We start from the raw sequence: 111572 nt of genomic DNA on the forward strand, positions 1-111572 counted from the left end.
TCATCCGTAGACTCTGTGAGGAGTCGATCGAGATCGTCCTCACTGAGGTGACGAACGATCTCTTTGCGGCGATCTCCAGACATACTCATACATCATATTCCACCTTCATAACTTCCACTAGCCACTATGCTTCGTCAAACAACGCAGCGATCCGCGCTGCTGGCTCGACTTCGCTCCGCTCAGTCGAACTGCGGAAATCAGAGATTTCCGCGTTTGACTTCGGCTTACGCCTCGTCAAACAACGCGAATCAGAGATTCGCTCGCTTGACGAAGCTATGCTTCGTCGAACAACGTCTCGCCCTCGACCATGTGCTCCTCGACGGCGTCCATGTCGAGCGTGACGCCGAGACCCGGCTCTTCCGGCACCTCGATGTAGCCGTCCTCGATCACGTCCTCCTCGACGAGGTCCTCCCACCAGCCGAGTTCGTAGGAGTGGTACTCGATGGCGAGCGAGTTCGGGATCGCCGCGCCGACGTGCGTCGCGGCCATCGTCGCGATCGGCGAGGCGACGTTGTGCATCGCGACCGGCACGTAGTACTGGTTCGCGATGTCGGCGATCTTGCGCGTCTCCCGCATTCCGCCGACCTTCGGCAGGTCAGGGGCGATGATGTCGACCGCCTGGTTCTCGATGAGCCGGCGGAGCTCCGTGACGCGGTAGCGGTTCTCGCCGACCGCGATCGGCGTGACCGTGTTCTTCGTGACCTCCTCCTGGACCTCAAGATTCTCCGGCGGCACGGGGTCTTCGAGCCACCAGACATCGTACTCCTCGATGGCGTCCGCGAGGCGCTTGGCGGAGCCGCCCGAGAACGTCCAGTGGCAGTCGAAGGAGACGTCCGCCTTGTCCTTCACGCGCTCCGTGACCGTCTCGACGATCTCCGCCTTGTGGCGGATCTCGCCGGGGCGGAGGTGGCGGTTCGCGCGGTCTTTCTCGAAGCCGCTCGGCACGTCGAGGTCGAACTTCAGCGCGTCGTAGCCGAGTTCGTCGATGACGCGCTCGGCCTCGTCCGCGCACGCCTCGGGGTCCGCCTCCTCCTCGGTGTGGCAGTCGCAGTAGACACGCATCTCGTCGCGGTACTTCCCGCCGAGCAGCTGGTAGGCCGGCACATCGAGGATCTTGCCGGCGAGGTCGTGGAGCGCGACCTCGATGCCGGAGATTGCGGTGACCGTGACGCCCTCGACGGAGCCCTCGCCCGACATCTTCTGGATGAGGTGCTCGTAGAGGCGGTCGATGTCGAGCGGGTTCTCGCCGATCACGAACGGCTTCATGCGCTCGATCAGCTCCGGAACGCCGGCGCCCCAGTACGCCTCGCCGGTACCGACGACGCCCGCGTCGGTGTACACGCGGACGAGCGTCCACGGGAAGTTCCCGTCGACCATCGTCGTCTGAACGTCCGTGATCTCGACGTCGCGGTCGCCGCCGCGCGACCCCGTGGTCCCCATCGTCTCTGCGGAGAGCTCCCGCATCGTGTACTCCGCGTTCGGGTCGTGGAGCGACTCGTAGTTCCGGCTCATACCCTCCGATTTATTCGGAACAGGGTAAACGTTTACCATCGGGCGCGGAACGCCTGAACAGGTGGCTTTTCATCCCCGTGCGCGCAACGGAAGGGCATGGTTGAAATCACTGATTCTCTCGCGTGTCTGTACACCGGTCGGGTAGAGTCTCGGGGCGACGACTACGTGGTCACCGTTCCGGCCTCGGAGATCGAGCACGGCAGCGTCAGCGTCGGGGAGACGTATCGGATCGCGGTCCTCGATCGAGCCGAAGTGGCCGACGACGCGTCGGGCGCGGGATCCGACGGCGGCGCCTCGTCCGGCCACGACACCGACGGTTCTGCGAGCGGGTCGCCCTCCAACGACGGGCAGCGCCCCACCTCGCGCGGGGCGGCCGGCGCCGTCCAACCCGACCCGCCCGTCTCCGAGGGCGAGGTCCGCGACGTGACGATCGAGACGCTGGGCGACAAAGGCGACGGGATCGCCAAGATCGAGCGCGGCTACGTCGTCATCGTCCCCGACGCCGAACCCGGCGAGGAGCCGACCGTCGAGATCACGAGCGTCCGCGAGAACGTCTCGTTCGCGAACGTCGTCGAAGAGTAGCTCTCCCGCTGGCGTCTCCGGGACCGCCCTCGCTCACCGCCTCGCCTCACTCCGGCGGACTGCCCCGCGAGAACAGCGCCCGTAGGTTCGACGGCGAGAAGAACGAGGACGGCTCGTCCATGTGGACGCCGATCTCCCCCGAGAGCGCTCGGAGGCCGACCCGCTGGACCGGCTCCGGCAGCGAGTAACACCGGCGGATCGCCTTCCCGAGACGGATCTCCGTGGCGAGCTCCTCGCGCCACCCGGACTCGTAGGCGGCGAGCGTCGCCGGGTCGCGCGGGTCGATTGCCGCCGCGGCGACGTCGGCCGCCCGCATCCCGTAGAGGATGCCGCCGCCGGTGAACGGCTTTGTCTGCGCAGCGGCGTCGCCGATCAGGAACCCGCGGTCGCTCGTCGTCCGCGCCGGCGGGCCGACGGGGATCGCGCCCGAGCAGCGGCGGTCGGTCGTCGCGTCGTAAGCGTCGGTAAGGCGGTCGAACCGCGCGGAGACGTCCGCGCTCGGCGGCGCGGCGAGCCCGTACTCGACGCCCGCCTCGCCGCGGGGGATCCGCCACGCGAAGAACGTCGGGGCGGTGAGGTGAACGTCGACGTAGTCGCCTCCGTCCGCCTCGTCGTCGAAGCCGAGGACACCGTGGAGCAGCTCGTCCGGCTCCGGGAGGTCGAGCGCGCGGCGCACCCGCGAGGTCGGCCCGTCGCAGCCGGCGACCATCCGGGACTCGAACCGCTCCGTACTGCCGTCACCGAGGCTGGCCTCGACGACGACGCGGTTGTCGCGCTCGTCCACCGAGACGACGGTGTGGTCCTCGCGGAGGTCCGCGCCCGCCGCCTCGGCGAGGTCGGCCAGCGTCCGGTCGAGGCCGACGCGGTCGATCACGTTCGACACGGGATCCCGCTTGTAGAAGGGGTAGGCGGTCGACTCCGGGCCGCCGATGTGGAAGCGCGCGCCGAACACTCGGTTCTGCCGGAGCCGCTCCGCCGCCCCGTCGTCGACGTACTCCCAGAGGTCCGTCGAGACGTGGCCGGAGCAGGCCAGCGGCTCGCCGACGGTCCCCGACTCTAGGAGGAGGACCTCGCGTCCCGCCTCGGCGGCCTGGCGAGCGAACCGCGATCCGGCCGGGCCCGCTCCGACGACGACGAAGTCGTACACTGGCGGGAATACCGGCCCCGGACGGTTAAACGGTTCCGGCTCCCGACGGAGCCTCAGTCACTCGCCGTCGCCGAGCCACCCGAGCGCGGCGTCGAGGTCCGTCCGCGGCGGCGAGCAGGTGAACCCCTCGCAGACGTAGGCGGTCGGCTCGCCGTCGGTCGCGTCCCGGTCCGCCCAGATCGGCGGGGCCTCGGCCATGCCGAGGCGGTCGAGCCACTCGTCGAGCCCGTCTTTCCCGGCCGGCCGGGGCGCGACGAGGGCACCCGGCAAGTACCGCTCGCCGAGCGTCTCGCGCCACTCGCGCGGGACCTCGTCGGCGGCGACCGTCACCTCGATCCCGCCGGTCTCGACGAGGTCCGCGGCCCGCACGAGCGAGGCGTGTTCGAGCGGGCTCCCCCGGATCCGGTCGCCGTGGGTCGTCACGACGCGCTCGGCGATCTCCCGGAACTCCCCGTCGGTCCGGAAGCCGTCAAGGAGCGCCAGCGTCTCGGCCGCGACTCCGAGGCTCGACGGCGTCGAGCGGTCGGTGAACTCCTGTGGCCGGGCGATGAGCGGGCCGGAATCGTCCGTTTCTGCGCTCTCGCTGTCGAGGTCCCGCGTGAAGTAGATCGTGCCGTCGTCGGCGTCGTAGAACTCGTCGACGAGCGCGTCGGCCAGATCCAAGGCGAACCCGAGCGGCTCCGGGTCACCGGTCGCGGCGTAGGTGTCGAGCGCGCCGCGCGCGAGGAACGCGTAGTCGTCGAGGTAGCCCGGCCCCCGCACGTCGCCGTCGAGCCAGCGGCGGGCGAGTGCGCCCGCCTCGGCCTCGGCGTCGTAGAGCCGCTCGCGACAGAAGTCGAGCGCTTCGCGGGCGATCTCGGCGTACGGTTCGCCGAGAGAGTCGCCCGCCTTCGCGAACGCGGAGATGGCCCGCCCGTTCCACGAGGCCAGCACCTTCTCGTCGCGGGCGGGGCGCGGCCGCGACTCGCGGGCGTCGAACAGCGCGGTGCGCGCCTCGACGAGCGTCTCGCGGACCGACTCGGGCGACAGGTCGCGGTCCGCGGCCAGCTCGTCGACCGACGCGGCCACCGTCGGGACGGTCGTACCGCGCTCGAAGTTGCCGCCGGGTCGGATCCCGTACCGCTCCTTCGCCAGCGACGCCGCCGGCTCGTCGAAGACCGCGTCTACCTCCTCGGGCGTCCAGACGTAGAACGCCCCCTCGACGTCCTCGCCGTCGGCGTCCACCTCGTCCGCCTCCGCGTCGTCCCGACGGTCGGCGGGCTGGCGACTCCGGGCGTCGAGCGTGCTGAAGAATCCGCCGCCCGCGTGGCGGAGCTCGCGGTCGAGGAACGCCAGCGACTCGCTCGCGATTCGCGCGTACGTCGGGTCGGCGGTGAGCCGGTAGCCGTCGAGGTAGGCCATCGGCAGCTCGGCGTTGTCGTACAGCATCTTCTCGAAGTGGGGAACGGTCCACTCCCGGTCGACCGCGTAGCGGTGGAACCCGCCGCCGACCTGGTCGTACATCCCGCCGTCGGCCATCCCGTCGAGGGTCCCCGCCGCGGCCGACAGGAGCGCGTCGCGGCCGCGACCGGCGTACGCGCGCATCAGGAGGTCGATCCGGCCCGGCATCGGGAACTTCGCGCCGCCGCTCCCGAAGCCGCCGTACTCCTCGTCGTAGCCGCGCAGCGCCGCGGCGGCGGCCGTGTCGAGCAGGTCGGAGCCGGGCGGCGACGCGTCGCCCTCGGCGGGCGTCGGCACGGACTCCAGCTCGTCGCGCGCGCTCTGGGTCCACTGGTCGGCGCGCCGCTTCATCTCCTCGCGCTGCTCGGGGTCGCTCCAGGAGTCGGCGATCCGCTCACAGAGCCCGCGGAACCCGGGCTGGTTCCGCCGCGGCTCGGGTGGGAAATACGTCCCGACGTAGAACGGCTTCCCCTCGGGCGTACACCACGCCGAGAGCGGCCAGCCGCCGCCGCCCGTGACGAGCTGGCAGACGGTCATGAACGTGCTGTCGACGTCCGGGCGCTCCTCGCGGTCGACCTTCACCGGGACGAACGAGTCGTTCACGACGCCCGCGACCGACTCGTCCTCGAAGCTCTCCTCGGCCATGACGTGACACCAGTGACACGAGGAGTAACCGATGGAGACGAACACCGGCACGTCGTGTTCGCGGGCGCGCTCGAACGCCTCGTCGCCCCACGGCTGCCAGTTGACGGGGTTGTCGGCGTGCTGTCGGAGGTAGGGACTCGCCTCCCCGTCGAGGCGGTTCCGCTCGGTCGGCTGTGACATGGGCCCGGTTCGGCCCGACGAGTCAAAAGGCGTCCGGGGCGTGCCGAGCGCCGCCGCCCGCGACGAGAGTATCCACGAACGCGTGTATATCGGACCGCGGAGAGAGTAAGGTTTACACTACCGTGCGGTCACCCGTCGGGCATGACGGAGACCGTGCTGTTGGTGGGGGGCGGCGGCCGCGAGCACGCGATCGCCCGAACGGTGGCCGACGACTGCGCGCTGTACGCCTGCGCGAGCGTCCGGAACCCGGGTATCCGGCGGCTCGCGGACGGGTTCGAGTCGACCGACGAGACCGACGCCGCGGCCGTCGCCGAGTACGCGACCGCGGTCGACGCCGACCTGGCCGTCATCGGCCCGGAGTCCGCGCTGGAGGCCGGGGTCGCGGACGCCCTGGACGACGCCGGCGTCTACGCATTCGGTCCGCGGGCTGCGGAGGCCCGTCTGGAGACCGACAAGGCGTACCAGCGGGAGTTCATGGAGCGGAACGCGATCCCCGGCTGTCCGGACTACACCGTGTTCGACGACACGGACGCGGCCTGCGAGCACATCGACGCCTACGACGGCGATCTCGCGGTCAAGCCGGCCGGGCTCACCGGCGGCAAGGGCGTGAAAGTGATCGGTGACCAGGTGACGGCGGAAGAGGCCAAGGCGTACCTCCGGGACTCCGACTACGACCGCGTCGTCCTCGAGGAGCGGCTCGTCGGCGAGGAGTTCACGATACAGGCGTTCGTCGCGAACGGCGACGTCCGGACGACCCCAGCGGTCCAGGACCACAAGCGCGCCTACGAGGGTGATGAAGGACCGAACACCGGCGGGATGGGGTCGTACACCGACACCGGCTTCTCGCTCCCGTTCATGGCCGAGGGCGACTACGACGCCGCGGTCGACGTGCTGGAGGCCGTCGTCGAGGCGCTCCCCGACTACAAGGGCGTCCTCTACGGGCAGTTCATGCTCACCGACGAGGGGCCGAAGGTCGTCGAATTCAACGCGCGCTTCGGCGACCCCGAGGCGATGAACACGCTCCCCGTCCTCGACACGCCGTTCGTCGACGTGCTCGTCGCTGCCCGCGACGGAGAGCCGCTCCCGGAGCTCGAGTTCTCCGGCGAGGCGACCGTCTGTAAGTACGCGGTGCCCGACGGCTACCCGACCGACCCCGACGCGGGCGCGTCGATCGCGGTCGACGAGGAGAGCGCGGGGGACGCCCTCCTCTACTACGCCAGCGTCGACGAGCGCGACGGGGGGCTGTACACCACTACGTCGCGGGCGTTCGCCGTCGTCGGCCGCGGCGACTCCGTCGCGGCCGCCGAGGCGCAGGCCGAGGACGCGCTGGCCGCCGCGGGCGACCGCGTCCGCATCCGCCACGACATCGGCACGGCCGACCTCGTCCAGCGCCGGATCGACCACATGGACGAACTGCGGGACTGATCCGGTCCCGTCGGTCGGTCGGCGCCCCGGAGCGACCCTTTTATCCTCCCCGTCCGAACGACGTGACGTGACAGACGACGACGCGGCCGCGACCCACGAGGATTCGTCCCGAAGCGACCGCCTCGACCGGTTCCCGACCCCGGGCGCCCGCAACTCGCTGTGGTCGTGGCCGGACGCGAAGTCGCCGCTCGCGGTCGTCCGCAACTACGTCGCGATCGTCCTCGCGCGGATCAGCCCGAGCCTCCGGCTGAAGAACTGGCTGCTGCGGCGGATCGGCGTTACAGTTGGGAGGGGTGTCTCGTGGGGGCTGGAGTCGACGCCGGACGTGTTCTGGCCCGAGCGGATCCGCGTCGACGACGACGCGATAATCGGGTACGACGCCACGTTACTGTGCCACGAGTTCCTCCACGAGGAGTACCGGCTCGGCGACGTGGTCGTCGAGGAGCAGGCGATGATCGGCGCGGGGGCGGTGGTCCTGCCCGGCGTCACGATTGGCGAGGGCGCACGCGTCGCCGCGAACTCGCTCGTCGCGGAGGACGTCCCGCCGGGCGCGACTGTCGCGGGAGTCCCGGCCGAGGTCGTCTCGCGGACTGACGCGGCGGCGAGCGACGACTGACCGCGGCGACTACGCGGCGTCCTCTCCGGCGTCGTCGTCCGCGTCGCCGCCGTCGCTCGCCGCTGCTCCCTCCTCCGCGTCGGTGATGTGCGCCTCTGTGCTCACCCGTTCGAGGTCGACGCCGACCTCCTCGGCGACGGCGTCGAGGACGGCCCGCTGCTCTGCCATCTCGTTTTCGAGCGTCTTGACGCGCTCGGAGGTGTCGATGACGGTCTCCTGCGTCTCGTCGACCTCCTCGCGCAGTTCGCTGATCTTCTTGTACGTCCGCTCGGCGCGGTCGGCGAGCGTCTGGATCTTCTTGGCGGTGTCCCCGAATCCCATACCGGGCGGTCGGCCCGGCGATACGTGTGCTTTTCCGTTCGATCCGAACTCGCGCGGCGGTCCCCGCCGATCGACGGTGGACTTTTGCCCGACTCGCCCCTGATACGGGTATGAGCGTCGACCGGATCCTCTTGACCAACGACGACGGCGTCGACGCCGCGGGGCTGCGCGCGCTCTACGACGCGCTCTCGGCCGAGTACGCGGTGACCGTCGTCGCGCCGGCGGACGACCAGTCGTCGGTGGGCCGCCTGCTCTCCGACGACGTCGCCGTCGACGACCACGAACTGGGGTACGTCGTCGACGGCACGCCGGTCGACTGCGTCGTCGCGGGGCTCGACGAGCTCGTCCCCGAGGCGGACGCGGTCGTCGCGGGCTGTAACGAGGGCGCGAACCTCGGGGCGTACACGCTCGGCCGGTCGGGGACCGTCTCCGCCGCGGTCGAGGCGTCGTTCTTCGACGTGCCCGCGGTGGCGACGTCGATGTACGTGCCGGGCGGCGACGACTGGTGGAAACGCGAGTTCGAGGGGGTAGACTTCGCGCACGCGGCCCGCGCGACCCGGTTCCTCGTCGACGAGGCGGTCGACGCGGGCGTGTTCGAACGCGCGGACTACCTCAACGTCAACGCGCCGATCGCGGACGCCGACCGCGCGCCGCTCCGCGTCACCACCCCCTCGACGTGGTACGGGCTGCGGGCGGAGCGGAACGGCGACGGCCGGGTCGGGTTCTCCGACCCGATCTGGGGCCGGATGAACGAGGACGACGTCCCCGACCCCGTGGGGACCGACCGGCGCGCCGTCGTGGACGGCGAGGTGTCGGTCTCGCCGCTCTCCGTCCCGCACACGGCGGAGCCGGACGCCGGGGTCGACGACCTGATCGACGCCTACGAGGCGGCGGTCCGGTCGTGAAAAGCGGATCGCGTCACTCGCCGTCGCCGGTGCTGACGGTCACTTTCGCCTCGCTCAGCACGCGGTCGCCCATCTCGTAGCCCGGCTCGTACACCTCGTGGATCGTTCCCTCCGGGCGGTCGCTGTCGACGCGGAGCATCACCTGATGCCGGGCGGGGTCGACCTCCTCGCCCGGCTCCGGATCGATCGCCTCGACGCCCTCCTCTGCGAGCACGTCGTCGAACTTCTCCAGCGTCGACTCGACGCCGGGCCGCAGGTCGCTCCCCTCGTCTTGGTCAAGCGCGCGCAGCAGGTCGTTGCGCACCGGCGTGAGCCGCTCGACGAGTGCCTCCGAGGCGCGCTCCCGGATGTCCTCCTGCTTCCGCTTCGCGCGCTGCTTGTAGTTGCTGAAGTCCGCCTTGACACGGGCGAGCTTGCTCGTCAGCTCCTCGACCTCCTCGTCGCGCTCGCGGAGCGCCTCGCGGGTCTCGGCGAGGTCCGCCTCCAGCGCCGCCACCTCGCGGGCAAGCGCCTCGTCGTGTTCGGCGACGGCCGCGGCCAGCGCCTCGCTCTCGGCGCGGGCGCCGGCGTCGTCGCTGGCGGCCGACTCCCCGCTCGCTCCGTCGGCGGTCGCTTCCGCCGTGCCGTTCGTTCTCGCCGCGTCGCCCTCGTCGTCGGCGGACTCGACATCGACGGCGTCGTCGTCGCTCATACTCGATCGAAGTCGGCCGGCGGGGATAAGCGTTCAGAACCGCGGCGCGGCGGCTCCCGCCGGCGTCCGCGAGCTACTCCCGCGCCGCCAGCGCCGTGACGACGCCGTTCGTCCAGCCGAACCCGTACTGCGGCTCGTACTCGCCTAGATCGGTCGTCTCGCCCACCGAGCGGACGTCGTACTTCTCGGCCATGCGGCCGGTCTCCTCGAAGGAGCTCCGCGCGAGGTCGACCCAGCGGTCGGCTATCTCGTCGGCCAGGTCGTCGTGGCCGTACCGACGCAGGCCGGTGACGGCCATCCAGTGGAGGGGGGCCCAGCCGCTGGGCGCGTCCCACTGCTCGCCGGTGGCCTCGAGCGTCGTCACGAGCCCGCCGGGTCGGAGGAAGTCATTGCGGAGCCGATCCGCGACCGCGGCCGCCCGGTCGTCGGTCGCGGCCCCCGCGAACAGCGGCGCGACCGCGGCGAGCGTGAGCCGGTCCGACGGCCGGTCGTCGACCCACGAGTGGTCGACGTAGAACTCCGCCTCCGCGTCCCAGCAGTACCGGTTGATCGCCTCCCGGCGGTCGGCGGCCAGTTCGGCGTACCGCTCGCCGGCCTCGGCCCGCTCGACGCGCGGCAGCCACTCCGCGAGCGCGGACTCCATACCGTAGAGGACGGCGTTGAGGTCGACCGGGATCAGTTCTGTCGTCCGGATCGAGGTGAGGTCGTCGCCAGCCAGCCACCGGGAGCTGAAGTCCCACCCGGACTCGCAGGCGGCCCTGACGTCCCGGAACAGATCGGGGCGGTCGTCGACCGGGACTCGCTCGGCGAGCCGACGGTCCTCGTGGTACGACTCCGGCCGCGGGCGGGCGCGGTCGTCCCAGTACCGGTTGAGGACCGTCCCGTCCGCCAGTCCGACGACGCGACGGTGCGCCGCGGGGTCGTCGGGGCCGGCGACGTGGTCTCCGCCGTCCATCCAGAACTCGTGTTCTGTCCGGAGCGCCTCCACGTGGGGCGCGACCGCGTCGAACCCCTCCTCGCGCTCCAGCACGCGGAGCATGCGGTAAAACAGCGGGACCTGCGACCGGCTGTCGTAGTACGCTCGGTTCCCGAGCGGCACGAAGCCGAACCGGTCCACGAGCGACGCGATGTTCTCGACCATGCCCGCGATCAGGTCGGTCCGGCCGGCCGTCGCCAGCCCCTCCGCCGTGAAGTAGCTGTCCCAGTAGTACATCTCGCGGAACCGGCCGCCCGGGACCACGTGCGGGTTTGGGAGTGGAACGATCGTCGAGCCCGCCCCGGCGACGTCGCCGAACGTCCGGGTCAGCGTCCCCCACAGCGAGGAGACGTGGTCCTCCATCGACCGCGAGGCCGCGAGGTCCGGCGCGGCCGCGATGGGGTCGGGCAGGCGGAAGTGCCCCTCGACGAACGACTCCAGGTCGAAGTCCGGTCGGTCGCGCCGCGACAGGTACCGCTCGAACACAAGGTCCGGCGGGACGCGCGGCTCGGCGTCGACGAAGCGCTTGTCGTCCGCGAAGAGGTCCCGCCGCTGGACGGTTCTGAAGAGTTCGCCGGAGATCTGCGGAAAATTGGTGTAGTCGAAGAGGCCGGAACTCATCTCCCCCACATAGTGAAAGGAATGCTAAGTAATTATTGAATTAGACGGACAGAGAACTGATACCCGCATACTGCGGCCATCCTCTTATCCATGGTCTATGATTAATTATAAGTGTAATAAATGAATACGGACGGATAGTCGATGACCCGCATTAGCATGCGATCGGTGAGCAAGTACTTCGACGGGGGTGAGACGGTCGCCAACTACAAACTGGACATGGAGGTAGACGACGGAGAGTTCGTCGTGTTCCTGGGGCCGTCCGGCTGCGGAAAGACGACCGCGCTGCGGATGATCGCGGGTCTGGAAGACCCCTCTGACGGGGAGATCTACTTCGACGACGACCGCGTCGACGGGACCCCGCCCGCCGACCGCAACGTCGCCATGGTGTTCCAGAACTACGCGCTGTATCCCCACATGACCGTCCGGGAGAACATCGAGTACCCGCTGAAGGTTAGGGGGGTGCCGCCGGAGGAGCGCGACGAGCGGGTCGCACAGGTCGCCGAGCTGCTCCACATCGAAGACCAGATGGAGAGCGACCCGGGCGAGATATCTGGTGGGCAGCGCCAGCGGACGTCGCTCGCGCGGGCGATCGTCCGCGAGCCCTCGGTGTTCCTCCTCGACGAGCCGCTCAGTAACCTCGACGCGAAGCTCCGCTTAGAGATGCGCTCCGAGCTCAAGCGGATCCAGAACGAGCTCGGGATCACGACCGTCTACGTCACGCACAACCAGGAGGAGGCGATGAGCATGGGCGACAAGATCGTCGTGTTGAACGACGGGACGATCCGCCAGATTGCGGAGCCCCAAGAGCTGTACGAGCGGCCGCGGACCACCTGGGTCGCGAAGTTCATCGGGTCGCCGCCGATGAACCTCTTCGAAGGCGAGAACCGCGACGGCAGCGTCCGGCTCGACGAGGGCAACACCCTCCCGATGCCCGGAGAGACGTCGTCGCGGACCGTCTCGGTTGGCGTGCGACCGGAGGACATCGACGTGTCGACCGACGCGCCGGACACCGATTGGACCGTGCCGGGGACCGTGAAGACTGTCGAACCGCTCGGGGAGTACGTCCTCGTCAACGTCGAGGTCGGCGGCTCCGTGGTGAACGTGAAGGTCCCGAAGACGGACGCGACCGCGGGGGACCCCGTCCACCTCACGTTCGACCCGACCGACGCGTACCTCTATGACGAGGACGGCGAACTGGTGGCCTGATACCATGTCCGTCGGATCGTACCTCGACGATCGGCTCGACCGCGACGTGGACGGAGAGAAGCTCACGGCGATCCTCGTGTTCATGCTCCCCGGCCTCACGCTGTTCGCCATCTTCTCCGTCGGGCCCATGCTGTACTCGGCCGTCGGGAGCGTTTTCACTTGGGACGGGTTCACGATCGGACAGTTCGCCGGGCTCGACACGTGGATCGCGACGTTTCAGGACGACGCGATCATCAACTGGAGCAACCTCCTCGCGTTCCAGTACCCGATGGGGGCGCTGCCGCAGAACATCATCTGGATGGTGGTCCACGTCCCGCTGAGCACGCTGATCGGGCTCGGGCTCGCGCTGCTCTTCGCCGACCTGCGCGGCCGGAGCATCCTCCGCTCGATGGTGTTCCTGGCGTTCACGACGCCCACAGTCGTGATCGGGCTCGTGCTCCTGTTCGTCTACGACCCGCAGGCCGGCATCTTCAACGGGCTGCTCCGGTCTCTCGGGCTGGAGGGGATGGTCCGGAACTGGGTCCAGGAGCCGCAGATAGCGATCTACGCGCTGGTCGCCGGCGGCGTCTGGGTACAGACCGGCTTCAGCATGCTGTTGTACAGCTCCGCGCTCGCGGGGATCGACCCCGCGTTACTGGAGTCCGCGCGCGTCGACGGCGCGGGGCGGTTCCGGCGATTCAAAGACATCATCTGGCCGCTCGTCAAGCCCGTCACCGCGGTCGTCGTGATAATGAGCATGATCTGGGTGATCCGGATCTTCGCCATCGTCTACGCGGCAGGCGGCCCGTCCGGCGGTCCGGGCGGGGCGTTCTCGGTGCTCGGGCTGGAGGTGTACCAGGCCGCGTTCTCGGTCCCGATAGAGTACAGCAAGGCGATGGTCGTCGCGCTCGTCGAACTGGTGATCGCGCTGCCGATGGCGTGGTACATCGCCTCAATGGACTGACCCACAATGACCGACACACATCACTCAGACGATCCGACGGACGCCGACAGCGAGGCGCAGACCGACGGCGGGCGCGTGTACCACGAGCCGCCCGAGACCGCACCGCTCTCCGACCGACCCCTCCCGGAACGCCTCCGTGCGGCGGTCCCGAGCGGCTCGCGCGCGTTACGCTACGTGATCGCCATCGGCGTCGCGCTGCTGTGGCTCGTCCCGCTTATCGGGCTGTTCATGGCCTCCGTCCGACCGCTCGACCAGATCATCCAGGGCTGGTGGAACTTCGAGACGCTCACCGTCACTTTCGAGAACTACGCCCAGGCGTGGACGTTCCAGTCCGGGCCGATGCGGCAGGCGATGTACAACACCGCGATCGTCACCATCCCGGCCGTCCTCGCCGTGACGCTGCTCGGGACGATGGTCGCGTACCCGTTCGCCCGCTTCGACTTCCCGATGAAGAAGGCGCTGTTCTTCCTGCTCATCGTCGTCATGGCTGCGCCGCCGGAGCTGGTCGCGATGGGCAACTACAACACGCTGCGGACGACCGGGCTCTTCGACACGTACATGGGGCTCATCCTGGTCCACATCGGCTGGGGGATGGGATGGGTCGTCATGTTCCTCCGGAACTTCCTCCTCGGGCTCCCCGAGGAACTGGAGGAGGCCGCCCGGATCGACGGCGCGTCGCGGTACCAGATATTCAAGTCTATCGTCTTACCCTACTCCGCGCCGGCGCTCGTCTCCGTGGCGGTCATCCAGTTCACGTGGGTGTGGAACTCCTTCTTCTTCCCCCTCGTGTTCATGCGGTCCCGCGAGAACCAGCTCGCGCCGCAGGTGCTGCCGCTGATGAAGGGCCGCCTCCAGATCGACTGGGGGCTCGTCGCCGCCGGGTCGGTGCTGACGATGATTGTCCCGATCCTCCTGTTCGTCACCCTCCAGCGGTACTACAAGCAGGGGATGGTGGCCGCGGTCGCCGACTGAGCCCGCCTTGCTGTCTGCTCGCGGTCCGTTCTCTTTCGATACCCCCGCCCGACGCCCGACGCTGACACCTCCTTATCCTACGACCCACGCCCGAGCGACGGCTCCGCAGGTGTACGCGACTCGAACCGCGGTGAAGTAAAAGGAGACGCGCCGCCGCTAGTACGGCAGGACGCCGGTCGCGGTACCGAGCAGCGACGCAGTGATCGCGAGCGCTTGCGCAACGAAGAACGCCTTCGAGGAGGCCCAGCCGAAGTACAGCAGCGTCGCCATCGGCACCGCGCCGATGACCGCCGGCCAGAGCCCCATCGTGAACAGGATCGCGAGGAAGCCGGTCGTCACGAGGATGAGCACGTCCATCCCGAGCGAGACGAGGTTGCGTCGCCGGAGCTCCTCGGGGTCGAACATCCTCGCCAGCGACCCGCGCCGGTCGGTTCGGTCGTCCGCGGTCGACGTCGACTCCATCGTCAGTTACCGAGCGTCTCTTGGTGGGCCTCGTCGAGCGGGCCGACGATGTCTTCGGTCGGCGTGTCAGGCGTGGCCCACAGACCCAGGAGCACCGACCAGAACTCCTGCTGGAACGGGTTCCCGAGCGCGTCGTCGAGGTCCGGCACGACCGTCACCTCGTTGGCGAGGTCCGGCAGGTTCGCCATGACCTCGAGCTCGTAGGCGTCGTCCGGCACCTCCGTGTTGGAGGCGATGAACCCGCCGTCCTCGACCCACACCTGCTGTCCCTCGGCGGAGACGAACGAGCTCAGGGCGTCGCGAGCGGCGTCGACGTTGTCGGAATACTTCGGCACGGTGAACCAGTTGACCGACGAGGAGATGCCGTCGGTGCCGGGCAGCCGGAAGACGCCGAGGTCCGACGGGTCCTGGACCGCGTCCTGCGCCGGGGTGAACGAGCCCATGAAGTACAGCGGGAGGCTGTTCTCCCAGAAGTACTCGTACTGGACGCCGAAGTCGCGGGTCTGGCTGAGATACCCCTCGTCGTGGAGCGTCTTGATCTCGTCGAACGCCGTCGCGACCCGGTCGTCGGTGAAGGAGGCGTCGCCGCTGATGAGGCCCTGCTGGAGCGAGGCGCCGTTCTCCTGCCGCATGAAGAAGCCCTCGGTCAGGTCGCTGAGCGGCCACCCGGCGCCGCCTCCGGAGGCGATGGGCGCGTCGACGCCCTCGATCCCTGAGATGTCGTCGAGCAGCGTCATGAACTCGTCCCAGCTCTCGGGCTCGGAGAGGTCGTGCTCGTTGAAGAACGACTTCCGGTACCAGAAGCCGGGCTTGAGGTCCATCTTGAACGGCGCGGCGTACACCTCGCCGTCGACGGTGACGCGCGACGGGTCGACCGCGAAGTTGTCGGCGTCCCACGCGTCGCCGACCGGCGCGAGGTGGCCGTTCTGGGCGTCGGAGATGATTCGCGCCGGCGACGGCATCACCACGATGTCCGCCGACGCGACCCCGGACTCGTAGTCCATCAGGGTGCCGGTGAGCAGGCTGTCGGTGTCGCGGGGGAAGTACTCGAGGCCCATGCCCGTCGACTCCTCCACGAAGTCCATCACGTTGCTGAACGACTCCTGCTCGCCGCCCGACCAGACGCCAGTGATCTCGAGGCTGTTGCTCCCGCCGTCGGACCCGTCGGACCCGTCGGACCCATCGCTCCCGTCGCTGCCGTCCCCGCCGTTGCCCGAACAGCCCGCGAGCGCGACGCTCCCGAGCACCGACGCGGTGCCGGTCGTCTTCAGTACGGTTCGGCGCGTAGTACAGGATCGATCATCGGACATGTCGTTCCCAACCAGTCGGCCCACTTACTTCAAATTTGCTTATTAATTACCGCTATAGTTACTAATCACAATCTCCGCCACGCCGATCGGGATCACGGCTATTTATTGGCGTCTCCGGGGGTAGTGGAGGGTATGACGGACGGAGCCGACGCCGCCCCCGACGCGCCGAACCGCCCGAATCTCGTCCTCGTTCACTGTCACGATCTCGGTCAGCACCTCGGCTGTTACGGGGCCGACGTGGAGACGCCGAACATCGACCGGCTGGCAGCGGACGGCGCGCGGATGGCGAACAGCTTCTGTTCGGCCCCGCAGTGCTCGCCGAGCCGCGCTAGCATGATGACCGGCCATTACCCCCACGAGAACGGCGTCATGGGGCTCGCGCACATGGGCTGGGCGCTCGGCGACGAGTGGGAGACCCTCCCGAAACGCCTCCGCGCGGCGGGGTACGAGACGGCCCTCCTCGGGTTCCAACACGAGGTGCCCGACGAGCCCGAGCGCCTCGGCTACGAGTACGTCGACAGCGGGACGAAGCGCGCGCTCGAACTCGTCGACGTCGTCGACGACTTCTTCGCCGAGCGCGCGGACGCCGCCGACCCGTTCTTCGTCTCGATCGGCATCGAGGAGCCGCACCGGCCGTTCCGCCGGGAGTACCTCCCCGACGAGACGTACGACGAGTACGACCCCGACGAGGTGTCGCTCGACGACTTTCCGTACCTCCCGGACGCGCCCGGCGTCCGCGAGGACGTGGCCGACCTCCGGTCGATGATCTCGGCGGTGCTCGACCCCGCGGTGGGCGCGTACCGCGAGTCGCTCGCAGACGCCGAGCTGGCCGAGGAGACGGTGTTCGTGTTCACGACCGACCACGGGCTGGCGATGCCGCGCGCGAAGGGGACCTGCTACGGCCCCGGCGTCGAGACCGCGCTCGTCGTCCACCAGCCGGGCGTCGTCGAGGGCGGCGACGTCCACGACGGGCTCGTCACCAACGTCGACTTCACGCCGACGATGCTGGACCTGCTGGGGATCGACCCGCCGACGGACGTCTCGGGGGAGTCGTTCGCGCCGCTGCTTCGTGGAGAGTCGCACGAGGGTCGCGACCGGGTCTTCGCCGAGATGACGTGGCACGACCGGTACAACCCGATCCGCGCGGTGCGCACGGAGCGGTACAAATACGTCCGCAACTTCTCCGTGCTGCCGAAGGTGTTCGTCCCGATGGACGTCGCGCCGACGGCCTCGGGCCGCGAGGTCCACGAGGAGTTCCACGTCCCCCAGCGCCCGACGGAAGAGCTGTACGACCTCGAGACCGATCCCGAGGAGTCGGAGAACCTCGCCTCGGACAAGAAGCCGTTCGAGTCGGCGGCGGCCGCGAGCGACCCCGACCCGGCCCACCTCGACGCGCTCGACCGCCTGCGCGACGAGCTGGAGTCGTGGATGCGCGCGACCGACGACCCGCTCCTCGACGGCCCGGTCCCGTACCCGGACGTGGAGTGAGCCCGACGGGACGCCGTCGGTCGGCGCGGCGCAGTAATGGTTTTTATACACCGAGGTAGTTAATTAATCGCCATGGACACCGAGGAACTCCTGGAGACGCTCCAGGCGGCGGATTTCTCCTACTACCAGGCGAACGCGTACGTCACGCTGCTCGACCTGGGGACCGCGTCCGCGACCGAGGTGGCGCAGGCCAGCGACGTGCCGGACGCGCGGATCTACGACGTGCTCCGCGACCTCGACGACTTCGGCTACGTGGAGCTGTACGAACAGGAGACGTTCCAAGCGCGCGCGACCGACCCCGAGACGATCGTCTCCGGGCTCACCGACCGCGCGAGCGCGCTCGAATCGGCGGCCGCGGAGATCGAGGAGCGCTACGAGCGACCGACCCTCGACACCCAGACGGTCAGCATCGTCAAGCGGTTCGACACGGTGCTCGAGGCCGCCCGGACGTTCGTCCGCGACGCCGACACCCAGATCCACGCGACGCTCACCCGCGACCAGTTCGAAGCGCTCCGGACCGACCTCGTCGACGCCCGCGACCGCGACGTGACAGTGAACGTCACGCTCCTGAGCCGGGACGGCGACGAGCCGCTCGAGGACGCCGACTACGAGGGGGCCGTGAGCGTCGCCCACCGCCTCTCCCGACCCGCGCCGTTCGTGCTCACCTCCGACCTCCGTCGCACCGCGTTCGCGCCGAACCCCGCCGCCGTCGAGGACTACGGGCTCATCCTCCGCAACCGGTCGTTCACCTACGTCTTCTTCTGGCACTTCCTGCTGTTCACGTGGCTGCCGTCGCCGATCGCGTACGAGGCCGACCGGACCGGCCCGAAGCGGTTCGCGGACATCAGGCAGTTCCTGCTCGAGAACCGGAGCCGGATCCGCGGGGATGAGTCGCTCCACGTCGAGATCGAGGGGCGCGAGACGGACGGCGACCGCTCCGTGACCCTCTCGGGAGAGGTCGTGGACGCCGAACACGTCGCCAACGTCGACACCGATGACGACCGCGCCCCGACGGTGATGGCGCTGACGGGGACCGCCTCCATCGTCGTCGATGACGGCGAGCGGCGATGGACCGTGGGTGGGTGGGGGGCGACCTTCGAGGACGTCGAGGCCGAGCGGATCCAAGTGACGGACCCGACGACCGAAGCCGAGCCGGCTGAGTAACGGCGCGGTGAGGGCAGCGGTGTGCGACGGCCATCCGCCTGACGGCCCGTCGGACCCGCGCGACGGCCGGATTTAAGATCGCGGCGACCGACAGTCGCTTTCGCATGCCACCTCGACCCTCGACCTTCTCGATCGCCGCCCGTGACCCGGAGACGGGCGCGGTCGGCGTGGCGGTCCAGTCGAAGTTCGTCAGCGTCGGCTCCGTGGTCCCGTTCGTCAGCGCCGACGCGGGCGCGGTCGCCACGCAGAGCTTCGCGAACGTCGCCTACGGCCCCGACGGGCTCGACCTGCTGCGCGAGGGCCACGCGCCCGCCGACGCGATCGACCGGCTCACGGCGGCGGACGACGAGGCTCCGTCGCGACAGGTGGGCGTCGTCGGCGTCGACCCCGACGAGCCGCCCGCCGCGTTCACGGGCGAAGCCTGTCACGACCACGCCGGCGACCGGCAGGGCGACCACTACACGGTCCAGGGGAACATCTTGGAGAACGCCGACACTCTCGACGCGATGGCCGTCGCGTTCGAGGAGACCGACGGCGGGCTCCCGGAGCGGCTGATCGCCGCGCTTCACGCAGGCAACGAGGCCGGCGGCGACAGGCGGGGCGAGCAGGCCGCGGCGCTGTACGTCGCCAAGCCCGAGGGCGGGTACGACGGGCGGAACGATCGCTGGGTCGACGTGCGCGTCGACGACCACGAGCGACCGATCAAGGAGATGGAGCGCGTGTTCAAGATCTACGACGTGACGCTCTTGGAGCGCGAAGCGCCCGCGGAGACGCGGAAGCTGACCGGCGACGCGGCCCGGGCCGTCGAGTCGGCGCTCGCCGCCCTCGGCTTCTACGACGGCGAGCCGACCGCCGAGTTCGGCGACGACGCCCGCGACGCCTTGGAATCGTTCCGCGGGGTGAACAACTTCGAGAACCACTCGCTCCCGGTGCTGGAGGACGCGGTCGCGAGGGGGTGGGACGGAACGGACCCAGACGACGACCCCGAACCGCGGCTGGTCGACGCGATCTGGCGCGGCCTCTCGCGGCTCGACCGCGTCTGACGAGCCGGGGACAGGGGAGACGCGATTCAGCGGGCGGTCGACGACGCCGCACTCGCAACGCATAACCGTCGGCTGGCGACTACGAGTCGCATGGGACGATTCCGGAACACTGGACAGCCGGACTGGGACTGGTGGGGTCGCGTGTGGCCGACGCCGGGCGAGACCCTCCGCGAACTCGGCATCGAAGCTGGGGACGCAGTCGCCGAGATCGGCAGCGGGAACGGCTACTTCGCGCTCCCCGCCGCCCGCGTCGCCGACCCCGGGACCGTCTACGCCGTCGACGTCGAGGAGGCCCTCTTGGCCGAGCTCGATCGCCTCGCGGACGCGCAGGGGATAGCGAACGTCGCGACCGTCGAGGGCGACGCGCGCGACCTCGCCGGCCTCCTTCCAGAGCCGGTCGACGCCGCGCTCCTCTTGAACGCGTTCCACGGGATCCCGGACCCGGAGCCGTTTGTCTCGGGAGTCCGCGAGGCGCTCGCGCCCGACGGTCGCCTCGTCGTCGTCAACTGGCGCGACCGACCGCGCGCGGAGACGCGGATCGACGACGAGCCGCGGGGGCCGCCCACCGACCTCCGGCTGACGCCCGCGCCGACCCGGCGTACCGTCGAGCACGCCCCCGGCGACCTGACGCTTGCTCGCGAGGTCGACCTCCCGCCGTTCCACTACGGGCTCGTCTTCGAGCGGTAGGGGACGTCGACGCCGCCCGCCGGCCGTTCGCCGCGCACGCTCGGCGCACCGGGCCGGTCGACTTTTGCCCGTCCGCGACCGAGCGGGCCCATGTCCATCGAACCCGAGGCGGTCGCGGACCTCATCGAGGAGCACCTCCCCGACGCGGTCGCCGACGTGACCGCGCCCCGGATCCACAACGACGAGGACGAGGACGCCCACTTCGCGGCGGTCGTCGTCTCTCCTGCCTTCGAAGGCGAGTCGCTCGTCGACCAGCACCAGCGCGTGTACGACGCGGTCGGCGACCACATGACTCAGTCCGTCCACGCACTGGAGATCAAGACGTACACGCCCGAAGCGTACGTAGAACACGGAAACGGCGCGCTCGCCGGCGATCTCCGCGAGGCCGGACTGCTGCCGATCGACGACGCCTGACGCCGGCGACTCGGCCCCTCATCGCTCCCGCCACACGGACGCGCTCCGCCGCCGCTCGCGCCCTCCGCGGCGTCGCCGCAACCGTTCGCTCGGCGGCGCGGATACTGCGCTCTCAGTTCTCCCAGCGAAAGACCGGCGCGGGTTCCGACGTCAGCCGTCGTCGCGGTCGTCCGTCGCGGTCGACTCGCGGGCGTCCGCCTCGGACTCCTCGCCGGCGACGCGGTCGGCGACCAACTCGGCCAGCGGGTCAACCGTGACGGTCAGGCGCGCGACGAGGAAGACGACGGGGACGAGCGCGACGAACAGGAACGCGGCGTCGTACGCCCACGCGGCGTCGTTCAACAGGGGGATCGCCGCGCCGGCGAGCCCGCGGTATGCGACGAGGACCGCCCCGAAGACCACGAGCCAGTAGGCCATCCCGCCGGCGTTCTCGGCGATCCGGTCAGGCCGCGCGTCCCCCTCGGCGTCGCTCCCGTCGAGCGCCAGCCGCGTCAGCTGCGCGAACTTGGGTGCGGCGTACAGGAGGATGCCGGCCACCGCGAGCGCGACGACGCCCGTCGCGACCGCGGCGAACGTCACCGGCGCGAACGGGACGAGCCGGTCGATCCCCGGTAGCAGCGTCACGACCGAGAGCACGCCGACGACCGCCAGCGCGCCGATCAGTAGCTTGCTCGCCGACCGAACCGTGTCGCGGTCGAGTGCGCTTCCGATCGCTGAGTCGTTCGAGCTCATAGGCGCTCGGCCGTTGCCGGCGGAGCGACATATAACGGGAACGCCGTGGCGCCGAGTTGACGCGGTTTCAGTCGAATTAAATTCGTGCCTAAGAGCGCCCGAGACCGCTGAAACGCCCCGTCACAGGCGACTTCGGGACGGTATCATCCCGTCGGGCAAGGCATCGGGGCGCTCGCTGAACTCGCGGCTGTTCGTGGCACACGTATTGCTACCGTACCGCACGATCACGCGGGGATGACGCCTTCCAGTACCTTTTACAGCGTCTCGCGGGAAGGCCGAGACATGGCAGACGACTACCGCACGGAAGAGGACAGCCTCGGCGAAATGCAGGTGCCGGCGGACGCCTACTGGGGCGCGCAGACCCAGCGCGCCGTCGAGAACTTCCCGATCTCGGGGATCCCGATGAGCCGGCGGTTCATCCGCGCGCTCGGCGTCGTGAAGAAGTCGGCCGCGCAGGCCAACCGCGACCTCGGCCTCGTCGAGGACGACACCGCGGAGGCGATCGTCGCGGCCGCGGACGAGGTCATCGCGGGTGAACACGACGACCAGTTCCCGGTCGACGTGTTCCAGACCGGCTCCGGGACCTCCTCGAACATGAACGCCAACGAGGTCATCGCCAACCGCGCCGCCGAGATCGCGGGCGCGGAGATCGGCGACCGGGTCGTCCACCCCAACGACCACGTCAACTACGGGCAGTCGTCGAACGACGTGATCCCCACGGCGATGCACGTCGCCGCGCTGGAGGCCGTTGAGAAGGACCTCGTGCCCGCGCTGGAGACGCTCCACGCCGAGCTCGAAGCCAAGGAGACGGAGTTCGACGGCGTCGTCAAGACGGGGCGGACGCACCTCCAAGACGCCACGCCGATCCGTCTCGGCCAGGAGTTCGGCGGCTACCGGACACAGGTCTCGAAGGGCATCGAGCGCGCCGAGGCCGTCCAGTCGAACCTCCGCGAGCTCGCCCTCGGCGGGACCGCGGTCGGGACCGGGCTCAATACCCACCCCGAGTTCCCGGAGCTGGCCGCGGAGTACATCTCTGACGAGACCGGCACCGAGTTCCGCGAGGCGGAGAACCACTTCGAGGCGCAAGCCGCCCACGACGCGATGGCGGAGGGACACGGGGCTCTTAAAACGATCGCCGGCAGCCTCAACAAGATGGCCAACGACCTGCGGCTGCTCGCCTCGGGCCCGCGCAACGGGCTCGGCGAGATCGAACAGCCCGAGAACCAGCCTGGCTCCTCTATCATGCCCGGCAAGATCAACCCGGTCGTCGCGGAGTCGGTCAACCAGGTCCACAAGCAGGTCGTCGGCAACGACGCCGCCGTCTCCGCGGGCGCGGCTCGCGGCGAAATCGACCTGAACCTCTACAAGCCGGTGATCGCGCACAACTTCCTCGAATCTGCGCAGTTGCTCTCGAACGTTGCCGAGACGTTCGGCGAGCGCTTCGTCGGGAAGCTGGAGGCGAACGAGGAGTTCGCCCGCGAACGCGTCGAGCAGTCGATGGCGCTCGCGACCGCGCTGAATCCCGCGATCGGCTACGATAAGGCCAGCAAGGTCGCGAAGACCGCGCTGAAAGAGGGGAAGAGCGTCCGCGAGGCCGCGGTCGAGGCCGGGTACCTCACCGAGTCGGAGGCCGACGAGGTGCTCGACCCCGAGGCGATGACCCACCGCGTCATCCTCGGCGACGAGGACTGACCCCGCCGAGTGCGGTTCCGCCCCGGCCGGTGCCCGACCCGGACCCGGCTCGTCGAGATGCGGCGACCGTTCACTCGTTCTCGCCCTCGTACCGGCGGGCGAGTTCGGCGACGTACCAGAACTTGAGCCCCATCGCCGCGCACCCGGCCACTGCCGCCCGCACGGGTCGACCGCGGTACGCAGCCACGACCGCGTAAAGCGTCGCCGGAACGTTGAGGACGTTGAGCAGGTTCGGGTACGAGGTGTCGAGGAACCCCCGGTCCGTCTCCCGCCACCATCGCTCGGCACGGACGACGCGGGTCATCCACGCATCGTCGTTTTCCGGCGGCGCGAACAGCAGCGGATTCAGCGCAGCGAACGCCGCCGCAGCCGTCGCCAGCCGCCAATCGCGCCGATAGATCGCGTACAGGAGCGCCGGGAGCACGGCCGTCCGACTCCACCCGCTTTTTGGGTTCGAATGACGGTTCCAGAACGCGTTTTCCAGCTCTTCGCGGCGCGTAGTCATGGCGATTCTATGGGCGTCCGCCGTGGAAAACGTGTCCCCGATCACAGATCCCGCGCGGTCCGCACCGGGGTTAGTCCCGGATCTAGGCCGGGCGACCGGGATCGTCACGCCCGACACCGCCGTCAGCCGTCGACCTCACAGCCCAGCGCTTCGAGTTTCCGGACGGCGTCGGCGCGGTCGTCCCGCTTGACGAACACGTGGTCGGTCGCGTACGACGAGACGACGAACACCGAGACATCGACCTCGGCGAGCACCGTCGCGACCGCCGCGAGGAACCCCACGAGCTCGAAGGGGAGCTCCATCTCGAAGGTGAGCCGCTTCCACCCGTGTTCGACCGCGTCGGCCTCGACCGCGTCGACCCGTTCCTCCTCGATCACGACCGTCGTCTCGTTCGCTTCCCGGACCGTCGCGAACGCGTCGGGGTGGTCGCCGTCGGTCCGGCAGACCGCGTACGTCTCGTCCGAGACGCTGACCGTTCCGCCCTCGATGAACTCGGCGGGATCCATGCGGTCCGCAGACGCCGGACGGACAAAAGGCGTACCGATCGGCGCCGTCGACGCCGCTGTCTCCCGATTTGCGGCTCTCCTCGGTTGCGGTTCGGCCCCGGCTGCGACCGCGGTCCGCGCCGAATCGAAACCATTTAAGCCGGTGTCGGTACCGATCCCACACGGATGAAACTTCACGAATATCAAGCGAAGTCTCTCTTCGCGGACGCCGGGATCCCGGTACCGGACTCCCGGCTCGCGACGAGCGTCGACGAAGCGCTCGACGCCGTCGACGAGATCGGCTACCCGGCCGCGATCAAGGCGCAGGTCCATGTGGGGGGCCGCGGCAAGGCCGGCGGGATCAAGATCGCGACCGACCGCGGGGAGGCCGAGCAGTACGCCGACGGGATCCTCGGGATGGACCTGAAGGGGTACACCGTCGACCAGGTCCTCGTCGAGGCGGGCGTGGACTTCGTCGACGAACTGTACGTCGGCGTCACGATGGACCGCGGCGAGGGGAAGCCGGTCCTGATGGTGTCGACCGAGGGCGGCGTGAACATCGAGGAGGTCGCCGAGTCGAACCCCGACGCGATCGCGCGCGAACACGTCGACCCCGCGTTCGGCCTCCACCCGTACCAGGCCCGCAAGGTCGTCTACGAGGCCGGCGTCGACGCCGACGTGGCGCTCGACGTGGCGTCGATCCTCTCGACGCTGTACGACCTCTACGAGGAGAACGACGCCTCCGAGATCGAGGTCAACCCCGTGATGATCACCGGCGACCGCGACGTGGTCGCCGCTGACGCCGTGATGAACATCGACGAGGACGCGCTGTTCCGCCAGTCCGACCTGGCCGACATGGCCGAGGCATCCTACGAGGACGACCTCGAACGCAAGGCCGGCGAGTACGGCTTCGACTACGTCCGCCTTTCCGGGAACGTCGGCATCATCGGCAACGGCGCTGGGCTCGTGATGACGACGCTCGACTTAGTCGACTACTACGGCGGCGCGCCCGCGAACTTCCTCGACATCGGCGGCGGGGCGAAGGCCGAGCGGGTCACGCAGGCGCTCGACATGGTGTTCTCCGACGACAACGTCGACGCTGTCGTCTTCAATATCTTCGGCGGGATCACCCGCGGCGACGAGGTCGCCAAGGGGATCAACGAGGCGCTCGAACAGTTCGACGAGATCCCGAAGAAGGTGGTCGTCCGGCTCGCCGGCACGAACGCCGAGGAGGGGATGGAGATCCTAAACACCGACCTCGTCGAGGTCGAGAAGACGCTGGAGGACGCGGTCCAGCGCGCTGTCGCGAACGCTGAGGAGGTGACCCAATGAGCATTTTCGTCGACGACGACACCAGAGTGGTGGTCCAGGGGATCACCGGCGGGGAGGGGAAGTTCCACGCCGGCCAGATGATTGAGTACGGCACGAACGTCGTCGCCGGCGCGGTGCCCGGCAAGGGCGGGCAGGAGGTCAACGGGGTCCCGGTCTACGACACCGTCGACGAGGCCGTCGAGGCCGAGGACGCGGACGCCTCCGTCATCTTCGTGCCGCCGGCGTTCGCCGCCGACGCGATCTTCGAGTCGCTCGACACTGACCTCGACCTCGCGGTCGCGATCACGGAGGGCATTCCGACTCAGGACATGGCGAAGGTGAACAAGCGCCTGGGCGAGACTGACACCCGCCTGATCGGCCCGAACTGCCCCGGGATCATCACGCCCGGCGAGGCGAAGCTCGGCATCCTCCCCGGGAACATCTTCTCCGAGGGGAACGTCGGGCTGGTCTCTCGCTCCGGCACCCTCACCTACCAGGTCGTCGACAACCTCACCGAGCGCGGGCTCGGCCAGTCGACCGCCATCGGCATCGGCGGCGACCCGATCATCGGCACGTCCTTCGTTGACGCCCTCGAGGCGTTCGAGGCCGACACCGATACGGACGCGGTCGTGATGTGCGGCGAGATCGGCGGTGAGGACGAGGAGCAGGCCGCGAAGTTCATCGGCGAGCACATGGACACGCCGGTCGCCGGCTTCATCGCCGGGCGCACGGCCCCGCCGGGCAAGCGCATGGGCCACGCGGGCGCCATCGTCTCGGGCTCCGGGACGGGCACGGCGCAGTCGAAGATCGACGCGCTCAACGACGCGGGCGTCCCCGTCGGCGACACTCCCGAGGAGGTCGCCGACCACGTCGAGAACTTCCTGTAGACGTCTCGCGCCCCCGCGTCCGGGCGCGCCGACGGCGGTTCTAGTTTTCAATCCCGGTAGTTAGAGCGAAAGGTAAAATTACCGCTGGCGTAACGTTTGTTCATGAACTCAGGTCCCGACGACCCGCCGCCTCGCTCCGGCGCGGAGGCTCCCGAGCGGTCGGGACCGGCCGACGACGTCGCGACGCGCATCCTGTTCGTCGACGACGAACCCGGGGCAGCCGACCTCGCGGCGACCCACGTCGAGCGGCTGCTCGACGGCGTCGAACCAGTCACGCGGCTCTCGCCCGACGAGGCGCTCGATGTCGTCCGCGAGGGGTCGATCGACTGTATCGTCAGCGACTTCGACATGCCGGGCCACAACGGGCTGGAGTTCCTCGAATCAGTCCGCGGGGTCGATCCCGACGTCCCCTTCGTCCTGTTCACCGGCAAGGGGAGCGAGGAGATCGCGAGCAAGGCCATCTCGGCCGGCGTCACCGACTACCTCCAGAAGGGGTCGGGGCGCGACCGCTACGAGATGCTCGCCAACAGCGTCGCGAACGCGCTCGGCCGGCGGCGGGCGGAGCGCGACCTCCGGGAGGTGAACGACCAGATCACCGGGATCCACCGGTTCGCGACCGGACTCGCGGACGTCGAGGACGTCCCTACCGTGTTCGACCGCGTCATCGACGTCGCCGAGGAGATCCTGGAGTTCGATCGCTGCGTCGTCGCCCGGCGGCGCGGCGATCGGCTCGTTCCGGTGGTCCGGTCGGAGAGCGTCTCGTCCGACGAGATCCGCACGTTCGACGTCGACGAGGGCGTGGTCGGTTACACGGCGCGGGAACAGCGTACCGTCGTGGTGGACAACCTCAGCGTCGACCCGGCCGACCCGGACGAGCTGGAGAGTCCGGCGGACTCGGCTAGCTCGGGGCCGCAGGCGCCCGACCACGACCGGGTCGGCGGCCCGGAGCCCCTCGACACGGCGGAGGTCGCGGAGCCGGTCTCCGACGACGTCCGCTCCGCGATCAGCGTGCCGATCGGGCCGTACGGGGTGTTCCAAGCGGTCTCGGACGGCTACGCGGCCTTCGGCGACAGCGACGTCGAGTTCGCCGAGCTCATCGCCTCGCACGCCGCGAACGCGATCGACCGGATCCGGACGGAGACCGAGCTCCGCACCGAGCGGGACCGCCTCGCGGCGCTGTACGACAACCTCCCGCTCCCGATGGCGTCGACGGTCATCGACGGGGACGGGACGAGGCGCCTGACGAACACCAACGACGCCTTCGTGGAGACGTTCGGCCACGACGCCGCCGGCTCGACGTACGAGGAGGTCTCCGACGCGGTCATTCCGCCGGACACCGACCAGTTCGAACACGAGAGCCTCGTCCGGGACGACGAACCGATCAGGCTCGAAGTGCGCCGCCGGACCACCGACGGGCTGCGCAACTTCATCCTCCACGCGATCCCCGTCGTCCAGCCGGAGGAGTCGGTGGTGTACTCCATCTACGCCGACATCGACGAGCAGAAGCGGGTCCAACAGACCCTCAGGAAGCTCCACGCGACGACGCGGGAGATGTTCGGCGGCGAGAACCGCGAGGACGTCGCCGCGGTGGCCGCCCGCGCCGCGATAGACACCCTCGAGTTCCCGAACAGCGGCGTCCGGCTGTACGACCCGTCGGCCAACCGTCTCCGTCCGACGGCGATCAGCCGGGAGGCGACCGAGGCGTTCGGGGAGCGGCCGGCGTTCGGTCCGGGCGACGGCTTCGTCTGGGACGCCTTCGATTCCGGCGAGCCGATCGTCGTCGACGACCTCGAGGCGGTCGACACCACGGTCGGATACGGCGACCTCCGGAGCCTCCTCGCCGTGCCGCTCGGCGACCACGGCGTGATGCCGCTCGGCTCGCAGGAGCCGGCGTTCTTCGACGAGACGGACCTCCAGTTGGCCCGCGTCCTCGCGGCGAACGTCACGGTCGCGCTCGACCACGCCGAGCGGACCGAGCAGTTGCGCGACCGCGACGCCGCGCTCCAGCGCGAGATCGAGCGGTTGGAGAAGTTCGCCGGCTTCGTCTCGCACGACCTCCAGAACCCGCTCAACGTCGCCGCCGGCCGGACGGACCTCGCGCGCGCCGTGACTGACGACGAGGCGGTCGTCCAAGAGCTCCGGCAGGTGGAAGCCGCCCACGACCGGATGAAGCAGCTGATCGACGACCTCCTCGCGCTCGCGCGCCAAGGGCAGACGGTCGACGAGATCGAGTCCGTCTCGCTCGACGCGGCCGCCGAGCGGGCGTGGCGCACCGTCGACACCGAGGACGCGACGCTTGACCTCTCCCGGGCCTCCGTTGATGTCGAGGCCGACCCGGAACGGCTCCGGACGCTCTTCGAGAACCTGTTCAGGAACAGCGTGGAACATGGTTCCAAGAGCAGTCGGACGGAGCCCGACGACAGCGCGGAACACGGAACCGCTGACGGTTCGGAGGCCGCGAGCGCGACTGGCGGTCTCACGGTCTCCGTTGGCCCGCTGCTGGACGGCTTCTACGTCGCGGACGACGGGGACGGCTTCGACATCGACCCCGAGGAGGCGGCGGAGTACGGGCGGTCGAGCACCTCGGACGGCACCGGCTTCGGCCTCGCGATCGTCCGCGAGATCGCGGCCGCACACGGGTGGGAATTCGCCATCGACGACGTGGACGGCGCTCGGTTCGAGTTCCGCCAGCAGAACTAGTATATAAAAGGCGGGTTGGCGTGCGCCGGCCGCGCACAGGCGGGCCACGGTTATGCGCGATTCGCCCCTGTAAATGACGTATGGACGAAGGTACCCGCGAGCTGCTCGAACCGCTCCCGCCGAGCGCCAAGCTGGTCTACTACGTGCTCGACGCGGAGGGGCGGTTCGACCAGACCGGCCTCGCCGAGGAGACCCGACTCTCGACCCGCACCGTCCGGTTCGCGGTCGAGAAGCTCACCGAGGTCGGCCTCGTCGAGGAGGGGCTCTGCCCCCGGGACGCCCGCCGCTCCGTCTACCAGGCCGTGCCGCCCGCCGAGCGCGACGGTGTCGACGAGCCAGAGGCGACGGCCGAGTCCGCCTCCGAGGCCGACGCGCCGGCCGCCGCGGTCGCCGAAGACTGACTCCCGACGGCGCCGACCCGCCGCCTTCCACGCCCCGATCCGTCGCGTTTTTGCCCGCGGGGCCAATAACGTATTCACTCCGATGGCGACGTACCACATCGAAACCTACGGCTGTAGCTCGAACCGGGGCGAGAGCCGGGAGATCGAGCGCGCCCTCCGCGACGGGGGCCACCGACCGGCCGACGGCCCGGAAGACGCGGACGTCGCCATCCTCAACACCTGTACCGTCGTCGAGAAGACGGAGCGGAACATGCTCCGCCGCGCCGAGGAGCTGTCTGAGACGACCGCCGAGCTCGTCGTCACCGGCTGTATGGCGCTCGCGCAGGGTGAGATGTTCGCCGAGGCCGACGTCGACGCCGAGATCCTCCACTGGGACGAGGTCCCGACCTACGTGCTCAACGGCGAGTGTCCGACGGTCACGCCCGACGCCGAGCCGGTCTTGGACGGCGTCGTCGGCATCCTCCCCATCGCTCGCGGCTGTATGAGCAACTGCTCGTACTGTATCACCAAGTTCGCGACCGGCCGAGTCGACTCCCCGTCGGTCGCGGAGAACGTCGAGAAGGCGCGGGCCCTGATCCACGCCGGCGCGAAGGAGATCCGCGTCACCGGTCAGGACACGGGCGTCTACGGCTGGGATAACGGCGACCGGAAGCTCCCCGAACTGCTCGATCGGATCTGCGACATCGACGGCGAGTTCCGTGTCAGGCTGGGGATGGCGAACCCCGGCGGGATCCACGGCATCCACGAGGAGCTGGCCGACGTGTTCGCCGAGAACGAGGAGCTGTACGACTTCATCCACGCGCCGGTCCAGTCCGGCTCCGACGACGTGCTCGAAGACATGCGGCGGCAGCACCGCGTCGAGAAGTTCCGCGAGGTCGTCGACACCTTCGACGAGCGGCTCGACCACTGGACGCTGTCGACCGACTTCATCGTCGGCTTCCCCACCGAGGACGAGGCCGACCACGAGCGCTCGATGGACCTGCTCGCCAAGGTCCGCCCCGAGAAGATCAACGTCACCCGCTTCTCGAAGCGCCCCGGCACCGACGCCGCCGAGATGAAGGGTCTCGGCGGGACCGTCAAGAAGGAGCGCTCGAAGGCGATGTCCGAGCTGAAGATGGAGGTCGTCGGCGAGGCGTACGAGTCGATGGTCGGCGAGACGTTCGAGGTGCTCGTCGTCGAGGAGGGGACCGGCGACTCGGTCAAGTGCCGCGACGGTGCGTACCGCCAGATCATCGTCCAAGGGGCGTCCGACCGCGGCGTCGAGGTTGGCGACTTCCTCACCGTCGAGGTGACCGGCCACAACACGGTGTACGCGTTCGGCGACCCCGTGACGGAGTCGGAGCCGGCCGACGGCGACTCGGTCGAGCGCGACGACCGACCGGAGTCCGCGCCGTCGACGGCCTAGCGCCCGCGAACTCGTCGTCTCTTCAGTTCTGCCGGGATCCGGCACTTTCTGACCGGCGCTCTCAGAGTCGATCCCCGTTTGGCTCGAAATCCTCCGGCTCGAAGTCGCCCGGCTCTACGCCCTCCGACTCGTCCGAGCCGGGTCGGTCGGGGAGTCGGATCTGAACCGCTGTTCCCTGCGGCTCGTTCGCCGCGAATTCTACCGTTCCGCCTGCCCGAGTCGTGGCCCAGTATATCAGCCACAGCCCGATCCCCTCGGTGTGTTCGAGCGGCGTCTCCTCCGCGTTCCGGAGCGTCCGTCGCTCGATCTGCGGGATGCCTCGCCCGTCGTCCGCCACGACGAGGTGGACGCCGTCGTCGCGCCACACGCGCACCGTCACAGTCACGTCGTCGTTGTGTTCGACGGCGTTCCGCAGCGCCTCCTCGAACGCGACCGGGACGGACGGGTGCGTCCGGACCACGCAGCGCTCCGGGAGCTCCGTGCGGATCGTCGCCTCGGGCGCGTCTGCGGTCAGCTTCGCCACCTCCTTCTCGACGACGGCGACGAGGTCCACCGAGCAGCGCGCGTCGGTCCGCCAGATCGACGCGAGCCGTCGCGTCCGATCGCTCGTCTCGAGGAGCGACTCCAAGTGATCCCGGATCGTCGCCACTCGCTGTCGGGTCTCGGGGCTCCCGTCCGCGTCCTCGATCTTCGTGAGGTAGCCGAGCGCCACGGAGAGCTCGTTCCGGATGTTGTGGCGCAACACCCGGTCGTTGATCGAGAGCAGCGTCGCGAGCTCCTGGGCCTCGGTGAGCTGTTCGTCGGCCTTCACCGCGTAGAGGCTCCCGCGCGATCCGACCGCCGCGCCGAGACTGGCGGCGAACGAGACCAGGAAGGAGAGCTTGAACGCGTGGTGGCCGATCAGCCAGATTACCCAGACGACGCCGGCGAGCACGCCGAACCCGAGCGCCGTCCCCGCGCCGATCCGTACCGCGCGCCACTGGCCCGAGCGGGATATCCCCCACTGCGGGAGGTCGTGGGCGGTGTAGAAGACGACGCCCGAGAGGCAGAGAATCAGCGCCGATTCGAGTGCGATCCCAACGGGTGGACCCGCGTGTGTCAGGTGGAGCGCGCCGAGCCCGAAACAACACCCCGCCAAAGCGGCGAACCCGTACTTGGGCGGGACGCGGAGGTCCATCGACACGTCTACTCCCTCGCGACAGTTATCGGTTTCTAGTCTCGGCACCTTCCGTCCGCGTTACTCCTCGTAGATCACCTCGACCTCGTCGGCGAACCGGTCCAAGATGTTCCGCCGTTTCTTCTTCATCGTCGGCGTGAGCAGGTCGTTCGCCTCGGTGAACTCCTCCTCGACGAGCCGGAACTGCTTGATCTGCTCGTACGACTCGAACTCCTCGTTCACCCGGTCGACCTCCTCCTGGATTCGGTCGCGGACGCGGTCGTCACGACAGACCGCGGCGCGGTCCTCGGGGAGGTCGACGCCATCGCCCTCGGCCCACGCAGTCAGTTGCTCGAAGTTCGGGACGATGAGCGCCGAGACGAACTTCCGGCCGTCGCCGAGAACGACGCACTGCTCCACGAACTCGTTCGCGGCGAACTGGTCTTCGATCGGTCCGGGGGCGACGTTCTTCCCGGTCGAGAGCACGAGCAGCTGCTTGGCCCGCTCGCGGAACGCGACGTACCCGTCCGGTCGGAGCTGGACGATGTCGCCGGTGCGGAACCACGGCTCCGCGGCCGCGGTTTCCGGGTCGGTCTCGCCCTCGCCGACCCGCTCGTCCGGCGGGGTGCCGGCGGTCACGGCGGCTTCCGGGAGGTCGTCGGCGTCGACGAACGCGTCAGCGGTCGCGTCCGGCCGGTTCCAGTACCCCTCCGTCACCTGCGGGCCGCGGACGAGCAGTTCGCCAACGTCGCCCGCCAGGTCGGCGACCTCCTCGCCGACGACGCCGTCGTCGATCGCGATCTCTGTGTCGACGACCGGCGGTCCGATGGTCCCCACCTGCGGCCGCTCGGGCGGGTTGACACAGATGACCGGCGACGTCTCCGTCAGCCCGTACCCCTCTAGGATCGGGAGGTCCATCGCGTGGTACAGCGCGCACAGCTCCGCCGACAGCGACCCGCCGCCCGAGATGAAGAAGTCGATGTTCCCGCCGATCGCCTCCCTGACCGACGAGAAGACGAGGCGGTCGGCGACCGCGCGCTTGGCGTCGAGCAGCGCGCCGGGGTCGTCGGCCTCGTGGTGGTCGCGGCCGACGTCGACCGCCCACTCGAAGATGCGCTCCTTCACCGGCGACTCGCTCGCCTGCTCGCGGATCGTGTCGTACAGCTTCTCGTAAACGCGCGGGACGCTCGTCGTCGTCGTCGGCTGGACGAGCCCGAAGTCCTCGCGGAGCGTGTCGGGGCTCTCCGCGTACGCGACGGTCGCCCCCGCCGCGAACATCATGTAGTGGCCCGCCATCCGCTCGAAGACGTGCGCGAGCGGGAGGAACGACAGCGTCGTCGACTCGGCGGAGATCCCGGGGGCGTCCGAGTCGCGGTCGGGCCGGTCGGCGAACCGGCGGTAACACTGCGAGACGTTGTCTCGGAAGTTGCCGTGCGTGAGGCGGACGCCCTTCGGCTTCCCGGTGGTCCCGGAGGTGTAGATGAGGCTGGCGAGGTCGTCCACGCTGACCGCGTCGATCCACCCCTCGTAGGTGGCCTCGTCGAACGCGTCCTCCCCGAGCGCATGGACCTCGCCGAGCCCGTACACGTCGTCCGCGTCGCCCTCAAGGTCGTCCGCGTCGACGTCGTCGACGGTGACGATCGCATCGAGCTCGTGGTCAAGGTCGTCGCGCACCGCCAGCACGTCCGCGAGCATCTCGCGGTTCTCGGCGACGATCACGGTCGCCTCGGGGTCCTCCAACAGGTACCGCAGCTGGCCCGATGAGGAGGAGGCGTACACGGTCGTCACGACGGCCCCCGCGGCCAGTGCCGCGAAGTCCGTCTGCGCCCACTCCATGCGGGTCTGCGAGTACATCGCCACCCGGGTGTCGTCGTCGACGCCCAGCTCGCGGAACCCCGCCGCGAGGGCGCGGACGATCCCGCGCATCTCGGCGTACGTCAGGTCGGCGTACCCGCCCGCGGGCGCCGGCTCGATCACGCCCTCGGCGGCGAGCGAGCGGTCGTAGATCCCCCCCTTGTACCGCTGCGCGGTCCGCGCCGCGTGCCGCCCCGCGGTCCGCTCGAGCATCTGCGGAAGCGTCTCCCGGGCGATCGCGTCGTCCGTGAACGCTCGTTCCGCCGCTTGCCAACTCATACACCCTCGTCCCACCCTACGTTCATAAACAATCCGGTAGTTTTGAGTTTCCCGGTGGGCGGCGGGATCGACCTCAGACAACACCCCGCGAGTTAGCGGGCGGGGCTCCCCCGTCGGACCCCTTATTGAGTCAGTGGTCGCCGGCGATCCGCGCGCCGATTCGGTCCCTGTCCGCGCGGATCCCGTCGGCGACCTCCGCGATCTGCGCCAACACCGGGTAGTGCGGGCCATCGGTGGGGCCGTAGAGGTAGTGGTAGAAGGGGCGCTCTCTCTCCGTGTCGCCCGCCGTCTCTGGCGTCAACGGGGGGTCGTCGAGGGAGACCTGCCGCTCGGCGGCGAGTTCGTCGCACTGGCGTTCGAGCTCCGTCAGTCGGTTCCACACGTCGATCGCCGCGTCCGCCTCGCTCTCGGACCGGATCCCGTCCATGTGCCCGACCAGCCGACGGCGGCGGCGGTCGATCGTCGACAGCGCGGCCTCGCGATCGTCCAGCTCGGCGATCTCCTCATCGATGGCGTCGACGAGTCGGTCGCGGGCGTCGACGGCGTGGCGGCTCCGGTCGACGAGCGCCGACTGAGCCCCGCTCGACAGGCCGCCGTCGGACGCCAGCGCCGTTGCGGTGTCCGGACCCAGCTCGGCGGCCAGGCTCTGTGCGGTCGTCTCGTCATACTCGGCGCGGTAGTGGGGCAGGGACATGACGGTGTCCTCGTACGCGGCCAGCACCCGCCTGAGGGTGACGTTGTCGCCGGCCGGGCCGCCGCCCGGTCGCCGCCCGCCGCCGCCGATCCTGGGCAGGGCGGCGGCCGGCACGCCGGACGGGGTCGCGTCCGTCGCGACGGAGACCGTGTCAATCCGGCCGACCCGGTCGGCGAACGTCTCGAACGCGTCCCGCTCGTCGAGGACGCGCCGGCGCTCGTCGCGGCAGGCGGCCTCGGCCTCGCGGACGTACGCGAACGTCAGCAGCGCGAGGACGCCGGCGACCGCGACAGCCGTGACGACGCCCGGCTGCGTCGCGATCGCCCCGAGGTCGCACCAGACGCTCGTACATCCCACCCCCGTCAGCCCCTGGTCGGGGATCTGGAACACCGCCGTCGAACTCGGGTGTACACTCATACGAACCGTTAACACACTACACGCACAAAGCGCTTTGGGCCGTTCGGCGCCGCTCGCGGGGGTCTCGCCGATTCAGCGGCGATAGCGGGATCAGTTCCGGACGCCGTCGTCGGTGATCACGGTGTCGATCATTCCGATCGGCGTGGCGTCGTAGCTAGGGTTCTCGATCTCGACGTCCTCGACCGGCTCGCGCATCACCTCGACGGCGTCGCGGAACTCGTTCTCGAACCGGAACTCCTCGATGGTCTTCGCCCCCGAGCCGACCGCGGTGACGGGGACGCCGAGTTCGTGAGCGGTCACCACGAGCGGGAACGTGCCAATCCGGTTGTAGTACGTGCCGCCGGTGATACACGTGATACCGAGCAGGACGCGGTCGCAGTCGCGGAGCGCGTACCCCATTGCGCTGTCGACGACCATGTGGACGTCGACCCGAGAGATCCCGGCGAGCACGCGGGCGGTCTTGCGACCGAGGGTCCGCGGGCGCGCCTCGGTGACGTAGACGGTCAGGTGCGCCCCGTCGCGCGCGGCGTTCTCGACGGCCTCCAACACCGTCGTCGAGTAGTCGTGGACGAGCAGCGTATCGCCGTCTTCGATGTGCTCGGCCGCGTTGGCCGCCGCCTCGCCTTTCGCCGTCTCGATGTCGTCTACGACGCGGGCGATCACGTCCTCCAAGAGCTGCTTCGCGCCCTCGACGCTCGTCGCCTCGCCGACGATGGAGCGCTCGACCTCGCGCATCGCGTTGTGGAGCGCGGCGTGGGAGGGGTTCGACCGGCGGAGCACGCCCGCGTTGTGTTCGAGGTCGCGCTCGAACTCGTCGACGGTCACGTACTCCCGGTCCAACAGGTCCGCGAGCGACCGCGTCGCCTTCACGGCCACCGCCGACGTGCTGTGGGTCCGCATCGCCCGGATCTCGGCGACGGTCTCGTCGATCATGCCCGAAGGGTCGACCGCGCCGGTAAAAGGGGTTCCGGGGACGCGCCGGCGGCGAGGCGTCCCAGGGCGCGCCGACGGACTACGCGAACCCGATCCGGTCGACCGCCCGGGGCAGACAGCCGGCGTCCGGTTCGAGGTACGAGTAATGGTCCGCGACCATGTCGGTGACGTCGACGTCGGTGTAGTTGTCCGGCGCGGTCGCCGACTCTGCCACTCCGCCGTGTCCAACCGCTCGGGTCCGGTCGGAGGCGCGGTACACCCAGCCGAGGACGCGGTCGTTCCGGCTGTGGAAGTTGTAGACGGGGGCGTCGAGCGCCGCGATCGCGGCCCCGTACCTCCCGGCGGTACCGACGCTGTCGTGCGGTATCGCGCCGCCGAACAGTGACGCGGAGGCGAGGACGCCCGTCCGGCCTCTGGCCGCGAGTTCGCTGAGCGTCGCCCCGCTCACGCGGGCGCCGAGCGAGTGCGCGAACAGGTGGACCGGCCGCCCGTCTTCTTCCGCCCACGCGGTCAACCAGTCGGCGAGCGGGGCGGCGTTCTCGTCGGCGGTGCGCTTCGCCGGTCCCCAGTCGGCGTTCGACGACCACGAGTAGCCGACGACAGGAAGCGCGCTCGGGGCGTCGGGCGCCTCCGGGGCCGCCTCTAACCCCAGCCGGGCGGCGTACGCCTGATCGCGGGCCGACTCGGCGTCCGCGCCGAGCCCGTGGACGTACAGGACCACTCCGTCGGCCCCGCCGAACTCCCACGAGCCCGACCGCGCCGTCGGATCGGCGTCGTCGAGTCGCCCCCGAGTCGACACCATCGGCTGCGCCTCGGGGGCCTCGTAGCCGCCGAAGTCGCCGGAGAGCGCGTTCGCGACGTAGAGCCCGCCGCCCCCGAGGAGGCCGACGCCGCCCGCGGCGCCGTACAGGAGCCGGCGGCGCGTGACGAGGGTGCCCGCGTCGTCCACGGATTCAGGTTCGCCGGGATCGTCCGAAGTGGAGTCCGATGAGATACCGACACGTCGGTCGGAACGATCAAATAGCTGACGCGGCGGCGACGGCTGTTTACCGGTCGCCCTCGTACGAGAGGTATGAGCTACCCGGTCACGTACTACTGTCCGCACTGCGGGACGCTCGTCGCGCTCGAACGCGAGGGGTACCTCGCGGACAAGTCGGTGACGCCGTACCCGCTGGAGGGGTGGACGTACGTCGACCCGACCGAGCCGTTCGACGCCGACGAGGCGGGAGGCGGGAGCGAGACGGAGAGCGAGAGCGATGCGGCCGGGGACGACGGAGCCGACGACGCCGCCGACGTCGACGGCGTCCGGTTCGTCTGTGGAGAGAGCGAGGGCGTCGAGTGGGACCCCCACGACGGCGTGCGCGGCACCGACGTCGGCGGCGACGAGCCGTACCGGGAGCCGGACGCCGACGGGGTCGGCTGCGGCGAGGCGTTCTACCTCTCGTTTGTCCGCTATGACCAGGGCCGGGAGGTCGACCCGAGCGCGGAGACGGAACTCGTCGAAATCGACCCCGACCCACGGCCGAGCGGCCCCCGCGGCCCGACCGGTCCCGGAGAGGCCGGCGGTCCGGGCGACTCCGACGGCGGCTTCTGGTGACTACTCGACGAATTGTATGTGAGCGAATCACGTAGGATACCGGGCGAACACCTACGAAGCCCCAGCCGCGAGGCGGGCTTACACTCGGTGCGGTCCTCGTCGCTCGCGCTGCTCGCTCCTGCGGTCATTCCAACGTTTACGCCCGCCTCGCGACTGCCCTTTGCGTCCCACCCCGCACCACCTCACGCCTCCCCAGTCTCGCGGTTCGCGCTCTCCGAGCGCTCACCGCGTTCAGCGAGGGACCAGAGGTCCCTCTGGCAGCCGGCGCGTAGCGCCGGCGACCTCGCGCGTGCTCCTCGCGGCCGCCTTCGACGGCCACTCGGCGGCAGGCGCCACCGATATCGTTCGGATACGCGTCGCTCTTGTTGAAACCCGCGATCTCCCGAGTCCAACAGCCAAACCCCTTAAACGGGGAGCGAGTACGCTGGCTCATGGAAAGCATCAATCGGACCGCGATCGAGCTGGTCGACGAGGCCCTCGACTTCGCCGGCGAGCTCGACGTCGTCGGCTACGAGCTGGACAACGGCGCCACCGTCGTCGACTTCGGGATCGACGCGGCCGGCGGGGTCGAGGCGGGACTGCTGCTCGCGGAGATCCAGACGGCGGGGCTCGCGAACCTCCGGACGCGGATGGGCGAACTGGCGGGCGCCCCGCGCCAGTACGTCGAGCTGTCGACCGACCACCCGGCGGTCGCGCTGCTCTGCTCGCAGAAGGCCGGCTGGGAAGTGACCACCGAGAGCGGCTTCGAGGGGCTCGGCTCCGGCCCCGCCCGCGCGCTCGTCGGCCGCGAGACGGAGTTCGAGCGCGTCGGCTACTACGACTCCGCGGAGTTCGCCACGCTCGCGATCGAGTCGACGACGCTGCCGGACGAAGAGGTCGCCGAGCAGGTCGCCGAACTGGCCGAGGTCGACGCCGAGGGCGTCTTTCTCCCGACGTTCGCCACCGGCTCGACCGCCGGCTCGGTCACGACCGCGGCCCGCGCCGCCGAGCTCGCCGTCTTCCGCCTGTTGGAGATCGGCTACGAGCCGACGGACGTGCTCCACGCCTCCGGCTCCGCGCCGCTCGCGCCGCCGACCCGCGACGAGACCGAGGCGATGGGCCGGACCAACGACGCGCTCGCGTACGGCGGCGAGGTCCACCTCCAGGTCGCGCGCGACGACGACCGGTTCGGCGAGATTGTCTCCACTGCGAGCGAAGAGTACGGCACCCCGTTCGTCGACGTGTTCGAGGACGCCGACTGGGACTTCTACGACGTCCCCGAGAGCGTGTTCGCCCCGGCGCAGGTCACCGTCGACGTCGTCGACGGCCCCGTCTACACCGTCGGCGAGACGGACGAGGAGCTGCTCGCGGAGTCGTTCGGCTACCGCTGACCCCGCGAGCGATCCCGCCCCACCGATGCGACTCAAACCCGTTCCCGACCCGCCGGCCGACCTCGACGCGCTCCGCGAGTACCAGCGCGCGGTCCCGCTCGTCCCCGGTGACACCGACGACTGCTGCGCCCGCCTCCGCCGGCGACGCGACCTCCCCGACCGGCAGACGGCGAACGACTGGCTCGCGTTCATGCGCGCGCTCGACCTCGTCGAGGAGACTTCCCGCGGGTTCTCCCGCGCCGACGCCGAGCCGACGCCGGAGCGCGTTCGCGAGGGGCTCCGCGAGGGAGTGCTGCTCGTCCCCGAGGCGCTCGCGGCGCTCGACGACGCCTCGCCCGCAGACCCCGTGACCGCCGCCGACCTCTTCGCTGCGACCCGCGATCGGGTCCCGCGACACGACCGGGCCCGCGACCCCGACTGGGAGGCGACGTGGCGCGACCGCGCGGCCCGGCTGCTCGGCTGGCTCGCGCTCGTCGACCTCGCCGCCCCCGTCGGCGACGATCCGGATTCCCCCGCAGCGGGGACGGGATACGTCGCCGGCGACGCGCGCTGACGTCGGGCGACCGACCGCTCCGTCGGCCGGATCGATCCCGCAACAAACCTTTTACTCGCAGCCGGAGAGGGAGTCGCATGGGACGGTTCGACGAGCGCACGGTCCGCTACGAGCCGACGAGCGTCAAGGACCTGCTCGTCGAGATGAAGGACACGGCGGAGCTGCTGATCGACCTGTCGTACTCCGCGGTCCTTCACGGGAGCCCGACGGTCGCACACGAGGTCGTCGAACTGGAGCACCGGATGGACGTGCTCCAGATGCGCGCCCGGATGAGCCTGATGCTCGCCGCGCGGAACCCGAACGAGGCGGAGACGCTGGCGCCCGTGCTCGGCGTCATCGCCGCCGCCGACAAGATCGCCGACGCCGCGGGCGACATCGCGAAGATCGTCACCGAGGAGATCGGGCTCCCCGAGGCGATGCGTGGCGCGCTCTCCGCGGGCGTGGAGACGCTCGTCCGCGGGACCGTGAGCGATGACTCCGCGTACGCCGGCCGGAGGCTGGACGACGTCGACCTCGAGTCCGAGACCGGCGTGCGCGTCATCGCCGTCCGCCGCGACGAGGACTGGATCCTCAACCCCGGGGCGACCACCCGGTTGGAGGCCGGCGACGTGACCCTGTTGCGCGGGCCCGAGGCGGGCGTCGCTGATGTCTACCCCGAGCTGAGCGGCGAGCCGTACGAGCCGGATCCCGAGGCCGAGCCCGCGATCGACGACTTGGAGCGCGCGGTCGATTCGATCGTGTTGATGAAAAACCTCTCCGAGCTCGCCGTCGACTTGGCGTACGGGTCGGTCCTCTTCGACAACGAGGAGCTCGCGGAGGAGGTGAGCAACCTCGAGATCGAGGTGGACGCGCTCCAGTCGCGCTTCGAGGCGTGGACGCTCCGCGCCGCCGCGGCGGCGGACGACCCGGTGGCGCTGCGCGGGCTCATCCACCTCGGCGTCGCAACCGAGGAGATCTCCGACGCCGCGCTGACGATCACCGAGGGGGTCCTCCGCGACCTCGACGTCCACCCGGTCGTCGAGATGGCCGTTCAGGAGTCCGACGAGATCATCACCCGCACCGTCGTCGGCAGGGGGAGTCGGCTGGAGGGGACCGACGTCGTCGACGGCGTGCCCGCGACCGACATCTCGACGAGCGTGCTGGCGATCCGCCGCCCCGATGACGGGTGGCTGGTCGGCCCCGACATCGACACCACGCTGCGGGGCGGCGACGTGATCATCTCGAAGGGGACCCGGACCTCGGCCGAGGAGTTCGATGCCCTCGCGACGTGACGCGGACGGCCCGGAAGCCGGGCCCGACGCGGACGAACCGAGGGAAGGGTCGCCGGACGAGGACCCCCCGAGCGGAGACGCCGACCCCGCCGCCCTCGCCCGCGCGTACTACAACGCGATCGACGCCGGAGAGTACGACCGGCTCGCGTCGCTGCTCCACCCGGAGTTCGTCCAGCGACGCGCCGACAGGACCTTCGAGGGGCGCGAGCGGTTCGTCGCGTTCATGCGCGACGAGCGGCCGAACACCGACACGACGCACGCGGTCGACGGCGTCTACCCGTCGGGTCCCGGCGTGGCGGTCCGCGGCCGCCTCCTCGATGCCGACGGCGGGGAGTTGTTCGCCTTCGTCGACGTGTTCGACGTCGACGCGGGGCGGTTGAGCACGCTGGAGACGTACGGGGCCGAGTCGTAGTCGGCCGTAGTTCGACAGGGTCGCGAACTCACCACGCGGCGCGCAACACGCCGAGGACCCCCTCCGCGGTCGCGTCGAGGCCGGCCGGCGCGCGCTCCATCGGCGGGTCGTCCGCGACGAACTCGGCGATCGCCGGCAGGTCGTCCTCGTCGGTCTCGGGGAGGTCCCGCAGCCGGGTGGGAACGTCGAGCGCGTCGCGGACCGCGGCGACCGCCGCGACGACATCCTCCGCGATTGCGGCGTCGTCGCGGCCGTCGGTTCGGACCCCGAGCCCCGCGGCCAGCGCCCGTCGGCTCGCGTCGACCTCATCAAAGAGGTACGCTAGTGCGTGCGGCGCGACGACGGCGTGTATCGCGCCCTGCTGGACGTCGTAGCGCCGGGCGAACCCGTGGCCGAAGGCGTGGATCACGCTTATTTTCCGGTCGAGTTGGACGAGCAGCGACCCCACGACCGCGCGGTCGGTTGCGCGCTCGCCGCCCGGCTCGTCGCCGGCCACGCGGGGGAGCGCGTCGGCGAGGAGGCGGAGCCCGTGGACCGCGGCCGCGTCGCTCACCGGGTCGGCGTCCCGGGCGTACGTGGTCTCAATCCCCTTGTTGAAGCCGTTCATCGCCGACCCGGCCAGCACCGAGGTCGGCGTCGTCTCGAACAGCGCTGGGTCGGCGACGTCCGCGATCGGCCACGCACCGCTCCCGCTGACGTTCACCGGCTGCCCGGTCGGGGACTCGTCGGCCGCGAACACCTCCAGCGACCCGCCGGTCGAGACGTCCGCGCCGGCGAAGGTCGTCGGGACGACGACGAACGGGAGGGCCGGGCCGCGCTCCGGCGCGAGCTCCCCGAGCGCGTCTCCGCCGGCTTCCGCGTCGGCGCGGAGCTCGTCGAGGTCCCGGCCGTCGGCCGCGAGGAGCGTCGCCTGCCTGGCGACGTCGAGACTCGCACCCCCGCCGACGGCGACGAGGACGTCCGCCCCCGCCTCCGCCCGCGCATCGAGGAGGTCGTAGGCGGTCTCGACCCGCTTGTCCGGGGTGGTCCCGTCGAAGATCCCGGCGAAGCGGTCCCCGAGCCCCTCGCGGATCGGGTCCATCAGCGCGTGGTTCGCGCCCGTGTTCGACCCACAGACGATCATGGCGTCGTCGAGGCCGCGCTCGGCGAGCCAGTCGCCGAGGCCGGCGACACGCCCCCGTCCGTACCGGATCTCGCAGCCGCGGTGAACGTGTTCGAAGGAGTCCGCGATCGGTAGCATCGACGGCCGGTACGCGCGCGGCGGGCTTGTAGCTGTGGGAAGAGTACACATACAACAGGCACGCCCGCGGGTCGCCTCTGCTCGCCCGTCAGTCCCGTCTCGGGTCCCACGCCCGCGCGCGTGCGCCGACTTTATAACCCGACAGCGACTAGCGAGGGTAAGTTCCTATGTCAGAGCAGAGCAAATACGGAGCCGGCCAAATTCAGGTCCTCGAGGGCCTACAGGCCGTCCGTAAGCGACCGGCGATGTACATCGGGTCCACGGACGGTCGGGGGCTCCACCATCTCGTCTACGAGGTCGTCGACAACTCCATCGACGAGGCCCTCGCGGGCTACTGCGAGGAGATCGAAGTACGAATCCACGACGACGGCTCCGTCTCCGTCAGCGACGACGGGCGCGGCATCCCCGTCGACACCCACGAGGAGTACGACCGCCCCGCGCTCGAGGTCATCCTGACCGTCCTCCACGCCGGCGGGAAGTTCGACTCCAAGTCGTACCAGGTCTCCGGCGGGCTCCACGGCGTCGGCGTCAGCGTCGTCAACGCCCTCTCAGAGCGGCTCGAGGTCGAGGTCAAACGCGACGGGGGCGTCTTCCGGCACCGGTTCGCTCGCGGCGAACCCGCCGAGGACGGGTTCGAACGCGTCCGCGACATGGACGCCGGCGAGTCGACCGGGACGGAGATCCGGTTCTGGCCCGACGAGGAGATCTTCGAGACGACCGACTTCCAGACCTCCACGCTCGCGAATCGACTCCGCGAACTCGCCTTCCTCAACTCCGGAGTCAAGATCCGACTCGTCGACGACCGCGACGACACCGCCGAGACGTTCCGCTACGACGGCGGCATCCGCGAGTTCGTCGAGTACCTCAACGAGACGCGCTCGCCGATCCACGAGGACATCATCTACTTCGAGGGCGAGAGCGACGGCGTCCACGTCGAGGTCGCGATGCAGGCGACAGAGGAGCTCCAGGGGTCCGTCCACGCGTTCGCGAACAACATCAACACCCGCGAGGGCGGCACCCACCTCACCGGCTTCAAGACGGCCCTCACGCGGACCGTCAACGACTACGCGAACGAGCACGGGCTCGTCAACGACCTCGACGCCAACCTCAAGGGCGAAGATGTCCGCGAGGGGCTCACCGCGGTCGTCTCGGTGAAGCACCCGGACCCGCAGTTCGAGGGACAGACGAAGACGAAGCTCGGCAACAGCGAGGTCCGCGGCGTCGTCGAGTCCGCGACCCACGAGAAGCTCGGCACCTTCTTCGAGGAGAACCCCGACACCGCCGAGAAGGTCGTCCACAAGGCCGCCGAGGCGGCGCGCGCCCGGAAGGCCGCGAAGAAGGCCGAGGAGCTCACCCGACGCAAGTCGGCGCTGGAGTCGACCGCGCTGCCCGGCAAGCTGGCCGACTGTCAGACCCGCGACCCGACCGAGGCGGAGCTGTTCGTGGTCGAGGGCGACTCCGCGGGCGGCTCGGCCAAGCAGGGCCGGAACCGCGAGAACCAGGCGATCCTCCCCCTTAAAGGGAAGATCCTCAACGTCGAGAAACACCGGCTCGACCGCATCCTGGAGAACGACGAGATCCGCGCGCTGATCACCGCGATCGGCGCGGGCATCGGCGAGGAGTTCGACATCGACGACGTCCGGTACAACAAGATCATCCTGATGACTGACGCCGATGTCGACGGCGCGCACATCCGGACGCTGCTGCTCACTCTCCTGTACCGCCACATGAAGCCCCTCCTCGAGGCGGGCTACGTGTACGCGGCCCAGCCGCCCCTCTACCGCGTCCGCTACCGCGGCAACACGTACGACGCGATGACCGAGGCGGAGCGCGACCGGATCGTGGAGGAGAAGTGCGACGGCAACCCGACCCAGGTCCAGCGGTTCAAGGGGCTCGGCGAGATGAACCCCGAACAGCTGTGGGACACCACGATGGACCCGACGAACCGCCGGCTCAGGCGGATCAACGTCGACGACGCGGCGGCCGCCGACCGCATGTTCAACGTGCTGATGGGTGACGCGGTTGAGCCGCGCAAGCAGTTCATCAAGGAGCACGCGACCGAAGCGGAGTGGGTAGACATATGAGCTCGGAGAGTCCCGACGCCGACCCCGGCGACGTCCGCGCCGCACAGGTGACGAACGCTCGCATCGAAGACGAGATGGAGCAGTCGTACATCGACTACGCGATGTCCGTCATCGCGGGTCGCGCGCTCCCCGACGTGCGCGACGGGCTCAAGCCCGTCCACCGTCGGATCCTCTTCGCGATGAACGAGGCGGGCGTGACGAGTAACTCCGCGCATCGCAAGTCCTCCTCAGTGGTCGGTGAGACGATGGGTGACTACCACCCGCACGGCGACAGCGCCATCTACGACACGCTCGCCCGGATGGCGCAGGACTTCTCGATGCGCTACCCGCTCGTCGACGGGCAGGGGAACTTCGGCTCCGTCGACGGCGACCCGCCGGCCGCCATGCGGTACACGGAGGCTCGGATGGCCCCCATCGCCGAGGAGCTCATGGCGGACATCGAGCGCGACACCGTCGACTTCCAGGCGAACTACGACGACCGCCTCGAGGAGCCCGAAGTGCTGCCCGCGGCGTTCCCGAACCTGCTCGTCAACGGTTCCTCGGGCATCGCGGTCGGAATGTCGACGAACATCCCGCCGCACAACCTCGGCGAGGTAGTCGACGCCACCGTCGAGCTGATCGAGACCCCGGATGCGACCGTCGAGGACCTGATGGAACACGTCAAGGGCCCCGACTTCCCGACCGGCGCGAACATCGTCGGGCGGAACGCGGTCCACAAGGCGTACAAGACGGGCCGCGGACGGATCCGCGTCCGCGCGGAGTTCGAGGTCCACGAGGAGGAAGGCCGGATCGTCATCAGCGAGCTCCCCTTCCAGCAGAACAAGTCGCGGCTCGTCGAGCGCATCGCCGAGGACGTCAACGAGGGCGCGATCGAGGGGATCCGCGACCTCCGCGACGAGTCCGACCGGGACGGGATCCGGATCGTCGTCGAGCTCAAGCGCGACGCGATGGCGGAGGTCGTCAAGAACCAGCTGCTCGAGAGTCACCTCGAACGCACGTTCGGCGTCATCAACCTCGCCTTAGTCGACGGCTCGCCGCAGGTGCTCGACCTCAAGCAGACGCTCGAACACTACGTCGACCACCGCCGCGAGGTCGTGCGCCGGCGCTCCGAGCACGAGCTCGCCGAGCGCGAGGAGCGCGCGCACATCCTCGAGGGGCGCCTGAAGGCCCTCGACAACGTCGACAGCGTCGTCGAGACGATCCAGGACTCCGACGACCGCGACGCCGCGAAGGCCGCGCTGGAGTCGACGTTCGAGTTCACCGAGGCGCAGGCGGCCCACATCGTCCGGATGCAGCTCGGTTCGCTCACTTCGATGGAGACGGCGGAGATCGAAGAGGAGTACGAAGAGGTGAACGCGCGGATCGAGCGGCTGGAGACGATCCTCTCCGACCTGGGTGAGCTCGATCAGGTGATCGTCGACGAGCTCCAGGAGATCAAAGACGAGTACGACGACGAGCGCCGGACGAGCTTCATCGAGGACGCGGGCGACGTGACCCACGAGGACCTCATCCCCGAGGAGGAATGCGTCGTCGTGATGAGCGAGGACGACTACATCAAGCGGATGTCGCTCGACACGTTCCGCGCGCAGAACCGCGGCGGCAAGGGGATCATCGGCACGGGGCTCAAGGAGGGCGACCGGGTCTCCTCCGTGTTCGCGGCCAACTCCCACGACTACCTCCTCGTCTTCACGAATCAGGGCCAGATCTACGAACTGAAGACCTACGAGATCCCGGAGATGTCCCGCACGGCGCGCGGGAAGTCCGCGGTCAACCTCCTCGACCTCGACGACGGCGAGGAGATCGAGTCGGTCGTCAACACCGAGGACTTAGACGACGACGAGTACCTCACGATGGTCACCCGCGGCGGGTACATCAAGCGAACCGCGGTCGACGAGTTCGGCAACATCCGCTCGACCGGGATCCGGGCGATCCGGCTGGAGGACGGCGACGAGCTCGTCGACGTCGAGGTGACCGACGGCGACGCGGACATCGTCATCGGCAGCCGGAACGGGATGGCGATCCGGTTCGCGGAGTCCGAGGCGCGCGCCATGGGCCGCACGGCCCGCGGCGTCATCGGCATCGACCTCCGCGAGGGCGACGCCGTCGCCGGCGTCGCCGCCATCGACGACGAGTACCACAACTGGGTGCTCACCGTCACCGAGAACGGCTACGGGAAGCGCTCCGACATCGACGAGTATCGCCCGCAGTCGCGGAACGGCAAGGGGCTCGTCGATATCAAGACCGGCGACCGGAACGGGCAGGTCGTCGCCATCGAGGCGGTCACCCACAGCGACCACCTGGTCGCGATGAGCGCCGACGGGCAGATCATGCGGACCCGCGTCGAGGAGGTCTCGACGGTGAGCCGCAACACGAAGGGAGTGATCGTGATGAACCTCGACCCCGACGACGAGGTCGCCTCCGTCGACATCGTCCCCGAGTCGGTCCACGCCGCCGCGGACGCCGACGCGGAGGCGGACGACGAGTAACGACCGCGCCGACCCGCTCTCATTTTCCGTTCGCTTTCCCGCTTCCGACACTCCGAGTAGGGAGCGTCGCCTGTGCGGGGTTGAAGTCCCATTACGACGAATGGTCCCCATGGAGCGACGAAGCCTCCTCGCCGCGGGGGCCGGCGCCTTCACCGCCGCCACCGCCGGCTGCCTCGGACTCGGCGACGCCGAGCCGGGGCGACTCGACCTGACGGTGCGCAACGACGGCGACGCGCCCGTCGACGTGGCGGTGGTCGTCGGGGGCGCGGACGGAACCACGTACGCCGACGAGTCCGACCGCGTCGCGAGGGCGTTCGCGGTGACCGTCGGCGAGAGCGGGCGGCACGAGGCGGCGGTGACGGGCACTGACTGGGAGGGCCGGCTAGCGTGGGACGCGGGCACCTGCGCGCTGTACGACGGGCGGGTCGCGGTCGACGTCGAGACGGTCGCGGGCGCGGGCGAGTGCGCCGACTCCCGGTGAGTCTTTCAGGAAAGTTACTTACTCTCGCCGCGAAAATCCACGGCCGAGATGGACGAGTACGAGGGGACAGACGAGGTCGTACACGAGCCGAGCGAGGCCTTCGCCGAGTCAACGAACGTCGCCGCGTTCATGCGCGAGTACGGGGTCGACGACTACGACGAACTGATCGAACGCACCACGTCGGACGTTCCGGGCGAGCCCGAGTCGGGCGTCGACTGGTTCTGGGACGAGATCGTCGACTATCTCGACGTCGAGTTCTACAGCGACTACGACGCAGTCCGCGACGACGCCGACGGGCCGCAGTTCTCGGACTGGTACCCCGGTGGCGAGGTCAACGTCGCGCACAACGTCGTCGACCGCCACGCCGCTGTCGACTCGCCGAACCGAAACCGCGTCGCGCTGATCTGGGAGGGTGAGCCCGGCGACGTCCGGGAGATTACCTTCCACGAGCTCCGCCGGCAGAGCGACCGCGTCGCAAACTACCTGACGGAGGCGGGGATCGAGACCGGCGACACCGTCGGGCTGTACATGCCGATGGTGCCCGAGGTCGTCTCGATCCTCTACGGCTGTCTGAAGATCGGCGCGATCGCCGTGCCGATCTTCTCCGGCTTCGGCCGGGAGGCGACTGCGACGCGGATCGACGACGCGGAGCCGTCCGTGCTGTTCACCGGCGACGGCTTCTACCGGCGGGGCGACGAGGTCCGGTTGAAGTCGACCGCGGACGAGGCGATCGCGGACGCCGGCCACGTCGAGGAGGTCGTCGTCTACGACCGGTTGGGAGCGACCCCGGCCGGCGATTCCGCGGATCCCGTTCCGTGGACCGACGGACGGGACCGGACGTGGGAGGCGGCGGTTGGCTCGCAGCCCGCCGCGTACGAGACGAAACACCTCCCGAGCGATCAAGAATCGATGCTCCTCTACTCATCGGGGACGACCGGCACGCCCAAGGGGATCGTCCACACCCACGCCGGCGTCCTCACGCAGTGCGCGAAGGAGATCCACTTCGGCTTCGATCAAAAGCCCGCGGACCGGTTCTTCTGGGTCTCCGACATTGGCTGGATGATGGGCCCGTGGACGCTGATCGGCAACCACGCGTTCGGCGGCACGGTGGTGATGTACGAGGGCGCACCTGACCACCCGGAGCCCGACCGCTTCTGGGAGCTGATCGACCGACACGGCGTCACCCAGTTCGGCATCTCGCCGACCGCGATCCGCGCGCTCCGCAAGCACGGGGACGAGTGGGTCGAGGGCCACGACCTCTCATCGCTCCGGATCCTGGGCTCCACCGGCGAGCCGTGGGACCCGGAGTCGTGGCGCTGGTTCCACGACGCGGTCGGCGGCGGCGACTGTCCCATTGTCAACATCTCCGGCGGGACGGAGATCTGCGGCTGCTTCCTGATGCCGATGCCGAACCAGCCGCTGAAACCCTGTACGCTCGGCGGGCCGGGGCTCGGGATGGACATCGACATCGTCGACGAGTCCGGCGAGTCGGTGAAGGATTCGGGTGAACGCGGCTACCTCGTCGCGCGCGACTCCTGCCCGTCGATGACCAAGTCGCTGTGGTCGGGCAACGAGCGCTACCTTGACGAGTACTGGTCGACGTGGCCCGACCTGTGGGACCACGGCGACTTCGCACAGCAGGACGCGGACGGCTTCTGGTTCCTCCACGGGCGCGCCGACGACGCCCTGAACGTGGCGGGGCGGAAGGTCGGGCCGGCCGAGATCGAGGGCGTGCTCATCGACCACGACGCCGTCAACCAAGCCGCGGCCGTCGGCGTCCCCGACGACACCACCGGAACCGCGGTCGTCGCCTACGTCGTCCTCGAACCGGGCGTCGACCCGAGCGACGACCTCCGCGGGGAGCTCCGCGCGCTGGTCGGCGACGAACACGGTAAGCCGTTCCGGCCGCGCGAACTGCTGTTCGTCGACGCCTTCCCGAAGACGCAGTCGGGGAAGATCATCCGGCGCGCGATCGAGTCGGTGTACAACGACGAGGACCCCGGCGACCTCTCCTCGATGGAGAACCCCGAGGCGCTGGAGTCGCTCCGCGATCCGGCCTGAGCCGGGGGCGCTCAGGCCGCCGCGTCCGCCACCGCCTCGGCGAGCGCGTCGTATTCCGGCTCCTGTCCGGCGTTGTCCGCCAGCCAGCGGTACGTGATGGTGCCGTCCGCGTCGATCACGAAGATCGCGCGCTGCGCGACCGTCTCCACGCCGTAGTGTTCGAAGTCCTCGACGACGTCGTACGCCTCGATCGCGCGGTGGTCGGGGTCGGCGACGAGCGCGAACGGGAGGTCGTACTGGGCGCGGTACGCGGTGAGGGCGTGCGGGAGGTCGGTGCTCACGCCGAACAGCGCACAGTCGTTGCGGTCGAACCCGTCGCGGAGCGCCTCCATCTCGTCGGTACAGGTGTTCGAGAAGGCGGCGGGGAAGAAGGCGAGCACGACCGGCTCGTCGCCGAGGTGCTCAGAGAGTTCGAACGGCGCGATGTCGCCGTCCACGATCGATCCGGTGAAGTCTGGGGCGTCGTCGCCGATGCCGGGCATATCGAGACATCCATCGCCGGGCGTATCACCGTTTCGGGGACGGATCCACCCTCCGAGGCAAAAAGACTATAGTCGCCACAGGGTTACAGCGGAGTAGAGATGGTAAGTTCGATACCACTGATCGGCGGTATTCCGGCGGGGCCGGAGCTCCTCATCATCCTGCTCGTGCTGGTCCTGCTGTTCGGGGCGAACAAGATCCCGAAGCTCGCCCGGTCGACCGGGCAGGCGATGGGCGAGTTCAGGAAGGGCCGCGAACAGGTCGAGGAAGAGCTTCAGGAGATGCAAGACGGCGAGCAGGCCGACTCGACGCTCGACGACGACGACGAGGAGTTCGACGACCTCGAGACCGAGACCGACAAAGAAACCAGCGCGTAATCTGGCCCCGACGCCGACCGATCACCGCTGTACCGTTTTTTCGCTCGTTCTGGGCGCGTGGCCTAGCGGACAGGGCGAGAGGTTCCTAACCTCTCGATCGCGGGTTCAAATCCCGCCGTGCCCGTTCACCGTATACACGGTTAGGAATGACCGTAAGGCGCGGGATTCACACCCTTAATCAAGAGGTTAGGAACCTCGCGCCCGTTCAGTCACGTACCGCGGGTTGGCGCTGTCTCGGTGTTTCCTCGATTGGAATCGCCTGTGGCAAAACATTACCGCCGTGACTATGGCATCCGATCCAACGTGCGAGAACGATAGAGACGGATTACAAGCGGCGTAAGAGCCGCGAGAACGAGAATAATAGCGATGATAGTATCAACACGGGAGTCAGTCAGATACAGCCTGTGTGCGTATCGAAGGGACTGTAAGACAGACATCACTCACTAGACAACGTTTCCTCGCCGTTTCCGGTTGGGTCAAGTGATACCTCATACTCGCCGTCATCGTATACTGTCACATCGGCGTGTCGCCAGTCCGTATCCGTATCTGCCATAGCCGTGATCGCGGCGTAGAGTTCCGCGATGGAACCTTCGAGCTGGTTGATCCGTTCTCGGTGATCCTCTGTGTTTGTTTCAAGCGGCTCAACACGTTCGCTAGACACTAACCCGTATTCGTCGGGCGTATCGATCACGTCAGAGATGAGCCTTACAGCAGATTCCAGATCCATTTCTGCGCCGTACAAACTTACTGTTGAATCCTCTGTACTACTGTTCTCCTGTTCCTGTGTGGCTTCTGACGGCGTTGTATCCGATTCTACGGTATCCGGTTCCTGAGGCTCGTCAACGGCGTTAGGTTTGTTAAGAGTCATTCTCTCGCATTCATTACCACTGGCTTATCACAGTGGGGACAGTCCAGTTTTTCACGGCGGCTATCCCGATAGTCATCGAGGATCCGCCGGATCAATTCAGCACGGTTAATTCCGAATTCTCGGGCCTCTGCTTCAAGAAACTCTTGCATCGACCGATCCACGCGGATCGTGACGCAGAGCTCTCCCTGACAACGGGACATACTATTACTTGGTTTACCACTGGGTAATAATACTTCGGCTGAATACATCCCGCAACAACCGAATACTGTACGATTTCAACGTACCCGCCGGGCTTTTGCGGCTAGAGATCGAGTACCCTGTAACGAGCGCAGTCGTGAGATGGGTTAGGTTCACGGTGACGACGAAAGGAGTCAGTGAGGTTCCCGAAACCGATGAAGCCGTGCGATCCAGTTCGGAAACATGAACCGAATTACAGTAGCCGTGAAGGACCGACAGATAGGAAGCGTTTCCTGAATAACGGATCGGATCAGGATCGTTGTTAACGCACGTACTGTAACGTAACGGAATGGATCAGTAACTACAGAGCCGTTCGATTCTACCTGTTACTGTGATACGTCGATCTCGTAGCTCATACTCGCGTCGACAGAGAGTTCGTTACAGTCCAATATTTCGGCAATTTCAGGGGCGGTAAGCGATCCTCTCTCGGTGGCGGCTTTCATGAGATCGTCTAGTGCTCCGACACGTTCCCCGTAATCGACTGCGCCCATGTGAAGATAGTATTCTGCGGCGACGTCGATCGCGCCGGATTTGCTATTCTTTCCGGTCGCTTCTTTCAATCGCTCGATCCGGCGTTCGCGGGCGTCTGTAAGACGCATACGCATTGAATCAGGCATACGTCAATGTGAACACGTGACGGCTAAGAAGGATTTGAGTGGGTCACACAAACCGCTATATTCCCGTCTATCAGGGGTGATCCGGTCTTATCGGCAGCTCCGATATAGATTATCGCCGCGATCTCACTGGTTCGTGAACACGGGATCGGCGGGGTACGTGTTCAATATTGGAGGAAGGTTGATCCGCGACGTGTTACCCCATGGGCTTACAGGAAAGGGCCGGACTCGGGACTATGTACTGATGTAGCGCTATTACTGTAACCTGTAATCTGTAACTTGTACAAACGCGGTTCTAAGTGGTGTTAGACACACGTTTTGGCTGTGATGGACGAAATAAACATCACCGTGGAAGTACCGGATGACGTTCGACGTGAGGCGCAACGAGAAGCGGCGAAAGGTAACGGAAACGTCGTTGATCAGGTCGTTGATCGACTCGATTGGTCATGGAAAAAGAACCCAAGGGACGACGATTGAACGCGGATAAACCGATTTGAGACGGCTACACGTTATTTAGGTATCCCCGTCTCTGTTCCACTTTCTGTTCCTCTGGCCGCCGATCGTAGTGATCATCGAGAACGTCACGAGAGACGTTCATACGGTCACATACGACTTCTTCAGGTACGTCCGACGCGAGAAAATGCGTTATTGACCCACGACGGATCGCATGGGTACCATGTGAAGATGGACACTTACTCGCCGCGTGACCACCGTTTCCCGTCGCTTCGCAGGTATCCGGATCCCGTCCATGTGGACAGTCTCCGATTTCGCAGGGTCTTGTGAGACGGTAGACGTACCGACGTGTTGACGCCCGCGAGAGACGCCCGTGATTCGACGCTAAGAGTGGTTCACGGTCGTAGTCATCCGTTACATCCGGGCGATTGTATTCGATCCAATCATCCAGTAACTCGCACGTTTTCGTTTTGAGAGCGAGATACCGCTCCCCTTCTGTCTGATTTTTTAGCGGTGTATCTGATTCGGGACGATGGTACAGCTCGATCCGAGAACGATCCGGCTTGTAGTCGTTAAGATCGATAGCACGGACGCCACCGAGTCGGATCCCGGTACGCCACAGTAACGCCATGATAACGTGACCGAGTGAAGCGTATCGGTACCGCCCGAGAAATGACAGTATCTCTTTCGCCTGTTCGGGCTTGATACGTTCGTCTCGCTGGTTCTCTCGGGCTTTGAGAGTCGGGCTAAGGACTTTCTCGTGTAGGTTCTCAGGTACCGCTTCAATCGATTCACAGAAGCGTATGAACACCCGGATCGTATCCATTTGCGTCTTGAGTGTTGCTGGTGCTAGATCCCCATCATCCCGTCTCCATGCTTTGTATGCCGCGAGATCGCGTCCTGAGAGTGTTTCCATACTCTGAATACCTTCTTGATCGCACCACCGGAGAAAGGGATTTAACCGATACTCATGTGACTGTAATGATGCCGACGCAAGATCGCCGCGTCGGTGATCCAGATACAATTCAACCGCGTTGGTTGGTGTCGTGTGTTCCGTCATGGCTGGCTGGAACCGTGACAGACCAACCATCGCGGGTTCAAATCCCGCCGTGCCCGTGACTTCGCTCCACTCAGCCACGAGCACGGCTGACCCCCGCTCACTCGCTTCGCTCGTTCGCGTGGATCCCGCCGCGCCCGCTATCTGCGAACGAAGTGAGCAGTAACGGCGCAAACGGATTTGAAGCCTATCGGTCGCGCGCAGCGAAGGGAGTGACGAAGGTTGGAACCCCGCCGCGCTCTCCCGCTCGTGTGGGTCTCGCCGGGGCACCGCCACCGGAGGCGGCCAGTGGGTTATCAGACCTGATGATTTGGGTGACGGGGTTTTACCGGCCGAAACGGTTCCTAACCGTATGTCGGACCCGGTCCAAATCAAACTGGGTACCGGTCGGACTGCGAGGTCACGACCGGACGCTGTCGCGATGGTTCGTCAGGAGGAGCCGAGGCTATGATCGGCGCTTGGGAATCTGTGATCGGTGATGTCGTCCTCGTCGGAACGCTCGTCGCGGCCGTCGGACTGGCGACGTTCGGCGGAGTCGTTTGGCGCCGCCACGACGTCCCCGGTGCGAAGTGGCTGACTGCCTCGATAGCCGGCCAAGCGGTCTTCTGCGGGGCGATCGGCGTCGGGTTCCTCTTCGGCGACCTCGGAACCCGCCTCGCACTGGACATCACTGCGTGGGTCGGACTCTCATGGGTTCCCGTTCCGTATCTCGGGTTCACCGTGGCGTACAGCGGCCGCCGCGACCTCTCGTCTCACACCGCGGGCCGGCTGCTCTTGGCGTATCCCATCGCGTCGACTGCGATCATGGTGACGGCGCCGTTCCACGAGCTACTCTGGGCCGACGTGGCGGTCGTCAGACAGTTCGGGCTCTTCACGGTGCGGCACCAGTTGACCGGCGTCGGGATAGCGCTGATCGGAACGGGGCTGCTCATCGTACTGATCGGGGTCGTGGTCCTGGCCGAGACGGCGATTCAGTACGAGCGGTATCGGACCGAGGCCGCGACGCTGGTCGCGAGCAGCCTCCCGGCGACCGTCGCGACGGGGTCGCTGTTCGCGCCGGGCGCGACGGGCCTCCCGAACCTCGTTCCGCTGTCGTACCTCCCCCAGCTGTTCGCGTTCTGGTACGCGGTCGTCAGGACCGACGCCTTCGAGTATGCGCCGGCCGCGCGCCGCGCAGCGGCAGACGGCTCGCTCGACCGACTCAGCTTCCCCGTCGTGCTCGTCGCGCTCGACCGGACGGTGATCGACTTCAACGAGGCGGCGGCCGAGGCGTTCGGCGCCGACGCCGACTCGATCCGTTCGCCGTTGACCGAACTCGTGGGGCGGGCCGTCCCGCTCGACGAGGAAACGACGATCAGGGTCCGGGCCGCCGATCGCCGCCGCCGGTTCGCGGTCCGTCCTGCTCCGGTGACGAACCGGTCCGGGACGACCGTGGCTCACAGCGTCGCCTTCCAAGACGTCACCCTCCAGCGGCGCCGGGAGCAGCGGCTGGACGTTCTCAACCGCGTTCTCAGGCATAACATCCGTAACGACCTGAATGTCGTGGTGGGGAACGTGCGGCTAGCGCGCGAGTCGCCATCCGGTGACTCCGCGGCGTCCTTGGAGGCCGCCGAGCGGCGCGGGCAGGCGCTGATCGAGCTCGCCGAGGAGGCTCGTCGGGTGGAGGGGATGCTCGACGTGCTCGGCGACCGGCATGAGCGGATCGAACTGCGTTCGTTCCTCGCGGAGGCGGTGGAGACGGCCCAGCCGTCAGCGGCCTCGTCGGTTGAATCGGAGTCGGTCGCCGTCTGGGGTGACGAGGTCGTTCTCCGCACCGCTGTCGGCTCGTTGGAGAAGACGGTGCGACGGGAGACCGACAATGAACTCTCGGTCAGGGTCACGGCGCGTCCGGCGGAGGCCATCGGAGACGGTGGGACCCGCGGAGCCCGCCGCGGGACGGTCGCGGTGGAGTTCGACACCGGCGAATCGCTGCCGGAACACGAGGTGGAGGCGCTGCGGGCCGGGACCGAGACGGCACTGAACCACGCGACCGGGCTCGCCCCGTGGACGGCGCGCTGGGGAGTCGAGGCTGTCGGCGGCGAGTTGCGATTCGACCGAGAGGCGACCGCGACGCTACTGCTTCCGCGCGCGGGCTGCCCGAAAAGCGACGCGGCGGAGTGAGGCTCGCGGGAGGTTACTCCGGGTCGAGCCGCCGGAACGACCGCGACGCGAGCGCGACCGACCCGACCGCGATCACGAGCGTCGCGGCGGCGAGGCCGAGGCCGGGCTCGTACAGCAGCGGCGGGTGGTAGCCGACCCAGTAGTCGACGACGGCATTCACGACGCCGAGCCCCAGCGCCGCGGCGAGCGCGCCGCGGGTCGTCCGGCCGAACGCGGGAAACAGGAGTGCGAGCCCAACGAACAGCAGGTGCGTACCGATCACGCCCCAGTAGTAGATCCAGGCGTCCGGCGCGGCGACGTACTCGCCGAACGCGAGATTCAGCGAGACGAGCGGCCAGAGGCCGAACTGGACCAGCCAGACGAACGCGAACGTGTGGAGATACGCCAACCCCCGCGAGGTCGGGGTATCTGCGGTGATGTCGCCGCCGCGCCACACGGCCGACGCGACGCTCGCGAGGACGCCGCCGCCGAGCGCGACCGCGACCGCAGAGTCGGCGTACAGCGGCCAGAGGGCGACCGGAACCTCGTCCGCCGTGGGCGTGTAGTAGCCGACCCCCACGGCGAACATGAACGCGGTGAACGCGCAGACGACGGCGAGGCTCCGCGGCGTCCCGAGCAGCTCCTCGGCCACCGCCGCCCGGACCCGCCGCCTGATCGCGGGCCGTCGGAGTCGCCGGAGCCGTCGGAATCGATCGGCGGGTGACACGACCAGAGATCGGTGCGCAGGGGATTAAAATCCGCCCGTCGCGCTCGATTATCAATCGCGGTGTTTTGCGAGACACCTTTTTGAACGAAAGCGCTGTATCCGCGATTATGGACAGCGAGGACGCAGAGCGATCCGCCCCCTCATCCGGTGTTGAGGGCGATCGCTCGGCGTCCGACGCGGGCGGCTCCGCGAACGGAGACGCCGACCCGGACGCGGTGGAAGCGGATACGACGGACGCAGATACGGTGGAGACCGGCGATGCGGACACAGATACGGTGGAGACCGGCAATGTGGACGCAGATACGGTGGAGACGGACGACACTGACGTAGGCCCAGTACAGATCGACGCGACTGACGCAGACGCGAGCGAATCCGAAGAGAGCGACGGCGGCCCGGACGCGACGGACGACGACACGGAGCCGTCGGATGTGGACGCGACGGACCCGGACGCGACGGATTCAGACGTAACGGACGATGGCCCTCCCGCCGTCACCGACCGGTACACGTGGCGGTCGCTGCTCGCGGAACGAGGACACGAATCGGCCGCGGAAACCGTGTACGCAGACGTGCCGAGCGTGCCGGCGGTCCCCGCCGACGCCGTCGCGCTCCACCGCCCGAACGGCGTCGGCGAGGTCGTCCGCGCCGCGGGCGTCGACGAGCCGTTCGAGGCGGACGGTGAGACCGCGGTCCCCGGCCACGGCACCCCGGAGGGGGGCACGCTCGTGGTCGGACCCGACGCCGTCGTCCTCGACGGGAGCGCCGTCGTCCCGACCGGAGAGCGGCGAGCGGCGCCGGCACCAATCGACGGTCCCGAAGGCGACGGTCCCGACGACGAGGGCGCTGCGGCCGACGCCGAAGCCGAGGCAGAGGCGAACGCGAACCCCGAAACCGAGGACCACGCGGACGCAGCCCTCGACGACGAGGCGGTAACGGTGGAGTCGGAGAGCGGCGCTCCGGAACCGGACGCGAGCGAGAGCACGGACACAGACCAGAACGACGCAGGCGGGCGCGCGGACGCAGCGGAATCCGACGGGGACGCAGAACCGGGCGACGAGGCCGAGTCCGACGCGGAACGCGACTCCGACGATGCGGAGCGTGACGTTCCGGCTCCGGACACCGTCTTCGACGATCCGGTCGGCCGCGGTGGCGCCTCCGGCGTCGTCGTCGCGTCCGCGGACGGCGTCGAGTCGGTTCCGTCCCGTCCGCCGACCGCCGAGGAGTGGGACCGGGTCGAGTTCGACCCGGCGACGCTGCTCGGATTCGACCCGAGCGAGACGGACTACCGCTTCCGGGCCGCCGCAGCGGTCGGCGATGTCCTCTGGGACCTGTGTGCCGCCCGGTACGACCCCTACTCGGTCCCCGTGTTGAAGGGGTACTACACGTGGGACGACTACCGCGAGGAGTTCTTCCTCGACGAAGACGGGAATCCGCCGACCGAGGAGAACGAGGAGGGGGAGGCGGTACCGCTGGAGTTCACCCACGAGGACAAGACCGAGGCGCTCGGCTTCGACCCGGACCGCACCGAGGCGCTGCTCGGCGCGGGCGGCGAGGCCGCGGCCGACCTCGCGGACCTCGTCGACGAGCGCACCGTCGACGTGAACCCCGAGATCGACGAGGACGCCTTCTTTTCGATGTCGGAGGGCCACACAACGCTGACGAACCGGTACGACCTGGAGAAGGCGGTCCCGATGCCGAAGAAGACGCACTTCCGCGAGGAGGAGCGTTACTGGGTGAACAAGCCGTACGCGTTCGTCATCGTCTTCCGGTCCCGGAAGGAGAACGAGGCGAAGTACTACGCCGTCCAGCCCTACCGGACGGAGATCGAGACGGACCTCACGGAGTTCCTCACCGGCAAGCTCCGGACCTCGATCAAGTACGCCGACGAGTCGATCGCGGGCGGCGACGAAGCGTTCCGCGAGGAGGTGATCGTCGACGAGGCGCGCTCGCTGCTCGACCGGTACGGGCTCTACGAGGACGACGCCGACGAGCGCGGGATCGCGGACACGCTGGTGGATCGGTTCGGCGTCGACCCCACCGAGGGGATCGCCGGCCGGATCGCGGAGTCGCTCGGGTACGAGCCCCCGGTCGAGTCGCCGGCCGACCCGCCCAAGATCAGCGCTCGGCCCGAGCCCGCGGTGCTCGCAGAGGACGCCCGGACCTTGTCCGCCCATCAGGTCGAGAAGCTGCTGTACTACCTCAAGCGCGACTTCGTCGGGTACGAGCGGATCGACCCGATCAAGTACGACATCAACGTCGAGGACATCTCCTGTGACGGGTACAACTCCCCCGTCTTCGTCTACCACTCCGAGTACGAGCAGATCATCTCGAACATCCACCACGGCACCGATGAGCTGGACGACTTCGTCGTGAAGCTCGCGCAGCGCTCCGGGAAGGGGATCTCGAAGCGCCGACCGCAAGTAGACGCCACCCTCCCGGACGGCTCGCGCGCCCAGCTCACGCTCGGCCGCGAGGTGTCCGACCACGGGACCAACTACACGATCCGGCAGTTCAACGACGTCCCCTTCACGCCGATCGACCTGATCAACTGGAAGACGTTCTCCCTCGACGAGATGGCCTTCCTGTGGCTCTCTATCGAGAACCACAAGAGCCTGATCTTCGCGGGCGGCACCGCCTCCGGGAAGACGACGAGCCTGAACGCCGTCTCCCTGTTCATCCCCTCGAACGCGAAGATCGTCTCCATCGAGGACACCCGCGAGGTGGAACTCCCCCAGCGCAACTGGATCGCCTCCGTCACGCGCCCCTCCTTCTCCGACGACGACAAGGGCGACATCGATGAGTTCGACCTGCTGGAGGCCGCGCTCCGCCAGCGCCCGGACTACATCGTGATGGGCGAGATCCGTGGCGAGGAGGGCCGCACCGCCTTCCAAGTGATGTCGACGGGCCACACGACCTACACCACGTTCCACGCCGACTCCGTCGGCGAGGTGCTCAAGCGGTTCACCACCGACCCGATCAACGTCTCGAAGACGATGTTCACGGCGCTCGATCTGGTCTCGATCCAGACTTCCACCCGCGTTCAGGGGAAGAAGGTGCGCCGGAACAAGTCGATCACCGAAATCAACCACTACGACGCCGAGAACGACGAGATCAACGTCCAAGACGTGTTCCAGTGGCAGGCGGAGACGGACGAGTTCCTCCAGATGGGCGACTCGAACACCCTCGAAGACATCATGTTCGACCGCGGCTGGAGCCGCGCGACCCTCGACGAGGAGCTTCGCAAACGGCGGATCGTGTTAGCGTACCTCATCGACCGGGGGCTCAACAGCTACGCGCAGGTTGCGGCGACGTTCCAGGCGTTCATCAACGACCCGGAGACCGTGCTGGCGCTGATGGCCAACGACGAGCTGGAACGCTCGCTGGAGGACCTCCGGGAGATGGAGTCCGTGCTGATCAACGTCGACCGCGAGAAGGAGGAGCTGGTCCCCCGCCCGACGCCCGACGACGACGGCGAGACGGAGGCCGCGGAGATACTCGACGCGGCCGAGGACCTGTTCGAGACGTACCGCGGCGAGGTCCCGGATTCCGTCGCCGACGCGCTCTTAGAGATGAACCACGCGGGCGACGTCGAGGCCGTTCCGACGGGCGACCGCGAGGCTCTCGCCGAGACGGCCCGCGAGGCGGACGCCGCGGACGAGAGCCCGCTCGGGCCGGAGCCCGAGTCGGACGCCGGCGAGGAGGACGGTCCGGACGCGACGCGGCGGCCCGCCGACACGGACGGCCCGAGCCCGACGCGGCAACCCGGAGAGAGACGGCCGTCTTCGGCCTCCCCCGACGATGACTTCAGTGGCGTCGGCGAGGCGGCCGGCGACGGCTCCGGCGAGCCGAGCGACATCGACTTCGGGGAGCCGTTCGACGGGGGGGTCGACGTCCTCTCATCGCCGGCGGAGCCGTCCGGGCGGGACCCGCACCGAGACGCGGACGCGTCGGCCGACCTGAGCGAGGGGTTCAGCGCCGCGGAGCCCGTCGCGAACGACCGCGATGAAGCCGGCAGCGGTCGAACGGAAGCCGACGACGCGACGGAGAGCGCTGACGGATCGATAGCCGGCGCCGACGGACTGGATGACGACGACGTTGCGGACGCGCCCGAGAACGGAGACGAGCCCGAGGTGGATACCGACGAGCCGGACGACGGCAACGAGGAGGACGCGACCGAGAGCGACGATGATGGAGGGGATGCGACCGAGAGCCACGACGATGGAGAACCCTCCGAGAGCGACGACGTCGACGAACCGGACGAGGACATCGGCGAGTGGGGGTTCGGCACGGTCGAGCCCGCGGAGGACGGGTGACGCCATGTCCGACGTGAGGGCCGGGCCGTGAGCCTCGACGTGGACGCGGGCGACGGCGGCGTCGATGCGAACGTCCTCGCGGAGCTGTGTTACCCGGTGTTCGAGCTGGTGTTCGACGAGGACGGGGACTTCGTCGGGGACGTGGAGCGCAAGCTGTCGGAGGCACGGATGCCCGACCAAGTCGAGATGTACGTCTCGCTGGGGCTGGCGGTCGGCATCCTTGTCGGCGGAGCCCTCTGGGCGCTCGGCACGCTGGTCGGCTACGGCGTGTTCTCGCTCGGCCTCATCGACCCGGAGGCGCTCTCGCTCGGAGTCCCGGCGCCGACGCCGGGGATCCAGACGCTACTCCGGTCGCTCGTCGTGCCGACGGCGGTGCTGCTCAGCGGGCTCGTCTTTGGCTCGATCGGGTTCGCGGTCGGGTTCGGCGGGGTCGTCACGGTCCCGTACTCGCGGGCCTCCTCGCGGAAACGGGAGATCAACCTCCTGCTCGCGGACTCCGTCTCGTTCATGTACGCGCTCTCCGTCGGCGGGCTGAACCAACTCGAGATCCTGCGTGCGATGGCGACCGCCGAGGACACGTACGGCGAAGTGTCCCGCGAGTTCCAGAGCATCGTCAACGAGACGGAGTACTTCGGCACCGACTACCGCAACGCGATCCGTCAGCAGTCGATGGAGACGCCCTCCGACGAGCTGTCACAGTTCCTCGCGGACATGCTCTCCATCGTCAACTCCGGCGGCGACATGGAGAGCTTCCTGAAGGACAAAAAGGAGAAACACCTCCGCACGTCGAAACAGGAGCGCGAGATGACGCTGGAGACGCTGGAGCTGTTCGGCGAGATGTACATGACGCTCTCGCTTTTCCCCCTGCTTCTCATCATCATCCTCGTCATCATGGGGATGATGGGCGAGGCCGACGACCGCCTCCTGTACCTCACGGTGTACCTGCTCATCCCGCTCGTGGGCGTCGGGTTCCTCGTGTTGGTCTCGACGGTCAAACAGGACGACCCGGGCGACGGCTACCTCCAGCCCGACGGCGGCAGCGAGCGGCTTCGTCAGACGAGTCGGGAGGGGCTGCTCCACTTCGGGCTCGTGGAGGCCTTCGTCGGGAGCTTCGACGTGTTCGACCGCATCCGCGACCGCGAGGGGACGCACAAGACGATGGAGATCCTCTCCGCGCCGCACCTCTTCCTCCGCGAGAACCCGCTGTACACCCTCGCGTTGAGCGTCCCCGCGGCGCTCGCGCTCGTCGGCATCGCGGTCGCGTCCGGCTCGGCGCCGACGACGGTCGACGGCTGGATCGCACGGCCTGTGTGGTCGGCGTTCGTGTGGCTCTACGTGCCGCTGTACGTCGTGATGATCCCGCTCGGCGTCTTCTACGAGTGGCACCAGCGCTCCCGGCGGGCGGTGACCGGGAAGCTGTCGGAGACGCTGCGGAAGCTCTCGTCGGCGAACGACACCGGACAGACGCTGCTCGAGTCCGTGAACACGGTCTCGGCGACCTCGACCGGGAAGCTCGCGGAGGAGTTCGAGGTGATCCATGCGAAGGTGAACTACGGCATGAGCTTGCGGGACGCGCTGGTCGAGTTCAACAACTCCTACGCGGTCCCGCGGCTCGCCCGGACGGTGAAGCTGATCACCGAGGCGCAGGAGGCGTCCTCGCAGATCACGGACGTGCTGACGACGGCCGCGCAGGCCTCGGAGAACCAAGACGACATCGAGCGCGAGCGCAAGTCCCGCACCCGGATGCAGGTGGCGATCATCGTGATGACGTACGTCACGCTGCTCGGCGTGATGGCCATCCTCCAGACGCAGTTCATCGACGTGATGGGCGACCTGGTCGCACAGAGCGAGGGCGGCGGAGGCGCGGGCGGGGCGGGGTTCGGAGGCGGCGGCAGCATCGACCCTGAGGTCCTCTCGCTCCTGTTCTTCCACGCGGTGACGATCCAGGCGATCCTCTCGGGGTTCATCAGCGGGTACATCCGCGACGCGGAGCTGATCTCCGGCGTCAAGTACGCCGTGATCCTCATGACGCTGGCGCTGGGGGTGTGGATCTATGTCGGCTGACCGCGGGCAGACGGTCCTCGACTTCGTCGTCGGGATGTCGGTGTTCCTCGTCACGGTCGGGTTCACGTTCGCGTTCGTCCCGTCGCTTCTGGAGCCGTACGCGGTCGGCGAGGGCGCGACCGTCATCGTCGCCGAACGCGGCGCCGCCCGGCTCGCCGAGTCGTCGCTCGCCGGGAGCGGATCGGCCGCGACGCTCTCGCACGCCTGTACGTTCGCGTTCTTTAACGGCACCGACTCGGAGACGGCGAGCGACGAGTCCGACTGCATCTGGAGGGCGAACGCGGAAGACCTCCACGCGGAACTCGGGGTCGACGACACCCGCGGGCTCAACGTCACCGTCACGTGGAACGGAACCGTCGGGGAGCTCGACTCGGGCGGACACAACGCCACCATGCGGGCCGGACCCGCACCGCCGCGCGACCGGAGCGTCGCGGCCGCGAGTCGCATCGTCACCATCGACGACCCCGAGGACAGAACGGCGCCGGACACCTACCGTCTGACCCTGCGGGTGTGGTGAGATGTTCGTCGAACACCTCCCCGACGACCGGGGGCAGGCGCACACGCTGGAGGCCTTCACGGCCGCGTTACTGTTGGTCACCGGCCTCATCTTCGCGACGCAGGCGACCGCGGTGACGCCCCTGTCCGCGAGCACGTCCAACCAGCACGTCGAGAACCAGGCCGCCATCGCGGCGCAGGACGTCCTAGCGACGGGTGGCGACAGCGGAAACCTGTCCGCCGCGCTGTTGTACCACGACGGGGACGGGTTCGTCGGTGCGGGCGACGACGGGACCTACGCGTCGGTCCCGAACGCCTCCCATCCGCTCCACGCGCCGTTACAGGAGGCGTTCGGCGACCGGCAGATCGCCTTCGATATCGACGTGTCCTTCCCGAGAGACGGCGGGAACAGCACCGGTCGCGTCTCGATGGTCGACATGGGGTCCCCGAGCGACAACGCGGCCACCGCGAGCGCGCGGGTCGCGCTGTACGGCGACGACCGGTTCGGCGCGAACGACGAATACACCCTCGCGGAGAACGGCTCCGCGTCGTTCTACGCGCCGCCGGTCGACGCGGACCACCCGGAGGTACTGTACACGGTCGTGGAGGTGCGCATCACCGCATGGCAGATGTGAGTGACCTCCTGCGGCGCGACGCCGACGAGGACCGCGCGCAGATCATCCTGATCACGGGACTGACCCTCGCGGTCCTCCTTGTCGCCGTCGTCCTCCTGTTGAACACCGTCATCTACACGGAGAACCTCGCGACTCGCGGCGCCGACGCGGGCGGTGCGGAGGCGATCGAGTTCCGCGACGACACCGTCGACGACCTCGCCGGAATCTTGGAGCGCGAACACCGGAACGCGAGCAGCCTGACCAACGTCTCCGACTGCGACGGGACGCAGATATTCGGGTCGTTCAATTCGAGCGCACGCGCCTACGACCGGACTGTCGCCGACTTCCGGGCGCGCGATGCGACGGTGACCGACCTGCGCGTGAGAGGCTCCGAAGCCGAGTGCGGCTATTTCATCGCTCAGAACGAGACCGCGAGCGGATTCCGCGAGCTGACGGACCCCAACGGGACGGCCGACTGGACCGTCGCGAGCGACGCCAACCGAACGCGGAACTTCCGGCTCACCGTCGATAACGCCTCGCTGGCGGGGCCCACCGGGAGCCCGTTCACCGTCGTCGCCGACAGCACCGCGGGCGGGACCAACGAGACGTGGTCGGTGACGCTGGTCGACTCCGGCGGGGATCTCAACGTCACGGTCGACAACGGGACGACGACGGTCTCCGAGACGTTCGAACCGCGGCAGGACGGGAACCACACCGTGGATCTCACCGGCGGGACGGTCAACGGCGAGCCGTTCGACGCGCTCGTGTGGGCCGAGGGCGTCCAGAACGAGAACGGGACCGCTCCGTTCGAGATCCGGTACAAGAACGGTAGCGAGGCGCGCGGAACGTACAGCCTCGTGGTCGACGGCCGCGACGGGAGCTCCCCGCTCAGCAGCACCTCGCGACCGTACGTCGTCGACGCCGTCTACGGCGTCGACGTCGAGATCCGCCACCGGACGCCCGAGTTGACGTACGGCGACGTGGTCCGGCTCGCGCCGGGTGAGCGCGATGCGTGACGGCCCCGGCGGGACGGACCGCGCCGTGTCGGTCACCGTCGGCTACGTGATGACGCTCGCGATATCGACGATGCTCCTCTCGGGGCTGTTCGTCGCCGGCGGGTCGTTCGTCGAGACGGAACGCGAGCGCGCGGCCCACGGGGAACTCACGGTGGTCGGCGAGCGGATCGCGGCCGACCTCGGCACGGTCGACCGGGTGGCGTCGAGCGCGTCCTCGCCGGACGACCTCACGGTCAACCGCTCCCTGACGCTCCCGGACCGGGTGTCCGGGAGCGGGTATCGGATACGCGTCACCGCGAACGACACGGCGGGGACGATCGCCTTGACGAGCGACGCGACCGACGCGAGCGTCGAGGTCCCGTTCCGCACGAGCGAGAACGTCACGGTCGCGAACGCGACCGTCGACGGCGGCGACCTCCGGATCTGGTGGGACCCGTACGCCGGGTCCGACGGCCAAGTGGTGGTGGACGACCGATGACGTGGCTCGACTCCGACGGCGGCTTCTGGGCGGCAGACCGCGGCGTCAGCGAGACGGTCGGCTTCGTGCTGGTGTTCGCGCTCATCACGTCCACCATCGCCGTGACGTTCACCGTCGGCCTCGGCGGTCTCGAAGACGCCCAGCTCGCGGAGCGGGACAACAACGTCGAGCGCGCGTTCGACGTGCTCCACGACAACCTCAACGACATCAGCCGCAACGGCGTGCCGAGCCGGGCGACGGAGATCCGGCTCGGTGGCGGGAGACTGGCGTTCGCGACCGACTCGAATATACAAATATATGATCAGACCAACGGGCCCAACGAGTCGCTCGCCGTTTCGTCGACAGCAATCGTGTACCATGGAACCGGCGACACGGAGATCCGGTACGAACACGGCGCGGTGATCCGTAGCGACGGCGGGGGCAGCGTCATGCTCCGGGAACCGGACATCATGTTCGGCGAGACGGCGCTGATCGGACTCGTCGCTATCGGTCAGGGAGCAACCGAGAGCGTCGGCGGCGACCGAACGGTCCTCGTTCGGACCGACCGCGGTGGTCGCACCGCGACGGAAGTGAATGAAAACGTCACGATCCAAGTCCGGGGCTCGACTGCCGACGCTTGGGAAAGGTACTTCAGAGATCTCCAAAACGGCGACGGGGCCGGACGAATCACTGATATCAACGACGCTCAAGACGACCTGTTGAAAGTCAACGTGACCGCTGCCCCGAACGAACCTATCGTGGTCCACCGGACGCTGGTCGGGACCAAACTCACTGACTGAGTGCGCCGGTATCCGCTTAGCGGGGCGGTGCCTCACCGAGTCAGTCGCTTTCGATTTGGATCTCCTGCGTCGAGACGTGGAGGTAGTTGATCGTCGGGACCTCGTCGACCTCGTCGAACACCTCGGCGGTTGCGAGCGCCTCATCGTATCGCACCGTGAACCGAGCGTCGTCGACGTCATTGAACCCGTCGACGGTAAGCGCGCCCCGGAGCGTGATGTCGCCCTCGGCGTCCTCGATGATCGCGTTCGGCGCGTACACGACGCCGGTCATGTTGACCGGCACGTCGTCGCCGTGGAACTCCAAGTCGTCCGCGCTCGAGAACAGCCAGAACGAGCTGGCGGGGGCGTTCGGTCCGGTCGAGACGGTCACGCCTTCCCCGTCGTCGCTCCCGCCGATCTGGATGTCCCCGTCGCGGTCGTCGTGGAACAGACGCAGTTCCGCGTTCTCGTCTACGGTCACCTCGGAGTGGTCCTCGATCGAGAGGTCGTCGCTCGCGTAGATCCTGACGTTTCCGTCCCCGACGACGGTGAGCTCTGCGGGATTCGAGCCGCTCCCGCTCATCGCGAAGTCGTCGTCGACCCGGAGGTCCAAGTCGCCGTCCGTGACGTCGAGCACCAGTTCGCCGCCGGACAGGTCGGCGCTGTCGAACCGGAACCCGGCGTGATCACCGCCCGCCTCGAGGGTAACGGTCCCCCCGTCGACCGACAGCCCACCGTCTCCCGCGGTGGTAACCTCGGCGTCTTCGACGCGATACGTCTCGCTGCCGCCGGAGACGTCGAGTCCGTCTTCGACGTTGGAGCGGCTGGCGATCGGGGTGTCGTCGCCGAGGTCGCTCCACGACGCGTAGGTCGTCGCCGTAGCGTTGCCGTAGCGGGCGTCGTACTTGTCGAAGGCCTTGACGAGGTATCCGTCGACCGGTTCCGGGTCGGTGAGCGTCGCCCGCTGCGTGATGTTCCCGGTGACCTCGATCGGGTGGTTCCCGTTTTCGAGCCCGTTCGGGTTCGGGTGGATCTCGTACCGGGCTCGGAGGTCACCTTTGATCCTCACGTAGTCGGGACCGCCACCTCGCGGGGAGTCTATCTCACCGCCCGCAGCGATGACCGCGTTTTCTCGACTCTCGCCGGGCCCCGCGCCCGCGGAATCGTAGCTATCGGCTGTCAGCGACTCGATGGACTTGAGATCGAACTCGCTGGACCCGAGCGCCCCGATCGAGTGCGAGATACCCGTCCCTACGAGCTCGGAGCGCAGCAGCACGCTGACCGAGTCGTCGCTGCGGTTGACGACCTGCGTGTCCGTCCGGCTCTCGAAGAAGGTGGCCCATCCCTCGTGGTAGTCGCCGGTCACGGTCACCCGGATGTCGTCGACCACCGGGTTCTGAGCGACGTGCCCCACCGGCGATCCGTCGCTCGTGAGGACCACTTGACCCCCGTCGACGGTCGCGTTTTCGGAGATCGCCACCAGCGGCACGGTGAGTGTCTCGCCGCGGTAGTGGAACTCCGGCGCGGAAACCATCCGGGTCCGGTCCCCGTCCCGTCGCCACACGCCGCCACCCTGATAGGCGATCCGCGTTCCGTCCCGTTGGTACACGAGCGCCCCAAGGCTCGCGTTGACGATCTCGTCGCCGGTTTCGTTTTCGGCGATCACCATCCGTCCGGCGTCGTGATCGACCGAGAGGTCTCCGCCGCCCCCGGTCCCCAGGGTGACCCGTTGCGAGGGTGACCCGCCGTGCGCGACGAGGCTGGCCTTCGAGTCCACCTGGGTCATCGCCCCCTCGACGCGTTGGAGGTCGGCCGTCCGCTGGGAGTCGTCGAGCGCCGCTCCGCCGAGCGCGACCGTGGTGCCGACGACGGCGACGGTGAGCCCCAACAGCAGCACCGTGCCGAGCACCTCGCTCTGCGCGCGCTCGGTCGGCACTCCGCGCTCACCGTCGTTCATACGCGCACGTAGCGCGGGGCCGCTGATAAACGTGGAGACCCGTCTATCAGTCGCGATAGCCCCGGACGCGGCCTGACCGGCTCGGAACGGCTCGGCGGCGACCGCGGGAAGCCGTGGATATATTCCCGCGCCGCACCTTCTCACGGGCGTGACCGAGCGACTCTACCTCACCGACGACGCGGTGACGACCTTCGAGGCCACCGTCGAGCGCGTCCTCTCCGACCCAGACCGGCTCGTCCTCGATCGCACGCACTTCTACCCGACCGGCGGGGGCCAGCCGCATGACACCGGAGCGGTCCGCGCGGCCGACGGCGACGCCCGGTGGCGCGTCGTCGACGTCGAGATGGCGGACACGGTCCACCACGAGGTCGAACCGGTCGACGAAACCGAGGATGCGGGAGACGCGGGCGACCCGCCCGCGCTCCCGGAGCCGGGGACCGAGGTCGTCTGCGAGATCGATGTCGACCGCCGCGCGGCGCACTCGCGGTACCACACCGCCCAGCACCTACTGTCCGCGCTGCTGCTCGACGAGTTCGACGCGCAGACGACCGGCAACCAGCTCTACCGCGACCGCGCGCGACTCGACGCGGCCTACGACCGGTTTACCGACGACGACCTCGACCGGATCGAGGCGCGGCTCAACGAGCTCGTCGCCGACGGGCGGTCGGTGTCGAGCTACACGATGGACCGGGAGACCGCGGAGGCGACGCTCGACACCGACCGCACCCGGATCGACCTGCTCCCCGACTCGATCGAGGAACTGCGGATCGTCGAGATCGCCGGCATGGACCCGGACGACGAGCCGTACGACCGGACCGCCTGCGCCGGGACGCACGTCGCGGACACGGCCGAGATCGGCGAGGTCGTCGTCACCGGTCGGGAGACGAAAGGCCCCGACGAGGAGCGCGTGCGGTTCGCGCTCGCCGAACACGCCGAGGCCGACTGACGCCGTCGCTCGCGGTTCGGAGCGCGCTCTGACCCCTCGCCCGCGATCCCGCCGCTTATATGCGATCCGCGGTTGGTTCGGGCATGAAGTTCTGCGACGAGTGCGGATCCATGATGAAATCCGGCGCGGGCGAGGACCACTGGGTGTGCGACTCCTGCGGCAACGAGATCGGGCGTGAGTCGGACGACAGCGAGTGGACCACCCAGTCGCAGGTCGAGTCCGAGGTCGTCGACGTGAGCGACGCCGAGGACAAGGGGCTCCCGACGACGACCGCCCAGTGCCCGAACTGTGACAACGACCGCGCGTACTGGTACATGCAGCAGATCCGCTCGGCCGATGAGTCGGAGACCCGGTTCTTCGTCTGTACCGAGTGCGAGCACAAGTGGCGCGAAGACGACCACTGACCGGCTCCGCCGCGCCGAGCCCCTTCCCGCCGCCCGTCCGTTTTATTCCCGTCCGGAGAGATGCGGTTCTATGGAGCCACCGACCGTCGCCGGCGACCTCGATGGGTGGACGCTCGTCGCGGAAGCGACCGAGCGCCCGTTCGACGCGGGGCCGGTCTCGGTCACGGCCGGCACGACACGCTACGAGCGCGAGACCCCGCCGCCGCGCCCCTTCTTCTTCGCGAGCCGGCTGCGGATCTCGCCCGACACCGGCCCGAACCCGGCGCTCACCCGACTCGTCGAGTCGCGGGCCCGCGAGGGGTTCCGCGAGCGCCTCGCCGAGCGGGACATCGTCGACCTCGAACGCCGCGACGACCGTGCCCTCGACATCGACGACCCAAGCGCGTCTCGCGCGACGCTCTGGGTGTTCCACGGACGCTGCGCCGTCGACGGCGAATCGGTTCCGGTTGAGGCGCTGCTCGCGGTGTGGGCGGCCGACGAGTACCTCCTCGCGGGCGGCGCCTACCCGACGGACGACGGCTTCGAGGCGACAAGACAGGCGGTGTTGGCGCTGATACGCGGCGTCAGGCCGGCGGACTCGGCCGCCGGCGAGCGGCCGGAGTGAGCGGTCAGCAGTCGACCGCGCCGGCGCTCGACCCGATCGGCGACCCGTCGTCCTCGTAGTCGGCGTCGCTGACGGCGCCGGCGAACATCGGGAGCTGTAGCTCGTAGGTGTACAGCACGTCGAACGCCGCGAACGGGTCGAAGCCGTCCGCGATCGCCTCCCGGCCGGTCAGCCTGACCCCGGCTGCGAGCGTCACGATCGACTCGCCGTCGAGCCGGCCCGCGGTCTCGAGCCCGAACTCGTTGCCCGCTCGGGGGTCGGTCAGCACGGAGAGGTGGACCACCGTCTCCATCGTCGCGCCGCCCGTGTCGCCGCCGATCGAGATGGGGTAGCCGCTCCCGCTGAAACACCGGGTGATCGGCGCGACCTCGCTCCCGTTCGTGTCGACGCCGGGGCCGACGGTCGCGGGACCGGCGGTATCGCGGTCGAAGGCTTCGGGACCGACGAGTTCGGAGCCGACCGCGGCCCCCAAAACGGAAGCGTCGCTCGCCGTGTCCGACGCGTGAGTCGCCGCGTCCGGCGTCGCGGGCTGCCCCGCGACCGCGCCAGCGCCGACGCCGACGCTCGCGAGGACGAGCAGCAGCGAGAGGGCGAGGGCGCGGACCCGAGTCGGTTGCGAGCGCGTCATTACCTGCGTCTTCGCGCGGCCGGGTTAAATCATCGCGGGTAGCGGTATCAGTCGAGAGAATCGCCACCGAGCAATCCCTCGACGAGCAGCTCCGCCGACGCGACGTTCGTCGCCAGCGGCACGTCCTTCACGTCGCAGACCCGGAGCAGCGCCGAGATGTCTGGCTCGTGGGCCTGCGCGGTCAGCGGGTCGCGGAGGAAGACGACCCCGTCGATGCGGTCGTCCGCGATCAGCCCGCCGATCTGGAGGTCGCCGCCGTACGGCCCCGAGGCCTGGCGGTTCACCGACAGACCAGTCGCCTCGGCGATGCGTTTCCCCGTCGTTCCGGTGGTCACGAGTTCGCACTCGCCGAGGACGTCGGTGTGTGCCTCCACGAACGCGACCATCTCGTCTTTGAGTTCGTCGTGGGCGATGAGCGCGATGCGCATGCGGACCGGTCGTGGCGGCGTCGCTTAAGCGCTCGCCTCCCCACGGTCCTCGCCTCGACCGCGCTCCGCTCCGTCGTCGCTCGTGCCGTCACTCCGCGCGTCGCGCGTGTCGTCCGAGCCGCTCGCGTCTCCGTCCTCGGCTGAGGGTCGCGGCGCGAACCGCCAGAGTGCGACGCGGGTCAGCGTGCCGCGACTGTGCCGACGGACCACGAGAATCACGTTCGCCGAGAACGTCGCGACACCGAGCGTCGCCAGCGCCAGCCCCGCGAGCGCGAACCCCGAGGCTCCGCCGGCAAGCGTCGTGCCGGACGGGTCGGCGGCGACGTCCGCCTCCACGAGGAGCGCGGTGCCGCCGAACAGCAGCGCCCCGTCGGCCGCCGCGAGCCGGTCGTCGTAGCGGTTGTCGACCATCGGCACCGCCTCGAAGCCGAGCCGATCACTGTACCGCTCGACCCAGACGACGAACCCGACCGCGCCGAGTAAGAGCAGCGGCGCGCTGCCGTGGCCGCCGAGGACGTGTACACGGGCGAACCGCGGAACGGGGCGCTCTTAAGGGCGTCCGGCAACGAGGGTTTTCCATGCTACGCGAGCGAGACACCGCGCCGTTCGGCGTCCGGGACCCCCGGGGCGCCGCGGGGGTGTCGTAGATGGACGGGGAAGCGACCGGGCGGGCGATCGGCGTCGACGTCGGGGGAACGTTCACCGACGTGGCGCTCTCGCTCGACGGCGACCTCGTCACCGCGAAGGTGCCGAGCACCGACGACCAGAGCGAGGGGGTCGCGGCCGGCATCGAGAAGGCCTGTGAGGCGGCGGGGATCGACCCCGGGAGCGTGCGCGAGTTCTCCCACGCGATGACCGTCTCCGTCAACGCGCTGCTGGAGGGCGACGGCGCGCGAACCGCGCTCGTGACGACGGAGGGGTTCCGGGACGTGCTGGAGATCGGCCGGCAGACCCGGCCGTCGCTGTACGACCTCGACGCCGAGAAGCCGGCGCCGCTCGTCCCTCGCCGCCGTCGGTTCGAAGTGGCCGAGCGGACGACCCCCGACGGGGTCGAACGGCCCGTCGACGACGCCGAGATCGAGTCGCTCGTCGCCGCCCTCCGCGACGCCGATGTCGAGTCAGTGGCGGTCTGCCTCCTCCACGCGTACGCGCACCCAGAGAACGAGGAGCGGGTCGCCGAGGCGCTGCGCGCGGCGCTCGACGTCCCGGTGTCGGCCTCTCACGAAGTGCTCCCCGAGTTCCGCGAGTACGAGCGGACCTCGACGACGGCGGTCGACGCGTACGTGCGGCCGGCGATCGACGGCTACGTCGGCCGCCTCACCGAGCGGGCCCGCGACATGGGGCTCCCGCAGCCGCAGATCATGCAGGCGAACGGGGGCGTCACCGACGCCGACACGGTGCGGCGGAACGCCGTGACGACCGTCCTCTCGGGCCCCGCGGCGGGCGTCGTTGGCGCGAGTGCGACGGCGTCGGCCGCCGACCGTGACGGGCTGATCACCTTCGACATGGGCGGCACCTCCAGCGACGTGAGCCTCGTCCGGGACGGCGAGGTCGAGCGCACGACGGAGTCGGCGATCGCCGACCGCCCGATCGGCACGCCGATGGTCGACGTCGAGACCGTCGGCGCCGGCGGCGGGTCGATCGCGTGGGTCGACTCCGGCGGCGCGCTCCGCATCGGTCCGCGGTCGGCCGGCGCGGAGCCCGGTCCCGCCTGTTACGGCAAGGGCGGCACGGAGCCGACCGTCACCGACGCGAATCTCGTGCTGGGGTACGTCGGCGCGGACACCAGCCTTGGCGGGGACCTGTCGCTCGACGCGACGGCCGCCCGCGACGCCCTCGCGGACCTCGCCGACGAGGCGGGCATGGAAGGTCCCGTCGCGGCCGCGCTCGGCGTCCACCGCGTCGCGAACGCCGACATGACCCGCGCCATCCGCTCCGTCACCGTCGAGCGCGGCCACGACCCCCGGGAGTTCGGGCTCGTCGCGTTCGGCGGCGCCGGCCCGATGCACGCGGTCTCAATCGGCGACGGGCTCGACGTCGACCGCGTCGTCGTCCCGCACGCGTCCGGCGTCCTCTCCGCGTACGGGCTGCTCGCGGCCGACGAGACGCGCGACGCGGTGCGGACCCGGCAGGGGCCGCTCGCCGAGGTCGACGCGGGAGCGGTCGACGGGCTCTACGAGGAACTGAGCGACGACCTGCTCGACGAGGTCAGCGACCCGGACGCGGCCCGAATCGAGCACGCCGCGGACCTCCGGTACGCGGGACAGAGCTTTGAGCTCACCGTCGACGTCGACCGGCCGTTCGACCCCGACGCGGCCGCCGAGCGGTTCGCGGCGGCGCACGAGTCGGCGTACGGCTACCGCGCTGACGAGCCGGTCGAGCTGGTGAACTGCCGCGCGACGGCGACGGTGCCGCGGAGCGCGCCGGCGATCGAGTCCGCAGGGACCGGAGCGGCCGCCCCACGAACCACCCGCGAGGCGGTCTTCCCCGGCGGCTCCCACGAGACGCCGGTGTACGACCGAGAGCGCTTCCCGGCGGACGAGCGCGTCGAGGGACCGGTCGTGGTCGAGGGCGCGGAGAGCACGGCGGTCGTCCCGCCCGGCTGGAGCGTCCGGCTGCGCCGCGACGGCGCGCTGATCGCGGAGGTGAGCGACGCGTGAGCGACCCGGACGTCGATCCGGTCACGCTGGAGATCCTCCGCAACCAGCTGGAGAGCGTCGCGGCCGAGATGGGCCACGTCCTGATCCGGGGCGCGTACTCGCCGAACATCAAGGAGCGCCAGGACTGCTCGACGGCGCTGTTCGACGCCGAGGGCCGCATGATCGCGCAGGCCGAGCACATCCCGGTCCACCTCGGCGCGATGCCGGACGCGGTCGCGGTCGTCCTAGAGAAGGACCCGAGCCCCGGCGACGTGTTCGTCGTCAACGACCCGTTCGCCGGGGGGACGCATCTCCCGGACGTGACGCTCGTGTCGCCGATCGCGCCCGACGGCGAGATCGTCGGCTTCGCGGTGTCGCGCGCGCACCACGCGGACGTCGGCGGGAGCGCGCCCGGGAGCATGCCGCCGGGGGCCCGGGAGATCTTCGAGGAGGGGCTCCGACTCCCGGCGGTCCGGCTCGTCGAGGGCGGCGAACCGAACGAGGCCGTCCGCGACCTGCTGCTCGCCAACGTCCGCACGCCGGGCGAGCGCGAGGCTGACCTCCGCGCGCAGCGCGCCGCGAACGACCGCGCCGAGCAGCGGTTCGGCGAACTGCTTGACGAGCACGGCGCGACGCTCATCGACGCCTTCGACGCCGTCGTGGACTACTCCCGCGAGCGCGTCGAGACCGAGATCCGAGACCTCCCGGACGGGACGTACCGGGCGCGAGACGTCCTCGAAGGCGACGGGGTGACGGACGCGGCGATCCCGATCGAGGTCGCGGTCACCGTCGACGGGGGGACGCTCGACGTCGACTTCGCCGGCACGGCCGACCAGGTGGACGGCAACCTGAACGCGCCGTTCTCGGTGGCGAAGAGCGCGGTGTACTTCGTCGTCCGCGCAGTCACCGACCCGGAGATCCCCCCGAACCACGGCTGTTACGAGCCGGTCTCCATCTCCGCACCGGAGGGGTCGCTGCTCGACCCACGCCCGCCGGCCGCTGTCGTCGGCGGGAACGTCGAGACGAGCCAGCGCGTGACGGACGTGACGCTGGCCGCGCTCGCCGAGGCGGTGCCGGACGTCGTCCCCGCGGGCGGGCAGGGGACCATGAACAACCTGATCGTCGGCGACCGGGCGGGCGGCTTCACCTACTACGAGACGATCGCCGGCGGGTTCGGCGGGCGACCGACCAAAGACGGGATGGACGGCGTCCAAGTCGGCATGACGAACACGCTCAACACGCCGGTCGAGGCGCTAGAGACGGCGTACCCGCTCCGCGTCGAGCGGTACGCGCTGCGCCCGTCGAGCGGCGGCGACGGCCGTCACCGCGGCGGACTGGGGATCGAGCGGACCGTCACCGTCGAGACGGACGCGACGGTCTCGCTCTTGACCGAGCGCCGGCGGATCGCTCCGCGGGGACTCGACGGCGGCGAGGACGGCGCGCTCGGCGAGAACCTGATCGACGGCGAGCCCGTGCCCGCGAAGACGTCCGTCGATGTCGCGGCCGGGACGACCGTCTCCGTCCGCACGCCGGGCGGCGGCGGCCACGGCGACCCGGCGGAACGGGACCCGGACGCCCGGGAGCGGGACCGGCGCGATGGGAAGGTCGACGACCGGGCCGCCGAGGCCGGCGACGATCCCGGAAGGTAATATGTCTGTCACGTTCTACCGACAGATTTCGCGGTCGGAATCTCGCTGATCGCGAAGGGTTAACCGTCGGTATCACAAGGGACAGGTAATGAGCGACGGAGACCTCAGTCGGGACCTGGGGCTCTATTCGGCTGTCACGCTGAGCATGGGCGCGATGATCGGTGGCGGGATCTTCGTCCTCCCCGCGGTCGGGTTCGAGAAGGCCGGCCCGGCGGTCGTCCTCGCGTACCTGTTGGCCGGACTGATAGTTCTCCCGAACGCGCTCTCGAAGGCCGAGATGGCGACGGCGATGCCGGAGGACGGCGGCACCTACATCTACATCGACCGCGCGATGGGGCCGCTGTTCGGGACGATCGCGGGCATCGGCGTCTGGTTCTCGCTCGTGTTCAAGAGCGCGTTCGCGCTCGTCGGGCTCGGGGCTTACCTGCTGCTGCTCGTGAACATCCCCGCGGGGCTCGTGAAGACCGTCGCGCTCGTGCTCGGCGTCGTCGTCATCCTGCTCAACATCGTCGGGACCGAGAAGAGCGGCCAGGTCCAGAGCGTGCTCGTCTCGCTCGTCGTCCTCGTCCTCGGCGCGTACGTCCTCGGCGGGATCCAGCCCGTGGAGCCGTCGCAGTACGCCCCGTTCACGACCCACGGGATCGGCGGCGTCGCGACCGCGACCGCCTTCGTGTTCGTCTCCTACGCCGGGATCGGCGAGGTCGCGTCCGTCGCCGAGGAGATCGCCGAACCGAGCCGGAACATCCCGCTGGCGATGCTCATTTCCATCGGCGTGATGATGATCATCTACACCGCCGTCGTGGCCGTCGTGGTCGGCGTCGTGCCGGGCGAGACGCTCGTTAGCGGCGGGCCCGGCGGCGGGACCTCCCTCACGCCGATGGCCGACAGCGCGGAGTTGGTGTTCGGCGGCGCGGGCGTCACCGTCGTCGCCGTCACCGCCGTCCTCGCGCTCACGAGCATGGCGAACGCGGGCGTGCTGGGGACCTCTCGGTTCCTGCTCGCGATGAGCCGCGACTCGCTCCTGCCGGAGCGGGTCGGCCGGATCAACCCCCGGTTCCTGACGCCGGTGACCGCGGTGCTCGTCACCGGCGCGCTGCTCTTGGCGCTCATCGCGTTCGTCCCGGTCGTCGACCTGGCGAAACTCGCGAGCGCCTTCCTCATCCTCGTCTTCTCGCTGGAGAACCTCTCCGTGATCGTCTTCCGGGAGGTCGACGTCGACTTCTACGACCCAGACTTCCGCTCGCCCGGCTATCCGGTGGTCCAAGTCCTCGGCGTGATCGGCGGCGTCGTGCTGATCGTCCAGATGGGGCTCCTCTCGATCCTCGGCGCGGTCGGTATCAGCGTCGGGAGCCTCGCGTGGTACCTAATCTACGCGCGCTCGCGGACCTCCCGGACCGGCGCGCTGGCGACGTACCTGAGTCGCGAGTCGGACCCGTCGGACCCGTCGACCTCCTCGGAGCCGTCCGACGAGGCCCCCGCCGCAAAGCGGCGAGACGACTGAGCGCGGCGCGTTCGCTCGCCGGCGTCTGACGATATCAAAAACGACCCGACAGCCCGCTCGGCCGCGAATCGGCCCGCGGAGCCTACTTGAACCGGAACGTCTCCAGGTTCTTCGGCGCGAACGTCCGCATGTTGTAGTCGTGGTACAGCGACGACGAGAGGTCCTGGACCGAGCTCTCGTCGCCGTGGACGCAGAGCACCTTCTCCGGGCGCGGATTCATCGTCTTCACGAAGTTCTCCAACCCCTGCCGGTCGGCGTGGCCCGAGAAGCCGTCGACGACCTCGACCCCCATCTCCAGCGTGAGCGTGTCGCCGCGGCTGCCGCCGCCCCAGCCGTCGACCGGGATCTCGTCCCAGCCGTTCTGGATCCGGCGCCCGAGCGTCCCCTGCGCCTGGTAGCCGACGAAGACGAGGTTCGAGTCCGAGTCGGGACCGATGTGGCGGAGCCACGACATGATCGGGCCGCCCTCGATCATCCCCGAGGTGGAGATGACGATACACTCGTCGCCGTCGGCGACCTCCTGCCGCTCGTCCTCGCCGGCATCGATGTGGTTGAACTGGTCGGCGAGGAACGGGTTCTCGTCCTCGTGGAAGATGCGGTCGCGGAGGTCGTCGCGGAGGTACTCAGGGTACGTCGTGTGGATCGCGGTCGCCTCCCAGATCATCCCGTCGAGGTGGACGGGCATCTCCGGAATCTCGCCCTCGCGCATCGCCTCCTCCAAGACGAGCATGATCTCCTGAGAGCGCCCAACGGCGAAGGCGGGGATGACGACTTTCCCGCCCTGTTCGTACGTCTCGTTGATGACCTCCTTCAGCGCCTCCTCGGAGTCCTCCTGGTCGGTCTGGTAGTCGTTGCGGCCGCCGTAGGTGGACTCCAACACGAGCGTCTCCACGCGCGGGAAGTCGTTGACGGCGCCGTTGAACAGGCGGGTGTCCTCGTAGTGGATGTCGCCCGAGAACGCGACGTTGTAGAGGCCGTCGCCGATGTGGAAGTGGGTGACGGCGCTCCCCAGAATGTGGCCCGCGTTGTGGAACGTGAGCTTCACGTCGGGGGCGACGTCGGTCACGTCGCCGTACTCCAGCGGAATGGTGTGTTTGATCGCGTCGCGGACCTGCGCGGACTCGTACGGGGGCGTCCGGCCGTCCTTCGCGGCGACATCGAGGTAGTCGAGGGTGAGCAGGCCCATCAGGTCGCGGGTCGGCTCCGTCGTGTAGATGGGGCCGTCGTACCCGTACTTGAACAGGAGCGGCACCAGCGCCGAGTGGTCGAGGTGGGCGTGGGTGAGGATGACCGCGTCGAGCGTCGCCGCGCCCGCGCCGAGCGCCTCGGGCACTTGGAGGTACGGCACTTCGCCCTCAGCGCCGGGCTTGTCGCCGCAGTCGATGAGGATCCGCGTCTCGGGCGTCGAGAGGATGAAGGCCGCGCGGCCGACCTCGCGGCAGCAGCCGAGCGTCGTGATCCGGACCCACTCGTCGTCGGACATCTCTTCGCGGTGGATCTGGCGGCCGACGCGCTCGAGAATGTCGCGGCGCTCCTCGCGCTCGTTCTTTAGGAAGCCGCGGACGTTCGAGACGGTGGACGACTCGATCGGCGGCGTCCGGACGACCTCGGGGGTCCACCCGACCTCCTGAGTGATCTCGCGGAGCGTCGAGCCGCGCCGACCGATCACCATACCGGGCTTCTCGGCCTCGATGACGACCTCACCGGTGTCTTCGTGGAAGTCGAGGTCGGTGACGCCGGCCTCGTCGGGGATCACCTCGCGCACCTGCTCTTCCGCCCTCGCGGGCGGCGAGAGGGCGCTCGGGTCGGGGCGGACCGTGATCCGCTTCCGGAGCTTCGAGGCGAGCCGTCGGATCAGGTCGCCGTCGCCGGCGAACCGCTTGGGGTCGCGCGTGTACACGACCAGCTCCGGGCCCTCGTATTTGACATCGGTGACCGTGATGTCGTTCGGAATCTCCTGTTCGATCTCGGATTTCAACGTATCGAGTTGCTTATCGACTTGACTCATATCTCACTGCGGGTCGTCGGGGCCGCCGTCGTCGAGTCGCGCGCCGCGCGGCGACTCGCCGCGATCGGTCGACCGTGACGGGGTAGGCATAGTGGAAGTACTGTCCGTAGTGTTCCGTGCGGGAACAGCCAGCGAAAACCCGCTTGGATCACGCTACTGCCCCGCCGTTATAAAAGCCTTCGCAAAGGGCAAGCGGACGGCGGCCGAATTCGTTCCATGCGCGTCACGCCGTCGACCGTCAGCGACGAACACGCCTGGGTTCGCGACCGCGCCGACGTGGTGGTCCCGATCCTCAACGACACCCGCGACCGGCTCGGACGGCTCTTCGGGACGGAGGTGGACGCGGTGTCGCCCGAGGCGTACCGCCGCGAGGTCGACGCGGTGTTCGCGGACGGTGAGGTCGCCGTCAACGTCGCGGCCTGCGTCGCGCTCCTGCGCGACCTCGACGTGGTCGGCGACTATCCCGGGTTCGTCGTCGACGAGGTGCTCGGCCGGGAGCTGGCGGCGACGGTCGCCGGCGGCCGCCCGCTCTCGCTGCTCGCACAGGCGACGTTCCACGTCGCGGACCTCTACGTGGACCGGGATGCCACGGCCGACGCGGACCGGGCCGGCGCCGGCACCGCCGGCGCGGACGACCTCGACGCCGCGCTCGCCGCGGGGTTTCAGACGCGACTCCCAGGGTGGGACTGGCGCGAGGGAGAGAGCCCGTTCGCGGTCGACACGGACGGCGAGTGAGCTGGTCGGGTCGGTTGCGGTCGCCTACGACGTGAAGCTCCGGACGAACCCGTACGCCTTGTCGAGCAGCGCGTCGGGGAGGAACCGCGCGAGGACGCCGACGCGCGCGACGGTGCCGGGCTGGACCCGCGCCGGCGGCTGCGTGGCACTCGCGGCGTCGTAGATGGCGTTCGCGACGAGCTCCGGCTCGACCGAGCCGGGGCCGTCGCCGCCGATGAGCTGGGTGTCATCGAACATCGCGTAGAACTCGTCGTACGCCTCGGTCCGCTCGATCCCCTCGCGTTCCTCGGGGTCGGCCTCGGACGCCGCGCGATCCGAGAAGTTCGTCTTCACGGGACCGGGCTCGACGACGACCACGTCGATCCCGAGGTCGTCGACCTCGTTGCGGAGCGCGTCCGACATCGCCTCCACGGCGAACTTCGACCCGCTGTACACGCCGCCGCCGGGCATCGACACCCGGCCCGCGACCGAGGAGACGTTGACGATGGTCCCGTCGCGCTCGCGGCGCATCGCCGGGAGGACCGCCCGGATGAGCCGGTGGGGCCCGTAGACGTTCACGTCGAACTGCTCGTGGACCCGCTGCGTGGTCACGTCCTCGATCGGGCCGAACTGCCCGTAGCCGGCGTTGTTGATCAGGGCGTCGATCGTCCCCTCCTCGTCGAGGACGCGGTCCACGACGCGGTCGACGTCGTCCTGCTCGGTGACGTCGAGCGTGGCGAGCTCGCAGCCCGCCTCGCCGAGCGCTTCGATGTCCGCGGGGTTCCGCGCGGTGGCGTACACGGTCCATCCCTCGTCGAGGAACGCGTGCGCCGCAGCGCGGCCGATGCCGGAGGAACAGCCGGTGATGAGTGCCGTCTTCTGCACGCGTTTCCGGTCTGTCTCCGACGGCATAACTCTCCCGACGCGGGCGCGGCCGCGTCGCCGCGCCGCGACCGGCTACAGCTCCTCGGTCCGGACGCCCATCGCCTTCGACGCCGGCGCGGTCCGCTCGAATCCCCACCGCTCGTAGAAGCCGTCGACGTCCGCGAAGAGGTTGACGTACGCGCCGTCCGGCGCATTCGCGCGAAGCCATGCGATGAGCGCGCCGACCATCGCCGTCCCGATCCCCCTGCCCTGGTGCGGCGGCGCGACCGCCGTGTCAGAGAGGTGGAACACGGACCCACCGTCGCCGACGAGCCGGGCCATCCCCACCGCCGACTCGGACTTGGACTCGACGACGTGGACGCCGTACGTCGTGTTCGGGAGTCCGCGCTCGACGGCCGCCCGAGACCGGTCGGTCATGCCCGCCTCCCGCCGGAGTCGGCGGAACGCCTCGACGGAGGGCGTCGTCTCGCGGAGCTCGTACCCCGCCGGGAGTGCGGACTCGTCGGGTCCGAGGTCTGCGTCGCGTGCCTCTACGGCGTCGTCGCTCATGCGTCGGCGTTCGCGGCCGCAAAAGTAGTCGCTTCGGTCGCAGTCGGCGCGCGCTACTACTCGTCGGCGTCGCCGTCGTCGTCCTCGTCGGTCGCGAGCAGGTCGCGCTCGTCGAGGATCGACTCGATCTCGTCGACCGATCGCTCGGCGTACTCGGGATCGTCGACGGTGATCGTCGCGACGCCGACGCCGTCCGGGGACAGCTCGCCGTCGTTCGACTGCGCGAGGGTGTCGAGCGCGAGCCCGATCGCCTCGTCCGTCGAGATTCCCTCCTCGTACTCCGTCTCGAGGTAGTCGCGGAGGTCACTGCGGTCCGAGCCGATCGAGAGCGCCTGCCACTCGTACGGCGTGCCGGACGGGTCCGTCTCGAACAGGCGCGGCTCGCCGTTCTCGATACCGCCGACGATGAGCGCGACGCCGAACGGGCGCGCGCCGCCGACCTGCGTGTACTGCTGGATGTGGTCGGTGATGTTCTTCGTCAGCGTCTCGATGCCGACGGGTTCCCCGTAGCGGAGGCGGTTCACCTGCGCCTGCCGTCGCGCGAAGTCGATGAGCTGGCGGGCGTCGGCGACGTGGCCTGCGCTCGCGACGCCGACGTGGTCGTCGGCCTTGTGGAGCTTCTCGATGCTCTCCGGCTCCATCAGCGGGGAGCGGGCGCGCTTGTCGGCCGCGAGGACGACCCCGTCCTCGGCGCGGATCCCGACGCTCGCCGTCCCCCGTTTCACCGCCTCCCGGGCGTACTCGACCTGGTAGAGTCGGCCGTCCGGAGAGAAGATTGTGATGCCGCGGTCGTACGCCTGCTGTTGGGATTGGCCCTGCATGATATCACTCGGTGTCGAAGGTCGTCGCGCCGACGCGGTCCGACTCGGCCGCCACGTCGCACGCGTCTCCGCGCACGACGGCGGGCCGCTCGGCGCCGCCGAACGCGACGTCTCGCTGTGTCGAATTGGCGGTCGCGCGACCCATATATCTTTCTTCACAGGCACGCACCGTCCCCGAAATCCCCCGCACACGAATTCCGACCGGCTCGCCGTCGACCTCGCTCACGCAGGCGACCGCCGCCCGCGCCTCGTCGACGTGGCCGTGTCTGACCCTGACGACCGCCTCCCCGGTCCCGTCGGCGTGCGCGAACGACAGCAGCGTCAGGTCGGCGTCGGCGCTGCCCGCGTCGCCGAGCAGGTTGCCGGCGCTGTACCACAGCGCGCGCTGGAACGCGCGCCGCCCGATCGCCGCGTCCGCCCACGACTCGATCCCCACCGCGAGGTACCGCCACCGCGGTCGGAGGTGTTTCGGGAGGTGCTTCACGGCGATATCACGCCGGGAGATCGCGGAGCCGCTCCGCGACGATCACCGCCACTTGGTCGTGGACGCGCTCGACGGCCGTCACCGCGAACCCCTCGTCGGTGAACGCCTCGACCAGCGTCCCAACCGTCGCAGGGTCGTCCACCTCCGGGCTGTAGAACGGGGCTTCGGGGTCGGGCTCCTCGAAGAAGGCGACGTCGCCGAGGACGATCCGCCGCGCGCCCGTCTCGCTCATCACCCGGATCGCCTCGCGCTTCTCGTCGTCCGCGAGGTGGTGGAGCGCGAAGTTCGACGTGACGACATCGACGTCCTGGTCCACGTCGAGCCCGGGATCCCGGAACTCGCCGTAGGCGAACTCGACGTTTTCGAGGCCGCGATCGGCCGCTTTCTTTCGCCCCTCGTCCATCATCCCCTGGCTGATGTCGCGGGCGAGGACGCGGTCGGCGTTCTCGGCGACCGCCAGCGCGATGGCCCCGGTCCCGGCCCCCAGATCGAGGACGACGTCGTCCGGCGCCGGCGAGGCGTGGTCTATCACGAGGCTCGCGCAGGCGTGGTACTCGTCGCTCTTCGAGTCGTCGTACGCCGCGGCCTTCTCGGAGAACCGCTCGGCGTGTTCCTCAACCGTCTTCTTCATACCTGCCACGTCGGACCCCCGGCTGTATGAAGCCCTCGGAGCGCCGCTCCCGGTTGCGCTCGGCGAGGTCTCCCCACGCCCGGAGCCCCTCGCGGACGGCCTCGGCGTCGAAGCCGATCGCCTCGCCGACCGCGACCAGTTCGCGGGGCGCGCGGAGCTCGAGGTGCGACCCCGCGTTCGCGCTCACGACGTACGGCGCGTCGTAGTGGCCGACGATCTCGCGGAGCTTCCGGAGATCGGCGAGCGCCCGGACCCGCTTCCCGCCGGTCTCCCGGAGGGCGGGACCGAAGTCGAACTCGACGCGGACGCCGTTGTCGCGCGCCGCCTTCGCGAGGACGTGGTTGAAGTCGCCGCCGCCCGCCATCGGCCGGACGAGCACGTCGACGCGGGCCTGCTCGACCGCGAACCGGTTCAGCGCGTCGTCGCCACCGACCACGCAGACCACGGTCCGGTCGGAACGGTAGTTGCCGACCGCGCCCGAGGCGCTCGTCGGGTCGTCGGCGTCGACCTCCACGGCGTCGACGACGTCGATCCCGTACTCCTCACGGAGTGCGTCCGGGTCGCGGGCCGGACTCCGGTCGCGGTTGGCCGCGCTTGGACCGCCATCGCCGGTTGCCGCCAGCGCGTCGCGCGACCGCACCACGATCCCGTCGTACCCCTGCCGAGTGGCGGTCGCGGCGTGGCGCGCGACGGTCGCCTCCCCGTCGGGGTGGGCGTGAACGGCCTCGTACATGCCCCGCCGTTTCGCGGCCGAGCGTATCGGCGTTGCGCTTTCGGCACCGCGACGCCGGCCGCGTCTTGTCCGCTCCCCGCGTTCGATTCCCTCCCGTCGTCGATGCGACCGCGCCTCGCGTCGTCAACCGTCTCCGACGGACTCCTCGTCCTTCTTCCAGTCGCGCCTGGCGTCCTCGCCCGTGAACCAGGTCGCGACGCCGTCCGGGTCGTCCTCCCGGAAGGCGCGGCGACGGCTCCACTCGACGAGCGCCTTTCCGAGCGCGATCGGGAACAGGTACGGCAGGAGGAGGACCTCGACGCCGGCCGCGTCGGCCACGCCGTCCAGAACCCCGGGAGCCAGCGCCGCCTCGATGACGAAGATGCCGAACGTCACCGGGACGACCGTCAGCATCCCGACGACGAAGTAGAAGAAGACGACGCGCTGGGCGGCCTCGACGACCATGTACGGCGACCGCTCCTCGTAGGCACGCTCGGCGAAGAACTCCTGGCGCACCTCCGCGACCTGCGCGCCGCAGACGCCGAACGCCGCCACCCCGACGGTGGGCGTGAGGTACGAGAGCGCGTCCCAGCCGACTCCCACCAGCGGGAACAGCAGGAAGACGAAGACGCCGAGCGACCGGCGGACGACGCGGAAGTTCCGGCGGTAGATCGGGGGGAGCCACGAGACGAGGCGGATCGGCTCCGGCTCGCGCTCCCACACCTCGTCCCGCTCGGCGCCCTCGTCGTAGCCGGTGATGTAGAACGAGCGGCCCTCAAGGCGGATCGGTCGCTCGGCGAACATCGCGGCCGCGCTGTGGGCGATCACCAGGACGGCGACCTCGATCCAGTACACCGCGAGCAGCTCGCCGACGCGCCAGCCGAACCCGACGACGCCGGCGAGCGGGAGGAGGTTCGTCGCGACCACGATCGCGAGGGTTGATCGCCCCGTTGGAGGGAGGCGACTGCGGGAACTCATCTGTTCGAATCTTGGGGAGTCTGAGAAATAAAATCCCACGGGGCGCGTTACCGCTTTCCGGCGGGATCAGCGCCCGACGGACTGCGTGATCGCGAAGACGAACAGCGCTACGAAGAACGGCCCGATGAACGCCTCGCTGGCGACGACGACGCCCAGCAACGGCGTCGAAACCTCCGGGATCCCCAACACGAGCGCGTTGAACGACTGGAAGCTGAAGGCGAGCGCCGCGAGCGGGCCCCGGTACGTCAGCTCGACGCCGAGCCAGGCGTACGCCGCCGCGTAGAAGGCGATGATGGCCACGGAGGCGTACACCACGCGCCCGGCGCGCTCGCCGTAGCCGCACGTGTACCGGAGCACCTGGTTGCTCAGCCACTTCCGCGCGAAGCGGAGCCGCGCCCGCCCGTCCGCCTCCCGTCGGTCCGAGTCGCCTCCACCGAACGCGGCCCGGCGGTACGACCGGCCGCGGTTGAGCATCTCTCGGAAGTGGAACTCGCGCGCCGCGGTGTTCTCGCCGATGTCCACCGCGCCGTTCTTCACCCGGAGGTACGTGTTCTCGCGCTCCGCCGGCGTCGCCCCGTCGTCCCCGTGGAGCCGCCACTCCAACCGGTCGAACAGCGACCGGTACGCGCCGAAGTCGAAACCGTCGAAGACGGCGTTCTCAAAGCGGAACCGCTCGAGATCCGGATCTGCCGACGCGGCCCCTTCCAACAGCACATCGCCGACGACGCTCCCGCCGAAGTCGAACACGTGGTCCACCGCGACCTCGATCACGCCCGAGACGGCGTCGACGTTCTGGAAGTCGACGGTGACCGGACCGTCCCCTCGGGCGGTCAGTTCCCGCAGTTCGACGTCACCCCGCAGGTCGACGTCCCTGACGAGGATCCGGGACTCAGCGGTCGTGCCGGCCAGCTGGATGTCGCCGACGCACACCCCCGAGGTGAGCACCAGACACGTCCCGGGGATCGCCCCGTCGCTGTACGGCAGGCTGGAGCCCGCGAGCGATGGGTCGTCGACGAAGTTCGTCCCCACAGCCACCGGCGCGCCGAGGTCGCTGGCCGTGAACTTCGCGTCGCCGCGGAACGTCGCCGAAGAGAACAGCCCGCCGCGCTCGAATGTCGCCTCGTGGAAGTTCGCAACCGAGTCGAACTCGGCGTTCATGAAGTCCGCCGCCCCGCGGAACGTCACGCCGACGCCGAACAGCCCCTTCTCGAACGCTGCGCCGCGGAAGACGGCCTCGTCGCGGAACGTCGCGTCCTTGAGGTCCGCCCAGCGCCGGAACGCGGTCAGGTTGAACGAGACCGGTCCGCGGAACTCGACCCCGGTGAAGCTCGCGCTGGCGGCGAAGCTCCCGTCCTCGAACACGGCCCGTGACTCGAATACCGACCCGTCGAACCGGACGACGTTCGCGAACCGGCAGTTGTGGCACTCGACGTCGCCGAGGATCCACGACTCGCGGAGGTCGATGGGGTGCGTCGTCTCGCCGTCGACGACCGCGTACTCGAGGTCGATCCCCGGACAGACGGCTCCGAACAGCCTGTTCTCGGTGCCGGACTCGACGACGTCGACGATCGCCGCGCCGATGCGCTCGGCCGTGACACCTCGCTCGGGGAGCGCCCGGATCGGCTGGTGGAAGACGCAGTAGTCGGCGTGGTCTAGGGTGTCTCGCGGACATGCCCACGCCTCGCCGTCGACGTCGTCGAAGCGGTCGCCGCTGACGTCATGGACGTACGCGCACGCCGCGGCTTCGCTCATGGCTGCGACTCGCACGGGCCGCGTGAAAGGCTTCGGGTCAACCGTGCCGACGCGCCGCGCTTACTCCGCCGCGGCCGCGCCGTCTTAACTGCCCCCGACCCGGCCGTTTTTGTCCGCTCAACGGAACAGTCGGGCATGGCCGCCGACTTGGAGGAGAAGACTGACCGCTACGAGCGGATGCTCGCGGACGCCCTGGCCGCCGCTGAGCCGCGGCCGCCCGCGGACACGCCGCTGGGCGAGGCCGCGGCGGACGTGACGGAGATGGCCGAGTCGTACCTCGACGACGGCCGGCACTTCCGGGCCGACGGCGACCCAGTGAACGCGCTCGCCTCCTACTCGTACGGGTACGGCTGGCTCGACGCCGGGGTCCGGCTCGGCCTGTTCGCGGTGCCCGACGACACCGAACTGTTCACCACCTGAGCGTCGGCCGTCCGCGGCGGTCAGGCTCGCGGCGTTCTGTGTGCCCGCCCCGAGGGACGCGTTTATGCGCCGACGACCATCACTGAGTCCATGGACGAACTCGCGGACCTCACCGAGCGGCTCGTCTCGATCCCCTCGCACGAGGACGAGACGGCAGCGGGCGACGCGATCGAGGAGTGGCTGCGCGCGGAGACGGACGCGACCGTCGAGCGCGACGAGGCCGGCAACGTGCTTGCGTTCGCGGGCGCGACCGACGACCCCGACGCCGACTCGCTCGCCCTCGTCGGGCACCACGACGTCGTCCCGCCCGCGCCCGAGCAGACGACCGGCGAGGGAGTCGACGGCGAGTACGTCGTCGAGCGGCGCGAGGGCCGGATCTACGGCCGCGGCACGGCCGACATGAAGGGGTCGGTCGCGGCAGCGATGCTCGCGTTCCGGGACGCGACGCCGCCCGCCGGCCGGGAACTGATCTTCGCCTCGTTCGTCGGCGAGGAGGTCGGCGGCGAGGGGGCGCGGCACGCGATCGACGCCGGGTTCGCGCCGGACCGCGCGGTCGTCGCCGAGGGGTCGACGAACTACTCGAAGCCGGGCGTGACGGACATCGTCGTCGCCCACCGCGGCCGCCGCGGGTCGCGGCTCGTCGCACACGGGGAGGCGGCGCACGCCTCCGAGCCGGAGGCAGGCGAGAACGCGATCTACCGCGCCTGCGACGCGATCGACGCGGTCCGCGGGCTCGACGCCCCCGAGGCGACGGTCCTCGGGAACGACGTCTCCGGGTCGCTCGCGATCACGATCGTCGACGGCGGCGAGACGTGGAACGTGATCCCGGAGCGCTGCGAGGCGACCGTCGACGAGCGCACCGTGCCCGGCGGCCGCGCGGACCTGACGGGGGTCGCCGACGCGACGCCCGGCGTCGAGCACGTCGTCGATCAGGACCTCCCGCCGATGGCCTGCGGCGACGCCGCGTTCGCGGACGCCGCCCTCGACGTCGCCCGTACAGTTCACGACGAGTTAACGCTCGACACGCCCGAACAAGTCACCAAGCCGCACGCGACGGACGCGGGCTGGCTCGCGCAGGCCGGCACCGACTGTCTCGTCTGCGGGGCCTCAGAGCCGGGCGAGGCGCACACCGACACCGAGAGCGCCAGCCTCGCGGTCCTCGACCGCTGCCGTCGGATCTACGCGGGGATCGCCGAGCGTGGATTGTAGCGGTCACGAGGGAGAGACCGCTGGCTGAACGGCGACTCGCGACCGTCTCGGGCGGGTCGTATGGAAGGGGTTTTATGCGCGCCGTGGAAAGTGTGCGCCACTATGGGAGACAAGTCGAAGGCTCAAAAGAAGCGTCTGGCGAAGGCGGAGCGCCAGAACACCCGCGTCCCCGCGTGGGTCATGATGAAGACGGACATGAACGTGACGCGAAACCCCAAGCGGCGCAACTGGCGTCGGAACGACCTGGACGAGTAAATGTCCACGAACGACTTCGAGGAGCGCGTCGTCACCGTCCCGCTCCGCGACGCCAAGGAGAAGCCCGTCCAGCAGCGCGCCGACTACGCAATGAAGATCACGCGCCAGCACCTCGCGAAGCACTTCTCTGTCGACGAGGCCGACGTGATCATCGACGGGTCCGTCAACGAGGCCGTCTGGGAGAACGGGCGACAGAACCCGCCCAGCAGCGTGCGGGTCCGCGCGGCCCGGTTCGTCGAGGACGGCGAGCCGGTCGTCGAAGCCGAACACGCCGAATAACGTGTTACGGGCGACCTTCACCGGCTCGTCGTACGTGGGCGTGTTTGCCCGCGCCGTGGACGACCTCCTGCTGGTCCGGCCGGACGTCGACGAGGCGCTCGCCGAGGACCTCGGGACGGAACTCGGCGCAGAGCCGCTGCTGACGACGGTCGGGAGGTCCAACACGGTCGGTGCCCTCGCGACGGGCAACGAGAACGGGATCCTCGTCTCGTCACGCGCGACCGAACGGGAGAAAGACCGGATCGCCGACGCCGCGGGCGCGCCGGTCCACGAGCTCCCCGGCGAGATCAACGCCGCCGGTAACGTCGTCCTCGCGAACGACTACGGCGCGTACGTCCACCCAGACCTCTCGCGCGAGTCGATCCAGACGATCAAGACGGCGCTCGACGTCCCGGTGACCCGGGGCGACCTCGGCGACGTCCGCACGGTCGGGACGGCGGCGGTCGCCAACGACACCGGCGTGCTCTGTCACCCCCAGTCGACGGAGTCAGAGCTCCAGGCGGTCGAGGAGGCGCTCGACGTTCGCGCCGACCTCGGCACTGTCAACTACGGCGCACCGCTCGTCGGCTCCGGCCTGATCGCCACCGACGAGGGGTACGTCGTCGGCGAGGACACGACCGGGCCGGAGCTCGGCCGCATCGAAGAGACGCTCGCGTTCATCGACTGAACCGCCGGTTCTATTCGACTGCGCCGCTATCCCTCTCTCCGCGTACTCTCACATTTAAGAGCCGCAGCGGTGTTGGGGGCGGTATGCCCGCTATCGAGTGTCGCGGCCTCTCCAAGTACTACGGCGACGTCCGTGGGATCGAAGACGTCTCGTTCGCCGTCGAGGACGGCGAGGTCTTCGGCTTCCTCGGCCCGAACGGCGCCGGCAAGACGACCGCGATCCGCACGCTGTTGGGGTTCCTGTCGCCGACTGACGGCGGGGCGACGCTGCTCGGCCGCGACGCGACGGACCCGGTCGAATCGCGTCGCGCACGCGAGCGCATCGGATTCCTCCCCGGAGATCCGGGGCTCGATCGCGACCGCACCGCCGAGGCGTTCCTCGACCACCAGGCGGCGTTGCGCGGCGAGTCGAGCCGAGACCGCTTGGTCGAACGGTTCGGGCTCGACGAGTCGCGCCGCATCGGCGACCTCTCGCGGGGGAACCGGCAGAAGGTGGCGCTGGTGGCCGCGTTCATGCACGACCCGGCCCTTCTGCTGCTCGACGAGCCGACCTCTGGGCTCGACCCCCTGCTTCAGGAGGAGTTCGCGGGCCTCGTCCGCGAGCGGGTCGACGACAGGGCGAGCGTTCTCCTCTCCTCGCACGTCCTCGGCGAGGTGGCGGCGCTCTGCGACCGCGTCGGCGTCCTCCGAGAGGGGCACCTCGTCGCGGTCGAGTCCGTCGCCGACCTCCGCTCGCGGGGCGGCAAGCAGGTCCGGCTCCGCGTCGCCGAGGACGTCAAGCGGGGCGACTTCGAGCGGCGGGGGATCATGAACCTCCGCGTCGGCGAGACCGTCTCGTTCACGTGGACCGGCGAGTACGACGCGCTGATCGACCTGCTGTCGGGGTACACCGTCCGCGACCTCGACGTCGTCGACGCGCCGCTCGAGGACGCGTTCATGACGTTCTACGACGGCGACGTCCCGGGACCGGTCGGCGGCGGCGAGCGACAGCGGCCCGGGGGGACCGCCGCGTCTGAGTCCCCGACAGATTCGACCGCCGCGTCGGGAGGTGACATCGAATGAGCGACCGCGCGACCCCGTGGCTCGCGATCGCGCGGTACGACGCAGTCGGGCGGGCCCGCGGGTCGGCCGTGGCGACGGGCCTGCTCTCCGCCTTTCTGCTGCTGTTCCTCGCCTTCTTCCCGTCGCTGGCGACCGCGGACGTCGATCTGGACGCGTACGTCGAGGCGTTCCCGCCCGCGCTTCAGGAGGCGTTCGGGATCATCGCTATCTCCTCGATAGAGGGATTCCTCGCGGTGGAGTTCTACCAGTTCGCGTGGCTGCTGCTGGTCGGGCTCTACCTCGCGTACCTCGCGGGGGGGACGATCGCCGGCGACGTCGCCTCCGGGCGGATGGACCTCACGCTGTCGGCGCCCGTCGCGCGCCGCGACGTGGTGATCGGGCGGTTCATCGGGCTGGTCCCGCTCGTCGTCCTCCTGAACGTCGCGCTGCCGATAGTCGCCTACGTCGGGGTCGTCGCGGTCGGCGAGACGATCGCGGTCGAGCGGCTCCTCGCGGTCCACGCGCTCGCGGTGCCGTACCACCTCACCTGCGTCGCGCTGGGGGTCGCCGTGTCGACGCTCGTCGCCAGACCGGGCGTCGCCCAGCGGGTCGCGATCGGCGTGCTGTTCGCCCTGTTCATGTTCGAGTCGGTCGTCGCGAGCACCGAGTTCTCGGCCGCGGCCGACGTCAGCCCGACGGCGCACTACGACCCCTCCGCCGTGCTCGTGCTGGGTGAGTACGACCTCGCGGGCGCGGCGATCCTGACCGCCGCGGCGGCCGTCCTCGTCGCGCTCGCGGTCGTCCGGTTCCGCTTCGCGGACCTCTCCGGGTGAGGTCGGCCGTTCTCGGCCGCTCCGCGTCGTCCGCGGCGGTGGATCCGCCTGTCCCCTTTTAGGAAGATACTTCCCTGTCCCTGCCGGATCGAGGAACATGAGTACCTACACGGTGAGTGGACGGTTCCAGAGCCGAGACGGCGACCAGCCGTTCACGAAGGACGTCGACGCGGAGAACGAGGACCTCGCCCGCGAGCGGATCTACACCACGGTCGGGAGCCAGCACAACCGGAAGCGCACCCAGATCGAGATCGAGGAGGTGTCCGAGGCATGATGGGCGGCGGACAACAGCAGCTTCAGCAGCTCTCCCAGGAGATCCAGGCGCTCGACGAGGAGATCGAGGCCCTCGAGGGCGAGATCGCCGACTACCGCGAGGAGAAGGCCGACATCGACGACGCCATCGAGGCCATCGAGACGCTCGACACCGGCGCGACGGTCCAGGTGCCGCTCGGCGGCGGCGCGTACCTCCGCGCCGAGGTCCAGGACATCGACGAGGTCATCGTCTCGCTCGGCGGGAACTACTCCGCGGAGCAGGAGCAGGGCGACGCCATCGACGTCCTCCGGCGCAAGCAGGAGGCGCTCGACGACCGGATCGATGAGACGCAGGATGAGGTCGACGAGCTCGAGTCCGAGAGCGACGAGCTCGAGCAGCAGGCCCAGCAGATGCAACAGCAGATGCAGCAACAGCAGATGCAGCAGATGCAGCAGGCGCAGGAAGACGACGGGGAGTAACCCGGGGATTCGACCGTGTTCGACGGACTGAAAGACAAGCTCTCCGGCTTCCGGGAGGACGTCGAAGAGTCCACGGAGTCCGAGGAGGACGCGTCGCCGGGCGACGAGGCGACCCCCGAGAGCAGCGCCGACGCGACCAACGCCTCGGCCGACGGAGCCGCCGCCGAGACCGGTGCGAACGAGGCCGACTCCGGGGAGACCGACGCGGACGAGCCGAGCACGTTCCAGCGCGCGAAGGCGTTCGCGACCGGCCGGATCATCATCGAGGAGGAGGACTTAGAGGAGCCGCTGTGGAACCTCGAGATGGCGCTGCTCGAGAGCGACGTGGAGATGAGCGTCGCCGAGCAGATACTCGACAGCGTCCGCGAGAGCATGCTCGGCGAGTCGCGCAAGCAGGTCGAGACGACCGGCGAGCTTGTCGAGTCGGCGCTTCACGACGCGCTCCTCGACGTGATCGCCGTCGGGCAGTTCGACTTCGAACAGCGGATCGCTGAGGCCGACAAGCCCGTCACCATCGTCTTCACCGGCGTCAACGGCGTTGGGAAGACGACGAGCATCGCGAAGCTCTCCGAGTGGCTCGCGGACCGCGGCTACTCGTCGGTCCTCGCGAACGGTGACACCTACCGCGCGGGCGCGAACGAGCAGATCCGCGAACACGCCGACCGCCTCGGTCGCGACTTGATCAGCCACGATCAGGGCGGCGACCCGGCGGCCGTCATCTACGACGGCGTCGAGTACGCAGAGGCGAATGACGTCGACGTCGTCCTCGGCGACACGGCCGGGCGGCTCCACACGAGCGACGACCTGATGGCCCAGTTGGAGAAGATCGACCGCGTCGTCGACCCGGACATGACGCTGTTCGTCGACGAGGCGGTCGCGGGCCAGGACGCGGTGAACCGCGCGAAGGAGTTCAACGACGCCGCGGCGATAGACGGCGCGATCCTGACGAAGGCCGACGCCGACTCCTCCGGCGGGGCGGCCATCTCGGTCGCGTACGTCACTGGCAAACCGATCCTCTTCCTCGGGACCGGACAAGGGTACGACGACATCACCCTGTTCGACCCCGAGGACTTGGTCGAGAGCCTGCTCGACGAGGAGTGACCCCCGGCGAGGGGTGACCCTCGACGCGCATCCGATTTCTCTCCGACCCCGATGCCTGAAGGCCCGGCTCTCGACGTGGCCCGAGGCGGTTAGTCGTCGCCGGCCTGGCCGGCGGCGACTCGGTCCTCCTCATCGTCGACCCCGAGGGACGGCGACTCCACTCGGTCGACGATCTGCTCCGCGGCGATCACGGATCCGACGCCGAGGGCGACGCCGACGACCACGTCGGTCAGCCAGTGGATCCCGAGGTACATCGTCGAGAACACCACGGCGGCCGCGACCGCGGCGGCGACGGGCGTCCACCGGGGGTGGGTCCGGCGTGACCGCCAGGCGACGGCGAGGACAGCCACCGAGAGGGAGGTGTGAAGCGACGGGAACACGTTCGTGTTCGACGCCACCGCCGCGGTGAGGTCCTGCGTCTGCGGGTACACCTGATACATCAGCCCCGACACCGCGTCGAGGTAGTTCCGCGGTCCGTAGGAAACGAACAGCGTGTAGCAGACGGTACCGACGGCGTAGTTCAGCATGTACGCGACGAGCAGTTCCTTCAGGTGGCGCCGTCCGTCTTCGGCGGACAATAAGTACGTCACCGGCGCCGCGACGAGGAGGAACGCGAACCCGATCATGTAGCTCACGGTGAAGAACTCCAGCGTCGCCTCCGGGGTCAGCCGCTGGAGCCAAGCCACGAATCCGCCTTCGAGCGCGTACAGTTCGTCGGTGATGTTCCAGTCGAGGGCCCGCGAGAGCCGCAGCCGATAACCCTGCGTGAGCTGCTTGACCGCGAGCAGCGCGAGCGCCGCACCGAGGTAGGGGGCGACCTCGCGCACGCGGTCGTCGGCGCTGGTCATCGCTCGGGACACCTGCTGCGGTCCGACACAGAGGAGGGCTGTAACAGCCGTTCCGGTGACCACTGAGAGACCGGTTACGGCCGTCACTTCGAGGAGCGCCATCGTCGTCCCACACGCCCTTCGCGACACATGAGTGACACGGTGTCTCCGCGCCGCCGTCCCCCATTCGTCGGTCGATGCTAGCCGAGACGTTTGCCCCCGTATTCAGTATAGCGACATACGATTTACTTGTTCGCGATCGAGCGTTATTCGTTGTCTACGAGACGACTAAAAACGCGGGAGTGTCGAGATCCGATTACGGAAACAGCCGATAGACGTTCGCCTCGTACGTCTCCCGAACCTGATCGCCCCAGTTGTGGGTGTACGTGTCGATCACGTCGTCGGCGACGTCGCCCCGGAGGTACTTCACCACGCCGCGGTCGCCGGTCCGGTCGCGGAGGTGCGTCGTGAAGAAGTGGCGGAAGTAGTGGGGCGTGACGTTCTCGTCGGCGCCGCCACCCGTGCGATACCACCCTTCCTCCCTGGCGTACCGCTCCACGACGTGCCTGACCGCCTGCGGTTCCAGCCGTTCGCCCCATCCCTCTGCGGTGCCGACGAACAGCGGCTCGGCCGGCGACGCCGAGTCCGGCCGCACCGCAAGCCAGCGCTTCAGCGTGCGACGGAGCTCGTCGTCAACCGGGATCACGGTCCCGCGTTTCCGCTTGTTCGCGGCCGTCCGCACCTCGCCGTTCAGCTCCTCGCCGACGGCGGCCTCGGCCGTCACGTAGACCGAATCCGGTCGCTCGGACAACGCCGGGCGGTCCCCGAGCGAGTACGCCGCTTTGAGGTCTGCGTCAACGACCGAGACGTCGCGCAGATCGAGGTTACACAGCTCTCCGACCCGCATCCCGGTCTTCAGTAGCGTCACCACGAGCGCGCGGTGGAGCGGGTGACTGATCTCGGCGACGAACGACCGCATCGCCGGGATGGAGACATCGCGGCGGGCGGGGTCCTTGTCGACAGTCTCGTCCATCTCCTCCATGACGAGCGTCATCGGGTTCCTGTCGAACGCGCCCACCTCCGTCATGTACCCGTAGAACCGGTGGAGGTACGCGGCGTAGGTCGCGACGGTGCTGTCCGCGACATCGCCCCGCAGCGAGTGGACGAACGACATACAGTCCCGGTGCGACGCTGACGCCGGGTCCTCGCCGTCGAGGAACCGCTCGAATCGCCGGAGGACTCGCTCGTACGCCTCCCTCGTTCGGTCCGTCTTCCCGTGGTAGGTGAGGTCCTCGAGGAAGTACCCGACCGGATCGTCGGGGTCGGGGGCCGCGCGCGTGCTACTCATCAGTCAACACGTACCCTCCGTCACGACCGCTGTATCGGACGTGGTTCCGATCCTGGAGCTCGTCGAGCGTCGCTTCGAGCTCGTCCTCCACGTCGCCGACCACCGCCTCGACGAGCTCGTCCCACGAACGGGGGCCGGATTCGAGAGCCTCGCGGACGCCGCTTTCCAGGTCGTGACCCCCAGGGTCTGAGGGCTCGGAAGCGGGTTCCTCGCGCGGCGGTGAGTCGTCCGGGGCGAACCCCCGTCGCCCGGCTTGGACCATCGTCCTGACGAACTCGCTCAGCGACATGTCGAGTTCGTCTGCGTGGTCGCGCCACACGTCTTTCTGTTCCGTCGGCACGTACGTCTTCACCGACTGTCGGTCGCCTCCCATCTCTCGAACGGGGGTTCTCGTTGCGGTCACTTCAATATGTCCCAGATTTCCGGATAAAGTCACTTATCATCTAGTGTAGGCCCCTCATATGACTCCGCAGAGCTGTCTATCCAGTATTCTAGTACTGTTATCACGATAATGTGGGCTTACAATTACGCATATAAAATATTTCGACGAAGTGCTCCAGTGGCTCCGGCAGGTGTGACGCACTCGTCTCGATATCGATCGAGAAGTCGCCGCGACCAGTCGACGGCCACCGACCTGTGACCGAATCAGTGTTTCGCGTATCTCGAAGCGAACTCCCAAAGTTCACACAGGGTGAACTCGGCGGCGAATGGGGCCCCGACCAGAAGCCAGATCAGTACAGTCCGACAAGACACGGACACGTATATCGCATGTCGCGATATCGTCGGCGCGGAGTCAGACGCTGATCTCCGAGTCGGCCGCCTCGCGTTCGAGCGCGCGGAGGACGCGGGAGACCGATTCGTCCGTCTCGACCGCGTTCCGCATCAGGACCGTCTCGCTCGGGAACAGGTGCTCGCCGACGGAGAGGCCGTGTTCCCGGGCCGTCGACCCGGTGACGGTGAGGTACACGCCGAGTCCGAACCGGGCGATTGCGGCCTCCTCCTCCTCGTGTGCGTCCGGGTAGACGAACTCCACGCCGTCGAGCGCGTCGGTCCCCAACACCGCCGTGACGAGGCGCTCGTACCGCGGCGAGATACACAGCGGCCCCTCGTAGTCGGCGAGGTACTCGCGGTCGAACGTCGTGTTCGGGGCCCGTCGGTCCTCGCGTCCCATCAGCGTGTGGTACACCGTGTCGCCGAGGCCGGTCGCGACCCGCACGTCGGTGTCGACCGGGTCGATGCGGTCGTTGATGTCGGCGATGGTGCCGAGCCCGCGCTCTCTGATCTCAACTACCTCTTCTAAGACGAGGTCCGCTGAGTCGAATCCGAGCGCGAACTCGTGGGTCCGCAGGGCCCGAAACGGCTCCTCTCGCCCGACGAGTTTGACCGTCACGTCGCCCAATTCGACCGTGGCGGCGTCGAAGACGATCCGACGGGGCTTCCCGTCCCTGTCGTCGCGCAGCAGCGTGAACTCCGGCTCCGTCGGCGTCGTGTGGTCGGAGTACTCCGCCAGCCGCTCGTAGGGGCCCTCGTCGGCGTCGACCGAGCCCTTCGTGACGGCCTTCTCGTACCGTAGCGTGTTGCTCACGTCGTCGGCGAGCCGGTCGAGACGCTCGCCGTCAGTCACGGCCGCGAATTGCTCTAACACCGCTTCGAGCGGGCGACCCTTGCGCGGGACGGCGACCGGAACCGGGTCTGTCATTGCGCTATCTGCGGCCGCGCACCTGAAACGGGTTGCGTTTCGGAGCCGGCAGCAGGTGGGCCGTCGACAAAGTTAGACAAGTGGGCAAAACGCCCGAGTGCGTCGCCTTACGGGCCGAACGCTTCGTTGAGGCGCGTCCGGAACTCGTCGAGCTCGTCGAGGTGCTCGTTGATCTCGTCGATCTCGGCGGTGACGTCGTCGAGGTCGTCGCCGAGCCGGTCTTCGATGTCGGTGAGCCGCGAGTCGACCTTCGCGAGGTCGTCCCACAGGTCGTCGAACTCCTCGTCGAAGCGCTCGAGCCCGGACTCCACGTCGTCGACGCGGTCCGCGGCGTCGGCCGCCGCCTCGTCGGCGCTCTCTGCCGTCTCCTCGGCGGTCTCTGCGCGTTCCGCCGCCTTGTCGACCTCCTCGTACAGCGTCTCGACGTCGTCGCCCAAGTCGTCGACCGTCTCCGCGACGGCGTCCGCCTCCCCGTCAACCCGCTCGACGTCGGCGGCGAGGTCGTCCACGTCGCTCTCGACGGCGTCGACGGCGTCGTGGACCGATTCGACGGACTCGTCGACCGATTCGACGTCGGCCTTGACCGTCTGTACGTCGTCCTCGACGTCGCGCACGTCGGCGTCGACCGTCTCGACGTCGCCCTCGACGGAGTCGACCCGTTCGTCGACCGCGTCGACCGCCTCGGTGGCGGAGTCGACCGCCGAATCGACGCGCTTGACATCGGACTCGATCGCCTCGCGTTCGTCGGCGGCGGCGTCGAGCCGGTCGTCGAGGGCGTCGACCTCGGACTCGACGTCGTCGACCCGCTCGTCGATCCCGTCGAGGATCTCCCGGGCGGTCCCCTCGCCGTCGATGAACTCTGCGAGCGCGTCGGCGTACGCCTCGATGTCGGCCACGCTCGACTGGAGCCGAGCGATCCGCACGTCGACGCTGCGCGGGACGCCCGCGCCGAACGCTTCTTCGATGGTCTCGACGTCCGCCTCGTCGGCCGCGCCGGAACGGATTTCGCTCGCCAGCGCCGCCGTGAGGCCTCCCTCCCCGGGCAGCGTCGCCGTCTCGTCGGCTTCCTCGGCTCCGTCGTCCGCCTCGGTTTCGACCGACTCCGTCGTGTCGGCGTCGTCGCTCTCGAGTGTCGCGTCGGCCTCGTCGGCCGCCGGCTCCGGTTCGTCTTCGGACTCTGTCTGTTCGTCGGGCTCCGGCTCAGCTTCAGGCTCCGGCTCGGCCTCCGTCTCGACCGCGGAGGCGGCGGAATCGCCCCCGTGCGGCGTGACGGCGGCCGTACTCTCGCTCCCGACAGCGCGGGGTTCGGGCGCGTCGGGCTCCGGTTCCTGCTCGGGGTCGGGCGTTCCATCGTCGTCGGACGCGTCGGCTGGCTCCGCGGCCGGCTCGTCGGTCGTGGGCTCCTCAGCGGGGTCTTCCGGCAGGAGCTCGTCGCCCTCGGCCATCCCCGGGAGCGTCGCGCGGTCGCCGGAGAGGACCTCCCTGACGGCGTCCGTGTCGCCGGCCCCGAGGACGTCCTCTATCTCCTCGCCGACAGGCACGTGTTCGATCACGGGTGTCCCGAGGAACCCGTCGAGGTCGGGGTCGTCGTCGCGGATCCCGAACACCGTCTCGACGGTCTCGTCGGGGTCTATCACGCGCTCGAACTCCACGCGGTGGTCCTTGTACGCGGTCCAGTTCTCGCTCTCGTACTCCGGATGGAACCCCACACGGTCCATCGGGAACGACTCCGGGATCCGGTCGACGATACGCACCCGTACGGGGTCCTCGCGGTGTGAAGAGAGGGTGTACATCACCGCGGGCACGGGGAACGCGTCGTCAGTGAAGGATTTCTCGACGCGGATGCCGTCCTCGTCGACGGTCGTGGCCGCCTCCGCCGTCCGTTCGCTCATGTCCGCACGTCCCGGAGCAGGGGCTTAAATTCCACGGGCCGCGTTTCGTGGTTGATAACCGAATTCCGGCGAAAACGGCCGTTCAACTCCCGTTTACAGGTCGATTCGGTCGCCGATCTCGACTATCTCGAGCCGGTTCGGCGACGCGTAGCTCCGCACGTGGTCGTGGAGCGCGGTCGGGTCCGCGGTCAACCCTTTCCACATGTCCCAGTGGGTCGGCACCAGCCGGTCGAGCCCGAGGTCGTTCGCGGCCGCCGCAATCTCGTTCTCGTCGCTGTACCACTTGGTTTGGACCGGTTCCCCCGTCTCCTTGTCGGGAATCGTGCCCTCGGAGCCGAACGCGAGGATGCCGACGTCGATGTCGAACCGCTCGGCAAGCCCTGCGAACGTCGGCGACGGCTTGCTGTCGCCGGCGTGGAACACCGTCCCGGCGTCGTGCTCGATCACGTAGCCGACGGGGTGGGTGGCGTCCGGGTCGTGCGTCTCGGCCACGTGAATCGTGAACTCGCCGATCCGCAGCTCGTCGCCCTCCGTCACCTCGGTGAACGCGGCTTCGTCGACGGCGTACTCGTCGGTCCAGCGCTCCTCCTCGCGGGCGACCGCGAGTGAGTCGTCAGGCGCGACGAGGTCGGCGTCGGTGTTGGCGAGAATCGGCGCCTGCGACGGCCCGTGGACGTGGTCCGTGTGCTCGTGGGTGGCCAACACCGCGTCCGCGACGTCCACGTCTTCGGGGTCGAACGGAATCGGGATCATCCGCACCGTCCGCGGGGGGTCTCCCGTCCCGACGTACGGGTCGATCCAGAGGACGGTCCCCTCGCTCCCCTTGATCGCGAAGCCGTTACAGCCCAGGTACCACAGCGCCACCGTGTCGGGGTCGGCGTCCGCGACCGCGCGCGGCAGCCAGTCGCCCCAATCCGAGTCGGTCATACTCCGTGCTGCGAGAGCGCCGAGGGTAATAATTCCGGAGTGAGGCCGAAATCGATCGAATCGATTCGATTTTGTCGTATTCGTGCCCACGAGAATCAGTCCGAGACGAAACGCGTAAATCGTATGTCGCTATATCGAATTTGAGGCCCGAGTGACTGGAAACGCTAACTCCCGAACGAACCCAGAACCGGCGCGATGACGTCGCTACCGTCGCGCCGCGGTCACCCGCGAAAGTGATGACGACTTCCTCGACGAGGTCATGAACCTGCTTCAGAGATGATCAGGACCGACGTGTACGGCGGCTTCTCGTGATGCTACCTCCTACGGCGACGTTCGGGTGGCGCGTGTGTCGCTGCTTGTCGACCTCCCACCGCCGGCTTCCCCCTAGCTGCCACTCCGCCAGGCCTGCGCCGACACCGGTCGCGTGACGAGCGGTCGGCGGGCTCCGAGAGCCGTTCGCGGTCGATACAGGCCGATCACGACCAAGGATTTAATCGTCCGCAATTGGTATGATATACTGTACCATGTGTCACGGACACACCCCGCGAGAGTGGACGCGAGACGAAGAGGAGACGACCGAGGAGGCCGTCGAAGACCCGTCGCTGTCCGAACCCGAAGAGGCGACGGACGTCGAGATCCTCACGGACGGCGGCGACGACGAGTAACCCGGCAGTCAACTCGCCAGCGACGGTCACACCACTGCTTTTTCGAGACTCGGGTAACTTGTGACCGTCGGCACCGCGACCCGTGAGGAACGCTTAGGAGCGGTCCGGTACATGGATCTCACATGGAGCTACGCCCCGATCTGAGCGGACGGACGGCCCTCGTGACCGGCAGTGCGAAGCGCGTCGGCCGTGAGCTACTGCTTTCGATCGCCGACTGCGGCGCCGACGTCGTGGTACACTACAACGAGAGCGAGGCGGCGGCGACCGCCACCGCCGAGGAGGTCCGCGAGCGAGGCGGGACCGCCCTCACCGCTCAAGGCGACATCACCGACCCGGACGCCGTCGACGAGCTGTTCGACACGGTCGAGGCCGAGCTCGGGTCGGTCGATATCCTCGTCAACAACGTCGGCGACTTCGACGCTCGCCACTGGAGCGACATCGAGTGGGAGTCGTGGCGGAACGTGGTCGAGACGACGTTCTACGGCACGGTGCTCTGCTCGCGTCGGGCCCTGCCCGCCATGCGCGACCGGGGGTGGGGCCGGATCGTGAACCTCGGCTTCGCCGACAGCGATCGGATGCACGCCCACCCCGTGAACTTCCCCTACTTCGTCGCGAAGACGGGTGTACTCATGTTCACGCGGATGCTGGCGGCGGACACCAGCGACGACGGGATTACGGTCAACGCCGTCTCGCCGTTCGCCGTCTCGAACACCGAAGCCGGCGTCGAGGACTTCCCTCGCGGCCGCCCGGCGAACTTCGAGGACGTCGCCGCGCCGCTCCGGTTCTTCCTGAGCGACGCGGCCGCGTACGTCAGCGGCGAGAACGTCGCCGTCGACGGCGGGCGGCTGCCGGAGTTCGACGCCTGATTGGGAGGGCGTGGGCCCGTCACGGTCGCGGCCGCGCTTCCAGGGAGCGACCCGTCGATATGGACCAATTCGGGCCGAGACGCTCTTGCTCGCTCGGCCGCAGTATCTCGTATGCCCGACGACGCGCCGGAACGCCACCCGCGGACGGTCTCGGTCGACCCGCCAGTTTACCTCGAGACGTTCGCGACCCACCTGACGGCGACGTGGAAAGCCGGCGGCCCGGCAGAGTTCGTCGACGCGGTCCGCGCGCTCGAGACCGTGCCGCGGTCGGCGACGACGGTCGTCGACGACGCGACCACGGCGGGTCGTCGGCGCGTCCCGCTCTCGGAGGTCGTTCCCGACGGAGACGCGACGACCTACCTCAGAGTCGAACCCGACGCGCCGTGGACGCTCTCGTGGGAGGCTCGGACGCGGCCGGTGGTCTCGACGAGCGGCGCGCCGCCGCCAGGCCTGTGCCGGCGGCTTCACCTCGCGACCACCGAGTGCGTGGCGTGGGACGACGAAGCGGTCGCGACGCTGCGTCGGGCGACGAGCGAGGCGAACGGGTGACCGACCCCGACCGGAGCAAGCGTTAATATTATCTGACACATGAAAGACGTATGGCTATTCTCGCTGCCATCAGCGACGACGACCGCTACGAGGCGGTGATCGAGACCGCGGCGCGGCTGGCCGGGGCGACAGGACAGTCGCTGACGGTCGCCCACGTCATCGCCAACGCGACCGCGTCGGGGGCAGAGCGGAGCTTCCGCGACGAGATCGAGTCGTTCGTCGAGGATATCGGCGTGGGGACGACGGTCACGCTCGAACATCTCGACCGGAGCGGGCTCCGGTCCGGAACGGCTGTCGGGAAGCAGCTCGTCGACATGTCGGACGACGTGGCCGTCGAGCACATCGTGATCGGCCACCGATCGAAGGGCCAGTTGGCGTCGCTCCGAGAGGGGAACACTGCGTTCGCCGTCGCGGAGGGAGCGTCGGTGCCGGTGACGATCGTCCCGGACGCGACCGACGAGTAAGTGGGCGCTACTCGTCGGCCGCCCACTCCCCGCGGCCCGGACAGTGGCGGTCGTGCCGACGAGCTGCGGTCGCGGAGGCTAGTGCGTCGACAGCGAGCCCGGCGTCCACTCCGCGTCGTCGAGTTCCCGGTGCGTGAATGGGATGGCGTCCTCGCCGCTGTAGCTCGCGACGAGGTGGCCGTCGCCCTCTAAGTAGTACTTGTAGGTCGTGAGCCCCGCCAGTCCCACCGGACCGCGGGCATGGATCTTCCCGGTCGAGATGCCGACCTCCGCGCCGAGTCCGTAGCGGTAGCCGTCCGCGAACCGCGTCGACGCGTTGTGGAAGACGCTCGCGGCGTCAACGCCGGTCATGAACGTCTCGGCCGCCTCCGCGTCCTCGGTGAGGATCGACTCGGTGTGTTTCGAGCCGTGTTCGTTGACGTGTTCGACCGCGTCGTAGACGTCGTCGACGACCTTGATCGACAGTTCGAGGTCGCCGTACTCGGCGTCCCAGTCGTCGTCGGCCGCGGGGGCGACGTCGACGACCTCGCGGGTCCGCTCGTCGCCGCGGAGCTCGACGCCGGCCGACTCGTACCGCTCGACGAGGCCGGGGAGGAACGCGTCGGCGACGGACTCGTGGACGAGCAGCGTCTCGACTGCGTTACACACCGCGGGGTACTGGACCTTCGCGTCGAAGGCGACGTTGGCCGCCATCTCCAGATCGGCCGCCTCGTCGACGTAGACATGGCAGACCCCCTCCGTGTGACCCAACACGGGGATCTGGGTGTGCTCTTGGACGTACGAGACGAACTCGCTGGAGCCGCGCGGCATCACCAGGTCGACGCGGTCGTCGAGCTCGAGGAGGCGGTCGACCTCCTCGTGCGCCTCGATGTGCGCGGCCCAGCCGTCGGGGAGGTCGGCGGTCGCGTCGACGATCGCCTCGTGGAGGGCCCGGTTCGACTCGCTGGCCTCGCTGCCGCCCTTGAGGACGACCGCGTTGCCCGACTTCAGTGCGAGCGCGGCGATCTGGACGAGGGCGTCCGGCCGCGACTCGAACACGGTTGCGACGACGCCGATCGGGACGGCGACGCGGTACAGCTCCAGCCCGTCGTCGAGCTCGCGGGCCGCGAGCGTCTCCCCGAGCGGGTCGTCCTGCTCGGCGACCGACTCGACCATCGACGCGATCTCCTCGATTTTCGTCTCGTCGAGCTTCAGGCGGTCGACGAGGGCCTGCGTGTATTCGCCGTCCGCGAGCATCGCCTCCGCTTCCTCGACGTCGACCGCGTTCGCTTCCAAGATCTCCGCCTCGCGCTCGCGGATCTCGTCGGCGATGGCCCGGAGCGCTTCGTTCCGGGTGGCCTCGTCGGCGTTCGCGAGCCGAAGCGCGGCGCTTTCGGCCCGCCGGGCCAGCTCGTCGGTGTCGGCTTCAACGTCGGTCTCCGGTTCCGTGTCGGTGTCACTCATCGTCGTCACCAGTCTTCGGCACGAATAGCGTGCCCGTCGGCTTACCCGCTGCGATCCGCTCTAACACGTCGCGCTCGGCCGACCCCGCGATGATCGCCGGGATCCCGTGGCGGCTCACGTCGTGGGCCCCCTCCACCTTCGTCCGGATCCCGCCGAAGGCGGTCTCGGTGCCGTCGCCCACGATCTCACGGAGGCGGTCGTAGCCGTCGTCGACCGCCTCGATCAGCCCCGCGTCTGCGTCGCGCTTCGGGTTGCCGGTGTAGACGCCGTCAACGTCGGTGAGCGTCACGAGGAGGTCGGCGTCCAACCCGATCGCGATCGACGCCGACAGCATGTCGTTGTCGCCGATCCGTAGTTCGTCGGTCGCCACCGCGTCGTTCTCGTTGACGACCGGGACGACGCCCCACGAGAGAAGCATCTCGACGGTGTTCGTGAAGTTGTCGAACCGGTCTGGCGCGTCAAGGTCCGTCCCGGTGACCAGAATTTGCGCGACGTCCTGGTCGAACCGCTCGAAGCTCTGCGTGTAGTGTCGCATCAACAGCCCCTGTCCGACCGTCGAGAGCGCCTGACTCTCCGCGATCGAGTCGACGCCGTCTCGAGACTCCGGCCCCACGTCGAGTCGCCCGCTCCCTGCGCCGACCGCGCCCGACGACACCAATACGACCTCCGTCCCGCGCTCGCGGAGGTCCATCACGTCCGCGACGAGCTTGTCGAGCTTCACGCGGTCGAGCCGGGAGTCGTCGTCGGTGAGCGAGTTCGTCCCGGCCTTCACGACCACTCGGTCAGCCGTGGCCGCCTCTCGCCGAGCGGCTTCGACGCGCTCGCCGTCGGTCGCGCCCACCCGCTCGATACCGGCGTCCTCAGCCATCGTCGAACGCCTCGGCGAGCTCGCGCGACCGGCGCTCCGCGGCCGCGACGGCCTCCTCGACCGCGGCGTCGGCGTCGCTGTCCCACAGCACGTCCATCCCCTCGATGGTCGTCCCGTTCGGCGAGCAGACCGCGTCGATCAGCTCGTCGACGCTCCGGTCGTCGCGCAGCACCGTCTCCGCCGCGCCCTTGAACGTCTGCGCGGCCAGCGTCTCCGCCTGCTCGGGGTCGAGCCCGCTCTCGATCCCGCCCTGCTTCATCGCGTCGATCAGGTAGAAGGCGAAGGCGGGACCGCTCCCGTTGACCGCCGTGGAGACGTGCATCAGCGACTCGTCGACCTCGACGAACTCGCCGACGTCGTCGAGCATCGCCCGGACCTCGTCGGTGAGGCCCGCGTTCGTCGCCGCGGCGGCCATGTCGCCCGTCTCGGCCGCGAGGTTCGGCATGATGCGGACGACCGACGCGTCCGTGCGCTCGGCGACGAACCCGCGGGGGAGGCCCGCGGCTAGCGTCACGAGCTGCTGGTCGTCGCGGAGGGCCAGCTCGTCGAGCACCGCCGGGGCCACGTCCGGCTTCACCGCGAGGACGGCGATATCGGCGTCGCGCGCCGCCGCCACGTCCTCGGTCGTCTCGTCCACGACGTCTTCGATCGCGGCGAGCGCCTCGGGGTCGAGGTCGATCGCCGTGAGGTGATACCCCTCCGCGCGGGCCAACCCCCTGAGCAGGGCCCCACCCATGTTGCCGCAGCCGATAACGCTGACTCGGACCATTTGGCCGTACGGACTCGGTCACCGGACATACCAACTGCGGTTTTCGCAAATTTCCGGGCGCCCGCCGCGAGACGGCCGCGACGGCGCTCCTACGCCAGTTCCGCGTACAGCGACCGGTATCGGTCAGCGATCGCGTCGAGGGCGAACGCCTCGCTGCGCTCGGCGGCGGTCGTGCCGAGTTCCGCTCGTCGGTCCGCGTCGCGAAGCTCGTCTATCGCCTCGACGAACCCAGAGACGTTGTCGCCGGGCGCGTCGGCCGCGCTCGCGGCGTCCGCCCCGTCGCGCTCGTCGCCCACCTTCAGGCACTCCTCGCCGTCGGCCAGCCACGAGAACGTCTCGATGTCGCGCACGACGAGGGGTTTCCCGGCCGCCATCGCCTCCAACAGTGCGATCCCCTCGTTCTCCTCGTGCGTCGGGAAACAGAAGACGTCGCCCGCGGCGTACGCGCCCCGAATGTCGTCGACGAACCCCGTGAACGTACAGTTCGACGGCGCCTCGTCGATGAGTCGTTTCGTCTCGCGGCCCTTCAGCGACCGGTCGACGTGGCCGAACCACGCGAAGTCGACGTCCGGCATGCGGTGGGCCGTCTCGACGAACGTCTCTAACCCCTTCCGCTTGATCACGTGCCCGACCATGAACACCGTCGGCGGGTCGAGGTCGTAGCGCTCGCGGTACTCCGCCTCCAGCGACTCGAAGCCGTCGAGCTTCTCGCGGTCGACGCCGTTCGAGACGACCGTCGTCGGGACGTCCGCGTACCCCTCAATCAGGTCGCGGTTGTACTCCGAGGGGCAGATCAGCCGGTCTGCGAGCCGGTACGCCCGCCGGAGGTACGGCTTGAGCGGCCGCGCGAGCGCGTTCGTGAACCGGAAGCTGTCGCCGAAGTCCTCGGCCGTGACGTGGGTGTGCGCGACGACCGGCACGCCCGCCCGTCGGGCCCGGCGCGCGTACCAGACCGAGCGCGGCCCCATGAGGTTGAGATGGAGCACGTCGGCGTCGAGCGTCGGCTCGGTCGTGTACTCGATCCCCGCCAGGTCGAACATCTTGCGCTGGTGGTCGACGGAGGCGGCGATGCCGCCGGTGACGTGCTCCTCGAGCTCGAAGTAGTGGCTGACCTTCATCGTCGACGCTGGGAGCGGCCTCGGACGGGCTCGGTCACTCGACTTCCAGCCACGGGACCTCCATCAGCGCGGGGATGTACGTCTCGATGTGGTGCTCCCAGACGCCCTCCTCGCCGAACGCCTCGCCGTGGTCGGCGGTGACGACGACGTCGCCGTCGAGCTCGTCGACGAGCTCGGAGACGCTCTCCAAGGCGATCCGGAGGTTCTCCTCGTACATCGACAGCGCCGTCACGCGGGTGCCGTCTTTCACGAGGTCCTTCGGGTCGAGCTCGAGCCACAGCCCCGCTTTCTGGGCGAACTCGCTGTCGTCCAGCCGGCTCTCGATTTTCGGCCGGACGGTGTCGCTGAGCGACGAGAGGAGCCCGCCGTCGTCGTCGCCGGCGTCGCTCGCCTCTTCTTCCCCCTGCTCTCTGATCCCCTTCTGGATCTGCTTGAGCTTCTGCCCCTTCCCGCGGGAGAGGTAGGGGGCGTGCGGCTGCATGTAGTGGAGGACGGTGCGGTCGGCGCGCTCGACCGCGTCGCGGTTGTTCCGGTACGCACGGGTGAGCCCCTCCGGCGGGACCGTTCCGAGGTCGTCGTCCCACTGGGTCTTCCAGACGTCGTGGATGTCGCTGATGTGCTCGGAGGCGGTCCACTCGTAGTCGCAGCTCGCGCCCCACTTGAGCTCGTTCAGCGGGATCCCGAGGTCGTTGATGAACGGGTTCCCGGAGAAGTACGCGATGTCGTGCTCGCCGGTGAACGTGCGGTAGGCCCACTCCGGCGTCGACGAGCCGACGCTCTCGCGCTTCTCGAGCGTTCCGTCCAGATACTCGTCGTACACGTCCGCGAACACGTCGTACCGGCACGCGTCGAGCACTAAACAGTAGTCCCACTCCGACTCGAGGAACCGCTGATCTTCCATTGCGTGAGCCGTCGGCCCGCCGGTACGTATGTATTCTCATTCTGGCCTTCGGTCGCGACGGCCGCCGCACGACGGCGGCGAAGCAGACGTTTCAAGTTCGCTACGGTGTCACCTTGTCCATGGAAGGCCCACAACGGCGCGCGCTGATCCTCGGGGCGGGCGGCGCCGTCCTGCTCCTCGCGGTCCTGTTCGTCGTCGTGGGCGTCGACCGCGTGGTCGGCGCGCTCGCGGCCGCCGACCCACCCCTCGTCGCCGCGGCCGCCGGGCTGGGGCTCTGCTGGCTCGCCGCGTGGAGCCTGATGCTGCGCGCGGTGTTGGGCGCGCTCGATGTCGAGATGTCCGTCCCGACCGCGTTCCTCGTGTACAGCGGGGCGGCCTTCGCGAACAACGTCACGCCGTTCGGGCAGGCCGGCGGCGAGCCGGTCGCCGCCGCGCTTATCTCGAAGGTGGGCGAGGCGCGGTACGAGACGGGGCTCGTCGGCATCGCGAGCGTCGACGTGCTCAACGTCGTCCCCTCCGTCTCGCTCGTCTTCCTCGGCGTGGGCTCGTACGCGGCTACCACCGCGGTCGGCGACCGCGTCGGGTTCGCCGTCGCGAGCGCGGTCGGTCTGATCGCCGCGATCGTCACGACGATCGCGTTCGTCTGGCGCTACCGCACCGCCGTCGTCGACCGCGTCCCGGGTGCGATCGGCCCGTTCCTCGGGCGCTTCGACCGGTTCGACGCCGAGACTATCGAGGCGGGGCTCGCCGACCGGTTGGGGAACTTCTTCGCCGACATCGAGCGCGTCGGCACGGACCGCGCCCGGCTCCTCGGCATCGTCGGCTTATCGCTCGTCGGCTGGCTCTTTCAGGCGGCCGCGCTCACGGTCGCGTTCGCCGCGGTCGGTCATCCCATCTCGCCGCTGATCCCCGTCTTCGTCGTCCCGCTGTCGTACGTGGCGGGCGCGACGCCGCTCCCCGGCGGGCTCGGCGGCATCGAGGCCGCGCTCGTCGGCCTGCTTGTCCCCACGACCGGCGTGGCCGCGTCCGCGATCACCGCCGCGGTCTTAGTCTTCCGCGGCGCGGTCTACTGGCTCCCGATGGTGATCGGCGGGGCGTCGGCCTCCGCGCTCGGCGTGAAGGCGTTCGAGTAGCGCGGGTTTCGCGGTCGCGACGAGCAGAGAGGACTCGGCCGGACCGCCGAGGGAACGCGGGACACCGACCTCTGCCGACTCCCTCCGCGACGGCCGCGACTCAGAAGAACAGCCACAACACGAGCAGCACGTACAGCGTCACCAGCGAGATGACCGTCAGCCGGATGAGGATGTTCACGCTGAACACGAGCCCGTTGTAGTCGTTCTTCAGGAGCTTCACGGGGGCCGCGCGTCGGCTCTCGAACCCCACGGTCGCGGGCGAGAGGTCGTCGACTGCGCGGTCGACTGCGCGCTCGATGGCATCGGTGTCGGACTGGCGCATGTTCGCCAGCTCGTGGATCGACGCGTGGGTGTCCGTCGAGAAGGGGATCACCGCGTCGAACTCGTCGCGGTACGCGTCCGCGGTCGCCCGCACGTCGGGGGTGAGCCCGTTCGTGTCGACCCCGATCCAGAGGACCTCCTGCCCGTCGACGCGCTCGACCATCGCCAGCGCGTTCTGACTGTCCCGCGTCACGGAGAACCCGGCGGCGTAGTCGTCGGCGAGGTCGGCGGCCGCGAGCCGGTCGCGGAAGTCGTCGAAGGCACGCTTCAGGCGGTCCGCCTCGGCGGAGCCGTACTGGATCTCGACGTCGGGCCCCCGCTGGATGTCGTGCCTGTGCTGGTCGATCAGCAGCACCTCGTCGTGGTCGACGTCGCGCATGAACACGCCGGTGTCGTAGTCGTCGATCCCCTCCCCGTGAAGTACGACCACCTGTTGGTCGCCGATCCGCCGGCCGTGGAACCTGACGTCCGCGTACCCGTCGCGCTCGCCGTACGACTCGGTGACGAGCCGCGACGCGCGGTCGGTCCGGTCCGGATCGGTGACCGCGTCCAGGATCCGCTCGGAGTCCGCCGGGTTCGAGAGGTCCTCCTTGTGCGTACACGGGACGTGGAAAAAGAACCCGGCGTCGCCCTCAGCGGCGGCGGTCCCGCCGTCCGCCGCGACCGCGGCGCGGTCGGCCGCATCGACCCCGCGGCCCTCGTTCAGCGCGTCGATCAGGCTTCCGCTCAGCTGGCCGCCCCCGAACCCGCCAAGCGGGCCGGGGTGGACCCACGGGGCCGCGACGGTGAGTCGATTCCCGTTGTCGACCGCGAACGTCTCGACCGCGGGGCGGGCCTCGACGCCCAAGTCGAGCGACTCGCGGTCGTTCCGGAGCAGCCCGGAGGTGAGCTCGAACGCGGAGACGTCGGTGTTGCTCCGGATCAGGTAGTCGACGACGAGGAGCACTAACACGAGGAAGCCGGCCGCGATGAGCAGCGAGGCGAACGCGAACACGTGCCGGTACGTCGAGAAGCCGAGCTCGCTCCCGCCCAGCGCGTAGAAGGCGGCGATGAGCAGGGCCGGCTCGGCGAGCGACGCGAGGAGGATCCGGTCGGAGCGGTCGATCCCCGTCGAGACGACGAGCACCAGGATGTTGATCAGGTACAGCGTGATGAAGCTCAGCCAGATGATGCTCCAGGCGTTCCCGACGTTGTCCGCGCCGGAGAGCACGAGCGCGTAGACGAACAGGACGAGCTGTGAGGTGAGCGCCAGGAAGTAACTCCACGGGCGCGGGTAGCCGTCGAGGACGCGGGGGAACAGCTCGGCGGCGACCGCGAACGGGACGAAGAAGATGAGGACGGCGACGGGGACGATACGGGAGGGGTCCGGCACGAACGGGGTGAAGAGCGTGATCGCCGCGACCGTGGCGACGCCGTACACTCCGCTCAGGAGGACGAGCGCGGCCGCCTGAACCCGGAGCCGCGGCACCGAGAACACGAGCCGTTGGAACGCGTCGACGTTGTCCGCACCCATCTAGGCGGTCACCCCGTAGATCGACTCGAGTTCGTCTATCGTCCGCTCCACGGAGAACTGCTCGACGGCCGTGCGCGTGTCCCTGTCGCCCTCGAGGCAGTCGCGGACTGCGCGTTCCATGTCCCCGAGGTCGCCCAGCGCGAACCGTGCGCCGTTCTCGGGCTCGATCGTCTCGTCGAACGGGGCCACGTCCGCGGCGGCGACCGGGGTGCCGCAGGCGTTCGCCTCCAGCGTCGAGAGCCCCAGCGTGTCGCAGGTCGACGCGGTGACGAAGACGTCGAGCGCGGCGTAGAAGCCGGGGAGGTCCCCGCGCGGGAGGAAGTCGTGGAACCGGACGTTCGGCGACGCGCCGGCCTCCAGCTCGGCCCGGACCGGCCCCTCCCCGACGAGCTCGAACCGCACTTCCGGAAGCCGCTCCGCGAGCCGGAGGATCTCGTCGACGTTCTTCTTGTGGGCCATCCGGCCGCTGTACCCGACCACCGGCGCGTCGGCCGCCGTCGGACCGCCGTCGGTCGCGAGCGCGGCCACCCGATCGCTCTTGCCCGGCCGGAATCGGTCCATCTCGATCCCGACGGGGAGCCTGACCGGATCCACGTCGCGGCGGATCCGGGAGGTCGAGGCCGTGACGCAGTCGAAGGCGTTCAGGAAGCGGTTCTCGTAGGCGACGTACGCCCGCCCGGCGAGGGCGGCGAGCCGCTCCGACTTGAGCCCCTGAACGAAGTAGTCCTCGACCGGGGTGTGGTGAGTGTACACCGACGTCGCGCCGTACCGCTTTGCGTAGCGGAGGCCCATCAGCCCCGTCGACGCCGGACCGTGGCAGTGGACGACGTCAAGATCGGGGAGCGTCGAGAGACGGCGGTACGTCGGGAAACGGTACTGCCGGTAGAAGGGGTTCGGCAGCGAGGGGACGGGGATCTCGTGGTCGTCGGGCTCGTGGCCGCTCTCCGGATACACGACGGACACATCGTGGCCGCGGGACTCGAGGCGGTCGCGCCACGCC

The 111572-nt window shown here is 69.0% G+C and carries 108 protein-coding genes and 1 tRNA gene (1 of these 109 running past the window's edge); 60 read left to right on the top strand and 49 right to left on the bottom strand.

Translation table 11 applies throughout. From position 1 onward, the window contains the following. Positions 1-273 precede the first annotated feature (273 nt). Positions 274-1512, bottom strand: coding sequence for a mandelate racemase/muconate lactonizing enzyme family protein (locus tag ABNG04_RS09060; RefSeq protein ID WP_371161979.1), 1239 nt, complete (start codon positions 1510-1512; stop codon positions 274-276). A gap of 96 nt (positions 1513-1608) precedes the next feature. On the opposite strand from ABNG04_RS09060, the gene ABNG04_RS09065 reads away from it, so the two are divergent. Next, positions 1609-2094 (top strand): TRAM domain-containing protein, encoded by a 486-nt coding sequence (locus ABNG04_RS09065; RefSeq protein WP_371161981.1) that lies wholly within the window; start codon positions 1609-1611, stop codon positions 2092-2094. Between the two features lie 46 nt (positions 2095-2140). Here the strand turns inward: ABNG04_RS09065 and ABNG04_RS09070 are convergent, their stop codons facing one another. Together ABNG04_RS09070 and ABNG04_RS09075 are read right to left on the bottom strand one after the other, a co-directional pair. After that, on the bottom strand, positions 2141-3241 hold the full coding sequence (locus tag ABNG04_RS09070) for a geranylgeranyl reductase family protein (protein WP_371161983.1): 1101 nt from the start codon (positions 3239-3241) through the stop codon (positions 2141-2143). 57 nt (positions 3242-3298) lie between these two features. Further along, entirely contained in the window at positions 3299-5506 is a 2208-nt protein-coding gene (locus ABNG04_RS09075) for a thioredoxin domain-containing protein (protein WP_371161985.1), read from the bottom strand. 141 nt (positions 5507-5647) lie between these two features. On the opposite strand from ABNG04_RS09075, the gene purD reads away from it, so the two are divergent. Next, a complete protein-coding gene (gene purD, locus ABNG04_RS09080) occupies positions 5648-6931 on the top strand; it encodes a phosphoribosylamine--glycine ligase (protein WP_371161987.1) in 1284 nt (427 codons plus the stop codon). 67 nt (positions 6932-6998) lie between these two features. Further along, a complete protein-coding gene (locus ABNG04_RS09085; protein ID WP_371161989.1) occupies positions 6999-7547 on the top strand; it encodes an acyltransferase in 549 nt (182 codons plus the stop codon). A gap of 9 nt (positions 7548-7556) precedes the next feature. On the opposite strand, the gene ABNG04_RS09090 is transcribed toward ABNG04_RS09085, so the two are convergent. Next, entirely contained in the window at positions 7557-7868 is a 312-nt protein-coding gene (locus ABNG04_RS09090) for a DUF5798 family protein (protein WP_371161991.1), read from the bottom strand. 110 nt (positions 7869-7978) lie between these two features. On the opposite strand from ABNG04_RS09090, the gene surE reads away from it, so the two are divergent. Further along, positions 7979-8773 (top strand): 5'/3'-nucleotidase SurE, encoded by a 795-nt coding sequence (gene surE, locus ABNG04_RS09095; RefSeq protein ID WP_371161993.1) that lies wholly within the window; start codon positions 7979-7981, stop codon positions 8771-8773. Between the two features lie 13 nt (positions 8774-8786). Here the strand turns inward: surE and ABNG04_RS09100 are convergent, their stop codons facing one another. Continuing rightward, the gene (locus ABNG04_RS09100; protein WP_371161995.1) at positions 8787-9464 is read right to left on the bottom strand and encodes a nucleotide exchange factor GrpE; all 678 of its coding nucleotides are present in this window, start codon (positions 9462-9464) and stop codon (positions 8787-8789) included. Positions 9465-9537: 73 nt separating this feature from the next. Then, on the bottom strand, positions 9538-11061 hold the full coding sequence (locus ABNG04_RS09105; RefSeq protein ID WP_371161997.1) for a trehalase family glycosidase: 1524 nt from the start codon (positions 11059-11061) through the stop codon (positions 9538-9540). A gap of 156 nt (positions 11062-11217) precedes the next feature. On the opposite strand from ABNG04_RS09105, the gene ABNG04_RS09110 reads away from it, so the two are divergent. From ABNG04_RS09110 to ABNG04_RS09120, 3 genes are read left to right on the top strand one after another with little or no spacing between them, the layout of a single operon-like run. Next, positions 11218-12267 (top strand): ABC transporter ATP-binding protein, encoded by a 1050-nt coding sequence (locus tag ABNG04_RS09110; RefSeq protein WP_371162672.1) that lies wholly within the window; start codon positions 11218-11220, stop codon positions 12265-12267. Between the two features lie 4 nt (positions 12268-12271). Next, positions 12272-13210: a carbohydrate ABC transporter permease gene (locus ABNG04_RS09115; protein ID WP_371161999.1), complete on the top strand. Its 939-nt coding sequence runs from the start codon at positions 12272-12274 to the stop codon at positions 13208-13210. Between the two features lie 6 nt (positions 13211-13216). Continuing rightward, positions 13217-14182, top strand: a complete 966-nt coding sequence (locus ABNG04_RS09120; RefSeq protein WP_371162001.1) for a carbohydrate ABC transporter permease — start codon at positions 13217-13219, stop codon at positions 14180-14182. 156 nt (positions 14183-14338) lie between these two features. Here ABNG04_RS09120 and ABNG04_RS09125 read toward each other — a convergent pair whose 3' ends face one another. Together ABNG04_RS09125 and ABNG04_RS09130 are read right to left on the bottom strand one after the other, a co-directional pair. Continuing rightward, positions 14339-14644, bottom strand: a complete 306-nt coding sequence (locus ABNG04_RS09125; protein WP_371162003.1) for a hypothetical protein — start codon at positions 14642-14644, stop codon at positions 14339-14341. A gap of 2 nt (positions 14645-14646) precedes the next feature. Continuing rightward, entirely contained in the window at positions 14647-15891 is a 1245-nt protein-coding gene (locus ABNG04_RS09130) for an ABC transporter substrate-binding protein (RefSeq protein ID WP_371162673.1), read from the bottom strand. 195 nt (positions 15892-16086) lie between these two features. On the opposite strand from ABNG04_RS09130, the gene ABNG04_RS09135 reads away from it, so the two are divergent. From ABNG04_RS09135 to ABNG04_RS09155, 5 genes are all read left to right on the top strand, one after another. Then, positions 16087-17442: a sulfatase family protein gene (locus tag ABNG04_RS09135; protein ID WP_371162004.1), complete on the top strand. Its 1356-nt coding sequence runs from the start codon at positions 16087-16089 to the stop codon at positions 17440-17442. Between the two features lie 72 nt (positions 17443-17514). Continuing rightward, the gene (locus ABNG04_RS09140; protein WP_371162006.1) at positions 17515-18606 is read left to right on the top strand and encodes a TrmB family transcriptional regulator; all 1092 of its coding nucleotides are present in this window, start codon (positions 17515-17517) and stop codon (positions 18604-18606) included. Between the two features lie 104 nt (positions 18607-18710). Continuing rightward, the gene (locus ABNG04_RS09145) at positions 18711-19649 is read left to right on the top strand and encodes a DUF1028 domain-containing protein (protein ID WP_371162008.1); all 939 of its coding nucleotides are present in this window, start codon (positions 18711-18713) and stop codon (positions 19647-19649) included. 90 nt (positions 19650-19739) lie between these two features. Further along, on the top strand, positions 19740-20336 hold the full coding sequence (locus tag ABNG04_RS09150) for a class I SAM-dependent methyltransferase (RefSeq protein ID WP_371162010.1): 597 nt from the start codon (positions 19740-19742) through the stop codon (positions 20334-20336). A 90-nt stretch (positions 20337-20426) separates the two neighbouring features. Then, positions 20427-20750 carry a BolA family protein gene (locus ABNG04_RS09155; RefSeq protein ID WP_371162012.1) on the top strand — a complete coding sequence of 108 codons (324 nt, stop codon included), beginning with the start codon at positions 20427-20429 and terminating at the stop codon, positions 20748-20750. A gap of 150 nt (positions 20751-20900) precedes the next feature. On the opposite strand, the gene ABNG04_RS09160 is transcribed toward ABNG04_RS09155, so the two are convergent. After that, positions 20901-21482, bottom strand: coding sequence for a hypothetical protein (locus tag ABNG04_RS09160; protein ID WP_371162014.1), 582 nt, complete (start codon positions 21480-21482; stop codon positions 20901-20903). Positions 21483-21764: 282 nt separating this feature from the next. Here ABNG04_RS09160 and ABNG04_RS09165 point away from each other — a divergent pair, with 282 nt between their 5' ends. Beyond that, complete coding sequence (locus ABNG04_RS09165; RefSeq protein WP_371162016.1) at positions 21765-23174, top strand: class II fumarate hydratase; 1410 nt, start codon at positions 21765-21767, stop codon at positions 23172-23174. A gap of 70 nt (positions 23175-23244) precedes the next feature. Here the strand turns inward: ABNG04_RS09165 and ABNG04_RS09170 are convergent, their stop codons facing one another. Both ABNG04_RS09170 and ABNG04_RS09175 read right to left on the bottom strand, forming a co-directional pair. After that, positions 23245-23679: a DUF6653 family protein gene (locus ABNG04_RS09170; protein ID WP_371162018.1), complete on the bottom strand. Its 435-nt coding sequence runs from the start codon at positions 23677-23679 to the stop codon at positions 23245-23247. Positions 23680-23801: 122 nt separating this feature from the next. Beyond that, positions 23802-24185: an ACT domain-containing protein gene (locus tag ABNG04_RS09175; protein WP_371162019.1), complete on the bottom strand. Its 384-nt coding sequence runs from the start codon at positions 24183-24185 to the stop codon at positions 23802-23804. 165 nt (positions 24186-24350) lie between these two features. Here ABNG04_RS09175 and sucC point away from each other — a divergent pair, with 165 nt between their 5' ends. The 5 genes from sucC to ABNG04_RS09200 all read left to right on the top strand — a co-directional run bounded on the left by sucC (position 24351) and on the right by ABNG04_RS09200 (position 30868). Beyond that, the gene (gene sucC, locus ABNG04_RS09180) at positions 24351-25496 is read left to right on the top strand and encodes an ADP-forming succinate--CoA ligase subunit beta (protein ID WP_371162021.1); all 1146 of its coding nucleotides are present in this window, start codon (positions 24351-24353) and stop codon (positions 25494-25496) included. Then, on the top strand, positions 25493-26362 hold the full coding sequence (sucD, locus tag ABNG04_RS09185; RefSeq protein ID WP_371162023.1) for a succinate--CoA ligase subunit alpha: 870 nt from the start codon (positions 25493-25495) through the stop codon (positions 26360-26362). Before sucC ends, sucD begins: the two co-directional genes overlap by 4 nt. 102 nt (positions 26363-26464) lie before the next feature. Beyond that, positions 26465-29062: a hybrid sensor histidine kinase/response regulator gene (locus tag ABNG04_RS09190; protein WP_371162025.1), complete on the top strand. Its 2598-nt coding sequence runs from the start codon at positions 26465-26467 to the stop codon at positions 29060-29062. A gap of 80 nt (positions 29063-29142) precedes the next feature. Beyond that, the gene (locus ABNG04_RS09195; RefSeq protein ID WP_371162027.1) at positions 29143-29463 is read left to right on the top strand and encodes an ArsR family transcriptional regulator; all 321 of its coding nucleotides are present in this window, start codon (positions 29143-29145) and stop codon (positions 29461-29463) included. Positions 29464-29545: 82 nt separating this feature from the next. Continuing rightward, positions 29546-30868 (top strand): tRNA (N(6)-L-threonylcarbamoyladenosine(37)-C(2))-methylthiotransferase, encoded by a 1323-nt coding sequence (locus ABNG04_RS09200; RefSeq protein ID WP_371162028.1) that lies wholly within the window; start codon positions 29546-29548, stop codon positions 30866-30868. A gap of 61 nt (positions 30869-30929) precedes the next feature. Here the strand turns inward: ABNG04_RS09200 and ABNG04_RS09205 are convergent, their stop codons facing one another. From ABNG04_RS09205 to ABNG04_RS09225, 5 genes are all read right to left on the bottom strand, one after another. Next, complete coding sequence (locus ABNG04_RS09205; RefSeq protein ID WP_371162030.1) at positions 30930-32045, bottom strand: sensor histidine kinase; 1116 nt, start codon at positions 32043-32045, stop codon at positions 30930-30932. 60 nt (positions 32046-32105) lie between these two features. Beyond that, entirely contained in the window at positions 32106-34157 is a 2052-nt protein-coding gene (locus ABNG04_RS09210) for an AMP-dependent synthetase/ligase (RefSeq protein ID WP_371162032.1), read from the bottom strand. Between the two features lie 130 nt (positions 34158-34287). Beyond that, positions 34288-35268 (bottom strand): DUF7260 family protein, encoded by a 981-nt coding sequence (locus ABNG04_RS09215; RefSeq protein ID WP_371162034.1) that lies wholly within the window; start codon positions 35266-35268, stop codon positions 34288-34290. 90 nt (positions 35269-35358) lie between these two features. Then, positions 35359-36201 carry an eIF2B alpha/beta/delta subunit family protein gene (locus tag ABNG04_RS09220; protein ID WP_371162035.1) on the bottom strand — a complete coding sequence of 281 codons (843 nt, stop codon included), beginning with the start codon at positions 36199-36201 and terminating at the stop codon, positions 35359-35361. A 79-nt stretch (positions 36202-36280) separates the two neighbouring features. Continuing rightward, on the bottom strand, positions 36281-37003 hold the full coding sequence (locus tag ABNG04_RS09225) for a DUF726 domain-containing protein (RefSeq protein ID WP_371162674.1): 723 nt from the start codon (positions 37001-37003) through the stop codon (positions 36281-36283). Positions 37004-37273: 270 nt separating this feature from the next. Here ABNG04_RS09225 and ABNG04_RS09230 point away from each other — a divergent pair, with 270 nt between their 5' ends. The 5 genes from ABNG04_RS09230 (at position 37274) to ABNG04_RS09250 (ending at position 41404) form a co-directional block, all read left to right on the top strand. Then, entirely contained in the window at positions 37274-37798 is a 525-nt protein-coding gene (locus tag ABNG04_RS09230; protein ID WP_371162037.1) for a DUF7969 family protein, read from the top strand. 431 nt (positions 37799-38229) lie between these two features. After that, complete coding sequence (mch, locus tag ABNG04_RS09235) at positions 38230-39168, top strand: methenyltetrahydromethanopterin cyclohydrolase (protein WP_371162038.1); 939 nt, start codon at positions 38230-38232, stop codon at positions 39166-39168. 25 nt (positions 39169-39193) lie between these two features. Then, on the top strand, positions 39194-39721 hold the full coding sequence (locus tag ABNG04_RS09240; protein ID WP_371162040.1) for a double winged helix-containing putative transcriptional regulator: 528 nt from the start codon (positions 39194-39196) through the stop codon (positions 39719-39721). A gap of 77 nt (positions 39722-39798) precedes the next feature. Next, positions 39799-40992, top strand: a complete 1194-nt coding sequence (locus tag ABNG04_RS09245) for a potassium channel family protein (RefSeq protein ID WP_371162042.1) — start codon at positions 39799-39801, stop codon at positions 40990-40992. Next, positions 40976-41404 carry a nuclear transport factor 2 family protein gene (locus ABNG04_RS09250; protein ID WP_371162044.1) on the top strand — a complete coding sequence of 143 codons (429 nt, stop codon included), beginning with the start codon at positions 40976-40978 and terminating at the stop codon, positions 41402-41404. The genes ABNG04_RS09245 and ABNG04_RS09250 overlap by 17 nt, the downstream gene beginning before the upstream one ends. Positions 41405-41432: 28 nt before the next feature. Here ABNG04_RS09250 and ABNG04_RS09255 read toward each other — a convergent pair whose 3' ends face one another. Then, positions 41433-42644: an iron-containing alcohol dehydrogenase family protein gene (locus ABNG04_RS09255; RefSeq protein ID WP_371162046.1), complete on the bottom strand. Its 1212-nt coding sequence runs from the start codon at positions 42642-42644 to the stop codon at positions 41433-41435. 167 nt (positions 42645-42811) lie between these two features. Between ABNG04_RS09255 and gyrB the strand changes: the two genes are divergently transcribed. The 4 genes from gyrB to ABNG04_RS09275 all read left to right on the top strand — a co-directional run bounded on the left by gyrB (position 42812) and on the right by ABNG04_RS09275 (position 49756). Beyond that, positions 42812-44728 (top strand): DNA topoisomerase (ATP-hydrolyzing) subunit B, encoded by a 1917-nt coding sequence (gene gyrB, locus ABNG04_RS09260; RefSeq protein ID WP_371162048.1) that lies wholly within the window; start codon positions 42812-42814, stop codon positions 44726-44728. Continuing rightward, entirely contained in the window at positions 44725-47214 is a 2490-nt protein-coding gene (gene gyrA / locus ABNG04_RS09265) for a DNA gyrase subunit A (RefSeq protein ID WP_371162050.1), read from the top strand. The genes gyrB and gyrA overlap by 4 nt, the downstream gene beginning before the upstream one ends. Before the next feature lie 109 nt (positions 47215-47323). Further along, positions 47324-47695 carry a hypothetical protein gene (locus ABNG04_RS09270; RefSeq protein ID WP_371162052.1) on the top strand — a complete coding sequence of 124 codons (372 nt, stop codon included), beginning with the start codon at positions 47324-47326 and terminating at the stop codon, positions 47693-47695. 48 nt (positions 47696-47743) lie between these two features. Continuing rightward, positions 47744-49756 (top strand): AMP-binding protein, encoded by a 2013-nt coding sequence (locus ABNG04_RS09275; protein WP_371162054.1) that lies wholly within the window; start codon positions 47744-47746, stop codon positions 49754-49756. An 11-nt stretch (positions 49757-49767) separates the two neighbouring features. Here ABNG04_RS09275 and ABNG04_RS09280 read toward each other — a convergent pair whose 3' ends face one another. After that, complete coding sequence (locus ABNG04_RS09280; RefSeq protein ID WP_371162056.1) at positions 49768-50238, bottom strand: redoxin domain-containing protein; 471 nt, start codon at positions 50236-50238, stop codon at positions 49768-49770. 99 nt (positions 50239-50337) lie between these two features. Between ABNG04_RS09280 and ABNG04_RS09285 the strand changes: the two genes are divergently transcribed. Together ABNG04_RS09285 and ABNG04_RS09290 are read left to right on the top strand one after the other, a co-directional pair. Then, the gene (locus tag ABNG04_RS09285) at positions 50338-50613 is read left to right on the top strand and encodes a Sec-independent protein translocase subunit TatA/TatB (protein ID WP_371162058.1); all 276 of its coding nucleotides are present in this window, start codon (positions 50338-50340) and stop codon (positions 50611-50613) included. 51 nt (positions 50614-50664) lie between these two features. Next, positions 50665-50737: transfer RNA gene (locus tag ABNG04_RS09290), tRNA-Arg, on the top strand. A gap of 312 nt (positions 50738-51049) precedes the next feature. Here ABNG04_RS09290 and ABNG04_RS09295 read toward each other — a convergent pair. From ABNG04_RS09295 to ABNG04_RS09305, 3 genes are all read right to left on the bottom strand, one after another. After that, entirely contained in the window at positions 51050-51481 is a 432-nt protein-coding gene (locus ABNG04_RS09295; RefSeq protein WP_371162060.1) for a hypothetical protein, read from the bottom strand. Next, a complete protein-coding gene (locus ABNG04_RS09300) occupies positions 51478-51729 on the bottom strand; it encodes a ribbon-helix-helix domain-containing protein (RefSeq protein WP_371162062.1) in 252 nt (83 codons plus the stop codon). Before ABNG04_RS09300 ends, ABNG04_RS09295 begins: the two co-directional genes overlap by 4 nt. A 315-nt stretch (positions 51730-52044) precedes the next feature. Further along, positions 52045-52335 carry a hypothetical protein gene (locus ABNG04_RS09305; RefSeq protein WP_371162064.1) on the bottom strand — a complete coding sequence of 97 codons (291 nt, stop codon included), beginning with the start codon at positions 52333-52335 and terminating at the stop codon, positions 52045-52047. A gap of 321 nt (positions 52336-52656) precedes the next feature. On the opposite strand from ABNG04_RS09305, the gene ABNG04_RS09310 reads away from it, so the two are divergent. After that, entirely contained in the window at positions 52657-52809 is a 153-nt protein-coding gene (locus ABNG04_RS09310; RefSeq protein ID WP_371162066.1) for a hypothetical protein, read from the top strand. A gap of 25 nt (positions 52810-52834) precedes the next feature. Here ABNG04_RS09310 and ABNG04_RS09315 read toward each other — a convergent pair whose 3' ends face one another. Beyond that, entirely contained in the window at positions 52835-53875 is a 1041-nt protein-coding gene (locus tag ABNG04_RS09315) for a tyrosine-type recombinase/integrase (RefSeq protein ID WP_371162675.1), read from the bottom strand. A gap of 414 nt (positions 53876-54289) precedes the next feature. On the opposite strand from ABNG04_RS09315, the gene ABNG04_RS09320 reads away from it, so the two are divergent. Further along, complete coding sequence (locus tag ABNG04_RS09320) at positions 54290-56002, top strand: sensor histidine kinase (RefSeq protein WP_371162067.1); 1713 nt, start codon at positions 54290-54292, stop codon at positions 56000-56002. 13 nt (positions 56003-56015) lie between these two features. Here ABNG04_RS09320 and ABNG04_RS09325 read toward each other — a convergent pair whose 3' ends face one another. Next, complete coding sequence (locus tag ABNG04_RS09325) at positions 56016-56708, bottom strand: DUF1405 domain-containing protein (protein ID WP_371162069.1); 693 nt, start codon at positions 56706-56708, stop codon at positions 56016-56018. Positions 56709-56815: 107 nt separating this feature from the next. On the opposite strand from ABNG04_RS09325, the gene ABNG04_RS09330 reads away from it, so the two are divergent. Genes ABNG04_RS09330 through ABNG04_RS09360 form a run of 7 tightly spaced genes read left to right on the top strand, consistent with a single transcriptional unit; the run spans position 56816 to position 66464 of the window. After that, positions 56816-61018 (top strand): ATPase, T2SS/T4P/T4SS family, encoded by a 4203-nt coding sequence (locus ABNG04_RS09330; protein WP_371162071.1) that lies wholly within the window; start codon positions 56816-56818, stop codon positions 61016-61018. Between the two features lie 27 nt (positions 61019-61045). Further along, entirely contained in the window at positions 61046-63082 is a 2037-nt protein-coding gene (locus tag ABNG04_RS09335) for a type II secretion system F family protein (RefSeq protein WP_371162073.1), read from the top strand. Further along, positions 63072-63599: a DUF7287 family protein gene (locus ABNG04_RS09340; RefSeq protein ID WP_371162075.1), complete on the top strand. Its 528-nt coding sequence runs from the start codon at positions 63072-63074 to the stop codon at positions 63597-63599. Before ABNG04_RS09335 ends, ABNG04_RS09340 begins: the two co-directional genes overlap by 11 nt. A 1-nt stretch (position 63600) precedes the next feature. After that, a complete protein-coding gene (locus tag ABNG04_RS09345) occupies positions 63601-64212 on the top strand; it encodes a DUF7288 family protein (RefSeq protein WP_371162076.1) in 612 nt (203 codons plus the stop codon). Beyond that, entirely contained in the window at positions 64200-65207 is a 1008-nt protein-coding gene (locus ABNG04_RS09350; protein ID WP_371162078.1) for a DUF7261 family protein, read from the top strand. Before ABNG04_RS09345 ends, ABNG04_RS09350 begins: the two co-directional genes overlap by 13 nt. Further along, a complete protein-coding gene (locus ABNG04_RS09355; RefSeq protein ID WP_371162079.1) occupies positions 65200-65685 on the top strand; it encodes a DUF7266 family protein in 486 nt (161 codons plus the stop codon). The genes ABNG04_RS09350 and ABNG04_RS09355 overlap by 8 nt, the downstream gene beginning before the upstream one ends. Continuing rightward, on the top strand, positions 65682-66464 hold the full coding sequence (locus ABNG04_RS09360; RefSeq protein ID WP_371162081.1) for a DUF7289 family protein: 783 nt from the start codon (positions 65682-65684) through the stop codon (positions 66462-66464). The genes ABNG04_RS09355 and ABNG04_RS09360 overlap by 4 nt, the downstream gene beginning before the upstream one ends. A 40-nt stretch (positions 66465-66504) precedes the next feature. Here the strand turns inward: ABNG04_RS09360 and ABNG04_RS09365 are convergent, their stop codons facing one another. Then, positions 66505-68400 (bottom strand): DUF7289 family protein, encoded by a 1896-nt coding sequence (locus tag ABNG04_RS09365; RefSeq protein ID WP_371162083.1) that lies wholly within the window; start codon positions 68398-68400, stop codon positions 66505-66507. A 148-nt stretch (positions 68401-68548) separates the two neighbouring features. On the opposite strand from ABNG04_RS09365, the gene ABNG04_RS09370 reads away from it, so the two are divergent. The 3 genes from ABNG04_RS09370 (at position 68549) to ABNG04_RS09380 (ending at position 70354) form a co-directional block, all read left to right on the top strand. Then, a complete protein-coding gene (locus tag ABNG04_RS09370; protein WP_371162085.1) occupies positions 68549-69346 on the top strand; it encodes an alanyl-tRNA editing protein in 798 nt (265 codons plus the stop codon). A gap of 83 nt (positions 69347-69429) precedes the next feature. Then, a complete protein-coding gene (locus tag ABNG04_RS09375; protein ID WP_297887035.1) occupies positions 69430-69750 on the top strand; it encodes a transcription factor S in 321 nt (106 codons plus the stop codon). 70 nt (positions 69751-69820) lie between these two features. Continuing rightward, positions 69821-70354 carry a DUF6517 family protein gene (locus ABNG04_RS09380; RefSeq protein WP_371162087.1) on the top strand — a complete coding sequence of 178 codons (534 nt, stop codon included), beginning with the start codon at positions 69821-69823 and terminating at the stop codon, positions 70352-70354. 4 nt (positions 70355-70358) lie between these two features. Here ABNG04_RS09380 and ABNG04_RS09385 read toward each other — a convergent pair whose 3' ends face one another. From ABNG04_RS09385 to ABNG04_RS09395, 3 genes are read right to left on the bottom strand one after another with little or no spacing between them, the layout of a single operon-like run. Then, a complete protein-coding gene (locus ABNG04_RS09385; protein ID WP_371162089.1) occupies positions 70359-70982 on the bottom strand; it encodes a DUF7332 family protein in 624 nt (207 codons plus the stop codon). A 47-nt stretch (positions 70983-71029) separates the two neighbouring features. Beyond that, positions 71030-71410 carry a methylglyoxal synthase gene (locus tag ABNG04_RS09390; protein ID WP_297887041.1) on the bottom strand — a complete coding sequence of 127 codons (381 nt, stop codon included), beginning with the start codon at positions 71408-71410 and terminating at the stop codon, positions 71030-71032. A 24-nt stretch (positions 71411-71434) separates the two neighbouring features. Then, positions 71435-71821, bottom strand: coding sequence for a hypothetical protein (locus ABNG04_RS09395; protein ID WP_371162091.1), 387 nt, complete (start codon positions 71819-71821; stop codon positions 71435-71437). A 236-nt stretch (positions 71822-72057) separates the two neighbouring features. Between ABNG04_RS09395 and ABNG04_RS09400 the strand changes: the two genes are divergently transcribed. The 3 genes from ABNG04_RS09400 (at position 72058) to ABNG04_RS09410 (ending at position 77199) form a co-directional block, all read left to right on the top strand. Then, positions 72058-74070 carry a hydantoinase/oxoprolinase family protein gene (locus tag ABNG04_RS09400; RefSeq protein ID WP_371162093.1) on the top strand — a complete coding sequence of 671 codons (2013 nt, stop codon included), beginning with the start codon at positions 72058-72060 and terminating at the stop codon, positions 74068-74070. After that, positions 74067-75698: a hydantoinase B/oxoprolinase family protein gene (locus ABNG04_RS09405; protein ID WP_371162094.1), complete on the top strand. Its 1632-nt coding sequence runs from the start codon at positions 74067-74069 to the stop codon at positions 75696-75698. The genes ABNG04_RS09400 and ABNG04_RS09405 overlap by 4 nt, the downstream gene beginning before the upstream one ends. Positions 75699-75786: 88 nt before the next feature. Continuing rightward, positions 75787-77199, top strand: a complete 1413-nt coding sequence (locus ABNG04_RS09410) for an APC family permease (protein ID WP_371162096.1) — start codon at positions 75787-75789, stop codon at positions 77197-77199. Positions 77200-77281: 82 nt separating this feature from the next. Here ABNG04_RS09410 and ABNG04_RS09415 read toward each other — a convergent pair whose 3' ends face one another. Further along, the gene (locus ABNG04_RS09415) at positions 77282-79207 is read right to left on the bottom strand and encodes a beta-CASP ribonuclease aCPSF1 (RefSeq protein WP_371162097.1); all 1926 of its coding nucleotides are present in this window, start codon (positions 79205-79207) and stop codon (positions 77282-77284) included. A gap of 216 nt (positions 79208-79423) precedes the next feature. Between ABNG04_RS09415 and ABNG04_RS09420 the strand changes: the two genes are divergently transcribed. Continuing rightward, positions 79424-79942 (top strand): DUF7984 family protein, encoded by a 519-nt coding sequence (locus tag ABNG04_RS09420; protein ID WP_371162098.1) that lies wholly within the window; start codon positions 79424-79426, stop codon positions 79940-79942. A 24-nt stretch (positions 79943-79966) separates the two neighbouring features. On the opposite strand, the gene ABNG04_RS09425 is transcribed toward ABNG04_RS09420, so the two are convergent. The 8 genes from ABNG04_RS09425 to ABNG04_RS09460 form a co-directional block, all read right to left on the bottom strand. Further along, entirely contained in the window at positions 79967-80833 is an 867-nt protein-coding gene (locus ABNG04_RS09425) for an SDR family oxidoreductase (RefSeq protein WP_371162100.1), read from the bottom strand. Between the two features lie 45 nt (positions 80834-80878). Next, positions 80879-81355, bottom strand: coding sequence for a GNAT family N-acetyltransferase (locus tag ABNG04_RS09430; protein ID WP_371162103.1), 477 nt, complete (start codon positions 81353-81355; stop codon positions 80879-80881). A 56-nt stretch (positions 81356-81411) separates the two neighbouring features. Continuing rightward, positions 81412-82176 carry an archaeal proteasome endopeptidase complex subunit alpha gene (gene psmA / locus ABNG04_RS09435; protein ID WP_371162105.1) on the bottom strand — a complete coding sequence of 255 codons (765 nt, stop codon included), beginning with the start codon at positions 82174-82176 and terminating at the stop codon, positions 81412-81414. Positions 82177-82180: 4 nt separating this feature from the next. Beyond that, a complete protein-coding gene (locus ABNG04_RS09440; protein WP_371162107.1) occupies positions 82181-82660 on the bottom strand; it encodes an Rpp14/Pop5 family protein in 480 nt (159 codons plus the stop codon). A 7-nt stretch (positions 82661-82667) separates the two neighbouring features. Continuing rightward, positions 82668-83291 (bottom strand): class I SAM-dependent methyltransferase, encoded by a 624-nt coding sequence (locus ABNG04_RS09445; protein WP_371162109.1) that lies wholly within the window; start codon positions 83289-83291, stop codon positions 82668-82670. Further along, on the bottom strand, positions 83275-84024 hold the full coding sequence (locus ABNG04_RS09450; protein WP_371162111.1) for an RNase P subunit p30 family protein: 750 nt from the start codon (positions 84022-84024) through the stop codon (positions 83275-83277). The genes ABNG04_RS09445 and ABNG04_RS09450 overlap by 17 nt, the downstream gene beginning before the upstream one ends. 123 nt (positions 84025-84147) lie before the next feature. Then, on the bottom strand, positions 84148-84981 hold the full coding sequence (locus ABNG04_RS09455; protein ID WP_371162112.1) for a DUF6498-containing protein: 834 nt from the start codon (positions 84979-84981) through the stop codon (positions 84148-84150). Positions 84982-85047: 66 nt separating this feature from the next. Then, the gene (locus ABNG04_RS09460) at positions 85048-86733 is read right to left on the bottom strand and encodes a pentapeptide repeat-containing protein (RefSeq protein ID WP_371162113.1); all 1686 of its coding nucleotides are present in this window, start codon (positions 86731-86733) and stop codon (positions 85048-85050) included. 135 nt (positions 86734-86868) lie between these two features. On the opposite strand from ABNG04_RS09460, the gene ABNG04_RS09465 reads away from it, so the two are divergent. The 10 genes from ABNG04_RS09465 to ftsY all read left to right on the top strand — a co-directional run bounded on the left by ABNG04_RS09465 (position 86869) and on the right by ftsY (position 93269). Continuing rightward, the gene (locus tag ABNG04_RS09465; protein WP_297886264.1) at positions 86869-87153 is read left to right on the top strand and encodes a DUF357 domain-containing protein; all 285 of its coding nucleotides are present in this window, start codon (positions 86869-86871) and stop codon (positions 87151-87153) included. A gap of 90 nt (positions 87154-87243) precedes the next feature. Further along, positions 87244-88362, top strand: a complete 1119-nt coding sequence (locus ABNG04_RS09470; protein WP_371162116.1) for a M20 family metallopeptidase — start codon at positions 87244-87246, stop codon at positions 88360-88362. A 102-nt stretch (positions 88363-88464) separates the two neighbouring features. Next, entirely contained in the window at positions 88465-88617 is a 153-nt protein-coding gene (locus ABNG04_RS09475) for a 50S ribosomal protein L39e (RefSeq protein ID WP_004050128.1), read from the top strand. Continuing rightward, positions 88618-88896 carry a 50S ribosomal protein L31e gene (locus ABNG04_RS09480; RefSeq protein WP_371162117.1) on the top strand — a complete coding sequence of 93 codons (279 nt, stop codon included), beginning with the start codon at positions 88618-88620 and terminating at the stop codon, positions 88894-88896. A gap of 1 nt (position 88897) precedes the next feature. Beyond that, entirely contained in the window at positions 88898-89563 is a 666-nt protein-coding gene (locus tag ABNG04_RS09485; RefSeq protein ID WP_371162119.1) for a translation initiation factor IF-6, read from the top strand. Positions 89564-89646: 83 nt separating this feature from the next. Further along, positions 89647-90624, top strand: coding sequence for an ABC transporter ATP-binding protein (locus ABNG04_RS09490; protein WP_371162121.1), 978 nt, complete (start codon positions 89647-89649; stop codon positions 90622-90624). Next, complete coding sequence (locus ABNG04_RS09495; RefSeq protein ID WP_371162123.1) at positions 90621-91436, top strand: ABC transporter permease; 816 nt, start codon at positions 90621-90623, stop codon at positions 91434-91436. Before ABNG04_RS09490 ends, ABNG04_RS09495 begins: the two co-directional genes overlap by 4 nt. Positions 91437-91533: 97 nt before the next feature. After that, positions 91534-91710: a 50S ribosomal protein L18Ae gene (gene rpl18a / locus ABNG04_RS09500; protein WP_049911083.1), complete on the top strand. Its 177-nt coding sequence runs from the start codon at positions 91534-91536 to the stop codon at positions 91708-91710. Continuing rightward, on the top strand, positions 91710-92168 hold the full coding sequence (gene pfdA / locus ABNG04_RS09505; protein ID WP_371162676.1) for a prefoldin subunit alpha: 459 nt from the start codon (positions 91710-91712) through the stop codon (positions 92166-92168). The genes rpl18a and pfdA overlap by 1 nt, the downstream gene beginning before the upstream one ends. A 15-nt stretch (positions 92169-92183) precedes the next feature. Then, the gene (ftsY, locus tag ABNG04_RS09510) at positions 92184-93269 is read left to right on the top strand and encodes a signal recognition particle-docking protein FtsY (protein ID WP_371162126.1); all 1086 of its coding nucleotides are present in this window, start codon (positions 92184-92186) and stop codon (positions 93267-93269) included. A gap of 89 nt (positions 93270-93358) precedes the next feature. Here ftsY and ABNG04_RS09515 read toward each other — a convergent pair whose 3' ends face one another. The 6 genes from ABNG04_RS09515 to ABNG04_RS09540 form a co-directional block, all read right to left on the bottom strand. After that, on the bottom strand, positions 93359-94219 hold the full coding sequence (locus ABNG04_RS09515) for a phosphatase PAP2 family protein (RefSeq protein WP_371162128.1): 861 nt from the start codon (positions 94217-94219) through the stop codon (positions 93359-93361). 193 nt (positions 94220-94412) lie between these two features. Beyond that, complete coding sequence (locus ABNG04_RS09520) at positions 94413-95444, bottom strand: tyrosine-type recombinase/integrase (protein ID WP_371162130.1); 1032 nt, start codon at positions 95442-95444, stop codon at positions 94413-94415. Beyond that, on the bottom strand, positions 95437-95817 hold the full coding sequence (locus ABNG04_RS09525) for a DUF5805 domain-containing protein (RefSeq protein ID WP_371162132.1): 381 nt from the start codon (positions 95815-95817) through the stop codon (positions 95437-95439). Before ABNG04_RS09525 ends, ABNG04_RS09520 begins: the two co-directional genes overlap by 8 nt. A gap of 420 nt (positions 95818-96237) precedes the next feature. Beyond that, positions 96238-97143, bottom strand: a complete 906-nt coding sequence (locus ABNG04_RS09530) for a phosphoribosyltransferase HisG-related protein (RefSeq protein WP_371162134.1) — start codon at positions 97141-97143, stop codon at positions 96238-96240. 107 nt (positions 97144-97250) lie between these two features. Beyond that, a complete protein-coding gene (locus ABNG04_RS09535; RefSeq protein WP_371162136.1) occupies positions 97251-99035 on the bottom strand; it encodes an alanine-zipper protein in 1785 nt (594 codons plus the stop codon). Positions 99036-99128: 93 nt separating this feature from the next. Then, positions 99129-99962 (bottom strand): MBL fold metallo-hydrolase, encoded by an 834-nt coding sequence (locus tag ABNG04_RS09540; RefSeq protein WP_371162138.1) that lies wholly within the window; start codon positions 99960-99962, stop codon positions 99129-99131. Between the two features lie 524 nt (positions 99963-100486). On the opposite strand from ABNG04_RS09540, the gene ABNG04_RS09545 reads away from it, so the two are divergent. The 4 genes from ABNG04_RS09545 (at position 100487) to ABNG04_RS09560 (ending at position 102506) form a co-directional block, all read left to right on the top strand. Next, entirely contained in the window at positions 100487-100627 is a 141-nt protein-coding gene (locus ABNG04_RS09545; protein ID WP_371162140.1) for a hypothetical protein, read from the top strand. A 122-nt stretch (positions 100628-100749) separates the two neighbouring features. Then, complete coding sequence (locus ABNG04_RS09550; protein ID WP_371162142.1) at positions 100750-101493, top strand: SDR family NAD(P)-dependent oxidoreductase; 744 nt, start codon at positions 100750-100752, stop codon at positions 101491-101493. Positions 101494-101604: 111 nt separating this feature from the next. Further along, on the top strand, positions 101605-102042 hold the full coding sequence (locus ABNG04_RS09555) for a hypothetical protein (protein ID WP_371162143.1): 438 nt from the start codon (positions 101605-101607) through the stop codon (positions 102040-102042). Positions 102043-102092: 50 nt separating this feature from the next. Continuing rightward, a complete protein-coding gene (locus tag ABNG04_RS09560) occupies positions 102093-102506 on the top strand; it encodes a universal stress protein (RefSeq protein WP_371162145.1) in 414 nt (137 codons plus the stop codon). Positions 102507-102584: 78 nt separating this feature from the next. Here the strand turns inward: ABNG04_RS09560 and ABNG04_RS09565 are convergent, their stop codons facing one another. The 5 genes from ABNG04_RS09565 to ABNG04_RS09585 form a co-directional block, all read right to left on the bottom strand. Then, positions 102585-103958, bottom strand: a complete 1374-nt coding sequence (locus ABNG04_RS09565) for a glutamate-5-semialdehyde dehydrogenase (protein WP_371162146.1) — start codon at positions 103956-103958, stop codon at positions 102585-102587. Continuing rightward, positions 103942-104817 carry a glutamate 5-kinase gene (gene proB / locus ABNG04_RS09570; RefSeq protein ID WP_371162148.1) on the bottom strand — a complete coding sequence of 292 codons (876 nt, stop codon included), beginning with the start codon at positions 104815-104817 and terminating at the stop codon, positions 103942-103944. Before proB ends, ABNG04_RS09565 begins: the two co-directional genes overlap by 17 nt. After that, positions 104810-105586, bottom strand: a complete 777-nt coding sequence (proC, locus tag ABNG04_RS09575; RefSeq protein ID WP_371162149.1) for a pyrroline-5-carboxylate reductase — start codon at positions 105584-105586, stop codon at positions 104810-104812. Before proC ends, proB begins: the two co-directional genes overlap by 8 nt. Positions 105587-105675: 89 nt before the next feature. Further along, complete coding sequence (locus ABNG04_RS09580) at positions 105676-106704, bottom strand: glycosyltransferase family 4 protein (RefSeq protein ID WP_371162151.1); 1029 nt, start codon at positions 106702-106704, stop codon at positions 105676-105678. 34 nt (positions 106705-106738) lie between these two features. Continuing rightward, complete coding sequence (locus ABNG04_RS09585) at positions 106739-107605, bottom strand: hypothetical protein (RefSeq protein WP_371162153.1); 867 nt, start codon at positions 107603-107605, stop codon at positions 106739-106741. Positions 107606-107724: 119 nt separating this feature from the next. Here ABNG04_RS09585 and ABNG04_RS09590 point away from each other — a divergent pair, with 119 nt between their 5' ends. Then, positions 107725-108738 carry a lysylphosphatidylglycerol synthase transmembrane domain-containing protein gene (locus ABNG04_RS09590; protein ID WP_371162155.1) on the top strand — a complete coding sequence of 338 codons (1014 nt, stop codon included), beginning with the start codon at positions 107725-107727 and terminating at the stop codon, positions 108736-108738. A 100-nt stretch (positions 108739-108838) separates the two neighbouring features. On the opposite strand, the gene ABNG04_RS09595 is transcribed toward ABNG04_RS09590, so the two are convergent. Beyond that, the gene (locus ABNG04_RS09595) at positions 108839-110572 is read right to left on the bottom strand and encodes a DUF2070 family protein (protein ID WP_371162157.1); all 1734 of its coding nucleotides are present in this window, start codon (positions 110570-110572) and stop codon (positions 108839-108841) included. Continuing rightward, positions 110573-111572, bottom strand: partial view of a glycosyltransferase gene (locus ABNG04_RS09600; RefSeq protein WP_371162159.1) — the 3' portion only. The gene runs 65 nt beyond the window's last position; only the last 1000 of its 1065 coding nucleotides appear in the window; its start codon lies off the right edge, out of view — the gene reads right to left on this strand; it ends in the stop codon at positions 110573-110575.

The sequence above is a fragment of the Halorubrum miltondacostae genome, assembly GCF_041379815.1.
GTDB classification, from domain to species: domain Archaea; phylum Halobacteriota; class Halobacteria; order Halobacteriales; family Haloferacaceae; genus Halorubrum; species Halorubrum miltondacostae.

Excerpts from the sequence above, each read along its gene's own strand:
- ABNG04_RS09060 (WP_371161979.1), bottom strand. The coding sequence starts at position 1,512 with ATGAGCCGGAACTACGAGTCGCTCCACGACCCGAACGCGGAGTACACG.
- ABNG04_RS09065 (WP_371161981.1), top strand. The coding sequence starts at position 1,609 with ATGGTTGAAATCACTGATTCTCTCGCGTGTCTGTACACCGGTCGGGTA.
- ABNG04_RS09075 (WP_371161985.1), bottom strand. The coding sequence starts at position 5,506 with ATGTCACAGCCGACCGAGCGGAACCGCCTCGACGGGGAGGCGAGTCCC.
- purD (WP_371161987.1), top strand. The coding sequence starts at position 5,648 with ATGACGGAGACCGTGCTGTTGGTGGGGGGCGGCGGCCGCGAGCACGCG.
- ABNG04_RS09090 (WP_371161991.1), bottom strand. The coding sequence starts at position 7,868 with ATGGGATTCGGGGACACCGCCAAGAAGATCCAGACGCTCGCCGACCGC.
- surE (WP_371161993.1), top strand. The coding sequence starts at position 7,979 with ATGAGCGTCGACCGGATCCTCTTGACCAACGACGACGGCGTCGACGCC.
- ABNG04_RS09100 (WP_371161995.1), bottom strand. The coding sequence starts at position 9,464 with ATGAGCGACGACGACGCCGTCGATGTCGAGTCCGCCGACGACGAGGGC.
- ABNG04_RS09105 (WP_371161997.1), bottom strand. The coding sequence starts at position 11,061 with ATGAGTTCCGGCCTCTTCGACTACACCAATTTTCCGCAGATCTCCGGC.
- ABNG04_RS09110 (WP_371162672.1), top strand. The coding sequence starts at position 11,218 with ATGCGATCGGTGAGCAAGTACTTCGACGGGGGTGAGACGGTCGCCAAC.
- ABNG04_RS09115 (WP_371161999.1), top strand. The coding sequence starts at position 12,272 with ATGTCCGTCGGATCGTACCTCGACGATCGGCTCGACCGCGACGTGGAC.
- ABNG04_RS09120 (WP_371162001.1), top strand. The coding sequence starts at position 13,217 with ATGACCGACACACATCACTCAGACGATCCGACGGACGCCGACAGCGAG.
- ABNG04_RS09125 (WP_371162003.1), bottom strand. The coding sequence starts at position 14,644 with ATGGAGTCGACGTCGACCGCGGACGACCGAACCGACCGGCGCGGGTCG.
- ABNG04_RS09135 (WP_371162004.1), top strand. The coding sequence starts at position 16,087 with ATGACGGACGGAGCCGACGCCGCCCCCGACGCGCCGAACCGCCCGAAT.
- ABNG04_RS09140 (WP_371162006.1), top strand. The coding sequence starts at position 17,515 with ATGGACACCGAGGAACTCCTGGAGACGCTCCAGGCGGCGGATTTCTCC.
- ABNG04_RS09145 (WP_371162008.1), top strand. The coding sequence starts at position 18,711 with ATGCCACCTCGACCCTCGACCTTCTCGATCGCCGCCCGTGACCCGGAG.
- ABNG04_RS09150 (WP_371162010.1), top strand. The coding sequence starts at position 19,740 with ATGGGACGATTCCGGAACACTGGACAGCCGGACTGGGACTGGTGGGGT.
- ABNG04_RS09155 (WP_371162012.1), top strand. The coding sequence starts at position 20,427 with ATGTCCATCGAACCCGAGGCGGTCGCGGACCTCATCGAGGAGCACCTC.
- ABNG04_RS09160 (WP_371162014.1), bottom strand. The coding sequence starts at position 21,482 with ATGAGCTCGAACGACTCAGCGATCGGAAGCGCACTCGACCGCGACACG.
- ABNG04_RS09165 (WP_371162016.1), top strand. The coding sequence starts at position 21,765 with ATGGCAGACGACTACCGCACGGAAGAGGACAGCCTCGGCGAAATGCAG.
- ABNG04_RS09170 (WP_371162018.1), bottom strand. The coding sequence starts at position 23,679 with ATGACTACGCGCCGCGAAGAGCTGGAAAACGCGTTCTGGAACCGTCAT.
- ABNG04_RS09175 (WP_371162019.1), bottom strand. The coding sequence starts at position 24,185 with ATGGATCCCGCCGAGTTCATCGAGGGCGGAACGGTCAGCGTCTCGGAC.
- sucC (WP_371162021.1), top strand. The coding sequence starts at position 24,351 with ATGAAACTTCACGAATATCAAGCGAAGTCTCTCTTCGCGGACGCCGGG.
- sucD (WP_371162023.1), top strand. The coding sequence starts at position 25,493 with ATGAGCATTTTCGTCGACGACGACACCAGAGTGGTGGTCCAGGGGATC.
- ABNG04_RS09190 (WP_371162025.1), top strand. The coding sequence starts at position 26,465 with ATGAACTCAGGTCCCGACGACCCGCCGCCTCGCTCCGGCGCGGAGGCT.
- ABNG04_RS09195 (WP_371162027.1), top strand. The coding sequence starts at position 29,143 with ATGGACGAAGGTACCCGCGAGCTGCTCGAACCGCTCCCGCCGAGCGCC.
- ABNG04_RS09200 (WP_371162028.1), top strand. The coding sequence starts at position 29,546 with ATGGCGACGTACCACATCGAAACCTACGGCTGTAGCTCGAACCGGGGC.
- ABNG04_RS09205 (WP_371162030.1), bottom strand. The coding sequence starts at position 32,045 with ATGGACCTCCGCGTCCCGCCCAAGTACGGGTTCGCCGCTTTGGCGGGG.
- ABNG04_RS09210 (WP_371162032.1), bottom strand. The coding sequence starts at position 34,157 with ATGAGTTGGCAAGCGGCGGAACGAGCGTTCACGGACGACGCGATCGCC.
- ABNG04_RS09215 (WP_371162034.1), bottom strand. The coding sequence starts at position 35,268 with ATGAGTGTACACCCGAGTTCGACGGCGGTGTTCCAGATCCCCGACCAG.
- ABNG04_RS09220 (WP_371162035.1), bottom strand. The coding sequence starts at position 36,201 with ATGATCGACGAGACCGTCGCCGAGATCCGGGCGATGCGGACCCACAGC.
- ABNG04_RS09225 (WP_371162674.1), bottom strand. The coding sequence starts at position 37,003 with ATGGTGTCGACTCGGGGGCGACTCGACGACGCCGATCCGACGGCGCGG.
- ABNG04_RS09230 (WP_371162037.1), top strand. The coding sequence starts at position 37,274 with ATGAGCTACCCGGTCACGTACTACTGTCCGCACTGCGGGACGCTCGTC.
- mch (WP_371162038.1), top strand. The coding sequence starts at position 38,230 with ATGGAAAGCATCAATCGGACCGCGATCGAGCTGGTCGACGAGGCCCTC.
- ABNG04_RS09240 (WP_371162040.1), top strand. The coding sequence starts at position 39,194 with ATGCGACTCAAACCCGTTCCCGACCCGCCGGCCGACCTCGACGCGCTC.
- ABNG04_RS09245 (WP_371162042.1), top strand. The coding sequence starts at position 39,799 with ATGGGACGGTTCGACGAGCGCACGGTCCGCTACGAGCCGACGAGCGTC.
- ABNG04_RS09250 (WP_371162044.1), top strand. The coding sequence starts at position 40,976 with ATGCCCTCGCGACGTGACGCGGACGGCCCGGAAGCCGGGCCCGACGCG.
- ABNG04_RS09255 (WP_371162046.1), bottom strand. The coding sequence starts at position 42,644 with ATGCTACCGATCGCGGACTCCTTCGAACACGTTCACCGCGGCTGCGAG.
- gyrB (WP_371162048.1), top strand. The coding sequence starts at position 42,812 with ATGTCAGAGCAGAGCAAATACGGAGCCGGCCAAATTCAGGTCCTCGAG.
- gyrA (WP_371162050.1), top strand. The coding sequence starts at position 44,725 with ATGAGCTCGGAGAGTCCCGACGCCGACCCCGGCGACGTCCGCGCCGCA.
- ABNG04_RS09270 (WP_371162052.1), top strand. The coding sequence starts at position 47,324 with ATGGAGCGACGAAGCCTCCTCGCCGCGGGGGCCGGCGCCTTCACCGCC.
- ABNG04_RS09275 (WP_371162054.1), top strand. The coding sequence starts at position 47,744 with ATGGACGAGTACGAGGGGACAGACGAGGTCGTACACGAGCCGAGCGAG.
- ABNG04_RS09280 (WP_371162056.1), bottom strand. The coding sequence starts at position 50,238 with ATGCCCGGCATCGGCGACGACGCCCCAGACTTCACCGGATCGATCGTG.
- ABNG04_RS09285 (WP_371162058.1), top strand. The coding sequence starts at position 50,338 with ATGGTAAGTTCGATACCACTGATCGGCGGTATTCCGGCGGGGCCGGAG.
- ABNG04_RS09295 (WP_371162060.1), bottom strand. The coding sequence starts at position 51,481 with ATGACTCTTAACAAACCTAACGCCGTTGACGAGCCTCAGGAACCGGAT.
- ABNG04_RS09300 (WP_371162062.1), bottom strand. The coding sequence starts at position 51,729 with ATGTATTCAGCCGAAGTATTATTACCCAGTGGTAAACCAAGTAATAGT.
- ABNG04_RS09305 (WP_371162064.1), bottom strand. The coding sequence starts at position 52,335 with ATGCCTGATTCAATGCGTATGCGTCTTACAGACGCCCGCGAACGCCGG.
- ABNG04_RS09315 (WP_371162675.1), bottom strand. The coding sequence starts at position 53,875 with ATGGTTGGTCTGTCACGGTTCCAGCCAGCCATGACGGAACACACGACA.
- ABNG04_RS09320 (WP_371162067.1), top strand. The coding sequence starts at position 54,290 with ATGATCGGCGCTTGGGAATCTGTGATCGGTGATGTCGTCCTCGTCGGA.
- ABNG04_RS09330 (WP_371162071.1), top strand. The coding sequence starts at position 56,816 with ATGGACAGCGAGGACGCAGAGCGATCCGCCCCCTCATCCGGTGTTGAG.
- ABNG04_RS09340 (WP_371162075.1), top strand. The coding sequence starts at position 63,072 with ATGTCGGCTGACCGCGGGCAGACGGTCCTCGACTTCGTCGTCGGGATG.
- ABNG04_RS09345 (WP_371162076.1), top strand. The coding sequence starts at position 63,601 with ATGTTCGTCGAACACCTCCCCGACGACCGGGGGCAGGCGCACACGCTG.
- ABNG04_RS09350 (WP_371162078.1), top strand. The coding sequence starts at position 64,200 with ATGGCAGATGTGAGTGACCTCCTGCGGCGCGACGCCGACGAGGACCGC.
- ABNG04_RS09355 (WP_371162079.1), top strand. The coding sequence starts at position 65,200 with ATGCGTGACGGCCCCGGCGGGACGGACCGCGCCGTGTCGGTCACCGTC.
- ABNG04_RS09360 (WP_371162081.1), top strand. The coding sequence starts at position 65,682 with ATGACGTGGCTCGACTCCGACGGCGGCTTCTGGGCGGCAGACCGCGGC.
- ABNG04_RS09365 (WP_371162083.1), bottom strand. The coding sequence starts at position 68,400 with ATGAACGACGGTGAGCGCGGAGTGCCGACCGAGCGCGCGCAGAGCGAG.
- ABNG04_RS09375 (WP_297887035.1), top strand. The coding sequence starts at position 69,430 with ATGAAGTTCTGCGACGAGTGCGGATCCATGATGAAATCCGGCGCGGGC.
- ABNG04_RS09380 (WP_371162087.1), top strand. The coding sequence starts at position 69,821 with ATGGAGCCACCGACCGTCGCCGGCGACCTCGATGGGTGGACGCTCGTC.
- ABNG04_RS09385 (WP_371162089.1), bottom strand. The coding sequence starts at position 70,982 with ATGACGCGCTCGCAACCGACTCGGGTCCGCGCCCTCGCCCTCTCGCTG.
- ABNG04_RS09390 (WP_297887041.1), bottom strand. The coding sequence starts at position 71,410 with ATGCGCATCGCGCTCATCGCCCACGACGAACTCAAAGACGAGATGGTC.
- ABNG04_RS09395 (WP_371162091.1), bottom strand. The coding sequence starts at position 71,821 with ATGGTCGACAACCGCTACGACGACCGGCTCGCGGCGGCCGACGGGGCG.
- ABNG04_RS09400 (WP_371162093.1), top strand. The coding sequence starts at position 72,058 with ATGGACGGGGAAGCGACCGGGCGGGCGATCGGCGTCGACGTCGGGGGA.
- ABNG04_RS09410 (WP_371162096.1), top strand. The coding sequence starts at position 75,787 with ATGAGCGACGGAGACCTCAGTCGGGACCTGGGGCTCTATTCGGCTGTC.
- ABNG04_RS09415 (WP_371162097.1), bottom strand. The coding sequence starts at position 79,207 with ATGAGTCAAGTCGATAAGCAACTCGATACGTTGAAATCCGAGATCGAA.
- ABNG04_RS09420 (WP_371162098.1), top strand. The coding sequence starts at position 79,424 with ATGCGCGTCACGCCGTCGACCGTCAGCGACGAACACGCCTGGGTTCGC.
- ABNG04_RS09425 (WP_371162100.1), bottom strand. The coding sequence starts at position 80,833 with ATGCCGTCGGAGACAGACCGGAAACGCGTGCAGAAGACGGCACTCATC.
- ABNG04_RS09430 (WP_371162103.1), bottom strand. The coding sequence starts at position 81,355 with ATGAGCGACGACGCCGTAGAGGCACGCGACGCAGACCTCGGACCCGAC.
- psmA (WP_371162105.1), bottom strand. The coding sequence starts at position 82,176 with ATGCAGGGCCAATCCCAACAGCAGGCGTACGACCGCGGCATCACAATC.
- ABNG04_RS09445 (WP_371162109.1), bottom strand. The coding sequence starts at position 83,291 with ATGAAGAAGACGGTTGAGGAACACGCCGAGCGGTTCTCCGAGAAGGCC.
- ABNG04_RS09450 (WP_371162111.1), bottom strand. The coding sequence starts at position 84,024 with ATGTACGAGGCCGTTCACGCCCACCCCGACGGGGAGGCGACCGTCGCG.
- ABNG04_RS09455 (WP_371162112.1), bottom strand. The coding sequence starts at position 84,981 with ATGAGTTCCCGCAGTCGCCTCCCTCCAACGGGGCGATCAACCCTCGCG.
- ABNG04_RS09460 (WP_371162113.1), bottom strand. The coding sequence starts at position 86,733 with ATGAGCGAAGCCGCGGCGTGCGCGTACGTCCATGACGTCAGCGGCGAC.
- ABNG04_RS09465 (WP_297886264.1), top strand. The coding sequence starts at position 86,869 with ATGGCCGCCGACTTGGAGGAGAAGACTGACCGCTACGAGCGGATGCTC.
- ABNG04_RS09470 (WP_371162116.1), top strand. The coding sequence starts at position 87,244 with ATGGACGAACTCGCGGACCTCACCGAGCGGCTCGTCTCGATCCCCTCG.
- ABNG04_RS09475 (WP_004050128.1), top strand. The coding sequence starts at position 88,465 with ATGGGAGACAAGTCGAAGGCTCAAAAGAAGCGTCTGGCGAAGGCGGAG.
- ABNG04_RS09480 (WP_371162117.1), top strand. The coding sequence starts at position 88,618 with ATGTCCACGAACGACTTCGAGGAGCGCGTCGTCACCGTCCCGCTCCGC.
- ABNG04_RS09490 (WP_371162121.1), top strand. The coding sequence starts at position 89,647 with ATGCCCGCTATCGAGTGTCGCGGCCTCTCCAAGTACTACGGCGACGTC.
- ABNG04_RS09495 (WP_371162123.1), top strand. The coding sequence starts at position 90,621 with ATGAGCGACCGCGCGACCCCGTGGCTCGCGATCGCGCGGTACGACGCA.
- rpl18a (WP_049911083.1), top strand. The coding sequence starts at position 91,534 with ATGAGTACCTACACGGTGAGTGGACGGTTCCAGAGCCGAGACGGCGAC.
- pfdA (WP_371162676.1), top strand. The coding sequence starts at position 91,710 with ATGGGCGGCGGACAACAGCAGCTTCAGCAGCTCTCCCAGGAGATCCAG.
- ABNG04_RS09515 (WP_371162128.1), bottom strand. The coding sequence starts at position 94,219 with ATGGCGCTCCTCGAAGTGACGGCCGTAACCGGTCTCTCAGTGGTCACC.
- ABNG04_RS09520 (WP_371162130.1), bottom strand. The coding sequence starts at position 95,444 with ATGAGTAGCACGCGCGCGGCCCCCGACCCCGACGATCCGGTCGGGTAC.
- ABNG04_RS09525 (WP_371162132.1), bottom strand. The coding sequence starts at position 95,817 with ATGGGAGGCGACCGACAGTCGGTGAAGACGTACGTGCCGACGGAACAG.
- ABNG04_RS09530 (WP_371162134.1), bottom strand. The coding sequence starts at position 97,143 with ATGACAGACCCGGTTCCGGTCGCCGTCCCGCGCAAGGGTCGCCCGCTC.
- ABNG04_RS09535 (WP_371162136.1), bottom strand. The coding sequence starts at position 99,035 with ATGAGCGAACGGACGGCGGAGGCGGCCACGACCGTCGACGAGGACGGC.
- ABNG04_RS09540 (WP_371162138.1), bottom strand. The coding sequence starts at position 99,962 with ATGACCGACTCGGATTGGGGCGACTGGCTGCCGCGCGCGGTCGCGGAC.
- ABNG04_RS09545 (WP_371162140.1), top strand. The coding sequence starts at position 100,487 with ATGTGTCACGGACACACCCCGCGAGAGTGGACGCGAGACGAAGAGGAG.
- ABNG04_RS09550 (WP_371162142.1), top strand. The coding sequence starts at position 100,750 with ATGGAGCTACGCCCCGATCTGAGCGGACGGACGGCCCTCGTGACCGGC.
- ABNG04_RS09555 (WP_371162143.1), top strand. The coding sequence starts at position 101,605 with ATGCCCGACGACGCGCCGGAACGCCACCCGCGGACGGTCTCGGTCGAC.
- ABNG04_RS09560 (WP_371162145.1), top strand. The coding sequence starts at position 102,093 with ATGGCTATTCTCGCTGCCATCAGCGACGACGACCGCTACGAGGCGGTG.
- proB (WP_371162148.1), bottom strand. The coding sequence starts at position 104,817 with ATGGCTGAGGACGCCGGTATCGAGCGGGTGGGCGCGACCGACGGCGAG.
- proC (WP_371162149.1), bottom strand. The coding sequence starts at position 105,586 with ATGGTCCGAGTCAGCGTTATCGGCTGCGGCAACATGGGTGGGGCCCTG.
- ABNG04_RS09580 (WP_371162151.1), bottom strand. The coding sequence starts at position 106,704 with ATGAAGGTCAGCCACTACTTCGAGCTCGAGGAGCACGTCACCGGCGGC.
- ABNG04_RS09585 (WP_371162153.1), bottom strand. The coding sequence starts at position 107,605 with ATGGAAGATCAGCGGTTCCTCGAGTCGGAGTGGGACTACTGTTTAGTG.
- ABNG04_RS09590 (WP_371162155.1), top strand. The coding sequence starts at position 107,725 with ATGGAAGGCCCACAACGGCGCGCGCTGATCCTCGGGGCGGGCGGCGCC.
- ABNG04_RS09595 (WP_371162157.1), bottom strand. The coding sequence starts at position 110,572 with ATGGGTGCGGACAACGTCGACGCGTTCCAACGGCTCGTGTTCTCGGTG.